At 31.5% G+C, this 83107-nt stretch carries 97 protein-coding genes (1 of these 97 only partly in view); 20 read left to right on the top strand and 77 right to left on the bottom strand.

Annotated elements, in window-relative coordinates; translation table 11 throughout:
* Positions 1-651: 651 nt before the first annotated feature.
* Positions 652-1884 carry an ABC transporter permease gene (locus tag G6N05_RS06960; protein WP_166126007.1) on the bottom strand — a complete coding sequence of 411 codons (1233 nt, stop codon included), beginning with the start codon at positions 1882-1884 and terminating at the stop codon, positions 652-654.
* Between the two features lie 103 nt (positions 1885-1987).
* Here G6N05_RS06960 and G6N05_RS06955 point away from each other — a divergent pair, with 103 nt between their 5' ends.
* Positions 1988-3211, top strand: a complete 1224-nt coding sequence (locus G6N05_RS06955) for an exo-beta-N-acetylmuramidase NamZ family protein (RefSeq protein WP_166126005.1) — start codon at positions 1988-1990, stop codon at positions 3209-3211.
* A 1-nt stretch (position 3212) separates the two neighbouring features.
* On the opposite strand, the gene G6N05_RS06950 is transcribed toward G6N05_RS06955, so the two are convergent.
* On the bottom strand, positions 3213-3710 hold the full coding sequence (locus G6N05_RS06950; RefSeq protein WP_166126003.1) for a YkgJ family cysteine cluster protein: 498 nt from the start codon (positions 3708-3710) through the stop codon (positions 3213-3215).
* 136 nt (positions 3711-3846) lie between these two features.
* Between G6N05_RS06950 and G6N05_RS06945 the strand changes: the two genes are divergently transcribed.
* Positions 3847-4551 (top strand): class I SAM-dependent methyltransferase, encoded by a 705-nt coding sequence (locus G6N05_RS06945; protein WP_166126001.1) that lies wholly within the window; start codon positions 3847-3849, stop codon positions 4549-4551.
* A 40-nt stretch (positions 4552-4591) separates the two neighbouring features.
* Here G6N05_RS06945 and G6N05_RS06940 read toward each other — a convergent pair whose 3' ends face one another.
* The 9 genes from G6N05_RS06940 to G6N05_RS06900 form a co-directional block, all read right to left on the bottom strand.
* The gene (locus G6N05_RS06940; RefSeq protein ID WP_166125999.1) at positions 4592-4969 is read right to left on the bottom strand and encodes an energy transducer TonB; all 378 of its coding nucleotides are present in this window, start codon (positions 4967-4969) and stop codon (positions 4592-4594) included.
* On the bottom strand, positions 4969-5601 hold the full coding sequence (locus G6N05_RS06935) for a 7-carboxy-7-deazaguanine synthase QueE (RefSeq protein WP_166125997.1): 633 nt from the start codon (positions 5599-5601) through the stop codon (positions 4969-4971). The genes G6N05_RS06940 and G6N05_RS06935 overlap by 1 nt, the downstream gene beginning before the upstream one ends.
* A gap of 279 nt (positions 5602-5880) precedes the next feature.
* Positions 5881-7575, bottom strand: a complete 1695-nt coding sequence (locus G6N05_RS06930; RefSeq protein WP_166125995.1) for a tetratricopeptide repeat protein — start codon at positions 7573-7575, stop codon at positions 5881-5883.
* A gap of 2 nt (positions 7576-7577) precedes the next feature.
* Positions 7578-8483: a PstS family phosphate ABC transporter substrate-binding protein gene (locus tag G6N05_RS06925; RefSeq protein ID WP_166125993.1), complete on the bottom strand. Its 906-nt coding sequence runs from the start codon at positions 8481-8483 to the stop codon at positions 7578-7580.
* Between the two features lie 4 nt (positions 8484-8487).
* Positions 8488-8994: an energy transducer TonB gene (locus G6N05_RS06920; RefSeq protein ID WP_166125991.1), complete on the bottom strand. Its 507-nt coding sequence runs from the start codon at positions 8992-8994 to the stop codon at positions 8488-8490.
* Positions 8995-9221: 227 nt separating this feature from the next.
* Positions 9222-10040: an energy transducer TonB gene (locus tag G6N05_RS06915; RefSeq protein ID WP_166125989.1), complete on the bottom strand. Its 819-nt coding sequence runs from the start codon at positions 10038-10040 to the stop codon at positions 9222-9224.
* A 21-nt stretch (positions 10041-10061) separates the two neighbouring features.
* Entirely contained in the window at positions 10062-10631 is a 570-nt protein-coding gene (locus tag G6N05_RS06910; RefSeq protein ID WP_166125987.1) for an ExbD/TolR family protein, read from the bottom strand.
* An 18-nt stretch (positions 10632-10649) separates the two neighbouring features.
* Positions 10650-11291 (bottom strand): ExbD/TolR family protein, encoded by a 642-nt coding sequence (locus G6N05_RS06905; protein ID WP_166125985.1) that lies wholly within the window; start codon positions 11289-11291, stop codon positions 10650-10652.
* Between the two features lie 48 nt (positions 11292-11339).
* Complete coding sequence (locus tag G6N05_RS06900) at positions 11340-12161, bottom strand: MotA/TolQ/ExbB proton channel family protein (RefSeq protein WP_166125983.1); 822 nt, start codon at positions 12159-12161, stop codon at positions 11340-11342.
* Positions 12162-12497: 336 nt separating this feature from the next.
* Here G6N05_RS06900 and G6N05_RS06895 point away from each other — a divergent pair, with 336 nt between their 5' ends.
* A complete protein-coding gene (locus tag G6N05_RS06895; protein ID WP_166125981.1) occupies positions 12498-14006 on the top strand; it encodes a helicase HerA-like domain-containing protein in 1509 nt (502 codons plus the stop codon).
* Positions 14007-14034: 28 nt separating this feature from the next.
* On the top strand, positions 14035-15270 hold the full coding sequence (locus G6N05_RS06890; RefSeq protein WP_166125979.1) for a T9SS type A sorting domain-containing protein: 1236 nt from the start codon (positions 14035-14037) through the stop codon (positions 15268-15270).
* 5 nt (positions 15271-15275) lie between these two features.
* Here G6N05_RS06890 and G6N05_RS06885 read toward each other — a convergent pair whose 3' ends face one another.
* From G6N05_RS06885 to G6N05_RS06855, 7 genes are all read right to left on the bottom strand, one after another.
* Positions 15276-16496, bottom strand: coding sequence for a hypothetical protein (locus G6N05_RS06885; RefSeq protein WP_166125978.1), 1221 nt, complete (start codon positions 16494-16496; stop codon positions 15276-15278).
* Positions 16486-18981 (bottom strand): DUF2339 domain-containing protein, encoded by a 2496-nt coding sequence (locus G6N05_RS06880; protein WP_166125976.1) that lies wholly within the window; start codon positions 18979-18981, stop codon positions 16486-16488. Before G6N05_RS06880 ends, G6N05_RS06885 begins: the two co-directional genes overlap by 11 nt.
* A 66-nt stretch (positions 18982-19047) precedes the next feature.
* A complete protein-coding gene (locus tag G6N05_RS06875; RefSeq protein ID WP_166125974.1) occupies positions 19048-20391 on the bottom strand; it encodes an FAD-dependent oxidoreductase in 1344 nt (447 codons plus the stop codon).
* Positions 20392-20447: 56 nt separating this feature from the next.
* Complete coding sequence (locus G6N05_RS06870) at positions 20448-21023, bottom strand: HNH endonuclease (protein ID WP_166125972.1); 576 nt, start codon at positions 21021-21023, stop codon at positions 20448-20450.
* A gap of 135 nt (positions 21024-21158) precedes the next feature.
* Complete coding sequence (locus G6N05_RS06865) at positions 21159-21578, bottom strand: YMGG-like glycine zipper-containing protein (protein WP_166125970.1); 420 nt, start codon at positions 21576-21578, stop codon at positions 21159-21161.
* A gap of 68 nt (positions 21579-21646) precedes the next feature.
* Complete coding sequence (locus G6N05_RS06860) at positions 21647-22726, bottom strand: agmatinase family protein (RefSeq protein ID WP_166125968.1); 1080 nt, start codon at positions 22724-22726, stop codon at positions 21647-21649.
* A gap of 84 nt (positions 22727-22810) precedes the next feature.
* On the bottom strand, positions 22811-25471 hold the full coding sequence (locus G6N05_RS06855; protein WP_166125966.1) for a T9SS type A sorting domain-containing protein: 2661 nt from the start codon (positions 25469-25471) through the stop codon (positions 22811-22813).
* A 218-nt stretch (positions 25472-25689) separates the two neighbouring features.
* Between G6N05_RS06855 and G6N05_RS06850 the strand changes: the two genes are divergently transcribed.
* On the top strand, positions 25690-27501 hold the full coding sequence (locus G6N05_RS06850; RefSeq protein ID WP_166125964.1) for a hypothetical protein: 1812 nt from the start codon (positions 25690-25692) through the stop codon (positions 27499-27501).
* A gap of 47 nt (positions 27502-27548) precedes the next feature.
* Here G6N05_RS06850 and kynU read toward each other — a convergent pair whose 3' ends face one another.
* The 37 genes from kynU to rpsL all read right to left on the bottom strand — a co-directional run bounded on the left by kynU (position 27549) and on the right by rpsL (position 51671).
* Positions 27549-28829: a kynureninase gene (kynU, locus tag G6N05_RS06845; protein ID WP_166125962.1), complete on the bottom strand. Its 1281-nt coding sequence runs from the start codon at positions 28827-28829 to the stop codon at positions 27549-27551.
* A gap of 93 nt (positions 28830-28922) precedes the next feature.
* On the bottom strand, positions 28923-29972 hold the full coding sequence (gene queA / locus G6N05_RS06840; RefSeq protein WP_166125960.1) for a tRNA preQ1(34) S-adenosylmethionine ribosyltransferase-isomerase QueA: 1050 nt from the start codon (positions 29970-29972) through the stop codon (positions 28923-28925).
* 306 nt (positions 29973-30278) lie between these two features.
* Positions 30279-31565, bottom strand: coding sequence for a citrate synthase (locus G6N05_RS06835; protein ID WP_166125958.1), 1287 nt, complete (start codon positions 31563-31565; stop codon positions 30279-30281).
* Between the two features lie 195 nt (positions 31566-31760).
* Positions 31761-33053 carry a phosphopyruvate hydratase gene (eno, locus tag G6N05_RS06830; RefSeq protein ID WP_166125956.1) on the bottom strand — a complete coding sequence of 431 codons (1293 nt, stop codon included), beginning with the start codon at positions 33051-33053 and terminating at the stop codon, positions 31761-31763.
* A gap of 97 nt (positions 33054-33150) precedes the next feature.
* Positions 33151-34260 carry a glutamine-hydrolyzing carbamoyl-phosphate synthase small subunit gene (carA, locus tag G6N05_RS06825; RefSeq protein ID WP_166125954.1) on the bottom strand — a complete coding sequence of 370 codons (1110 nt, stop codon included), beginning with the start codon at positions 34258-34260 and terminating at the stop codon, positions 33151-33153.
* Between the two features lie 156 nt (positions 34261-34416).
* Positions 34417-34905 carry a 50S ribosomal protein L17 gene (gene rplQ / locus G6N05_RS06820; RefSeq protein ID WP_166125952.1) on the bottom strand — a complete coding sequence of 163 codons (489 nt, stop codon included), beginning with the start codon at positions 34903-34905 and terminating at the stop codon, positions 34417-34419.
* 61 nt (positions 34906-34966) lie between these two features.
* Positions 34967-35959 carry a DNA-directed RNA polymerase subunit alpha gene (locus G6N05_RS06815; RefSeq protein ID WP_091314275.1) on the bottom strand — a complete coding sequence of 331 codons (993 nt, stop codon included), beginning with the start codon at positions 35957-35959 and terminating at the stop codon, positions 34967-34969.
* Between the two features lie 21 nt (positions 35960-35980).
* Positions 35981-36586: a 30S ribosomal protein S4 gene (gene rpsD, locus G6N05_RS06810; protein WP_166125950.1), complete on the bottom strand. Its 606-nt coding sequence runs from the start codon at positions 36584-36586 to the stop codon at positions 35981-35983.
* Between the two features lie 87 nt (positions 36587-36673).
* Positions 36674-37057 carry a 30S ribosomal protein S11 gene (rpsK, locus tag G6N05_RS06805; protein ID WP_091314282.1) on the bottom strand — a complete coding sequence of 128 codons (384 nt, stop codon included), beginning with the start codon at positions 37055-37057 and terminating at the stop codon, positions 36674-36676.
* 8 nt (positions 37058-37065) lie between these two features.
* Positions 37066-37440, bottom strand: a complete 375-nt coding sequence (rpsM, locus tag G6N05_RS06800) for a 30S ribosomal protein S13 (protein WP_091314289.1) — start codon at positions 37438-37440, stop codon at positions 37066-37068.
* 2 nt (positions 37441-37442) lie between these two features.
* The gene (gene ykgO / locus G6N05_RS06795) at positions 37443-37559 is read right to left on the bottom strand and encodes a type B 50S ribosomal protein L36 (protein ID WP_002987490.1); all 117 of its coding nucleotides are present in this window, start codon (positions 37557-37559) and stop codon (positions 37443-37445) included.
* Positions 37560-37629: 70 nt separating this feature from the next.
* Positions 37630-37845, bottom strand: a complete 216-nt coding sequence (gene infA / locus G6N05_RS06790) for a translation initiation factor IF-1 (protein ID WP_091314296.1) — start codon at positions 37843-37845, stop codon at positions 37630-37632.
* Between the two features lie 6 nt (positions 37846-37851).
* On the bottom strand, positions 37852-39195 hold the full coding sequence (secY, locus tag G6N05_RS06785; protein ID WP_166125948.1) for a preprotein translocase subunit SecY: 1344 nt from the start codon (positions 39193-39195) through the stop codon (positions 37852-37854).
* Between the two features lie 11 nt (positions 39196-39206).
* Positions 39207-39659, bottom strand: coding sequence for a 50S ribosomal protein L15 (gene rplO / locus G6N05_RS06780; protein WP_091314302.1), 453 nt, complete (start codon positions 39657-39659; stop codon positions 39207-39209).
* Between the two features lie 13 nt (positions 39660-39672).
* Positions 39673-39852 carry a 50S ribosomal protein L30 gene (gene rpmD / locus G6N05_RS06775; protein ID WP_091314305.1) on the bottom strand — a complete coding sequence of 60 codons (180 nt, stop codon included), beginning with the start codon at positions 39850-39852 and terminating at the stop codon, positions 39673-39675.
* Between the two features lie 11 nt (positions 39853-39863).
* Positions 39864-40388: a 30S ribosomal protein S5 gene (gene rpsE, locus G6N05_RS06770; protein ID WP_091314308.1), complete on the bottom strand. Its 525-nt coding sequence runs from the start codon at positions 40386-40388 to the stop codon at positions 39864-39866.
* 3 nt (positions 40389-40391) lie between these two features.
* Positions 40392-40742, bottom strand: a complete 351-nt coding sequence (rplR, locus tag G6N05_RS06765; protein ID WP_166125946.1) for a 50S ribosomal protein L18 — start codon at positions 40740-40742, stop codon at positions 40392-40394.
* Positions 40743-40753: 11 nt separating this feature from the next.
* Positions 40754-41296 carry a 50S ribosomal protein L6 gene (gene rplF / locus G6N05_RS06760; RefSeq protein WP_166125944.1) on the bottom strand — a complete coding sequence of 181 codons (543 nt, stop codon included), beginning with the start codon at positions 41294-41296 and terminating at the stop codon, positions 40754-40756.
* Between the two features lie 18 nt (positions 41297-41314).
* Positions 41315-41713, bottom strand: coding sequence for a 30S ribosomal protein S8 (gene rpsH / locus G6N05_RS06755; protein WP_166125942.1), 399 nt, complete (start codon positions 41711-41713; stop codon positions 41315-41317).
* A 105-nt stretch (positions 41714-41818) separates the two neighbouring features.
* A complete protein-coding gene (gene rpsN, locus G6N05_RS06750; protein ID WP_091314321.1) occupies positions 41819-42088 on the bottom strand; it encodes a 30S ribosomal protein S14 in 270 nt (89 codons plus the stop codon).
* A gap of 3 nt (positions 42089-42091) precedes the next feature.
* Positions 42092-42643 carry a 50S ribosomal protein L5 gene (gene rplE, locus G6N05_RS06745; protein WP_091314324.1) on the bottom strand — a complete coding sequence of 184 codons (552 nt, stop codon included), beginning with the start codon at positions 42641-42643 and terminating at the stop codon, positions 42092-42094.
* Between the two features lie 2 nt (positions 42644-42645).
* Complete coding sequence (gene rplX, locus G6N05_RS06740) at positions 42646-42960, bottom strand: 50S ribosomal protein L24 (RefSeq protein WP_091314328.1); 315 nt, start codon at positions 42958-42960, stop codon at positions 42646-42648.
* Positions 42961-42971: 11 nt separating this feature from the next.
* Positions 42972-43340, bottom strand: a complete 369-nt coding sequence (rplN, locus tag G6N05_RS06735) for a 50S ribosomal protein L14 (protein WP_091314332.1) — start codon at positions 43338-43340, stop codon at positions 42972-42974.
* A gap of 2 nt (positions 43341-43342) precedes the next feature.
* A complete protein-coding gene (rpsQ, locus tag G6N05_RS06730) occupies positions 43343-43600 on the bottom strand; it encodes a 30S ribosomal protein S17 (protein ID WP_166125940.1) in 258 nt (85 codons plus the stop codon).
* Between the two features lie 17 nt (positions 43601-43617).
* The gene (rpmC, locus tag G6N05_RS06725; protein ID WP_091314340.1) at positions 43618-43809 is read right to left on the bottom strand and encodes a 50S ribosomal protein L29; all 192 of its coding nucleotides are present in this window, start codon (positions 43807-43809) and stop codon (positions 43618-43620) included.
* Between the two features lie 12 nt (positions 43810-43821).
* The gene (gene rplP, locus G6N05_RS06720; protein WP_166125938.1) at positions 43822-44241 is read right to left on the bottom strand and encodes a 50S ribosomal protein L16; all 420 of its coding nucleotides are present in this window, start codon (positions 44239-44241) and stop codon (positions 43822-43824) included.
* Between the two features lie 20 nt (positions 44242-44261).
* Positions 44262-45002, bottom strand: coding sequence for a 30S ribosomal protein S3 (gene rpsC, locus G6N05_RS06715; protein ID WP_166125936.1), 741 nt, complete (start codon positions 45000-45002; stop codon positions 44262-44264).
* Between the two features lie 8 nt (positions 45003-45010).
* Entirely contained in the window at positions 45011-45421 is a 411-nt protein-coding gene (rplV, locus tag G6N05_RS06710; RefSeq protein WP_166125934.1) for a 50S ribosomal protein L22, read from the bottom strand.
* 6 nt (positions 45422-45427) lie between these two features.
* On the bottom strand, positions 45428-45706 hold the full coding sequence (rpsS, locus tag G6N05_RS06705) for a 30S ribosomal protein S19 (RefSeq protein WP_091314356.1): 279 nt from the start codon (positions 45704-45706) through the stop codon (positions 45428-45430).
* A 6-nt stretch (positions 45707-45712) separates the two neighbouring features.
* The gene (gene rplB, locus G6N05_RS06700) at positions 45713-46537 is read right to left on the bottom strand and encodes a 50S ribosomal protein L2 (protein WP_166125932.1); all 825 of its coding nucleotides are present in this window, start codon (positions 46535-46537) and stop codon (positions 45713-45715) included.
* A gap of 9 nt (positions 46538-46546) precedes the next feature.
* Positions 46547-46837 (bottom strand): 50S ribosomal protein L23, encoded by a 291-nt coding sequence (rplW, locus tag G6N05_RS06695; protein ID WP_166125930.1) that lies wholly within the window; start codon positions 46835-46837, stop codon positions 46547-46549.
* A gap of 8 nt (positions 46838-46845) precedes the next feature.
* The gene (gene rplD, locus G6N05_RS06690) at positions 46846-47475 is read right to left on the bottom strand and encodes a 50S ribosomal protein L4 (protein ID WP_166125928.1); all 630 of its coding nucleotides are present in this window, start codon (positions 47473-47475) and stop codon (positions 46846-46848) included.
* The gene (gene rplC / locus G6N05_RS06685; protein ID WP_166125927.1) at positions 47475-48092 is read right to left on the bottom strand and encodes a 50S ribosomal protein L3; all 618 of its coding nucleotides are present in this window, start codon (positions 48090-48092) and stop codon (positions 47475-47477) included. Before rplC ends, rplD begins: the two co-directional genes overlap by 1 nt.
* Before the next feature lie 204 nt (positions 48093-48296).
* On the bottom strand, positions 48297-48602 hold the full coding sequence (gene rpsJ / locus G6N05_RS06680; RefSeq protein WP_091314374.1) for a 30S ribosomal protein S10: 306 nt from the start codon (positions 48600-48602) through the stop codon (positions 48297-48299).
* An 11-nt stretch (positions 48603-48613) separates the two neighbouring features.
* Positions 48614-50770 (bottom strand): elongation factor G, encoded by a 2157-nt coding sequence (fusA, locus tag G6N05_RS06675; RefSeq protein WP_166125925.1) that lies wholly within the window; start codon positions 50768-50770, stop codon positions 48614-48616.
* Between the two features lie 11 nt (positions 50771-50781).
* A complete protein-coding gene (gene rpsG / locus G6N05_RS06670; protein WP_091314380.1) occupies positions 50782-51258 on the bottom strand; it encodes a 30S ribosomal protein S7 in 477 nt (158 codons plus the stop codon).
* 26 nt (positions 51259-51284) lie between these two features.
* On the bottom strand, positions 51285-51671 hold the full coding sequence (gene rpsL, locus G6N05_RS06665; RefSeq protein ID WP_091314384.1) for a 30S ribosomal protein S12: 387 nt from the start codon (positions 51669-51671) through the stop codon (positions 51285-51287).
* A 208-nt stretch (positions 51672-51879) separates the two neighbouring features.
* On the opposite strand from rpsL, the gene G6N05_RS06660 reads away from it, so the two are divergent.
* Positions 51880-53535 (top strand): BamA/TamA family outer membrane protein, encoded by a 1656-nt coding sequence (locus tag G6N05_RS06660; protein ID WP_166125923.1) that lies wholly within the window; start codon positions 51880-51882, stop codon positions 53533-53535.
* Between the two features lie 91 nt (positions 53536-53626).
* Complete coding sequence (gene rlmB, locus G6N05_RS06655; protein ID WP_166125921.1) at positions 53627-54364, top strand: 23S rRNA (guanosine(2251)-2'-O)-methyltransferase RlmB; 738 nt, start codon at positions 53627-53629, stop codon at positions 54362-54364.
* 67 nt (positions 54365-54431) lie between these two features.
* Here rlmB and G6N05_RS06650 read toward each other — a convergent pair whose 3' ends face one another.
* Positions 54432-55211: a rhomboid family intramembrane serine protease gene (locus G6N05_RS06650; RefSeq protein WP_166125919.1), complete on the bottom strand. Its 780-nt coding sequence runs from the start codon at positions 55209-55211 to the stop codon at positions 54432-54434.
* 110 nt (positions 55212-55321) lie between these two features.
* Between G6N05_RS06650 and G6N05_RS06645 the strand changes: the two genes are divergently transcribed.
* Positions 55322-56599: a replication-associated recombination protein A gene (locus G6N05_RS06645; protein ID WP_166125917.1), complete on the top strand. Its 1278-nt coding sequence runs from the start codon at positions 55322-55324 to the stop codon at positions 56597-56599.
* A gap of 35 nt (positions 56600-56634) precedes the next feature.
* Here the strand turns inward: G6N05_RS06645 and G6N05_RS06640 are convergent, their stop codons facing one another.
* The 8 genes from G6N05_RS06640 to G6N05_RS06605 form a co-directional block, all read right to left on the bottom strand.
* Positions 56635-57507, bottom strand: a complete 873-nt coding sequence (locus G6N05_RS06640; RefSeq protein ID WP_166125915.1) for a tetratricopeptide repeat protein — start codon at positions 57505-57507, stop codon at positions 56635-56637.
* Between the two features lie 24 nt (positions 57508-57531).
* On the bottom strand, positions 57532-58206 hold the full coding sequence (locus tag G6N05_RS06635; RefSeq protein ID WP_166125913.1) for a hypothetical protein: 675 nt from the start codon (positions 58204-58206) through the stop codon (positions 57532-57534).
* Positions 58206-58892, bottom strand: coding sequence for a YjjG family noncanonical pyrimidine nucleotidase (locus G6N05_RS06630; protein WP_205729745.1), 687 nt, complete (start codon positions 58890-58892; stop codon positions 58206-58208). The genes G6N05_RS06635 and G6N05_RS06630 overlap by 1 nt, the downstream gene beginning before the upstream one ends.
* A 3-nt stretch (positions 58893-58895) precedes the next feature.
* On the bottom strand, positions 58896-59381 hold the full coding sequence (locus G6N05_RS06625; RefSeq protein WP_166125911.1) for a hypothetical protein: 486 nt from the start codon (positions 59379-59381) through the stop codon (positions 58896-58898).
* Positions 59374-60741, bottom strand: a complete 1368-nt coding sequence (locus G6N05_RS06620) for an ABC transporter permease (RefSeq protein ID WP_166125910.1) — start codon at positions 60739-60741, stop codon at positions 59374-59376. The genes G6N05_RS06625 and G6N05_RS06620 overlap by 8 nt, the downstream gene beginning before the upstream one ends.
* The gene (locus G6N05_RS06615; protein ID WP_166125908.1) at positions 60738-61367 is read right to left on the bottom strand and encodes an ABC transporter ATP-binding protein; all 630 of its coding nucleotides are present in this window, start codon (positions 61365-61367) and stop codon (positions 60738-60740) included. Before G6N05_RS06615 ends, G6N05_RS06620 begins: the two co-directional genes overlap by 4 nt.
* 237 nt (positions 61368-61604) lie before the next feature.
* Positions 61605-62843 (bottom strand): GTP-binding protein, encoded by a 1239-nt coding sequence (locus tag G6N05_RS06610; protein ID WP_166125906.1) that lies wholly within the window; start codon positions 62841-62843, stop codon positions 61605-61607.
* A 2-nt stretch (positions 62844-62845) separates the two neighbouring features.
* Positions 62846-63193: a MerC domain-containing protein gene (locus G6N05_RS06605; RefSeq protein ID WP_166125904.1), complete on the bottom strand. Its 348-nt coding sequence runs from the start codon at positions 63191-63193 to the stop codon at positions 62846-62848.
* An 86-nt stretch (positions 63194-63279) separates the two neighbouring features.
* Here G6N05_RS06605 and G6N05_RS06600 point away from each other — a divergent pair, with 86 nt between their 5' ends.
* Positions 63280-63708 (top strand): Fur family transcriptional regulator, encoded by a 429-nt coding sequence (locus tag G6N05_RS06600; protein ID WP_166125902.1) that lies wholly within the window; start codon positions 63280-63282, stop codon positions 63706-63708.
* Positions 63709-63714: 6 nt separating this feature from the next.
* Here the strand turns inward: G6N05_RS06600 and G6N05_RS06595 are convergent, their stop codons facing one another.
* The 3 genes from G6N05_RS06595 to radC form a co-directional block, all read right to left on the bottom strand.
* The gene (locus G6N05_RS06595) at positions 63715-64185 is read right to left on the bottom strand and encodes a hypothetical protein (RefSeq protein WP_166125900.1); all 471 of its coding nucleotides are present in this window, start codon (positions 64183-64185) and stop codon (positions 63715-63717) included.
* A 147-nt stretch (positions 64186-64332) separates the two neighbouring features.
* Positions 64333-64740 carry a GxxExxY protein gene (locus tag G6N05_RS06590; RefSeq protein ID WP_166125898.1) on the bottom strand — a complete coding sequence of 136 codons (408 nt, stop codon included), beginning with the start codon at positions 64738-64740 and terminating at the stop codon, positions 64333-64335.
* Positions 64741-64785: 45 nt separating this feature from the next.
* Positions 64786-65469, bottom strand: coding sequence for a RadC family protein (gene radC / locus G6N05_RS06585; RefSeq protein ID WP_166125896.1), 684 nt, complete (start codon positions 65467-65469; stop codon positions 64786-64788).
* 103 nt (positions 65470-65572) lie between these two features.
* Here radC and G6N05_RS06580 point away from each other — a divergent pair, with 103 nt between their 5' ends.
* Positions 65573-66223: a DUF1287 domain-containing protein gene (locus tag G6N05_RS06580; RefSeq protein ID WP_166125894.1), complete on the top strand. Its 651-nt coding sequence runs from the start codon at positions 65573-65575 to the stop codon at positions 66221-66223.
* Between the two features lie 54 nt (positions 66224-66277).
* On the opposite strand, the gene G6N05_RS06575 is transcribed toward G6N05_RS06580, so the two are convergent.
* From G6N05_RS06575 to xrtF, 10 genes are all read right to left on the bottom strand, one after another.
* A complete protein-coding gene (locus G6N05_RS06575; protein ID WP_166125892.1) occupies positions 66278-66475 on the bottom strand; it encodes a hypothetical protein in 198 nt (65 codons plus the stop codon).
* 81 nt (positions 66476-66556) lie between these two features.
* Complete coding sequence (locus tag G6N05_RS06570) at positions 66557-67912, bottom strand: UDP-N-acetylmuramate--L-alanine ligase (protein ID WP_166125890.1); 1356 nt, start codon at positions 67910-67912, stop codon at positions 66557-66559.
* 74 nt (positions 67913-67986) lie between these two features.
* A complete protein-coding gene (locus tag G6N05_RS06565; protein WP_225875133.1) occupies positions 67987-68604 on the bottom strand; it encodes a tetratricopeptide repeat protein in 618 nt (205 codons plus the stop codon).
* A 146-nt stretch (positions 68605-68750) separates the two neighbouring features.
* Positions 68751-69896 (bottom strand): 8-amino-7-oxononanoate synthase, encoded by a 1146-nt coding sequence (locus G6N05_RS06560; protein WP_166125886.1) that lies wholly within the window; start codon positions 69894-69896, stop codon positions 68751-68753.
* Positions 69897-69961: 65 nt separating this feature from the next.
* The gene (locus tag G6N05_RS06555) at positions 69962-70432 is read right to left on the bottom strand and encodes a DUF1761 domain-containing protein (protein ID WP_166125885.1); all 471 of its coding nucleotides are present in this window, start codon (positions 70430-70432) and stop codon (positions 69962-69964) included.
* A 60-nt stretch (positions 70433-70492) separates the two neighbouring features.
* Complete coding sequence (locus G6N05_RS06550) at positions 70493-70843, bottom strand: heavy-metal-associated domain-containing protein (RefSeq protein WP_166125883.1); 351 nt, start codon at positions 70841-70843, stop codon at positions 70493-70495.
* A gap of 12 nt (positions 70844-70855) precedes the next feature.
* Positions 70856-73156 carry a TonB-dependent receptor gene (locus G6N05_RS06545; RefSeq protein WP_166125881.1) on the bottom strand — a complete coding sequence of 767 codons (2301 nt, stop codon included), beginning with the start codon at positions 73154-73156 and terminating at the stop codon, positions 70856-70858.
* 72 nt (positions 73157-73228) lie between these two features.
* Positions 73229-73645, bottom strand: a complete 417-nt coding sequence (locus G6N05_RS06540) for an HYC_CC_PP family protein (protein WP_166125879.1) — start codon at positions 73643-73645, stop codon at positions 73229-73231.
* A 30-nt stretch (positions 73646-73675) separates the two neighbouring features.
* Positions 73676-74122: an exosortase F system-associated membrane protein gene (locus G6N05_RS15800; protein ID WP_166125877.1), complete on the bottom strand. Its 447-nt coding sequence runs from the start codon at positions 74120-74122 to the stop codon at positions 73676-73678.
* The gene (xrtF, locus tag G6N05_RS06530) at positions 74103-74654 is read right to left on the bottom strand and encodes an exosortase family protein XrtF (RefSeq protein WP_166125875.1); all 552 of its coding nucleotides are present in this window, start codon (positions 74652-74654) and stop codon (positions 74103-74105) included. Before xrtF ends, G6N05_RS15800 begins: the two co-directional genes overlap by 20 nt.
* A gap of 72 nt (positions 74655-74726) precedes the next feature.
* On the opposite strand from xrtF, the gene G6N05_RS06525 reads away from it, so the two are divergent.
* The 10 genes from G6N05_RS06525 to G6N05_RS06480 all read left to right on the top strand — a co-directional run.
* The gene (locus tag G6N05_RS06525) at positions 74727-75179 is read left to right on the top strand and encodes a GAF domain-containing protein (RefSeq protein ID WP_166125873.1); all 453 of its coding nucleotides are present in this window, start codon (positions 74727-74729) and stop codon (positions 75177-75179) included.
* Positions 75180-75314: 135 nt separating this feature from the next.
* Complete coding sequence (locus G6N05_RS06520) at positions 75315-75605, top strand: TIGR03643 family protein (protein WP_166125871.1); 291 nt, start codon at positions 75315-75317, stop codon at positions 75603-75605.
* A gap of 16 nt (positions 75606-75621) precedes the next feature.
* Positions 75622-76020 carry a DUF2452 domain-containing protein gene (locus tag G6N05_RS06515; RefSeq protein ID WP_166125869.1) on the top strand — a complete coding sequence of 133 codons (399 nt, stop codon included), beginning with the start codon at positions 75622-75624 and terminating at the stop codon, positions 76018-76020.
* Positions 76002-76664, top strand: a complete 663-nt coding sequence (locus tag G6N05_RS06510; RefSeq protein ID WP_166125867.1) for a flavin reductase family protein — start codon at positions 76002-76004, stop codon at positions 76662-76664. The genes G6N05_RS06515 and G6N05_RS06510 overlap by 19 nt, the downstream gene beginning before the upstream one ends.
* Before the next feature lie 3 nt (positions 76665-76667).
* Positions 76668-78092 (top strand): cryptochrome/deoxyribodipyrimidine photo-lyase family protein, encoded by a 1425-nt coding sequence (locus tag G6N05_RS15760; RefSeq protein WP_317167477.1) that lies wholly within the window; start codon positions 76668-76670, stop codon positions 78090-78092.
* A gap of 49 nt (positions 78093-78141) precedes the next feature.
* Positions 78142-78279 (top strand): DUF2256 domain-containing protein, encoded by a 138-nt coding sequence (locus tag G6N05_RS06500; RefSeq protein ID WP_166125865.1) that lies wholly within the window; start codon positions 78142-78144, stop codon positions 78277-78279.
* Between the two features lies 1 nt (position 78280).
* Positions 78281-79816: a cryptochrome/photolyase family protein gene (locus tag G6N05_RS06495; RefSeq protein ID WP_166125863.1), complete on the top strand. Its 1536-nt coding sequence runs from the start codon at positions 78281-78283 to the stop codon at positions 79814-79816.
* Positions 79817-79946: 130 nt separating this feature from the next.
* Positions 79947-81239: a DASH family cryptochrome gene (locus tag G6N05_RS06490; protein ID WP_205729744.1), complete on the top strand. Its 1293-nt coding sequence runs from the start codon at positions 79947-79949 to the stop codon at positions 81237-81239.
* Between the two features lie 99 nt (positions 81240-81338).
* Positions 81339-81608 carry a 30S ribosomal protein S15 gene (gene rpsO, locus G6N05_RS06485; protein ID WP_091314476.1) on the top strand — a complete coding sequence of 90 codons (270 nt, stop codon included), beginning with the start codon at positions 81339-81341 and terminating at the stop codon, positions 81606-81608.
* Positions 81609-81755: 147 nt separating this feature from the next.
* Positions 81756-83107, top strand: the 5' portion of a protein-coding gene (locus tag G6N05_RS06480) for a polyribonucleotide nucleotidyltransferase (protein ID WP_166125861.1). Its footprint extends 799 nt past the window's final position; the window shows 1352 of its 2151 coding nt (coding positions 1-1352); the start codon lies at positions 81756-81758; the stop codon falls past the right edge of the window.

Genomic DNA, 83107 nt, shown 5'->3' with positions numbered 1-83107 from the left:
TCATCTGTTTTAATCAATCATTATTTGTAAGAACTCCCTCTCTTGCGGGGTGCAAAGATAACATCTTTATATTTTAAATTCCAAATCTTTTTTTTACTTTTTTTTAAAAAAATAATCTCCAATCTGTTTGTCATTATATAAAGAACTTCTCTCTCATTGCGGGTGCAAAACTAGCACTTAATTTTGTATTCCCTAACATTATCTTAACATATTTATAAAGTATTTTACTTTGAGTTAATTTACAGATAGTTACAAACGTCGATTTATTTAAACTTTCATCGACACTTGAGCATTTTACTTGCTTAAGCCCAGTTTCAATAGAGATAAGGTATTAGAAAAAAATGGATTCTTCTAAAAATAAAGCGATTTTGGCTCGTTTTCACACCAACACTCTCTTTAGATTCCTTAATTCTACGGAATGACAGACGATAAATTCTTATGAAAACCGAATTCTAGCCCTGATAGGAGCGGCATCCTTTTATTTAATTCTTCAAAAATTAAATAAAAGATATAGCGGAGAGCAGGAAATAGCTCCTAAAAAAACTACACCTATATATAATAGTAAGAAATAATTGTTCCAAACAAAAAAAACGGCTGATGCAACAAAACATCAACCGTATTATATTATAGTGTAAAAAGCAGAATAAGTTTCTAATCGAACTTCAAGGCTTTGATTGGAGATATTTTTGTGATTAGGTAAGACGGAATTAACAAAACCAATACACATATTAATATAGTACCTAAATTTAATAATAGTATGTGTTGTAAATTTATATCGACAGGAGCTGAAGAGACATAATAACTTTCGGGATTTAGTTTAATGATTTCAAACTTCTTTTGAACAACCAATAATAAGATAGCGATTCCATTTCCCCAAAGCAATCCTCTTGAAATTAAATGAGCTGCATTGTATAAAAATATTTTACGTACTGACCAATTATTCGCACCAAGTGCTTTTAACATTCCTATTAATTGGGTGCGCTCTAAAATTAAAACCAACAAAGCGACTACCATATTAATAGTTGCTACACCAATCATTATAATAAGAATAACCAAAATATTGAAATCGAAAAGTTTTAACCATTCGAAAACACTGAAGTATTTTTCAGATATAGATGTACTATTAAATGTTGGCGGAATAGTTTTATAAATTTCTTTAGCGCGTTCATCTAATTTGGAGAAATCGTCGATGAAAATTTCATAAGCTCCAACTTGACTCGGTTGCCATTTATTGATACGTTGCAAATGTTCGATGTTACCTATTATATAAGAGGAATCGAATTCTTGAAAACCTGAATTATAAATTCCGGCAATTTTAAACTTTCTCATACTTGGAAGCTTGCCTTGCGTTTTCATGAAAAAGGTATTAAAAGAACTCCCAACTTTCAATTTTAATCGGTTTGCTAAAAACTGTGAAATCAACACTTCGTTAATATCGCCTTCTTTATAGGTTGGAATTTTTCCTTCAACAAGAAACTCTTTTAAGTTTTTCCATTGGTAGGAAGCGTCAACACCTTTAAAGATAATTCCTTCTACATCGGTTTCGGTTCTTATTAATGCTCCTTTAGTAATTATTGGTTGCACGTGTGTGATGAAACCATTCTTTTTTAGTTGCGAAACAGGCAATAATCTGGAGTCAATTGGTTCGGCTGTAACTTGAGATTGGTTGTCGTCGAAATTTGAAACAATAACATGTCCGTTGAATGCTGAAAGTTTTTCACGGATTTTTTGTTGCAATCCTATACCAGTTGCCACAGACATCACCATCATAAGAATACTTAAGGCAATAGCCAAAATAGCAATTTTTATAATTGGGGAAGAAACACTACTTTTATAACTTTTAGAAACAATAAGTCGTTTCGCAATAAAATATTCTAAATTCAAAATATACTTTTATATGAAATGAGCATAAGATTTAATTGGTCGCAAACACCATTGATGAAATGCGAATTGCATATGACAAATAAAAAACAAAAATTATAGACATATGACATTTGAGTTCAAAAATACGTTTTTATTTATTTCTACGCTATTAATTTTAGCTGGATGTTCTTCAACTAAGAACAATGTAAGTGCTACTATTAATGATTCACCCCAACTTACGAATACGGTTTCAAATTATGGTAAGTTTAAAACAGGTGCAGAAAACCATGACGCGTATTTACCTTTATTAGCAAATAAGAGAGTTGGAATTGTTACGAATCCGACAGGGATAGTTGCAAACAAAAAACATTTGGTTGATTACTTTTTAGAAAAACAAATAAACCTGCAAAAAATATATGCTCCAGAACATGGTTTCAGAGGAATTGCAGATGCGGGCGAAATGATTAAAGATGGAAAAGATAGCAAAACTAACTTACCAATTATTTCCTTATACGGAAATAACAAAAAACCAAAGCCCGAGCAATTAGCTGGTATTGATGTAATGGTTTTTGATATTCAAGATGTAGGTGCGAGATTTTACACTTATATATCTACATTACATTATGTGATGGAAGCTTGCGCAGAAAACAATATTGAACTTTTAGTTTTAGACAGACCAAACCCAAATGGAACAATTATTGACGGTCCGGTTTTAGAAATGGAACATAAAAGTTTTGTGGGAATGCACCCTATTCCTGTTTTACATGGAATGACTATTGGTGAATATGCGAAAATGATTAATGGTGAAAAATGGTTAGCTAATGAAATTCAGTGTAAATTGAACGTTATTCCTTGCCAGCATTACAAAAGAGAAATGTTTTATAGTTTACCTGTGAAACCTTCACCAAATTTACCAAACGACCAGGCGATTAATTTGTATGCTAGTTTGTGCTTTTTTGAAGGTACGAATGTAAGTGTTGGAAGAGGAACGGAAAAGCAATTCCAAATTTATGGCTCTCCGTTTTTAACTAACTTCAATTTTAGCTTCACACCTATTTCTAATTTTGGTGCGAAAGAGCCGATGCATAAAGACGTAATATGTACTGGTGAAGACTTAACGAAAATTAAAAAAGTGAATCGTTTAGAATTGAAATGGTTACTTAAAGCGTATTCAGATACTTCAATTAAGGCGGTTTTCTTTAATGACTTTTTCACGAAATTGGCTGGAACCAAAAAACTACAAGAACAAATAGCGAATGGTGTTTCGGAAAAAGAAATTAGACAAAGTTGGGAAACTGGTTTGCTTACTTTTAAGGAAATGAGAAAGAAATACTTAATCTACAATTAGATTATAAAGGCATTTTCAATTTCATTTTTTCCACAATATTAAATGCGGCTGGACAAATCGCAACATTCAATAAAGTCAAATCAGTGATTTGATTGAACTTTTTTCTATCAGTATGTGGGAATTCTCTGCAGGCTTTTGGGCGAACATCGTAAATGAAGCATTTGTTTTCGTTATCTAAAAACGTACAAGGCACAGATTTCAATACATAATCATTGTCTTCATCGACACGTAAAAACTGATTGATAAATTGTTGTGGTTTTTGTTTTAAATGTTTCGAAATTCGTTCTACATCGGCATCTGTGAATAATGGACCGGTAGTTTTACAGCAATTCGCACAATCCAAACAATCGGTTTTCTTGAATTCCGCATCATGTAAATCTTGCATCACATAATCTAAATTTTTAGGTACGCGTTTTTTTAGCTTATCGAAATATTTTTTGTTTTCAATATGCGTATCTTTGGCTAGTTTTTGAATTTCGTTTAATGCTGGTTTTAACATTTATTAATTTGTTTCAAGTTTCAGGTTTCAAGTTAGTAACTATACATTTGTATGTTTAAAAAACATATTAAAACCAATTGAAGACAAAGTTAACAACTTCAAACTAAAAAAACCTGAAACTTTAAACAAAAAAAAGATGAAAGACCTTTTCGGAAAAGCCATACTAGATTACCAAACCAATAATTCACCTGAAGATTTAATTACGGAGACTTCAATTTCTGAAGCGGATGAAATGAGCGTTGCCTATTTGTATCGCAGTTATAACGAAATGCCAAAACTAGAACAAAAAGCGTTGCAATTGGCAAAAGGAAAAGTTTTAGATGTGGGTTGTGGAGCTGGAAGTCATGCTTTAGAATTACAAAACGAAAGAAAATTAGAAGTTACCGCAATAGATATTTCTGAAAATGCCGTGAAAGCGTGTCAACTTCGTGGTTTAAACTATGTGAAAGTTGAAAACATTTTAGATTTAGATACTGAAAACAAATATGACACAATACTTCTTTTAATGAATGGAACAGGAATTTTCGGAACTTTGAAAGAAACGGCGAAGTATTTACAAAAATTAAAAACCTTATTAAATGAAGGCGGACAAATTTTAATTGATTCGTCGGATTTGATTTATATGTTTGACCAGGATGAAGATGGCGCTTATAGTATCCCTGCAGATGGTTATTATGGCGAATTGACTTTTACCGTTCAATATAAAGGAGAAACGGAAGAAACTTTTCCATGGTTGTATTTAGATTACAACACACTACAAAATGCGGCAATTGCGAATGGCTTACAATGTGAATTGGTTGCAGAAGGTGAACATTTTGATTATTTGGCGAGATTGAGTTAAATACAAAAAAGGTCGAGAAATGATTCTCGACCTTTTTTGATTATTTAAAATTCATTGGTAATTTTATATCTATACTTACGGGCTTGCCTCCTCTTTTAGCAGGTTCCCATTTTGGAGAAGCTCTCAAAACTCTGATTACTTCTAATGCAGATGTACCTCCTAAATCTTTTAACACTCTGATGTTTTTTACTTCACCCTTATCATTAATCGTAAAAGAAAAAATTAGTTGTCCTTTTTTCTCCACTGTTTTCGTGTCGAAATTTTTCACGAAATAATCATAAAACTTATTTAAATCTCCACCTTGAAAAGTCGCTTCAGTTAAATCACCTGATAAATACACTTCATCTTCACCGCCCAATTGTGCATGAGATAAATTGAAAGCAAAAAACAAAACAATAATCGATAGAATCTTTTTCATTAAGGAATGTTTAAATATTTATGTGTTTGTAATGACACTCTCCATTTTGGGTTGTTCATGACATAATCTACAATAAGTGGTGTCATTTCTTCTTTTTTGCTCCATTCTGGTTGCAAGAATAAAATCGCGTTTTTGTTTGTTTTTTGAGCTTGCTCTTCTGCGAAGATGAAATCGTGTTTGTTGTGAATAATCACTTTCAATTCATTTGCGATGGCATAAGCAGAATCTACAGGTAATTTATTTTTCTTTGGCGACAAACAAAACCAATCCCAAGTTCCAGTAACATCATATGCCCCAGAAGTTTCGATATGAACATGCAAACCTTCACTTTTTAATTGCGATGTTAATGGATTCATGTCCCAAGTTAAGGGTTCACCACCAGTAATAACAATTGTTTTAGCGTATTTTTTTGCATTAGCAACAATGGTTCCTACAGAAGTTGGCGGATGCAAATCGGCATTCCAGCTTTCTTTTACGTCGCACCAATGGCAACCTACATCACAACCACCTACTCGGATAAAGTAAGCCGCAGTTCCTGTATGATAACCTTCGCCTTGAATGGTGTAAAATTCTTCCATTAAGGGAAGCATTTCACCTTTGTTGACTAATATTTGAGTTTCTTTATTAAGCATATTTCATTTATTGGGTGCAAAGATAGTACAAAGTTAGAAGTTAGAAGTTAGAAGTGGGAAGTTTTTATTTAATGTCGAATATCTAGCCCAGATTGGAATGGCAGCTTGTTGGAAAGAAATGAGATAAAAACTTTTTGCAAGAAAGCGACCAGCGGAAGCTTTATTGCAAAATTTAGTTTTTACTTATTTATGAGAACAACTATAATGGAAAGCTGGAATTGGCTTCAAATAAAAAAACCGATAACTTTCGCTATCGGTTTTAAAATTTTATTGCTTTTATTATTTAGTTAAAGCTTGTAAAGATTCTTTAACGAAAGTATCATTTGGATTAATTTCTGCTGCTTTTTTGAAATTTTCAATTGCTTTTACTTTATCAGTTGTTGCGTAATTTGCTCCAATGAAAGAATATGTTTCAAAAAGATTTTCTTTTACAGCTGGTTTAGAAATCTCAGCATCACCTTTTGCAATAACTGTTTTCACATAACCTTCATAATCTAAAACTGCTTGTGCGTTAGATTCTTTTGTTCCGATAACTCTATTTAATTGTCCTTTATTGTAATATACATCTTGAACATTACTTGGTCCTACTTTGATAGACTCATCATATGCTTTATTTGCTTTTGCAAATTCTGCAGTTAAAGTTGCTTTTTGAGCTGCCGTTTTACTTTCCGCATAGAATAAAATTGAATTTCCTAATAAGAAGTTATCACGTGCAAAACTTTTAGAACTTGTATTTTTAACTGCTAATTCAAATAACTTAGAAGCTTCTAAATAAGCTTTTCCAGTATATAACTTAATACCAATATCTGTAAACTCTGTGTTTAAATATGGATTTAATTCTGCTGCTTTAGTTAAATCTGCAATTGATTCATTGAATTTTGCTTGATTTGAAACTACTCCTTTATCGTCAATTGATGTCGCTAATTTTGCTTTAGCCAAATATAAATAGTCTTTACCGTTAATTTTTTTAGCATCAACTTTTGACATATATTCAGTTAATGATTTAATTGCTTCAGTTGGATTTCCATTTTCTGAATAAGCATAACCTAAATATTTAAATACTTTTGGATTTACTTTATCAGACTTTTGGATTGCTAATGCTTCCGTTTCTAATTCTTTCCATTTTTTAGATAAGATTAAGAAATCAGCATATTTCATTTTTGCATCAGTTGAAACATCTGTTAAGCTCATGTATTTTTTATAGTCTTCTAAAGCTGCAGCAATTTTCTCTTCGAAAAGTGATTTTTTTGCATAAGCCCAAGCTAAATTTGTTTCTGCTTTTTCACGGTACGCTGGTCCGTAGCTAGAATTAATAGCTAAAATATCATTGAATGCTTTTAATGCTTCAGGAAAAGCTTGCGCGTTTCTTGTTATGATTGCTAATTGCAAAGGTGCTCTTAGTAATGTTTTGTCTAATTCACTCGCAGTTCTATAAGCAACATAAGCATCGTTAATATTTCTATTAGCAACTAATGCATCACCTAAAGCAACTTGTGCTAATGCTGATTTTGGATCACTTGCAACAGCAGCTTTTGCAGCAACTAATGCTATTGCATTATCTGGAGTAGCCGCTTTTAAGTAGGCTTGAGTAATATAAATTTGCTCTTCAGTGTTTTTCTTTTTAGCAAAAGCTAATGCATTAGTAAAATGAGATTCAGCTGCAGATTTATTTCCGTCTAATAAATCTAACTGACCTAAACCAATTAAATTTAAATGCCCTGCATCTTTTACTGCTTTACCTTTTTCAAAATAAACTCTTGCAGAATCTTGTTTTTCTAAAGCCATATATACTTGACCTAAATAAAAGTAATTTTTACCTTTATCTGGTGCAGATGCTACCATAGATTTTAAAGATTTTCTAGCATCAGAAAATTTCTCTGCATCGATTGTTTTTTTAACTTGCTCAATATCTTGAGCATTTACTACTAGTGTAGCAAAAATAGTGGCAAAACTTGATAAAATAACTGTTTTCATTTCTACTTTTTTATTTCTTTATTATTATTTTTTATTATTCTAATTTCTCGTGTTGGAATTTTAACGGGCACTAATCCTGATTTAAGAATTATACGTTGACCAACTTCACTTTTAACAAAGGAAGCAAATCCCATGCCTAAACCTGTTCTTCCTTGATAATTTAACAAATAAATTTTTCTGATGAACGGATATTCTTTGGTTTCAATATAGGTCTGCGTTGGTTTCACAGCATTTTCATTAGTGGTACCAACCGCTAAAACTTTTACTTTTTTAACAGTGCTTTCCAACTCTACAGATGGATTTAATAACCAATTTACACCTACAAAACCTATTGAATTATTATTTTCGGAAACAAATTTAATAACTTCTAAGTTATTTTTAAGTGCTGTAACACTTTTTGGTAAAGATTTAACACCGGCTTTATCCATTAGATAACTTAAAGTGCTTGAATTTTCATTATCAAAAACAAATTGATATTCTGTTTTTTTACCTTGAAGGATTTCATAAACTTCAGAAGTAGTTATGGCAGTTTTTGAATTTCCTTGATTGACAACAAGTGCAATTGCGTCTGAACAGAAAGGGGTGTTTTTACCAATAACATCGAGGTCTTTTAATTTCTTTTCTTGTGTTGTTGTTAGTTCATGAGAAAGAACAGCGATGTCGATTTTTCTTTGTAGTAATAAATTCACAATATCAGAATCTGATTTTGGAATTAGTTTGATGTTGGCTTTTGGATATCTGTTTTCGAAAACCATTTCTTGGTCTTCAACAATTGGTAGTAAAGATTCATCTACATAAATTTCTGCTTTACCTTTTACGTAAGATTCGTCTTCTGTTGAGTTTTCCGATTTTTTACAAGCGAAAATCACTAAAACAAGTAGAACAAAAATGGAAAGTATCTTTTTCATAACATTACTCTTTTTTTGGGGTAGTATTATTTTCTTTATTTGCTGGTTCAGTAGGATCTATTGCAGTAATTTGAATTACAATTGGCAATGTATAATACGTACTTACAGATTCTTCATTCTTTATTGCAGGTTTCCAATTCCCTGAAATATTTAGTATTCTTTTAGCTTCATCAGCTAAACCCAAACCTGCTGGACTTTCGTTTACAACTTGAATATCACAAATTGAACCATCTTTACAAACAGTAAATTTTGTAACTACTCTTCCCATAGTTGTTTGATTTACTTCAGGCACTTTAAATGAGCTCCCTATAAACTGTCTAAACGCATTCATACCACCAGGTGGTACTGCAATAGAGTCTACTGATGTAAAAATCTGATTGTAACCTGATCCTGTATTTACATCGGAAGCATTTTCTTTAATCAATTTTGCAGCTTCTTTTGGCGCAGAAGTATCTTGTCCAAAACCAAATGCAAAACTTAAAAATAAAATAGCAGTAACTATATTTTTCATTTTACTCCTCTTCTTTTTGAATTAATCTGTAAAATCTGAAACTGGCGTATAAGACTAACAAACCGCTAAAAATTCTTCTTCTAGTCATAGAAACTTCTAAAGGAAAGTCATACCAAAAGGTTACCAAATAGGCTAAAACTAAATAAAAGCAAAATATTAAAAGTCCTAAAATAAACAGAAATCGCTGTTTGGGCGATTTCTGTTTTAATTTATTTAACCAGTTCATATTATTCTGAAGCAGTAATTTGAATTGAAATTGGTAAAGTATAGTATTGTCTTACGCTTCTACCATTGTATATACCAGGAGTCCATTTTGGAGATTTTGATAAAATTCTTTGTGCTTCTTTTCCTAAACCTAAACCGGCAGGACTTTCTTTCACAATTACAATATCTCTAATTGAACCATCATCCCAAACTACGAATTTAGCAATAACAGTACCTGTTGTTGTTTCATCAACTTCAGGTAAACGGAATGAACTTGCAATTTGTTTTCTAAAAGCATTCATTCCACCTGGAGGTGCAGCTTGAACTTGAACAGAAGTAAAAATTTGATTATAATCTGTATCATCTCCTTTTTGTTCTTCTTTTGCTAATTCAGCTCCTTTATCAACTGCTGCATTTGCATCTCCTTTTGCTGTTTCAGATCCTGATTTTTTATCAGTATCAACAGGAGGAATTTCATTTACAACTGTCTTTTTATTTACAACAACTGGTGGAACATTTTTAACAATATCTACCACAGATTTCACCTTTTTAATTGGCTCTACCTTTTTTTGTTCTAAAATTTTCTTTTCTTCCTTTTTGATAGGAGTTTTAACTTTTTTAAGCTCAACTTTCGTGATTTTAACTTCTTCTACATCTTTCTTTTTCATTAAAAGAAATGCAGTAAAAACCATTCCGATAAAAAATATTGAAGATAAAATTAAAGCTAAAATAGTTCTTTTAGAGCTATTTGTTCTTAATTCGTATGCACCATAACTTTTATTACGTCCTTCGAATATATTGTCAATTAAACTAGCTTCGCTAAGGTTTACATTTGCACTCATTATACTATATTTAAAGTTATGTTATTTAATTTTATTGTCTTCAAGCATTTTTAAATCACCTGGAGTTACATCTACAATTGAATAAGAAAACGGCTTTACAATTGCCATTTCATCTAAAATGTCAACTAAATTTTTATAATTAGCCGATTTACTTGCTTTAATAAGCACCATCATTCCTTGTTTTTGTGGGTCATCCACACGATCCATCACATATTTATTGTGAGCAATAAGTGCTTTTCTGATACCTTTACCTCCATAGTTTTCTTTCTTTGGTTTACCATTTAAACCATCTTCCATGTAAGGAGCATCAGTCATACCAATATAATACACCAACTTATCATCTTTACCTAAAACAACCGTTAAAGTTCTCCATGCTGGAGTTTCAGGCGGATTAGGATCGTCAACTTTAGTATTATCTGGTAAAGCTAAATCCATAGATTGTGGCTTAGACAATGTGGTTGTTAGGATAAAGAAAGTAATTAGCAAGAAAGCTAAATCTACCATCGCTGTTAAATCAACTCCTGGATTCGATTTTTTACTTCTTACTTTACCGCCTTTACCGCCACCGCCACCGGTATTTAATTCTGCCATGTTATTTTTTTATTTTAATTAAAAATCCTCATCTCTTAGTGAAGTTACTAAATAAAAATCGTTCATATTTTGCTTTTGAAGGATATCAAAAACATTTTTAACAACCGGATATTTTTCTTTAGAACCACCTTTAATAGCTATTTCAATTTCCTTTATCTTCTCTAATCCTTTAGCTTGTTGCTCCATTACTACAGCTGCATTAGCGTAATACACCCAATAAGATAATTCATTTTCAGAAATATCTCCTTTGAATGGAATACCTGACTGTGTACCTGGCTTATTTCTTTCAGCATTTTTCAGAGCTAGTAAAGACTTTAATTGCTCTAAAGGAACACCAAATGACTCTAATAAAGAAAATTCTTCAACTTCTTTTGGAGTAAAAGCAATATCATATTTCAAAGACATAGCTTCTAATGCAGCAATTCTGGTTTCTCTTTCAGACATTCCAATATATACCGCACTATCACCAACAGTAATAGTCAATAAGTTTCTTTCTGGCAATTTAGCTTTTATGGTTGACGCAGGAGTATCTACTGGCTTAGGCTCAGGTACTTTTGATGTTGCTGTCATAATAAAAAAGGACAATAACAAAAACGCAACGTCACACATGGCCGTCATGTCGATTCTTGTGCTTTTTTTAGATGTTTTTATATTTGCCATTTTACTTTATTTTAACTTTATAATTTATTTTATCTAAGAAAGAAAATCTTAGTTTCCTTTAGCTCTTTTGTAAGCTTGAGAAATTGCGAAACCAGCTTCGTCAATAAAATAAGTTAATGTGTCAATTTTAGAAGTAAAATAGTTATATGCAATAACTGCCATAGTAGAAGTACCAATACCAGTTGCTGTATTAATTAAGGCTTCAGAAATACCATTTGCTAATTCAGCTTGGTCTGGAGTACCTTCTGCTAATCCAGCGAATGCTTTAATCATACCAGAAACTGTTCCTAATAATCCTAATAATGTACCAATAGATACTAAAGTAGAAATAATAGTTAAGTGTTTTTCTAACATTGGCATTTCTAATGAAGTTGCTTGTTCTACTTCTTTAGTAATATTTTCAGTAGCCGTATCTACATCTAAACCGTCTTTTTTAACTTGCTCTGACTTCAATAATCCTGCTTTAATTACATTTGCAACAGAACCTTCTTGAGTATCACATGCTGAAATTGCACCTTGAACATCTCCACTTTTAATTTGAGATAACACACCTTTTACGAAGTTATCTAAATTTCCATTTCCAGCTGCTTTTTTCAAAACGATGAATCTTTCTACAGAGAATACAATTGTCATTAAAAATAATCCCATTAATACTGGAACAATTACACCACCTTTATAAACCATACCTAAATAATTACCTGGTAATGGTTGACCTGCTGGATCATTCTTAACGAAATTTGCTGGTGCTCCCATTACAAATTTCCACAATAAAGCTCCAATAACAATACAAATAACAATTGTAATTGCCGCAAAAGTACTACTTCCTTTACTTCCTTTGTTCTCTACAGAAACGTTTAAATCCTGTTCCATTTTTTAAAATTTTTAGTTTGAATTGATTAATTATTTGATTTCAATTTTATTTTGATAGTCGCAAATTTATGCGAATTAGGTTTTAAAAAAAAACTAATTTAATAAAAATTGCATTTCAAGTTTGAAAATATGCAACAATCGTACCAAAAAACGGGTAAATCAGAATTATATTTAAAATTATTTCATTTTGTTTGTTAATAATTCAACAAAAAAAGATTATTTCAACAGTTTCAAATGTTAAGAAAATGTAAAGTCTTACAAAAATTGTTTTTGTTACATAAAATTTCATTGTTTTTAAAAAAAAATTCATCTTTGTATAAACAAAAACTCATCAAAATGTCAAAAGAAAACTTTATTTCTGCATTACAAACTGGCTATACTTCAAAAGGTGACTACATTACGCTTGGTGCTGCTATGCTTGAAGGTGAAACTATTGCCGAAACACCAATAAACATACCATTAAAAACATTAAACCGTCATGGATTAATTGCTGGTGCTACAGGAACTGGAAAAACAAAAACTATTCAAGTTTTGTCTGAACAATTAGCTTCGAAAGGAATTCCTGTTTTAATGATGGATATTAAAGGTGATTTTTCTGGAATTGCACAACCTGGAGAAGAAAAAAGTTTTATTACAGAACGACATACAAAACTAAATATACCTTTTCAACCAAAAGGCTTCTCTACAGAATTACTAACACTATCCGAACAAGATGGCGTTCGACTTCGTGCCACAGTTTCAGAATTTGGTCCGGTTTTATTTTCTAGAATTTTAGATTTGAATGATACGCAAGCCGGTGTAATTTCAGTTATTTTTAAATATTGTGATGACAAAAAAATGCCGTTACTTGATTTAAAAGACATTAAAAAGGTAATGAATTATATTACTGAAGAAGGTAAAGATGAGATTTCAGAATCATACGGTAAAATCTCTACTGCAACAACTGGAACAATTCTGAGAAAAATCATTGAATTAGAACAACAAGGTGCAGATATCTTTTTTGGAGAAACATCTTTTGAAATTGATGATTTAATGCGAATTGATGAAAACGGGAAAGGTTACATTAATATAGTACGATTAAACGACGTTCAGGATAAACCAAAGTTGTTTTCGACTTTTATGTTGAATTTATTAGCAGAAATTTATAACCAAATGCCAGAAAAAGGCGATGTAGAACAACCAGAACTGGTTATTTTTATAGATGAAGCACACCTTATATTTAATGAAGCAAGCAAAACTTTATTAGATCAGATTGAAACCATTATAAAATTAATTCGTTCAAAAGGAGTTGGTGTCTATTTTATTACGCAAAACCCAATGGATATTCCAAAAGGCGTTTTAGCACAATTAGGATTAAAAATTCAACATGCTTTAAGAGCTTTTACAGCAAATGACCGACAAGCTATTAATCAAACAGCTGACAATTATCCAACTTCTGAATTTTATAAAACGGAAGAATTATTAACATCGTTAGGAATTGGTGAGGCTTTAGTAACGGCTTTAAACGAAAAAGGAATTCCAACGCCTTTAGCTGCGACCATGATGCGTACACCAGAAAGTAGAATGGATATTTTATCAGATAGTGAAATTGGCAGCATTAATTCGAAATCGAAATTAGTTAAAAAATATGCTGAAGAAATTGACAGAGAAAGTGCTTACGAGATTTTAACTAAAAAAATTGAAGAAATTTCTGCAGAAGTTGCCGAAGCGGAAGAAGAAAAACAAGAAAGCAAAGAACCAAGTACAGCATCTGTAATTGGAAAATCGGTAGTAAAAGTAGTAACAAGTGCTAGTTTTATTCGTGGTGCCTTTAGTGTTTTGATGAGAGTTTTAAAAGGAAAATAAAAAATAAATTTAAATAATCTAAAAACTTATGACTCTTCAAAAAGCAATATTTTTCGTTTTACTAGTGAATTTAAGTTTTTGTCAAGTTACTAAACGGGCATTATTTTTAGGCAATAGCTACACTGGAGTTAATAATTTACCCAGTTTAACACAACAAGTTACAGCTTCAACTGGCAATACATTAATAATTGATAGTAACACGCCTGGTGGTTATACCTTTCAAGGACATTCTACTAATGTTACATCATTACAGAAAATACAACAAGGCAACTGGGATTTTGTGGTTTTACAAGAGCAGAGTCAAATTCCGTCATTTCCAATTAATGAAGTTTCAACAATCTGTTTTCCTTTTGCAACACAATTAAACAACATTATTTTACAATACAACCCTTGTGCAGAAACCGTTTTTTACATGACTTGGGGAAGAGAAAATGGAGATAGTCAAAACTGCGCTGCTAACCCACCAGTTTGCACTTACGAAGGAATGGATGATTTATTGAGAGCAAGATATACGGAAATGGCAAATACCAACCAAGCTATTATAAGTCCAGTTGGTGCGGTATGGCGTTACTTAAGAACAAATCATCCAACATTAAACTTATATTCAGGTGATGGAAGTCATCCATCTTTAGCAGGTTCTTATGCTGCAGCTTGTACATTTAACACCGTACTATTTAGAAATGATCCACAATTAATTACTTTTAATTCTTCATTATCAGTTGCAGATGCAGAAATAATAAAAAACGCTATAAAAACAGTAGTATATAATAATCTAAGTACTTGGAATGTTGGAGATTTTGACACAACAGCCTCTTTTACTTCTAATTTAGTTTCAAATTTACAATTTCAGTTTACTAATACCTCTACAAACGGAACTTCCTATTTATGGGATTTTGGTGATGGCACAACTTCTACAGATATAAATCCCACACATACATATACAACAATTGAAAATTTTAATGTTATATTAACTGTAACAAATTGCGGTGTAAGTAAGCAAACGAATCAATTTATTAATTTATTAAGTATAGATGAATTTGAAACAAATGAATTTCTAATTTATCCAAATCCGGTAACTGATATAATTCATTTGAATTTAAAAGAGGAAAAAAATGAAATTTCAATTTACAATTCTGTTTCGCAACTAGTTTTAAAAACAAAAAACACCAATAAAATTGATGTTTCTGAATTTGCTGCTGGAATATATTTTATAGAAATTAATGATTTTAGTAAAAGTAAATTTGTGAAATTTCTTAAGAAGTAAAACACTTATTTCTTCTCTACATCTTTTAGCATGCTAAAAACAAAATAAGCCAATAAAAGCAAAGTCAACAAAATGGTACTCCATAAGAAAATTGGTTTTTGCCAAAATGACTTTTCAGAAGCTTCTTTAGATTCAGAATCCATCTTTTTTAAATTAGAAATGGTTGCTTTTGGCAATTCAGCAGGTATATTTTTAGTAAAATTGACTAAATCATAATTAGGTTTGGATAATGTAGTATCTAATATGATTTCATATTTTTCATTAACTTTTAAATCAGCGATAACTGAAATAGTATTTTGAAAAACATTAATTTTTGAAATTTCTAAAGGCTGGTTGTCTTGATTATCAATTTCAACGATAAGTTCTTTTTCATAAAAACCATTCTGAGGAAAAACATTTGAAGTATTGGATGCTAAATTAAAATTAAAAAATTCATGTTTAAAATTTTCCGTTCGTTTTTTAACTGTTCGAGTTGCATTGACAAATACGGAAGCATTTCTTGAAAATAGTTTCGTTTTCACATCAAAAGAAATTCCGTCAATTCTTTGATAATTATCAGATGATAATGTGATGATTGTTTTCTTATTCTTTTTGTCTTCTGAAATTTTATATTTGAAATCTATCAAATTTGTTATTTCCGTCATTTTAAAATTACGAACAGAATAGCCTATTTCTAATACATTTATCGGCAAGGATTTTTTATCATTTAAATCTATCTTTAAAAACTTATAATTATTTAAAGGGAAAAATATTTTTCTTTCTACAGAAGTTCCCTTTTCATTATTCAAATCTGATAAAATTTGGTTTGAAACTAATCCGAACCATTCTTTTTGATTGTTACTTCCACTAATGGAATAGCTTTTTTCAATATTAGAATTAGAAATCAACAATGATAATTCGCTACAATATTTCGTACTATGCTCGTGAATTGGAATAATGTAAGAAGTAATTGAATCTAAAATGGATTCTTTTTTTACTTTATCAATTTTATTATAAGTAAAAGAACTCCATTTTACATTATTAAAAAGCACATAAGGAACTTCTTTTTTACTTTTATCTAAAATCCTAAAATAACCTAAATTATCCACACTTGCAGAACGAATTTCTGGCGAGATTGTTATCTTATGAAATCCGTCTTTTTGAATCGTTGAAATAGTCGCTTTATGACTTTGAGAAAATCCAAAAGCAAAAGTAAATAGGCTACATATAAGTATTTTAATTTTCATCTGAATTGGTATTTGGAGATTCATCTACAACTAACTTTTTGATTTTTTGATATACGAATGAAATGATCAGAATTAAAACGCCTAATAAAATAAACGCAATGATTTTTCCAGTTTCGGAAACATTATTAATATCGTAAACAAACAACTTCACCACGGTTAATCCTAACAAAGACAATGCTATAATTCGCAATTGTTTCCATTGGTGTTTGATTCCGACAATTAACAAAATAAAAGATAAAATTCCCCATAAAATAGGATATCCAATTTTCACTACTTGCGTTTTAACATGATCTATATCGTCTGAAATGATAGTTTGAATTTCATATTCTAAGGCGTATTTATCTGTAATTGTTTTTGAGGTTTTAGCAATTGCGTTTTCAACTCCAGAAATATCATTAAAATGTACTACGTGCACTACTAATTCGTTACTTAAAATATAAACTCCGGAAATTACTAAAATCCAAATCGCAAATTTCGATTTAAAAATTTCAAAAACAGAAGCGTCTTTAATTTGTTTTATCAGAATTACGAAGTGATATACTAAGCAAATTAACAAGATATAATGAAAATAAAAGGCAAAATTAGAACTGCTTTTCATTTGTAAGTTCTGAACCATTTCTTGTGTTGGCAAGTTGGAATAGAAAACTAAATAGGCGATTACATTGACTACAGTTAAAATAAGAATGGGTCTGAAAAAACACGCTTTATTTTTACTAAATACATAAACCATTAAGGCTGTTGTAAAAACAAAATGATATACTACAGAAAAAGAATAAGCAGAATGATGATTAGATAGAAATTCGGTTGCTTGATAGGAAACTTCTAACATTCCAACAAAATACGCCATAATGACTCCAACTAAAATGATGAAGTTTTTGTACAAAGTGGGTTGAAAAGTTAGTTTATAAATACTACTATTTTCTGTTTCTTTATTCAGTACGAAATAAGTAGCAACAATAGAAGCTAGAGTTACAAATCCAGTAAGGAAGATTTTATTGAATACTATATTTAAAGTAATATCGTAAGCGCCATACGTTTGGAACCAATCGATAATTAAACTAAAAAACATTAAAAATTGTACCGCAACGGCACTCAATTTAAACAAACTGATTTTTGAATTTTGAGACAACCAAAACAACATAACAGCTTCACAAGCCCAGAATAAGGTGATATGATTTCCTTCAAATTGAATTGGGATTGTTAAGGTTACGAAAGTTAAAACTAAAGCAATTAATAAATAAACCGCATTTTTTTCTAAACCAAATTTCTTGAATAAAATAGCGGTATAAATAAAATTATAAATCGCTAAAGAAAGTGTAAATAAGCCTTTTAATTGCAATTGAGCATCTTGTATTATTGCTAATCCAATTCCGAAATAAATAAAAGTATTGGCTGTGATAATGAAATATTCAATGGTTGAAAAAACACCTTTATTTCTAACGTTATTAATTACAACCGTAATACTAAATATGAAATAAAATAATGTTGCAAAGATAAATGCGCCTTGATGTGGGAAATTATCTTTATTCATTTCTGTAAAACTCCAGCTTAAGAATAATAAAGTTGTAAATACAAAAGATAAAATGGTAACTAAATTCCATTTTTTATAATAAGCGATGGCTAAAATTCCAACATTTAAAATAGCGATATATGTAAACAAAATCGCATAATTTCCTTGTCCGGTACTTACCATAAACGGCACAGCAAAACCACCAATTAAAGATAAAACCGCTAATTCTTGTCGGTTATAATTTATGGAAACAAAAGCACTAAATGCTGTGATAACTACCATTATCGCAAATGCAACGGTTTGACTAAAAATATGGTAATCGTGAAAGGCAATCGCAATGGTAAAATAATAGATACTTATTGCACCAGCCACAATAACGGAACTAAAAGCGATGTAATTTTTCTTTAACTTATGAGCAACACCCATTACTAAAGTTCCGGATAGAATTCCGATAGCGACTCTAGCTGTTTCGTTGATCCAGTTTTTATCGATAGCGTATTTTACAAAAAAGCTAATTCCTAAAACCAGAATTAAAATTCCAATTTTATTAATTAAGTTTTCGCCAATAAATTTTTCTAAATCGGGATTGTTTTCTTTGAATTTTTCAAACCAAGATTTTTCTGAAACTACAATTGGTTTTTCCTTAAATGCAGGTGGCGAATTGAATACAATTTTTTCAGTCTCTTCTTCTTGATGCGCTAATTTTCTGACTACTGGAATTGTTTTTTCCGCTTCAAAAACTGGTTTGGGTTGTTCTATAACAATTTCAGGTTTTTCAACAATAGATTCTTCCTTGAAAACGTCTTTAATAGCTTCGTTTGGAGATCTTTCGCTTTGCTTAATTTGTTTATTTAATTCTTGAATTTTACCATTTAGGTGAAAAATAGAATCTTGTAATTTTTGAAATTTTGAATTGATATTTGATAGTACTACTAAAAGCAATACTATGATAATTAAGGCTATTGGCAAATCCATAGAAAATAGTTAGAATAATCAAATGTAAGAAATATAACCGCAAAAATCAGAAGCTAATAGAATTTCTTACGCTTTTAACAATTCTAAAATTTTATTTTCTACTTCTATAGTATCCCAATTTTGATGAATATTTTCCATTTTCAATACTTCTTGCATAATTTCATTTTGCCTGTCGCCAATAGCTAAAGCTTCTGCATAAGGCTGGTGACTGAATGTTACACGAGAATATAACGGAATCCATAATTGTGGATGTTTATCTGAAAACCATTTTTCAATTTTCTTTTGAAGTAAGAAATTCGCATCGGCTGTTTTAGAACTCATTTCCATAAAATTTCTATAAGAAAGTTCTGCGATAGCATCTGCATTTGGTTTTCTTGAATTTTCGTAATCATTAAGCAAGTTAGCCCAATCATCACCATATTGGTCCATCATTTGTTCCAACACGGTAATATCTTCAAAACCTGCGTTCATTCCGTGACCGTAAAAAGGCACAATGGCATGACAAGCATCGCCAATTAAGGCTACTTTATCACTGAATGTCCATGGAAAACACTTCATGGTTACTAGATAACTGGTTGGATTTTTAAAGAAATCTTCTACTAAATTTGGAATAACTTCTTTAGTATCTGGAAAATGATTGGCAAAGAAATCTACTAATTGTTCTTTTGTTTTTAAGGATTCGAAAGAGTTTTCGCCATCGTGTGGCATGAATAAAGTACACGTAAAACTTCCATCTAAATTCGCTAATGCCATTAACATATAATTTCCACGTGGCCAAATATGTAGGGAATTTTTATCTAATTTATGAGTACCATCTGCATTAGCAGGAATATTTAATTCTTTGTAGCCAATATTTAAAAATTCTTGAGAATAATTAAACATACTTTGACGTTGCATTTTGTGTCGGATTCTTGAAAAAGCACCATCTGCACCAAAAGTCAAATCATAATCATGTGTGGTCCATTCTCCTCTTTCTGAATCGCCGATTGAAATGGTTGCCGTTGTTAAATCGACATCCCAAACTTTCTCTTCGAAGAAAAATTCCACACCTGCTTTTTCGGCAAGATCTACCATTTTTTTGTTTAGTAAACCTCTAGAAAGCGAATAAATAACTTCGCCATCTTTACCATAATATTGTTCATTAACGGTATCTAAACCCGTATGAATAGCGCGTTTTTCAACAGGAATTCCTATACCTAAAACTTCTTGATCTAAACCTACATCACGTAATGCTTTTACGCCTCTATCTGATAAAACAAGATTTATAGAACGTCCTGTAAAATTTATTTTTCTAATATCAGGACTTCTATCGTAAACATGTACTATATGACCTCTTTTTTTTAGATAAATACCCAATAATGTTCCTACTAAACCAGAACCAACTATCGCAATTTTTTTTTGTTTTTGCATTGAATTTTATTCTTATAATAAGCAAAAATACTACTTAATAATGTATTAATTTACTTTTAAACTTTAATATGACCCCAATTTTCTCCTGTTTTAATACGATGCAATTGCATTTCTGAAACACCGAATTGTTTGGCTAAAATTTTGTATCGAGTTTTTCTATTAGGATTAAGTAATATCTTTTTTAAACGCATCACATCAATTACTCTTAATTTTGCACCATCATTTTTTATATTGTGCTCTTGTAATTTTTTAAATGCTTCTTTTACATTTGGACTATTTTTTCCATGCTCTCGCATTTCTTCATAAGTAGCCCATTTTAAATTTGTGACGCTATTATTTAATTTGTCATAATCTAAATGTAAAACATAAATTTGATCTTCTGAATTTTTCGGAATAAACATTTCAGCCACCATTTTATGAACCGCGTGGTGGTAATATTTTATTTTATTGTTTTCTTGCCTTTTATATCTTAAAAACAAAAAACCTTCCGTTTTAGATCCTTTTAATAATTTTCCATTTGAAATTGTATCCGTAAAACTTTTTATTCTACCAATATTTGATACGGCATAACGAACCTTTTCAACAGCTTCAATTTTATATTCTTCCCAAGTTTCCATTAAAAAATGTCCCATAATTTATTTTTAAGTAATTAAAACACATTTAATTCTCAACAAATATACAAAATACTATACATAATAGTATTTCACACATAAACAAAAAGCCCTTTTACGACTTGCAAAAGGGCTTTTTATGTAAATTCTTATTAATTAATTGTTTTTCTTACTGTCAATAATAGCTCCTGTTCCGGCACCAACTCCTGCTCCTGCTAAACCTCCAATAATAGCACCCGTTCCTTTTTTCTTACTAACAATTGCTCCTGTTGCAGCGCCAACACCAGCACCAATTACAGCGCCTTTAGCTGCATTACTCCAACCTTTCTTTTTAGGAGCGGCTTGAGTAGTTGTTGTATTGTTATTTACAACAACTGTTTTACTATTCTGTAAAACTTCTTTTTCTTCGTTAACTCTAGCTAATTCGGTTTTCATAGAATCCACAACTCTTTGTTTCTCTATTACAGTTTTCATAGAATCAACACTTGCTTGTTTCGCTTTTTCGATTTCTTCTTTATTTTGAAATTGGCATGAAATAAATAAAAGACTGAATAATAATACACATGCGTTTTTCATAAAAGTAAATTTTAAAATTAGTTCTTACAAATGTAAAGCATTAAAATCTGTAAGCTCTTAATTATATATTAAAACTTAATTTTCTGACCAACCTCTAACTTATGAGATTTTGCTAATATACCGCACATGTGAAATAACATTCTCGCCCCTACATTACCATCCCAATCGTCATTTTCACCTGGAGCCACTTCTACTAAATCGAAACCAATAATTTCTTTATCAGAATTAGCTAATAAATTAAACAAATACGTAGCTTGTTCAAATGAAAAACCACCTGGAACTGGCGTTCCTGTATTTGGACAATACCATGGATACATTCCGTCGATATCAAATGAAATCGCTACTTTTTGTGGTAACTGAGCAATAATTTCTTCACATTGTTGTTTCCAAGTTTGTCCTTCAAAGGCTTTTGCTTTCATATCAGAATCCGTATGAACGACAACTCTTCCTTTTGAATCTTTAACTACTTGCACTTCTTGTTCGCAGAAATCTCTAATTCCTACTTGAACAATTTTTGAAACTTGTGGAATTTGCAAAGTATTATACATAATTGAAGCGTGAGAATATGTAAAGCCTTCATATGCAATACGTAAATCCATATGCGCATCTAAATGTAGAATTCCGAAACTTTCATGTTGTGTTGCCAAAGCTTCATAATAACCAAGTGGCGTACTGTGATCACCTCCTAAAAGTGCCACTTTTTTACCTTTATTTTGCCAATATAAAACTTTGTCTTTTACTTCTGTATGTAAAGTTCTGCAGGCTTTATTTATTTTATGCAAGTCTTCTAATAAAGCTGGAAATGTTTCTAAAGATTCTCCATTTTCTAAAGCTTCAATAATTGGCTGTGCTAAATCTTTATATTTTTCTGAATTTTTCGCCCATTGTTCTGGTGCTTCATCCATATAAATTCCAAGTTTCCATAATTCAGGAAAATCTTGATGCAATAAATCGACTTGAAAAGAGGCGTCAAAAATGGCATCTGGACCTTCAGATGCTCCAGAACCATAACTAACAGTTACTTCCCAAGGCACAGGAATGATAATAATTTCTGATTCTTCAGCAGTAAATGGCAATCCAAAAACGGTAGCATCTGCTAAACCAGGTTGAGATGGATCGAAATTTTCGATTTTTTGTTGTTTGTTCATTTTATTAATTTCTAGATGACAAAGGTAATTTATTTCATAAAAAAAGCCGAATAAAAATTCGGCTTTAGTTTATTATTTGAAAAATTATTGCTTAATAATTTTTTGAGACGTTTTTGATTTAACAAAGTATAAAGAATATACTCCATTTGTTAATCCAGAAATATCGATAACAGATTCATTAGCAATTAAAGAACGTTGTAGTACTTTTTGACCTAACATGTTATACATTTCAATTTCTTCTTTTTCAATATTATCACCTTTGATTGTGATAGTTGTATTTGCTGGGTTTGGATATACAACAAAGCTGTTTTCAACAACACTAGCCTTAACTATTTTATTTTGTCCGTTAGATACTTTTCCAGCATTACTAGTAATTACAACTGTCTTATAATAATGACTACTACATTGTTTCCCATAAAACAACATATCAATTATATAAGTTCCATTTACAAGATATGTATGTGATACTGGGTTTGAAGTAGGACTAGTTCCATCACCAAAGTCACAAGAAATAGCAGTACCAAAATCATTGGCAATTGAATTAAAAAATTGAAAATTTGAAACTGTGTTAGAATTTAAATCAGCAGTAAAATAATTAGCATTCATTATATCGCAAGCACATCCTTCAACTATTGTTTGAGAAGCACTTTTACTACAACCATATTCGTTTGTAATTGTTAAAGTAATTTCTCCAGGCAATGAATTCCAACTAACTTCTACACTATCTTGATTATTTGAACCAACAATAGTTCCATTACCACCAGTTACAGACCAAACTGCTGTTTGATTAGAAGTCAACACCGTTGAATTAAATGTACTTTCATTATAATCATCACAAGCATAAGTACTCCCAATAATAACAGGAGAAGATTGTATAGAGCATAAATCAAACTCAATAATAAAGCACCCAAAATTATTAGGAGTTTTTAACCCATTTGTATTTACATTTGCCCCAAATGGCGTATTAGGCAAGTTTAAAGGTGCTTCAAAAGCAGTTGATTGCATATTAAAAGTAATAGCTGTTCCTGTATAAATATTTGAAAATGGTAATAATTTTTCTGCATGATAATTTTCAACATCAATTATTCTATATGGCGTACCAATTGGAATATTAGAAATTGAATTTGAAATGTCAGCTGTATAATTATTTGTACCAATATTATTTTTTACAATAGTAACAAAATATTTATCATTTGAATAATCAAACTTTCTTATTTTAAAATAATCTACAGTAGGCAAAATGGGATTTGGAACACTAACACTAGGGCTTGGTATTAATGTTCTAACTCCATTTAAATCTTTAAAATAAGGAGATAATTTCCAAGAAGAAAAATTCAATTGCCCGCCAGAAGTCAAATTAAAAATTCTATCCCCATTAACATTTATTGCATAAAACGAATTAAAGTTTGAAATCCAATTAGGATGATCTAAGTTATTATCAATCATTGACAATGATCTTAATTCATTAACTCTACCATACACTAAATTATTTCTAAAAATTATCGGTTCTGTATTTGTGGCTAATGTTTTAAAAATTCTTAAAGTTGAATTTCTACCCGCCATAAAATTATTTTCAACTTTAATATTTTTTAACGGAGGATGATTTGTTCCAACTGAACCTTCACAAGCACCTCCAAATGAAACTGCTACTCCTTGATTTCCATCGCCTGCCATAAAATTCATTGAATGATACAATGTATTTTCCAAAACTTCAATATTTCTAGCACTAAATGAACATGCAGCCATCAATACATTTGGCTTAAAATTAATATTATCATAAAATTTTTGGTGATCAAAAACAGTGTTTTCTTGAACTTTAATATTTTTCACAAAATCTGTTACACTTCCAACTGTATTACTTGCAGACCAAATTTCAAGTCCAGTACCTAAGTTACTAAACGCAATATTATTTTTAAACAGTTTTTCTGAATCATTATTATTTTGAATATAAAATGCAGGGCCGTGACCTCTACCATTCAATATCCCTCCAAGTGTTGTAGAAGTATAAAATCCATTATTGTAGACTATACATGAATTATATTCAGTCCCATTTGCATTTTTCCATTCTCCAACACCTGTTCCAGGTAAATTATAAATAACTAATTCAATAAACTTACATTTATTATTTTGAATTTCATGGTTGTAAATCCCATCTAAAAGGAAAAAATTTGGTTTTGTATAATCCCTTTCAAAAAAACCTAAACATGTTATTTCAAAATTTTTAAAATGAACATAGCCTCCGTAAATATTCAAAACAGCAATTTTTGGCAGATTAATTAAAAATAAACCATTTTGTCGAAGAGAAGGATTGATTTTTGCTCTATGATAAAATTCTGCTTTTTGTTCTGGATCTATTCCCCAATAATTTATTTTTAATTTATTTTGTATGCCTTTATTTGGATTTACTAACGGAGGATTAGGGTTAGGCATAGGTGTTGGAAATATAGTGTTCCCATTAAGTATTGCTTTTTCTCCTGTGTAACTTTGGACAGTAATTGGATTCAAAACTGTTCCTTGTAAAAAAGAATCAAATTGTCCTCTATATACTCCACCTCTAAGCCAAAGGATATCACCAGGTTGAATTGAATTTGAAAAATTGTTTAATGCGGTTTGTAAGTCCCAAGGATTTGAAATTGTTCCATTACCAGAGGAACTTCCAGTTGGTGCAGGTGCAGCAAACCATTCGGTTTGTGCAAAACTAATTTGTGTAAAAATTAGTAAAAATAAAATTATTAGTTTTTTCATTTTTTAATTTTTTTTTTTTGCAAAAGTAAATATTAATAATAATAAATAAGAAAATACTTAAGGTATTTTGCTCCGAAATGTAAAATTTAAACTTTACTTTAAGTATTTAAAATTTATTGCTTTGAAATCTGTTTGAATAACAATTTCAAATTGCATGACAAAAATCATATTTTATGTATTTATAAATAAGCAATTTTGTGTATTAAATTTTTAATTAAATGACAACTAAAAACACTCATACATTTCACATTCCGGTAATGGGATTAGCTTACACCATTGACAGTCCGATTCGAGTAGCTCAATACGGAATATCTTCTGTAGTTTCTATTACTGATGATGAAGTCATTGAAAAAATGCGTGCCTATTACAGTGAAAAATTCAGCATACCTTATCAAGAAATCACACAAAAATTTCATGATTTCAGAGCCGAAAGAATTACACATTATTTGAATTTAATGGACACTATTGTGAAAGAAAAATTCGAAAATTTTAAAAACGAATTAGCTGAAAGCAAGACTTCCTTAGAAAATTACATTGGAATACTACCTAATACATCGGATTTTAAAAAAGGGCTACAAAACTTTATTGACGAAGGATATACAATTAAAGAAACGATCAAAAGTTATTTAGAGCAACATCTTTCTTCTGGTGAAATTGACGTTAATATTATGACTAAAGTTGACAAAGACAATTTTAACAAGAACGAACAATTACCAATAGAATTTAATGACGCCCATGCTGCACTTCGTGGTTTTGCAAATAGTAATTTAAGTTCTTCTGTTGTACTTTCTGCAGGAATGAATCCAAGATTGTATAGTTACTTAGAAAATTTTAAAGACTTTTTTCCAGATTTGAATTCGAATTTAAAAAAGAGAATTATTTTAAAAGTTAGCGATTTTCGTTCTGCAATGATTCAAGGAAATTTCTTAGCCAAAAAAGGACTTTGGGTATCTGAATACAGAATAGAATCCGGTTTAAATTGTGGTGGACATGCCTTTGCAACCGACGGTTTTCTTTTAGGTCCGATTTTACAAGAATTTAAAGAAAAGAAAAATCAACTAATTGAATCTGCACATGAATTATTGGTAAAAGCATTAAAACAAAAAGAACTGTTTACTCCAGAAAAGCCAATGGAATTAAAGATTACCGCTCAAGGCGGAATTGGAACTGCAGAAGAACATGAATTTTTACTGGAACAATACAATTTAGATGCAGTTGGTTGGGGTTCGCCTTTTTTATTAGTTCCTGAAGCTACTTCAGTAGATAATGAAACGCGAATTTTATTAGCAAATGCAAAAGAAAATGATTTTTATTTAAGCAATATTTCACCACTTGGTGTTCCTTTTAATTCTGTTAAAGGAACTTCAAACGAGTATTGGAAACAAAAAAGAATTAACGAAAACAATGCAGGAAGTTCTTGTCCGAAACGCTTATTAGCATTAAGCAAAGAACACGATGAAAAAGGATTGTGTATGGCTTCTAAAAAATACCAAGATATTAAATTAGAAGAACTAGAAGCTATTAAAAATGAAATCAGTGAAACAGAATTTGAAAAAATAAAAGCTAAAATCACAGATAAAGCTTGTCTTTGTGTAGGATTGGTAAATGCCGCTTATTTAGAAAATGACATCAAAATAAAAGGACAGCAACAAGGAATTGTTATTTGTCCTGGTCCGAATTTAGCGTATTTTGACAAAGAAATTTCATTAGCGAATATGGTAAAACATATTTATGGAAACGCGAATGTTATGACAGATGTAAATCGACCAAATGTATTTGTGAAAGAATTAAAAATGTATGTAGCCTATTTAAAAAACGAGATTTCCGATTATAATACTGAAATTTCAGCAGGTCAAATTAAAAAATGGAATTTGTTTAAAAACAATTTATTAGAAGGAATTAAGTATTATCAAGAATTGTTTTCGAATACTGACTTCTTTAAAAATGAAAGAATAAAAATTCAGAAACAAATTGAGCAATACCAATTAGAATTAAACAAAATTGAAATACCAACTTTAATTTTGGCATAAAATTAAAAACCAGACAGTTTGGAGTAGCTGTCCGGTTTTTTTTTATTTTATTTAGATAAGATTCCTTGTTTTAATATTTGTCCGAAATTATAAATATCTTCGAAAGAAGTATAAAACGGAACTGGAGCTAAACGAATTACATTTGGTTCGCGCCAATCTGTAATCACTCCATTTTGCATTAAGTAGGTGAATAATTCTTTACCTTGTCCGTGTAAATAAACCGAAAGTTGACAACCTCTTTCTGATTGGTTTGATGGCGTGATGACTTCAAATTCAGTACCATCAATTTCTTTATCAATTTCGTGAAGTATGAATTCTAGGTAAGAAGTTATAAGATTTCTTTTTGCGATTAATTTCTCCATTCCCACTTCGGCAAACATTTCCACAGTTGCTAAATACGGAGCTAAAGAAAGAATTGGTAAATTACTTACTTGCCAACCGTTTGCACCTTCTACAGCGTCAAAGTTTGGTTCCATTAAGAAACGACGTTCTTTATTATGTCCGTACCAACCTGCAAAACGATTTAAGTCTTTGTTAGTATGGTGTTTTTCATGAACAAAATAACCTGATGCGTTTCCTGGTCCTGAATTCATATATTTATAACTACACCAAGCGGCAAAATCTACTTGCCAATCGTGTAAATTTAATTCGATATTTCCTGCAGCGTGTGCTAAATCCCAACCTACGATTGCTCCTGCTTTATGTCCGGCAGCAGTAATGGTTTTCATATCAAAAACTTGACCTGTGTAATAATTCACACCCCCAATAAAAACAAGTGCTAACTCATCACCTAATTCTTCAATTTTAGCTAAGATATCTTCTTGTCTGGTTGTTAATTCGCCCTCTCTTCTTTTAATTTCTACGATAGCGTCTTCTGGAGCAAAACCGTGAAATTTCACTTGACTTTGCAACATATATTGATCTGAAGGAAAGGCTTTTTCTTCGCATAAAATTTTAATTCTTTTTCCTTTAGGTTGGTAAAAAGAAACTAACAATAAGTGTAAATTTACGGTAAGCGTATTCATTACACCAACTTCTGACGGTTTCGCTCCAACAATTTTCGCTAATGGATTACAAAATCTTTCGTGATAATCCCACCATGGTTTTTCAGAATAAAAATGACCTTCTACAGCCATATTCGCCCAATCATCCATGACTTCATTAACATAGTTTTTGGTGATTTTTGGTTGCAATCCTAAAGAGTTTCCTGTAAAGTAGATTACATCTTTATTATTATGTTGTGGAAAATAGAATTCGTTTTTATAATGAGCCAATTCATCTTGAGCATCAATGCTTTTAGCGAATTCTTTAGTATTTTGGAAGTTCATTGTTGTTAATTTAGTAGCGTAAAAGTAGAAAAAAATTAAGATATAAAAAAACCCAACATTACTGCTGGGCTTATTTATATTTAAAACATGATATTATAAAATTAACATCGCATCTCCATAAGAGTAGAAATTATATTTTTCTTTAATTGCGATTTCGTATGCTTTTTTCATTAAATCGTGACCACAAAACGCAGAAACCATCATTAATAAAGTTGATTTTGGTGTGTGGAAATTAGAAACCATTGCATCAGCCAAACTAAAATCGTATGGTGGATAAATGAATTTATTTGTCCAACCTGTATATGGATTTAAAGTTCTCATTGAAGAAACTGTACTTTCCATGGCACGCATTGAAGTAGTACCGATACAACATACTTTCTTTTTCTTAGCTCTTGCTCCGTTGATGATGTCACATGCTTCTTGTGTAACTACCATTTCTTCAGAATCCATTTTATGTTTAGATAAATCTTCTACTTCAACTGGATTAAATGTACCTAAACCAACATGTAAAGTTACTTCTGCAAAATCAATTCCTTTAATTTCTAAACGTTTCATTAAATGTTTAGAAAAGTGTAAACCAGCAGTTGGAGCTGCAACAGCACCTTCTTCTTTTGCATAAATCGTTTGGTAACGTTCCGCATCTTCTGGAGTTACTTCACGGTTGATGAATTTAGGGATTGGTGTTTCTCCTAATTCGATTAATTTTTCTCTAAATTCTTCGTAAGAACCGTCATATAAAAAACGTAAAGTTCTACCACGAGAAGTTGTATTATCAATAACTTCAGCTACTAACGAATCGTCGTCACCAAAGTATAATTTATTTCCAATTCTAATTTTACGAGCTGGATCAACTAAAACATCCCATAAACGTTGCTCTGCATTAAGTTCTCTTAATAAGAAAACTTCAATTCTTGCTCCAGTTTTTTCTTTATTACCGTATAAACGAGCTGGAAAAACTTTGGTATTATTTAAAACCATTACATCTCCATCATCAAAATAATCGATAATATCTCTAAACATTTTATGTTCTATTTCACCTGTTTTTCTATGTACAACCATCAAACGAGATTCGTCTCTGTTTTCTGAAGGAAATTCAGCTAATAATTCTTCTGGCAAGTTAAACTGGAAGTGAGATAATTTCATAAATATATTTTAAGATTAAAGAATTAATTATAAAGACAAAAGGCTTTACTTAAATCGGTTGCAAATATACGATTGTGAGATAGGCGTTGTCAAGTAAAAACGCATTTATTTTTGACAATGCCACAAAGACACGAAGTCGCAAAGTTTTTTTTTATGATTTATTTAAGAGAATTCACTAAAAAGAGAGTTTTTAATAATTTTGAGACAAAAAAAGTAAATCCAGTTCTGATTGAAATTCCGAAGGTTATTTCATTTTTCGAAATTACTGGAAATAAAAAATCCCGATAAAAATCGGGATTAGTTTAATTATTTTCTGTCTTCAAAATTAACGAAGTCTCTTAAAGGATGACCTGTATAAACTTGTCTTGGACGACCGATTGGTTCTTTGTTTACACGCATTTCTTTCCATTGTGCAATCCAACCTGGTAAACGACCGATTGCAAACAATACAGTAAACATATCTGTTGGAATTCCTAAAGCACGGTAAATAATACCAGAATAGAAATCTACGTTTGGATATAATTTTCTTTCTACGAAATAAGGATCAACTAATGCGGCTTCTTCTAATCTTTTTGCGATAGCTAAGATTGGATCGTTTACCCCTAATTCAGCTAAAACTTCGTCAGCAGCTTTTTTGATGATTTTTGCTCTTGGATCGAAATTTTTGTATACTCTATGTCCGAATCCCATTAAACGGAATTCATCATTTTTATCTTTTGCTTTTGCTAAATATTTATCAGCATCTCCTCCATCTTTTTGGATAGCTTCTAACATTTCTAAAACTGCTTGATTTGCTCCACCGTGTAATGGTCCCCAAAGTGCAGAAACTCCCGCAGAAATTGAAGCGAATAAACCAGCATGAGAAGAACCAACCATACGAACTGTAGATGTTGAACAGTTTTGTTCGTGATCTGCGTGTAGGATAAATAATTTATCTAACGCAGCAACAACAACTGGATTAGCAGCATAAGGTCCAGTAGGTAATTTAAACATTAACTGCATAAAGTTTTCTACATAACCAATTGTGTTATCATAATAATTTAATGGATAACCCATGCTTTTTCTGTACGTCCAAGTAGCTAAAACAAGGAATTTACCCATTGTTTTGCAAATACCTTCGTACATTTCTTTATCGTTTTCAACATTTAAAACTTTTGGATTAAAAGCTGTAAGAGCACTTGTCAACGCAGATAAAACGCCCATTGGGTGAGCTGTTTTTGGAAAACCATCAATGATGTTTTTCATTTCTTCGTTAACTAAAGTATATTTACGAATGTTAGTTTCGAAATCAGCTAATTGTGATTTCGTTGGTAACTCACCAAAGATCACTAAATAAGAAACTTCTAAAAAGTCAGCTTTATCCGCTAAATCTTCGATAGAGTAACCACGGTATCTTAAGATTCCTTCTTCTCCATCTAAGAAAGTGATATCACTTTTACAAACCCCTGAATTTTTATATCCCGGATCGTAAGTAATTGCTCCTGTTAAATCTCTTAATTTACTAATATCAATCGCAGTTTCATTTTCGCTTCCAACCATAACTGGAAGTTCGAACTTATTGCCATCAATTTCTATAATTGCATTTTTCGACATGATAATATATATATATTTTGTAAGTATAATTTTGTTTGTTGCGAATTTAATAATTAATTCTTGAATTTTAAAATTAATGTATAGATAAATTGCACATTAGGTATATATATTATCTATATTAAAATTCACTTCAATTAAAACAAAAAACCAATAAACTTTCGCTTATTGGTTTTTTATCTATATTTTGAAATGAAACTACTTTACTTTAAAGGCATTTGCACCTGGAAAGTAAGCTACTTCGTTTAATTCTTCTTCAATACGTAGTAATTGATTGTATTTTGCCATACGATCTGAACGAGAAGCCGAACCTGTTTTAATTTGTCCACAGTTTAACGCTACAGCTAAATCGGCAATTGTATTGTCTTCTGTTTCTCCAGAACGGTGAGACATTACTGAAGTATAACCTGCATTATGTGCCATATTTACCGCTGCGATTGTTTCAGTTAAAGTTCCGATTTGGTTTACTTTAATTAGGATTGAATTGGCAATTCCTTCGTTAATTCCACGAGATAATCTATCAACGTTTGTCACGAATAAATCGTCACCTACTAATTGTACTTTATTCCCGATTTTTTCCGTTAAGTATTTCCAACCATTCCAATCGTCTTCGTACATTCCGTCTTCGATAGAAATAATTGGGTATTTCGCAGTTAATTCAGCTAAATAATCTGCTTGTTCTTCAGAAGTTCTGATTTTCCCACCAGCACCTTCAAATTTAGAATAATCGTATTTTCCGTCTACATAAAACTCCGAAGCGGCACAATCTAAAGCAATCATAATATCATCACCAAAAGTGTAACCAGCATTCGTAACTGCCAATTTAATTGAATCTAACGCATCTTCTGTTCCACCAGCTAAATTCGGAGCAAAACCACCTTCATCACCTACAGCTGTAGACAAATTACGGTCGTGTAATACTTTTTTTAAATTATGGAAAATTTCAGTTCCCATTTGCATAGCATGCGTAAAAGAAGTTGCTTTTACTGGCATAATCATAAATTCCTGAAACGCAATTGGTGCATCAGAATGAGATCCACCATTGATAATATTCATCATTGGAACTGGTAATGTATTGGCAGAAACTCCACCAACATAACGATATAAAGGCATTCCTAATTCGTTAGCAGCTGCTTTTGCCACAGCTAAAGAAACTCCTAAAATAGCATTAGCACCTAAGTTAGATTTATTTGGTGTACCATCTAACTCAATCATCATTTTATCAATAGCATTTTGTTCGAAAACTGACATTCCAACTAATTCCGAAGCAATAGTAGAATTTACATTTTCAACCGCTTTTAAAACACCTTTACCCATGAAGGCTTTTCCACCATCACGTAATTCAACAGCTTCGTGTTCACCAGTAGAAGCTCCAGATGGAACTGCTGCTCTACCTAAAATTCCGTTTTCAGTAATTACATCAACTTCAACCGTTGGATTTCCTCTTGAATCTAATATTTGTCTTGCGTGAACTTTAATTATTATGCTCATATCTTTATTTTTAATTATCTCTATTATATTTTAACAAAGTTAAATATATTTTATTTTTAACGTCTGATTTAGCTTAAAACTTATAATCGATACCGTTTTAGTTTTTTGAAGATTTGATGTTTTCGATAAATTCATCAAATAAATAGCTTGAATCATGTGGTCCTGGACTTGCTTCTGGGTGGTATTGTACTGAGAAACAGTTTTTAGATTTCATTCTCATTCCTGCAACCGTTCCGTCATTTAAATGTACGTGAGTTAACTCGAAATCTGGGTGACTTTCTAATTGTTTTTTATTTACAGCAAATCCGTGGTTTTGAGAAGTTATTTCTCCTTTACCAGTTACTAAGTTTTTCACTGGGTGATTGATTCCTCTGTGTCCGTTGAACATTTTGTATGTAGAAATTCCGTTTGCTAAAGCAATAACTTGGTGTCCTAAACAAATTCCAAACAAAGGTTTGTTTTCTGCTAAAATATTTTTTGCTACTTCTTGAGCAGAAAATAATGGATCTGGATCGCCAGGTCCGTTTGATAAGAAATATCCATCAGGATTAAACGCTTTCATGTCTTCGAAAGTGGCGTTGAATGGATAAACTTTAATGTAACAATCGCGTTTTGCTAAGTTTCTTAAGATGTTTGTTTTGATTCCTAAATCTAAAGCAGCGATTTTATAAGTTGCGTCTTCCTTTCCGAAGAAATAAGGTTCTTTAGTTGAGACTACTGATGCTAAATCTAAACCTTCCATGTTTGGAGCTTGTTCCAATTTGATTTTCAATTCTTCAATTGAAGTTCCATCTGTAGAAATAATTGCATTCATTGCGCCATTATCTCTAATATAACTTACTAATGCACGTGTATCAACATCAGAAATTACAATTAGATTTTGTTTTTCTAAATACTCGTATAAACTTCCAGAAGCATCTTCACGAGAATAATTCATACTGAAGTTTTTACATACTAATCCAGAAATTTTCACATTATCCGATTCCACTTCATTTGTATTTACACCATAATTACCAATATGTGCATTGGTAGTCACCATAATTTGTCCATAATAAGACGGATCTGTAAATATTTCTTGATAACCTGTTGTTCCGGTATTAAAGGCGATTTCTCCAAAAGTTGTTCCTGAAATTCCAATTGATTTCCCGTGGAAAATAGTTCCATCTTTTAGAAGAAGAATAGCTTGTTGTTTGTCGTTGTATTTCATTAGTTGTTGTAGTTTTTTTTTAAAACAAAATGTAAATAAATTCATCTTATCAATTGCATTATTTATTTTGCAAAAATACGTTTTAGTAATTACAAAAAAAAAGGATAAACAAAAATTTGTTTATCCTTTTTTATATTTAAATCAATTGATTCATAATTATTCAGAAGCTTCTGTTGTATCAGTTGACTCAGCAGCTGGAGCTTCTCCAGTAGTTTCATCAGCTTTTTTAGCTTTACCTCTACGAGTAGATGCTTTTTTAACTTCTTTTTTAGCAGTTGAATAAATTTCGTTGAAATCTACTAGTTCAATCATAGCCATATCTGCGTTATCCCCTAAACGGTTTCCTAACTTAATGATACGAGTATAACCTCCTGGACGATCTGCAACTTTATCAGCTACTGCTCTGAACAATTCAGTTACAGCATACTTGCTTCTTAAATAAGAAAAACAAATACGTCTGTTGTGAGTTGTATCTTCTTTTGATTTTGTTACAAGCGGCTCAATAAATTGTTTTAAAGCTTTTGCTTTAGCTACAGTTGTATTGATACGTTTGTGCTCAATAAGTGAACATGCCATGTTAGCAAGCATTGCTTTTCTATGACCTGTTTGTCTACTTAAATGATTGAATTTTTTTCCGTGTCTCATGACATTTTATTTTAGACTTCATCTTGCATCAATCCGCTATGGAGAGCAAAATATGAAGCAATTACTCTTTATCTAACTTGTATTTTGCTAAATCCATTCCGAAAGTAAGGTTTTTATTAGCCACTAACTCATCTAATTCAGTTAATGATTTTTTACCAAAGTTACGGAACTTCATTAAATCGTTTTTGTTGAAAGAAACTAAGTCTCCAAGTGTATCAACTTCAGCCGCTTTTAAGCAATTTAACGCTCTTACCGATAAGTCCATATCAACTAATTTAGTTTTCAATAGTTGTCTCATATGTAATGATTCCTCATCATAAGACTCAGTTTGAGCAATTTCATCAGCCTCAAGAGTGATTCTTTCGTCAGAAAACAACATGAAATGGTGAATCAACGTTTTAGCAGCTTCTGTTAATGCATCTTTTGGATTAATTGAACCGTCAGTCTTGATTTCGAAAACTAATTTTTCGTAATCTGTTTTTTGTTCAACACGGAAGTTTTCAATTGAATACTTCACATTTTTTACAGGCGTATAAATAGAGTCTGTAAAAATTGTTCCAATAGGAGCATTTGGTTTTTTATTTTCTTCAGCAGGAACATATCCTCTACCTTTTTCGATAGAAAGTTCCATGTTGATAGTTGTTTTGCTATCTAAGTTACAAATTACTAAGTCTGGGTTTAAAACTTGAAATCCAGAAATAAATTTTTGGAAATCACCAGCTGTAATTTGATCTTTACCAGAAAGTGAGATAGAAACTGATTCGTTATCAATATCTTCAATTTGACGCTTGAAACGTACTTGTTTAAGATTTAAGATAATTTCAGTTACATCTTCTACTACACCAGAAATTGTTGAAAATTCATGTTCAACTCCTTCAATTCTTACAGATGTAATAGCAAAACCTTCTAATGCAGAAAGTAGAACTCTTCTTAAAGCGTTTCCAACTGTTAAACCATAACCAGGTTCTAAAGGTCTAAATTCGAATTTACCTTCAAAATCGGTAGAATCGATCATTATAACTTTATCGGGCTTTTGAAAATTAAATATTGCCATATCTTCGACTAATGTCAATTATTATTTGTTATACAACTCTACGATTAGTTGCTCTTTAATATTTTCTGGTATTTGAAGTCTTTGAGGAACTGTTACAAACGTACCTTGTTTAGTATCGTTATTAAAAGTCAACCATTCATATACAGAAGAATTGTTAGCTAAAGAACGTTCAATAGCTTCAAGAGATTTTGATTTTTCACGAACTGCAACAATATCACCTGGTTTTAAGTGGTAAGATGGTACATTTACCAATTCACCATTTACTGTGATATGTCTGTGAGAAACGATTTGACGCGCACCTCTACGAGTAGGTGCAATACCCATTCTGTAAACTACGTTATCAAGACGAGCTTCACAAAGTTGTAACAAGATTTCACCTGTTACACCTGAAGCAGCAGCTGCTTTTTCAAATAAATTTCTGAATTGACGCTCTAAAATACCATAAGTATATTTTGCTTTTTGCTTTTCCATTAACTGGACAGCATATTCAGATTTTTTACCTCTTCTTTTTGCCAAACCATGTTGACCAGGAGGATAATTTCTTCTTTCGAAAGCTTTATCTTCTCCGAAAATTGCTTCACCAAACTTACGGGCGATTCTTGTTTTTGGACCAGTATATCTTGCCATTTTACAAATTTTAATTTAAGGTAGGGATTATGAATTAAGGTCTTTCCTTCGATAATCTAAATTCCTACCTTTGTTTTATACTAATTGTTATACTCTTCTTCTTTTCGGAGGACGACATCCATTGTGTGGCATCGGAGTAACATCGATAATCTCAGTTACTTCAATTCCGCTGTTATGGATAGATCTGATAGCAGATTCCCTACCGTTCCCTGGACCTTTAACGTAAACTTTTACTTTTTTAAGTCCAGCTTCAAGAGCTACTTTTCCACAATCTTCAGCAGCCATTTGGGCAGCGTACGGAGTGTTCTTTTTAGAACCTCTGAAACCCATTTTACCAGCTGATGACCAAGAAATAACTTCACCTTTTTTGTTTGTTAACGAAATGATGATGTTGTTAAAAGTAGCGCTAATATGTGCTTCTCCAGAAGACTCAACGATAACTTTACGTTTTTTTGCAGTTGCCTTAGCCATATTATTTACTATTTAGTTGCTTTTTTCTTGTTAGCAACAGTTTTTCTTTTACCTTTTCTTGTTCTCGAGTTGTTTTTCGTTCTTTGACCTCTTAAAGGTAATCCAGCTCTGTGACGGATTCCTCTTTGACATCCGATATCCATTAAACGTTTAATGTTTAATGTAATTTCTGAACGTAATTCACCTTCGATTTTAAATGATGAAACCGCTTCACGAATTGCTCCGATCTCGTCATCATTCCAATCAAGTACTTTTTTATCTTGGCTTACTTTGGCTTTTTCTAAAACCTCAATAGCTCTACTTCTACCCATACCAAAAATGTATGTTAAAGCGATAACTCCTCTTTTGTTTTTTGGGATATCAACCCCTGCTATTCTTGCCATAATTATCCTTGTCTTTGTTTAAATCTAGGATTCTTTTTGTTAATAACGTATAATCTACCTTTTCTACGCACGATAATACATTCTGCGCTTCTTTTTTTAACTGATGCTCTTACTTTCATTGTAAATTGCTTTATGCTATATGCTTTATACTCTAAGCTTACTGCCTATTGCCTAATGCCTATTGCTTATTTAATATCTATAAGTAATTCTAGCTTTAGACAAATCGTAAGGACTCATTTCAAGTTTAACCTTGTCTCCTGGTAACAACTTAATGTAATGCATACGCATTTTACCTGAGATATGAGCAATTACTACATGTCCGTTTTCTAATTCAACTCGAAACATTGCATTAGATAATGCTTCTACAATGCTTCCGTCTTGTTCTATTGCTGATTGTTTTGCCATAATTAATTAAGCGACAGCTTTTCTATTTTTACCACTTTTCATTAAACCATCATAATGTTTGTTTAACAAGTATGAATTGATTTGTTGAATCGTATCGATTGCAACTCCGACCATAATGATTAACGAAGTACCTCCATAAAAATATGCCCATGCCCCTTGAACATCTAATAAACCATGAATAATTGCAGGGAACACTGCGATTAATGCTAAGAATACTGAACCTGGGAAGGTAATTAAAGACATTAACTTATCTAAGAAATCGCCTGTTTCTGCTCCTGGCTTAATACCTGGAATGAAACCACCACTTCTTTTTAAGTCATCTGCCATTTTATTTGTTGGTACCGTAATGGCGGTGTAAAAATACGTAAAAATAATAATTAATAAAGCAAAAACCACATTATATACTAAACCGAATGGATCTTTAAACATATTTGAAATGCTTAAAGCCGTGTCAGACTTAGATAATCCAGCTAGTGCAGCAGGTATAAACATAATTGCTTGCGCAAAAATAATTGGCATAACACCTGCAGAATTTAACTTTAATGGGATAAATTGTCTATTATCATCCATTGAATCCGATTCAAAATCACCAGAAACTGATCTTCTAGCGTATTGAACTTGAACTTTTCTCAAAGCCATTACTAATAATATTGTAGCTATAATTACTAATAACCAAATAATTACTTCGATAATGATTTTCATTGGTCCACCATTTGTAATTGCTGATGCGAATTCTTGCATAAATGCCTCTGGCATTCTAGCTAAAATTCCAACCATAATTAATAATGATATACCGTTACCAATTCCTTTTTCTGTAATTCTTTCTCCTAACCACATTGCGAAAATTGTCCCCGAAACGATGATTAATACTGACCCGAATAAAGGGAAGAAAGTAAAGAAATCAGGATTTACAAATGCTTCAGCAGGTAAGGTTTGTTTTAAATTAAAAATATAACCTGGCCCTTGAACCAATGTAATTGCAATAGTTAACCAACGTGTAATTTGATTAATAGTTTTTCTACCACTTTCACCATCTTTTTGTAATTTTTGTAAATAAGGAATAGCAATTCCCATTAATTGTACTACAATAGATGCCGAGATGTAAGGCATGATTCCTAATGCGAAGATTGAAGCTTCCGAGAAAGCACCACCTGTAAACACATTAATTAACCAACCAATTCCACCTTCAGTTTGATTAGATAAACTTTGCAATTTAGTTGAATCAATACCTGGCAATGTTACTTGTGAACCGAAACGGTACACAAGTAAGATTCCAAGAGTAACTAAAATTTTATTTTTTAGTTCTTCTATTTTCCAAACATTGATAAATGATTCTATAAATTTCTTCATAGTGATGATGATTAAAGAATTACTACTTCTCCTCCGGCAGCTTCGATAGCAGCTTTTGCAGTAGCAGTAAATTTGTGAGCACTAACTTTTAATTTTGCTTTTAGCTCACCTCTTCCTAAAATCTTTACTAAGCTATTTTTTGTAGCCAAACGAGTATCAACAAATACTGTAAAATCTACAGCTTCAGTGATAACACCATTTTCTACTAAACCTTGTAATGTATCAAGATTTATACCTTGATATTCTACTCTATTGATGTTTTTGAAACCAAATTTTGGTACTCTTCGTTGAAGAGGCATTTGACCTCCTTCAAAACCAATTTTCTTTGAATAACCAGAACGTGATTTGGCTCCTTTGTGACCTCTTGTCGAAGTACCACCTTTACCAGAACCTTCACCTCTACCTACTCTTTTGTTTTGGTTGTGAACAGAACCTTCTGCTGGTTGTAAGTTACTTAAATTCATAACATGTATATTGTTATTTAGTTTCTTCTACAGAAACTAAGTGTTTAACTTTATTTACCATTCCAAGGACAGCAGGACTTGCATCGTGCTCAACAACTTGACCCATTTTTCTAATACCAAGAGCAATTAATGTTCTTTTTTGGTCTAGTGGACAGTTGATTTTACTTCTAACTTGTTTTACTAAAATTTTCATATCTCCTTGATTTATCCTTTAAATACTTTATCTAAAGATACTCCTCTTTGTTTTGCAACTGTAAGAGCACTTCTCATTTGTAATAAAGCATCAAAAGTTGCTTTAACTACGTTGTGAGGATTTGATGACCCTTGAGATTTAGATAATACATCGTGTACACCAACTGATTCTAATACCGCACGTACAGCACCACCAGCGATAACTCCGGTACCGTGTGAAGCTGGCATTAAGAATACTCTAGCACCACCAAATTTACCTTTTTGCTCATGAGGAACAGATTGTCCACTTAAAGGAATTTTTACTAAATTTTTCTTAGCATCTTCTACTGCTTTCGCAATTGCTTCAGAAACATCTTTAGATTTTCCTAAACCGTGACCTACTACTCCGTTTTCATCTCCAACTACAACAATAGCTGAAAAACCAAAAGCTCTACCACCTTTAGTAACTTTAGTAACACGATTAACACTTACCAAACGATCTTTTAATTCAAGACCTGCTGGTTTCACTAATTCTACGTTTTTATAATTTTGATACATACCTTAGAATTTAAGTCCCGCTTCTCTAGCTCCTTCAGCTAACGATTTTACACGTCCATGGTATAAGTTTCCACCTCTATCAAAAGTGATAGTTGAAACACCAGCTTTAAGCGCTTTTTCTGCGATCAATTTACCAACTGCACTTGCAGTATCGATTTTAGTACCTGTAGTAACTCCTTTATCTCTCGATGAAGCAGAAACTATAGTAACACCACTTACGTCATCTATGATTTGCGCATAGATTTCTTTATTACTTCTAAAAACAGAAAGTCTAGGTTGAGCAGCAGTTCCGCTTACAGTCTTTCTGATTCTGAACTGTATTCTTTGTCTTCTTTCAGATTTTGTTAATGACATAACTTTATATTTTAAGCTGATTTACCTGCTTTTCTTCTTACTTCCTCACCAACAAACTTAACACCTTTTCCTTTGTACGGTTCAGGTTTACGGAAAGCTCTGATTTTAGCAGCAACCTGTCCTAATAATTGTTTGTCAAATGAAGTTAATTTCACTATCGGATTTTTACCTTTTTCCGAGATTGTTTCAACATTTACTTCAGATACTACTTCTAGTACGATATTGTGTGAAAAACCTAAAGCTAAATCTAATTTTTGCCCTTGGTTTGATGCTCTATATCCTACTCCAACTAATTCTAATTGTTTTGTGAAACCGTCTGCTACTCCAATAATCATGTTATTGATTAATGAACGATATAGTCCGTGTTTCGCTCTCTCATTCTTATGATCTGTTGCACGCTCAACGATAACATTATTATCTTCAATTTTGATCGTTACATCAGAATATTCCTGAGTAAGCTCGCCTAATTTTCCTTTTACTGTAACTACAGCGTCTTTCACTTCTACAGTTACTCCTGCTGGAATTGCAATTGGATTTTTACCTATTCTTGACATCTTATATGGTCTTTAAAATTAGTATACGTAACAAATTACTTCACCACCTACATTTAATTGCTTAGCCATTTTACCTGTCATAACTCCTTTAGAAGTAGACACGATAGCAATACCTAAACCATTTAAAATTCTTGGGATGTTCGTAGAACTTGCGTACTTACGTAAACCTGGTTTACTAATTCTTTGGATATCTTTAATTACTGACTCTTTAGTATCTTTATCATACTTTAAAGCGATTTTGATTGTACCTTGAACAGTAGAATCTTCAAACTTGTAACTTAAGATATATCCTTGATCGAATAAAATCTTTGTGATTTCTTTTTTCAAGTTCGAAGCAGGAATTTCAACCACTTTGTGGTTTACTCTAGCTGCATTTCTTACTCTTGTAAGATAATCTGCAATTGGATCTGTATACATATGTATAAATTTGCGATTACGGTTTTCAGGAAGCACTCGCTTCCTGAACCTTTAATCAATTAAAAATTATTTTTTGGTTTGCAAAAGTAATAAACTTTTACGAGACTACCAAGAAGCTTTTTTAACTCCTGGTATTAACCCTTGATTAGCCATTTCACGGAATGTTACACGTGAAAGACCAAATTGACGCATGTAACCTCTTGGTCTACCAGTTAATTTACAACGATTGTGTAAACGAATTGGCGAAGCGTTTTTAGGTAATTTTTGTAATGCTTCATAATCTCCAGCTTTTTTCAAAGCTTTTCTTTTTTCAGCATACTTATCTACAACAGCTTGTCTTTTAACCTCACGGGCTTTCATTGATTCTTTAGCCATAACTTAGTTCTTTTTGAAAGGTAAACCTAATTCAGTTAATAATGATTTTGCTTCTTTATCTGTTTCAGCAGATGTAACAAAAGTAATATCCATCCCTGAAATTTTGTTTACTTTATCAATATCAATTTCTGGGAAAATGATTTGCTCAAGTACACCTAAGTTATAATTACCTCTTCCATCAAATCCAGTAGATTTAATTCCACCAAAATCTCTTACACGTGGTAAAGATGAAGTAATAAGTCTATCTAAAAACTCATACATTCTTTCTCCACGTAAAGTTACTTTAGCACCAATTGGCATACCTTTTCTTAGTTTGAATGAAGCAACGTCTTTCTTAGAAATTGTAGCTACAGCTTTTTGACCAGTAATTTTAGTTAACTCTTCAACAGCGTAATCTACTAATTTTTTGTCAGACACAGCAGCACCAACACCACGGCTAATAACAATTTTTTCCAATTTTGGAACTTGCATTACATTTTTGTAACCAAATTCTTCTTTCAAAGCAGCAACTATTCTGCTTTTATATTCTTCCTTTAGTCTTGGTAAGTATCCCATAACTATATAACTTGATTAGATTTTTTTGAAAATCTTACTTTTGTTTCTCCATCCATTCTAAAACCAACTTTAGAAGTCTCTTTAGTTTTAGAGTCTACTAACGCTAAGTTAGAAATATGAATAGGAGCTTCTTTTTTCACGATTCCACCTTGTGGGCTTTTTGCACTTGGTTTCGTATGTTTTGAAACCATGTTTAATCCTTCCACTACAGCTTTGTTTTTATCGCGAATTACACGTAAAACTTTACCTTCTTGTCCTTTATGATCACCAGCATTAACTCTTACTAGGTCTCCTGATTTTATTTTAATTTTCATCATTTCTTTGAGAATTAAAGCACCTCAGGTGCTAATGATACAATTTTCATGAATTGTTTTTCACGAAGTTCTCTAGCTACTGGACCAAAAACACGAGTACCTCTCATTTCACCACCTGCATTTAATAACACACATGCGTTGTCATCAAATCTAATGTATGAACCATCGGCTCTTCTCACTTCTTTTTTGGTACGTATTACAACTGCAGTTGATACAGATCCTTTTTTAACATTACTGTTAGGAGCTGCGTCTTTGATTGAAACTACAATTTTATCACCTACAGATGCGTAACGACGTTTCGTTCCACCTAGAACACGGATAGTCAAAACTTCTTTTGCTCCTGTGTTATCTGCTACTTTTAATCTTGATTCTTGTTGTACCATAATTACTTAGCTCTTTCAATGATTTCAACTAATCTCCAACATTTTGTTTTACTTAAAGGACGCGTTTCGCTAATCTTTACAGTATCACCAATATTACAGTCGTTTGTTTCGTCGTGTGCAACATATTTCTTAGTTTTTAACACGAACTTACCATACATAGGGTGTTTTACTCTTTTTGTTTCTGAAATAACAATAGATTTATCCATTTTATTACTAGTAACAACACCAACTCTTTCTTTTCTTAAATTTCTTTTTTCCATCTTTCAGCAGAATACAATTATTGTAACTCTCTTTTAGTAATTTCAGTTGCAATTCTTGCTACTGATCTTCTTAATGTTCTCATTTGAAGCGGATTCTCGATTGGAGAAATAGCATGAGCCATTTTAAGGTCGTTATACGTTTTCTTTAACTGAACAAGCTTAGCTTGTAAGTCAGCTGCAGATAGATTATTTATTTCAGATTGTTTCATAATTAATTTTTATTATGCTTCGAAATCTCTAGCAACGATAAACTTAGTTTTTACAGGAAGTTTTTGTGCTGCAAGACGTAATGCCTCTTTAGCTACTGAGATAGGCACTCCACCTACTTCAAACATAATTTTTCCTGGTTTTACAACAGCAGCCCAATATTCGACTGCCCCTTTTCCTTTACCCATACGTACCTCAAGTGGTTTTTTTGTAATAGGCTTGTCTGGAAATATTTTGATCCATAATTGACCCTCTCTTTTCATGAAACGTGTTGCAGCAATACGAGATGCTTCAATTTGACGAGACGTGATAAAAGAAGAATCCATAGATTTAATACCAAACATTCCGTTTGAAAGGATGTGCCCTCTTTGAGAGTTACCTTTCATTCTTCCCTTTTGTACCTTACGATATTTTGTTCTTTTAGGTTGTAACATTTTGTCTTTTATTTAAAAAATTACTTTCTTTTGCGTGGAGCTGGTTTACCGCCTTTTCCTTTTGAATCAAAACCACCTCTTTCAGTTGATTTAGGACCTTTTTTGTCCATACCTACTAAAGGAGAAAGATCTCTTTTACCATAAACTTCACCCTTCATTATCCATACTTTGATTCCCATTCTACCATAAGTAGTGTGAGCTTCAGATAATGCATAATCAATGTCTGCTCTGAAAGTTGATAATGGAATTCTTCCTTCTTTGAAGCCTTCTGAACGAGCCATCTCTGCACCATTTAAACGACCAGAAATAAGAACCTTAATTCCTTCTGCGTTCATTCTCATTGCTGCTGCGATAGCCATCTTAATAGCTCTTCTGTAAGAAATACGACTTTCGATTTGACGAGCGATTGAGTTACCAACTAAGTAAGCATCTAATTCAGGTCTTTTGATTTCGAAAATGTTGATTTGAATTTCCTTATCTGTAATTTTCTTAAGTTCTTCTTTTAACTTGTCTACCTCTTGTCCACCTTTTCCAATAATAATACCAGGTCTAGCAGTAGTGATAGTAACGGTTACAAGTTTTAAAGTTCTCTCGATAATTATTTTTGATACACTAGCTTTCGTTAAACGCGCATGGATATACTTTCTGATTTTGTAATCTTCGGCGATTTTATCACCGTAATCATTTCCACCATACCAGTTTGAGTCCCATCCTCTGATGATACCAAGTCTGTTTCCAATTGGATTTGTCTTTTGTCCCATACTGTTAATTAATTACTTTGTGTGTTATTGATAGCTCCTAAAACCACTGTTACGTGATTAGAACGTTTTCTAATTCTATGTGCTCTACCTTGAGGTGCAGGACGTAATCTTTTTAACATCATACCACCGTCAACTCTAATTTCTTTTATGAATAAGCCAGCTTCTTCCATATTAGACCCTTCATTTTTAGCTGACCAGTTTGCAATGGCAGATAAAACTAATTTTTCTAATTTTTTTGAAGCTTCTTTTGGACTGAATCTTAAAATATTAAGAGCATTTTCTACCTTCTGACCTCTTACTTGATCCGCAACTAAGCGCATTTTTCTTGGTGAAGAAGGGCAGTTATTTAATTTAGCAAACGCAATCTGCTTGTTAGCTTCTTTTCTTGCGTCAGCTGCTTCTCTTTTACGAACTCCCATGACTTCTTATTTTTTACCTTTATTTTTCGCACCAGCGTGACCTCTAAAAGATCTTGTTGGTGAGAATTCTCCTAATTTATGACCAACCATATTCTCAGTTACATAAACTGGAACGAATTGACGGCCATTGTGAACAGCGATAGTTTGTCCTACAAAATCTGGAATAATCATAGATGCTCTAGACCAAGTCTTCACAACATTTTTATTACCACCTTCTATATTCTCTTGTACTTTCTTTTCTAATTTAAAGTGTACAAATGGTCCTTTTTTTAATGAACGTGCCATATCTTATTATTTCTTTCTACGTTCTACAATATACTTGTTACTCGGGTTAACCTTAGAACGAGTTCTATAACCTTTAGCTGGTAAACCTTTTCTTGAACGTGGATGACCTCCTGAAGAGCGTCCTTCACCACCTCCCATAGGGTGATCAACTGGGTTCATAGCTACTGGTCTTGTTCTAGGTCTTCTTCCTAACCATCTAGTTCTACCTGCTTTTCCAGATACTACTAATTGGTGGTCAGAGTTAGATACTGCTCCAATTGTTGCAGAACAAGTTAACAAGATTAATCTTGTTTCTCCTGACGGCATTTTAATTGTTGCATATTTTCCATCTCTAGCCATTAACTGAGCAAATGTACCTGCCGAACGAGCGATAACCGCACCTTGACCAGGTCTTAATTCGATACAAGAAATAACTGTTCCTAATGGAATTTTACTTAAAGGTAAAGCATTACCGATTTCTGGAGAAGCATCTTCACCTGAAACAACAGTTTGCCCAACTTGTAAACCATTCTGTGCAATAACATAAGTTTTTGCTCCATCTGCATAATATAATAATGAGATAAATGCTGAACGGTTTGGATCGTACTCGATAGTTTTCACATTAGCAGGAATTCCAGCTTTTGTTCTTTTAAAATCAATAATACGGTACTTTTGTTTATGACCACCACCTGTATAACGCATGGTCATTTTTCCTTGACTATTTCTACCTCCAGAGTTTTTTTTCGGTGCGATCAATGAACGCTCCGGCTTATCAGTTGTAATAGTGTCAAAGCTATTTACAACTCTAAAACGCTGACCTGGGGTAATAGGTTTTAATTTTCTAACTGACATTGTTGTATATTAGATATTAGTATAAAAATCTATCGATTCTCCTTCTTTAACTTGAACAACTGCTTTTTTGTAAGCATTTGTTTTTCCACTGATTAATCCGCTTTTAGTGTATTTTACACTTCTATCAGCTCTATAGTTCATTGTTCTTACAGCAACAACAGTAATTCCAAATGTAGCTTCGATAGCTTTTTTGATTTGTACTTTGTTTGCAGTTTTTTCAACTATAAAACCAAAACGGTTAAAAACTTCACCATCTTTAGTTAACTTTTCAGTTACAATTGGCTTAATAATAACACTCATGATCTGAATTATTTACTTAAATTAGCTTCTATCGTTTCAATTGAACCTTCTAAAAGAACTAAACTTTTCGCATTTAAAATAGCGTAAGTACTTAATTCAGTAGAGTTTACAACTGAAGTCGTTTTTAAATTACGAGACGACAAATATACATTTTTATTTGCATCACCTAATATAAATAGAGATTTTTTGTTTTCTAAACCTAAAGAACTCAATACGTTAATGAATTTTTTAGTGTTTGGTGTTTCAAATGTAAAATCTTCAACAACAATAATATTTGATTCTTGAGCCTTTAAAGAGAAAGCTGATTTACGAGCTAATCTTTTTAAGTTTTTATTCAATTTGAATGAATAACTTCTCGGTCTTGGACCAAACACAGTACCACCACCTTTAAATAAAGGAGATTTTTTAGATCCTGCACGAGCAGTACCTGTACCTTTTTGTTTTTTAATTTTACGTGTACTACCTGCAACTTCTGCTCTTTCTTTAGCTTTATGCGTTCCTTGTCTTTGGTTAGCCAAGTATTGCTTTACATCTAAATAAACAGCATGTTTGTTAGGTTCAATAGCGAAAACTGTATCGTCAAGATTTACTTTACGACCTGTTTCTTTTCCAGTGATATCTAAAACTTTTACTTCCATTACTTCTGAATGATTACATAAGAGTTTTTGCACCCAGGTACACACCCTTTAATTACTAAAAGATTTTTGTCAGCAACAACTTTCAATACTTTTAAGTTTTGAACTGTTACATTATCTCCACCCATTCTTCCTGCCATTCTCATTCCTTTGAATACTCTAGAAGGATAAGATGACGCTCCAACAGATCCTGGCGCTCTTAAACGGTTATGTTGACCGTGAGTGGCTTGACCAACCCCACCGAAACCATGACGTTTTACAACACCTTGAAATCCTTTACCTTTTGAAGTTCCCATAACGTCAACAAATTCACCTTCAGCGAATAAGTTTACATCAATTGAATCTCCTAACTTAAACTCCGAATCAAAACCTTGGAATTCAACAACTTTCTTCTTAGCAGCAGTACCAGCTTTTTTGAAGTGACCTTCTTCAGCTTTAACTGTATGCTTTTCAGTTTTGTCATCGAAACCTAATTGAAGGGCTTCATACCCATCAACTTCGTTGGTTCTGACTTGGGTAACAACGCATGGCCCAGCCTCAATAACAGTACATGGAATGTTTTTTCCATTCTCGTCAAAGATGCTAGTCATACCGATTTTTCTTCCGATTAACCCAGACATAAATACATATTAATTAATTAAACATTGATTTTCAGCACACTTGCTGAATTTTTTCAAGGGTGCAAATATATAAATATTTTATTGTTCTCAAAAATAAATGTTAACTTATTTTCAAAAACAACAAAAATGACATATTTTTTCCCTTGAGGATATAAAAAAACCGAGTAGTATTTCAACTCGGTTTTTATTTATTATGAAATAAAGTTATACTTTAATTTCTACTTCAACACCACTTGGTAATTCTAATTTCATTAACGCATCAATCGTTTTTGAAGAAGAACTATAAATATCTAGAAGTCTTTTGTATGACATTAATTCAAACTGCTCTCTAGATTTTTTGTTTACGTGTGGAGAACGTAATACTGTAAAAATTCTTTTGTGAGTTGGTAATGGAATTGGACCAGTTACAACAGCACCTGTACTTTTTACAGTTTTTACAATCTTTTCAGCAGACTTATCTACCAACATGTGATCGTAAGATTTCAATTTTATTCTGATTTTTTGACTCATTTTCTTAAGAATTAGGCGTTACCTTTTGCTTTTTTAATTACCGCTTCTGAAATATTAGCAGGTGTCTCAGCGTAGTGTGAAAACTCCATAGTTGAAGTTGCTCTACCTGAAGACAATGTTCTTAATGTTGTTACATAACCGAACATTTCTGATAATGGCACATCTGCTTTGATAGTTTTAGCTCCGTTTCTGTCACCCATGTCATTCACCTGACCTCTACGACGGTTAATATCACCAACGATATCTCCCATGTTTTCTTCTGGTGTAATAACTTCCATTTTCATGATAGGCTCTAAAACGATAGCTCCAGCAGCTTTCGCTACTTCTCTATAACCCATTCTTGCTGCTAATTCAAAAGAAAGAGCATCAGAATCCACAGGGTGGAAAGATCCATCTGTTAAAGTTACTTTTAAACTATCTACTTGGTATCCTGCTAAAGGACCCGTTTTCATAGCTTCACGGAAACCTTTTTCAACTGAAGGGATATATTCTTTAGGAACGTTACCACCTTTAACAGCATTAATAAACTGTAATCCTTTTGGAATTTTACCGTCAACTTCATCTGCTGGCTCTAATGTAAATACGATATCACCGAATTTACCACGACCTCCAGATTGTTTTTTGTATGTTTCTCTGTGAGTTGCAGTTTTTGTAAAAGCTTCTTTGTATTCAACTTGAGGCTCACCTTGGTTTACTTCAACTTTGAATTCACGTTTCATTCTATCAACCAAGATATCTAAGTGAAGCTCACCCATTCCTGAAATAATAGTTTGACCTGAAGCCTCATCTGTTCTAACAGTAAATGTTGGATCTTCTTCAGCTAATTTAGCTAAAGCCATACCCATTTTATCAACGTCAGCTTTAGTTTTTGGCTCAATAGCAATACCAATTACCGGCGCAGGGAATTTCATAGACTCAAGAATAATTGGGTGTTTTTCATCACACAATGTATCTCCAGTCTTAATATCTTTAAAACCAACTGCTGCTCCAATATCTCCAGCTTCGATGTACTCGATTGGATTTTGCTTGTTAGCATGCATTTGATAGATACGAGAAATTCTTTCTTTAGAACCTGAACGAGTATTTAAAACATACGAACCTGCATCTAAACGACCAGAATAAGCACGGAAGAAAGCTAAACGACCTACGAATGGGTCAGTAGCAATTTTGAATGCTAAAGCAGCGAATGGCTCTTTAACATCTGGCTTACGTAAAATTTTCTTTTGATCCTCTTCTAATAACTCAGCATCATCAGGATGAATTCCTTCGATACCTTCTTTATCCATTGGAGATGGTAAGTATTTACATACTGCATCTAACATGAATTGAACTCCTTTGTTTTTGAAAGACGAACCTGCAATCATAGGAATAATAGCCATATCCATAGTAGCAGCTCTCAACGCATTGTTGATTTCTTCTTCTGTGATAGAATCTGGATCTTCCATGTACTTATCAAGTAAGTTCTCATCATAATCAGCTACTGCTTCAATTAGAATATCTCTATATTCTTTTACTTCAGCAACCATATCAGCTGGAATTTCAATAATATCAAAAGTTGCTCCTTGAGTAGCATCATGCCAAACAATAGCTTGGTTTTTCACTAAATCAACAACACCTTTAAAATCATTTTCCTCACCAATTGGTAATGTAATTGCAACTGCATTAGATTTTAACATATCTCTAACTTGTTGACAAACTGCCAAGAAGTTAGAACCTTGACGGTCCATTTTGTTTACGAATCCCATTCTTGGAACTCTATATTGATCCGCTAATCTCCAGTTAGTTTCAGATTGAGGCTCAACACCATCAACCGCACTAAATAAGAAAACTAAACCATCCAATACACGTAAAGATCTATTTACCTCTACAGTAAAGTCAACGTGTCCAGGAGTATCAATAATATTAAAGTGGTAAGATTGCGATGTTGGCAATACTTTACCTTGTTCAGTTGGGAAATTCCATTCACAAGTTGTAGCAGCAGAAGTAATTGTAATACCTCTTTCTTGCTCTTGTGCCATCCAGTCCATTGTTGCAGCACCATCATGTACTTCTCCAATTTTGTGTGATTTTCCCGTATAGAACAATATACGTTCTGTAGTTGTAGTTTTACCAGCATCAATGTGCGCAGCAATACCAATATTTCTCGTGAATTTTAAATCTCTAGCCATTTCTGTACGAATTAAAATCTAAAGTGAGAGAATGCTTTATTAGCATCTGCCATCTTGTGAGTATCCATTCTTTTCTTAACAGCAGCACCTTCTTCTTTTGCTGCTGCTAAAATCTCTGCAGCTAATTTACCAGCCATAGATTTTTCATTTCTTCTTCTCGTGTAAAGAATTAACCATTTAATTGCCATAGATACTTTTCTATCTGGGCGAATTTGCATTGGAATTTGAAATGTAGCTCCACCCACTCTACGTGAACGAACTTCTACGTGAGGCATAACATTTGTTAATGCATCTTTCCAAATTTCTAATGCTGATTTCTCTGCATCTTGTTTTTTTGTCTCAACTATATCTAAAGCATCATAAAATACTTTAAAAGCAACTGATTTTTTACCATCCCACATTAAGTTGTTTACGAAACGTGTTACCAACTGATCGTTGAATTTTGGATCTGGCAAAAGAGGTCTTTTTTTGGCCTGTCTTTTTCTCATGTCTTTTCTTTAAAAGTGTTAAATAATTACTTTTTAGCTGCTTCTTTAGGGCGTTTTGTACCGTATTTAGATCTACGTTGTGTTCTGTCTTTAACACCTGCTGTGTCTAAAGCACCACGCACAATGTGGTATCTAACTCCTGGTAAATCTTTTACCCTTCCACCTCTAACTAATACTATCGAGTGCTCTTGTAAATTATGCCCCTCTCCAGGAATGTATGCATTTACTTCGTTTCCGTTTGTTAAACGAACTCTGGCAACCTTTCTCATCGCTGAGTTTGGTTTCTTAGGAGTTGTTGTGTAAACACGAGTACATACACCTCTTCTTTGAGGACATGAATCTAAAGCCGCCGATTTACTCTTCTTAGTTATTTTGGTTCTTCCTGTTCTAACTAACTGCTGAATTGTTGGCATAATTAAATTTTAATTAAACTTGTTTATTGTTACCTTATTTTAAGGGATGCAAAGGTAGAAAATATTTTTTATTATCCAAACTCTATTATATTTATTTTTAATTTTCTAACTTTTTGATAACCAATTTATTGAAAAACTCATTCACTAAAGAATATTTTACTATCAAACAACAAAATAAATTCTAGAAAAATTGCGTTATATTTGGGCTATGAAATATTTATTTTTCTTATTTTTATTTTCACCTTATATATATAGTCAGCAGTTTTATTTAAAAATTGAAGGAAGCTCTTCAACTGAAAATAAAATTATTGACAGCATTGGTTATATCAAAACACATAAGGAAATTAAAAATTTATTAGAAACTCAAAACACTTTCAATCAGAAATTATTGAAAATTGGCTATTTGGAAAATGAATTACTCGAAACCAAAAAAACAAATGATAGCAGTTTTACTTTCGAATACAACCTAGGAAGTTTAACTCGTAACATCAAAATTAAAACCGACAATTTATCAAAAGACGTAAAAGAGATTTTGAATCTAACAGCTTCCGAAATCATTCTGCTTTCGAATACAGAAAATTACATCAATGAAAAACTGAATATCCTTGAAAAAAAAGGTTTTGCTCAATCAAAAATCAAATTAGATAATTTCAACAGAACAAACAATCTATTTCAAGCCGATTTAATTATCGAATTGAACCAAGTCAGAAAAATAAATAATTTAGAATTTCAAGGTTATAGTCAGTTTCCTGTCGGAATTAAGAAAGTCTTTTTGAGAAAATACCGTTCGAAACCTTTTAACAAAAGCATCATTAAAAAAATTCATTCCGATTTTAATTCTCTACCATTTGTCACTCAAGTTAAATATCCAGAAGTTTTACTTACGATAGATTCTACAAAAGTGTATTTGTATTTAGAAAAAAGAAAGAACAATAGTTTTGATGGATTTTTAGGTTTTGGAAACAATGAAGAAACTCAAAAATTACAATTCAACGGGTATTTAGATTTAAATTTGTACAACAATTTAAATTCAGGAGAACGTTTCAATTTATATTGGAAAAATGACGGAAACAAACAAAGCACTTTCAATGTAAATTTAGATTTAGCTTATATTTTTAAAAGTCCGATGGCATTAAAATCGAATTTGAAAATTTTCAAACAGGATACTATTTTTCAAAACAGTAGTTTCGATTTCGATTTGGGTTACATGATTAATTACAACACCAAAGTATTTATCGGATACAAAGACAATGTTTCAGAAGCCATTCAAAAAATAGCAAGTTCCGATTTAAAAGATTTAAAATCCACTTTTAACACGGTTACATTTGAGCATAAAAAAATTGATTTTGACGATTCGCTATTTCCAGATAAATTCTCCATATTTACTAAATTCGGAATTGGAAACAGAACTGCAAGTTCCATAAAAACAAATCAGTTTTTTGCACAATTTCAATTTCAGCAACTGTTCGAACTCAACAAAAAAAACTACATTCATTTAAAAAACGATACGTATTTTCTTCAAAGCACGAATTATTACACCAATGAATTGTACCGATTTGGAGGAATTCAATCCATAAGAGGTTTCAACGAAAACAGCCTACAAGGAAATGTATTCAGCGGAATTTTTGCCGAATACCGATATGTAGCTTCTCCTAATTTATATTTTTACACAATCACTGATTATGGTTATTATCAAGATAAAGCCAACAACAGCAAAGATCAACTTTATGGATTAGGCTTCGGATTTGGATTATTAAGTAATGGCGGCTTATTTAATTTAGTTTACGCGAATGGAAATACAGGAAGTCAGACTATAAAACTTTCAAATTCTATTGTGCAAATTAGTTTTAAGACGTATTTCTAAAGAGCCAAGTAAAAAGAGCTGGATTTAAACAAAGCAAAACAACTTTATTATTTTATTTTTTACTTGACCTTAATATTATATCTTTGCACCTATGAAAAACGACAATCAGATTTTTGGAATTAGAGCTATTATTGAAGGCATACATTCGGGTGCACTTATAGACAAAGTATTTATTCAGAAAGAAGCTCAGGGCGACTTAATGAAAGATTTAATGAAAGCTATAAAAGCGAATAATGTAAATTTTAGTTATGTTCCGGTTGAAAAGCTGAATCGTTTTACTTCTTTAAATCACCAAGGAGCGGTGGCAACTATTTCACCAATTGCTTTTCACGATTTAGATACTTTAATTGAACAAACTTTAGAAAGTGGTAAAACTCCTTTGTTTTTAGTTTTAGATCAATTATCTGATGCTAGAAATTTTGGTGCGATTATCAGAACAGCAGAATGTGTTGGCGTAAACGGAATTATTGTTCAAAAACAAGGTTCTGCTCCAGTAAATGGTGATACCGTAAAAACTAGTGCAGGTGCTGTTTTCAATATTCCAATTTGTAAAGTAGACCATATTAAAGATGCGGTTTTTCACTTACAAAGTTGCGATATCAAAACTGTAGCAGCAACAGAAAAAACAGAACATACTATTTACGATATCGACTTTAAAGTTCCTGTAGCGATTATTATGGGTAACGAAGAACGCGGTGTAAACCCATCGGTTTTAAAAGTAGTTGACGAAAAAGCTAAATTACCTATGTATGGAACTATTGAATCTTTAAATGTTTCTGTAGCTTGTGGTGCTTTTTTATACGAAGTGGTGAGACAAAGACTGCTTTAATTTTTAGAAAAATTAATTTACCTATATGACTTATATGATTGAATTTTCAATTATATAAGTCTTTTTTTTACTTCATTTTCAAAAACTCATAAATTACTTTTACTGAAGATTTAAAATACGAATCGACTTCTGTTTCTTCAATAACTTCAGGTTCGGGTTTTGGCGGATTGATGAAATTACCATGTTCATCAAATTGTTTAAAGAAAGGTTTGTCCGATGGATCAAAATCCGGATGTTCCCAATCGTAAAAAATAGGTTTTTCAAATTGTGGTGTTTTTATAAAAATCCCCATTGTTAAACCTGTTACAAAACCTGCAAAATGGCCTTCCCATGAAACGTTACCTTTTAAAGTTTCCGCGTTGGGAAACATATACCAAATGATTCCACCATACAATAATACAATAGTTAACGACAAAGCGACTAATCTGTAATATTTGGATAAAATTCCTTTGAAGAAAATAAAACTTACTAAACAATACACTAAACTACTTGCGCCAATATGATAAGAATTTCTTCCTATTAGCCACGTTCCTATTCCGGAAAATAAAATTCCTATAAACAAGACTTTCCAAAACTGTTGTCGGTAAAAATATTTCAACGCCATTATCAAGAAGAAAATCGGAATGGAGTTATTGAGCAAGTGTTTAAAACTTCCGTGAATAAAAACATGCAATGGAACTCCTCGTAAACCTTTTAATGTTTTAGGCAAAATTCCGAACTCATGCATTTCTGGAAAATAATGTAAATTGGCATAAAAACAAATCCACATTACCATCACAAAAAGTAATGGAAAAAGAAATACCGAAGGCGAAAAATAAAAATTTTTATCTATGGAAGATTTTATCATACAGCATAAAAGTCAAAAATGAAGCCAAAGTAAAAGGTATGTAATTTTGGCATAACATATTAAAATCAAAAAAGATTGTTTCAAAAGATTTCATTGTTTAAATTTGCTTTATGACAACACCTTTAGCAGAAAGAATTCGTCCGAAAACTTTATCGGAATACATAAGTCAATCGCATTTGGTTGGCGAAAACGGCTCGTTAACACAACAAATTGCGAAAGGAATTATTCCAAGTTTAATTTTATGGGGACCACCAGGAACCGGAAAAACTACCTTGGCACAAATTATGGCACAAGAAAGCAAACGTCCATTTTACGAGTTAAGTGCGATTAATTCTGGCGTAAAAGACATTCGAGAGGTCATAGAAAAAGCCAAACAAAGTGGTGGATTATTCACGGCTAAAAATCCGATTCTATTTATTGATGAGATTCATCGTTTTAGTAAATCACAACAAGATTCGCTTTTAGCAGCTGTAGAAAAAGGTTGGGTAACATTAATTGGAGCTACGACTGAAAATCCGAGTTTTGAAGTCATTCCTGCACTTTTGTCAAGATGTCAGGTTTATGTTTTAAATGCGTTTACGAAAGAAGATTTAGAAAATATTTTACATCGAGCAATAGCTTCTGACGCCTATTTGAAAAGTAAAAAAATAGATTTAAAAGAAACCGAAGCTTTATTACGATTATCTGGTGGTGACGGAAGAAAATTACTAAACGTTTTCGAATTAGTGGTCAATGCAACCGAAAGTGATGAAATTGTAATTACGAATGAAAAAGTAATGCAATTGGTTCAGAAAAATACCGTGTTGTATGATAAAACGGGTGAACAACATTATGATATTGTTTCGGCATTTATAAAATCGATTCGTGGAAGTGATCCAAATGGCGCTGTGTATTGGTTAGCTAGAATGATTGAAGGTGGCGAAGATGTGAAATTTATCGCTCGTAGAATGTTAATTTTATCAAGTGAAGATATTGGAAATGCGAATCCGACTGCGTTTATTATGGCGAACAATGCCTTTCAAGCAGTAAGCACAATTGGTTATCCAGAAAGCAGAATCATCTTAAGTCAATGCGCGATTTACTTAGCAACCTCAGCAAAAAGCAATGCGAGTTATATGGCAATTGGAAAAGCGCAACAAGTAGTGAAACAAACTGGCGATTTACCTGTTCCAATTCACTTGCGAAATGCACCAACGAAATTAATGAAGGAATTAGGTTATGGTGAAGAATACAAGTATTCACACGATTTTGCGAATAATTTTGCCGAACAAGAATTTCTACCAACAGACATTTCAGAAACCACCTTTTTTGAACCAGGCGAAAATGCTAGAGAAAGAGAAATCCGTCAGTTTTTAAAAAACAGATGGAAAAATAAATATGGGTATTAGTTAAAACAAAAAAATACTTTTTTCTATAATCTTCATTATTTATTGTTATAGCTATTAATTATATCTTCTGATAAAGCGGGTAAGAAAATTTCTGCTCTTTTCAAATTAATAGTTTCCTTATTTACTTTTGATGTAATAGTTCCATAAATTGTAAAACCTGTTTCTTCCAAACTTTTATAATCTTCATACATTGCAAAAAAAGAATGCGGTAACATCCCAAGTTCAATTTGATTATTGATAAAAGGAATCATGAAATTCCAAAAATCGTTTTTTTGTTTATAAGTATCTCTATTGTGCCACATTATTAACCACATTTCATTAAACCAACCATGCTTTTTAACTAATTCAACGCATTGTTGACTTAAAGCAGAATCTGTTATGTTTTGTAATTTATCAACTGGAATATTTTCACTCGTTAATAATCCGTCATTCATTCTGTTAAACTGATCTAATACAATCATTTTTTCAATTTCAACATAAGCTTCTGGATTTTTCATTTTACTAAACTTCTCTTTTACCAATTCTCGATAGATTGGCAAAATCACGTCTTTAATTTTCACAGAAATGGAATCACTGAAAAGATAATTATAATCTATTACTTCTAATTCACTACCAGCAACAATTGCTTTCTTAACTTCTTTTATACCCTTTTTAAACTTATTAAGTTTAAAAAAAACAGAAGCTTTCGACATATAACTATGTCCGTAAATATTAAAATTAGGATGTTTTTTAGCATATTTAATTGCTAGATCAAAATACTTTATTGCTTCTGAAAAATTATTGCTTTTTTCAAGATTTCTAGCTTTATCTAAATTTAATAAATAAGTATCGAACTCATTTTCTTTAATTTGAGAAAACGATATTGACAATACAAATAATGTTATTCCGAAGGAAAGTAGAAATTTCATGTGAAAATTTAAAATATTTTTTTTTTAAAACAAAAACTCTTCCACCACTAATTTATCATTCAAATAGTATTCGAAAACACCTCTGTTTACTAACTTCGTAAACACACCTTTTACTCCAAACTTATCAGCAATAAAAATGTTAGGATTTGTTGTTTTATAAATTTGTAATATTACTTTTGGCGTAGCATCCATAACGGCATATCCATTAGCAATTTCAACGAATTGGTATTTTACATTAGTATTAGTAATTATTTCTGAAGGCGATTCCGTCACTTCTTTCTTTTGAATTACAACTGGTTTGTATTTCTTCAATTCAGGACTTAACAACTTTATTACTTCAATAAAAGCTGCTTGCGATTCTTTTTCTCTGCTTTTAACATCTGCCGTTTCAAACAATATGTTATTCTTACAATCTTTAATTTGAAGCTTTACTTTCGTTACAAATACATTACTGTCATCAACCAAAACACCAGTTAAAGCATTACATCTGTTTTGAGCGATTTCGATTGGCAAAATCTCATCTTCAAAATAAACTTGATAATTGTTGGATGTCAAAATGGCTTTTAACATATTATTTATGTTATGAGAGTTTTTCTTTTCCTGAAAATCATATTTGCTAGAAATAAGAATAGTTTGCTTTTTTTGAGCAAATGACCCAATTGTAAAAATTGTAATTAATATTAGTAAAATCTTCTTCATTATAATATGTTTTTTAACTGAGTTAATTTTTGAATTTGGATAATTTGTTCGTGAGAAACATGTTCATTTGCTGGATTAAAATACACGGCTTTCATCCCAAAATTCATCGCACCTAAAACATCAGCTTCGATACTATCACCAACCATAATGCTTTGGTTTTTTGAAGCATTTGCTAACGACAAAGCGTATTGAAAAATATTTTGGTGTGGTTTTTTATGTCCGGATAATTCTGAATTTGTAACCGTAACAAAATATGCAGCTAAATTACTTTTTTGCAATTTTGCTTCTTGTGCAAATGAAAATCCGTTGGTAATTATGTGTAATTTATAATTATCTTTTAAGTATTCCAACGTTTCAATTGTACCATCAATTAAATGGTTATTGGTTGTTAAATAGTCAATAAACAAATTGGAAATAGTATTAATTTCTTCTAAAGTCACTTCATAATTAATCGCTTCAAAAGCATCTTTTAATCGGTTGGTGCGAAGTGATTCTTGGTCTATTTCGTTTCTTTCATACAATTTCCAATACGCTACATTAATAGGATTGTATGTTGTAATAAATTCTTGGGAATCAATATCTAAATTCAACTCATGAAATATCTTTTCAAAAGCTAAAGCTGAATTTTTTTCAAAATCCCAAAGCGTATGATCTAAATCGAAAAATATGTGTTTAATTTCGTTCAAGATTTAATTTCCTTTTACAATTTCGGCATTATCACAATTGTAAATCCAATCTTCTACGTCATTTTCATTCGGACGAAAAGTTCCTCTAATTGTCAAATACGTATCTGTTTTTAGTTTAGGAGTGGCTCCTTTAAACTTAATTCCCATAATGGTTTCTGGTCCCGATTTCCCGCAGAAAAAACAAGACGCAAATACGTTTTTACTCAACGCATAATTTTTATTGTCAATTGGCACAATAAAACCACTCATTACGATAGTTTTCTTGGCTAATTTTTTCAATTTCGTATTTATAATTGGAAAATCGACTTCGCCGTACGACGCGTGTTTTTTCTTCATGTATTTAATTTCTCCTAACATTTTCCATGTTAAAGTATCGGTAGCAACAAATTTATTTGAAGATTTGAAAGTTGTTACTTCACTTTCATTTTGAAAACTGAATAAGAAAACGCCTAAGAATAAGGCCATCATTAATTTTACCGAATTACGCATTTGCTAATGTTTTTGATATATTTAATGTATATGCTTTTATGGCAGGAATAAGCGCTGCAATTAATCCGACTAATAAGGTTAAACTGAATAAAAGTCCTTCTTTTTCCCAAATGATTTCCATAGGATTAAATCCTAATTTAAAATCTGATTCTGAGGCTTTCGACAACAGAACTATTCCTACTCTACCCAAAATTGTGCCAAATAAATAACCTACTACACAAAGCAAAATACTTTCGTATAAAACTACCAAAAGCAATTGATGTCTTTTGGCTCCGTTCACACGCATTAAGGCAAATTCAGCTTTTCTTTCTTTTAAGGTATTGAATAAAGCAATGAAAATTGAAATTCCAGAAATTAACATAATTCCGAAAGCTAAATATTTTAAAGCATTTAATCCTACTCCAAACATATCGAACAATCTGTTCATTTGATACGTTGGTAAAGCCGCTTGCATTTTAGTGTTTTGTGCAATTAAGTTGGGCCACATAAACACGCCCATTTTATTTTTAAATTCTATTAAAACCGATGTGATTTCCATATTTGGTTCATCGATAGTCATATCCGATTCGTGTTCATCATGCACGTGACCTTCTTCACCGTGAGCTGGATTTTCAGCAACTTCTTCGTGTTCTTCATGAACATGTCCTGGTTCACCGTGAGCTGGATTTTCTGCAACAACTTCCTCTTCATTATGTATATGTCCTTCTTCACCATGAGCAGGATTTTCGGCAACTTCTTCATGACCTTCTTCATGATGCATTTGCCAAACTGTTGGAATATTCGATAAAATTAAATTATCAATTACTTTTCCGGTTTTTGAAGCAATTCCTACAACGATATATTCTCCGTGTTCGTGTACTTCTCCTTCTGCCGCACTTCCGTGTGTTCCTTTAAAAGTATCGCCTCTTTTTAAATTCAATTTTTCGGCTACATCTGCTCCAACAACCACTTCGAAATTGTGTTCAAACACTTTTCCGTCAGCTATTTTTGCTTGATATTTTTCTAAGTAATCTGGTGTAGTTCCAACAATTTTAAAACCTACATAATTATCACCATACGCTAATGGAATAGCTTTTTTCACGTACGGATGTTTCATCCAAACTTTTACAGAATCGTAACTAATATTTCCTGTGGGATCATCTACTTGATATACTGAAGACAACACTAATTGCAAAGGACTTCCTTGCGCACCTAAAACCAAATCGACACCATCTAAATTGCTTTGGTATTTTTCTTCGAATTGTTTTTCTACCAAAATTAAAACTGTTATTATCGCCACTGAAGCCGTTAACAACAAAATACTTAAAATGGTATTTAAAGGTTTAAACCAAATGTTTTTCCATGCTAACTTTCCGATCATACCATTGTAATTTGATTGGTGAATTTTTCTTTAATTCGACTATCGTGCGTAACAATAATTAAAGCTGTTTTGTATTCTTTTGATAAAGTTTCTAATAATTCAATAACATTTTCAGCATTTTTATCATCTAAACTTGAAGTTGGCTCATCTGCTAATAACACTTTTGGTTCGTTCATTAAAGCACGAGCAATAGAAACTCGCTGTTGTTGCCCTACACTTAACTGACTTGGCAATTTGTGTGCTTGTTCTGAAATATCTAGTTTTTGCAATAATTCTTTAGCTCTAACCTTGTGCTTTTTTCCTGTGGCCAACCAACTTGCCATTTCTAAATTTTCCAAAACAGAAAGCGAAGCAATAAAGTGCGATTTCTGAAAAACCACTCCGATATTTTTACCTCTAAACTTGTCGGCTTTACTTCCTTTTAGATGTGTAATTTCTTTATTATCAATATGAATTTCGCCAGAATTGGGTTGTAACAATCCAGCTAAAATATGTAAATATGTAGTTTTTCCTTTTCCCGAATTACCGGTAACTAAAATCGTACTTCCTGCCTGACAGAATAAATCGGGCATAATGAAAGTTTGGTCTTTGTTATAAGAAAATGTTATGTTTTTTGTGCTTATCATGTATAACATTATTTTTTGAACCGCAATATAAGAAGAAAGGAAGAAAAGACGAAAATATTAACTTTTTTTTCGCTTCTGCGGAGGAAAATTTATAACCAATTAACTAAGCTCTCCGCAAAAGACTGAAAAAAACATCTTCAAACAAATAAAACACAAAACCCTTTAACAAGATTTTTAAATACTAAAATTTTAGAATCTATTTATAGATAGAAAAAAATCTAAAAAAATTATTAATTTTTAATCATAAAAACTTACTGTTTTTTCCCTTTCAGAGAAAAAAGGATTTACCACAGGAAAGTTATCATTATTTGGAAAGAAGCCATCTTGTAAATCCATGATTTCATTTTCATTACATAAGCACGTTTCTAGTTGCTTTTTTATTTCAGAAATATTCATTTGAATACCTATAAAAACAATTTCATTTAAACGATCACCAAAATCTAGCGACCAACGTTCTTCAATAATATCTTGATTATCTATAAAGTTAGGATATTCTATACGCTGCGAAAAAGGCATGCTTGCCCACCATACTCCAGCACCTTCAGCTTTAGTTGAACCACCAGCTTGACTCCAATTTAACGCTTGCTTTGGACGTGATGCTATCCAAAAAAGACCTTTACTACGAATGATAGAAGCAGGAAAATCTTCAATGAAGTTTAAAAATCTCTGTGGATGAAATGGACGATGATCTCTAAACACAAATGAGTTTATACCATATTCTTCTGTTTCAGGTGTATGAATTCCTTCTAATTCTTGAATCCATCCAGCTGACATTTCAGCTTCTTCATAATTGAATAATCCTGTATTTAATATTTCAGACGGATTAATTTTTCCAAATTGAGAATGAACAATTTTCGCTTTAGGGTTTAATTTTTTAATTGAATTTTTCAAAAGAATAATTCTTTCAAGAGTAACTAAATCTGTTTTATTTAAAACTATAACATTTGCAAATTCAATTTGATCAACCAATAAATTAACAATTGTTCTTTCGTCACCTTCTATATCAGTAGCGTTGATGTCTTTTAATGTTTCAGCTTTACCAAAATCTATAAAAAAGTTAAAAGCATCTACAACAGTTACCATAGTATCTATATAACTAAATTTAGATAAATCTATTTCACCATCATCACTAATAAAAGTAAAGGTTTGCGCCACAGGAATAGGTTCAGAAATACCTGTACTTTCAATTAATAAATAATCGAAACGATTTTCTTTAGCCAATTTTTCAACCTCAAGCATTAAATCTTCTCTTAATGTACAGCAAATACAACCATTACTCATCTCTACTAATTTTTCCTCAGTTCGAGAAAGTGTCATTTCATCTTTAACTAAACGAGCATCTACATTTACTTCGCTCATGTCATTAACAATAACTGCTACTTTTAAACCTTCTTTATTATGTAGAATATGATTTAACAAAGTTGTTTTTCCAGCGCCTAAAAACCCCGATAAAACTGTAACTGGTAATTTTTTCATTCTTAATGTTTATGATTTTTAAAGTTTAATAAATGTCCGACAATCATACCAACACCACCAAAATAAAGCAGTAAACTGTGATAATGAAAAAAAATTGTAATCAAAACACAACCAATAATAACAGACATTGAAATAGATAAAATTAACTTTATATATAATTCTGTATTAGTTTTTAGTATTTTTACAACAGCAAACAAACCAATTAATGCAAAAATTAAATCAACATAGTGATTGTGAGTAATACCGATTGGTATAAATGTTACTAACGGAAACAATAAACAATGAATTAAGCAAAGTGACGCGCTTGATACACCAATATAATCTAAAGAATGTGTAATCTGTTTTTTCATTTTAATTGTTGTTAAATGCAATTATGTTGCAAATATAAAATTATTTTAATTAACCACAACAATGTTGCGTTTATAATTTTGAATAAATGAAAAAAATAATAATTAGAGAGCGTAAATCATCTACAAAAACAGAAATATTAAAATTACTTTCTGATAAAAAAATTGCATTAAGCCATAAAGAATTTCAAGAATTTTTCGGCAATAATATAGATAGAGTAACCATCTACAGAGCACTTGACAGACTTGTACTTGAAGGAAAATTGCATAAAATAGCGAACTTTGATGGTGTAATTCTTTATGCGTTATGTTCTGAATGTGAAAATGAATTACACGCACACGAAAACAACGGAGCACATAAAAACCATCATCATGAACATGTACATTTTAATTGTGTTGTTTGTAAAGAAACTACGTGCTTAGAAAACCTAATTCCAAGAATAGACATTCCTGATGAATATGAAGTTAAAGAAACTCAAATATTAGTGAATGGTGTATGTAAAAAATGTAAAGACTAAAATATTTTAAAATTCATAATCCTCAACTTGTAATCCTTTTTCTTCATCATGATAAATCGCTAACGAACCATCAATAAAATCGAAATGAATGAAATTTTCATTTCTGTTTTCGTAATCAACAACTGTGTTTACGGACAATAAAGGCGTTTTAATTTTCTCTTTCCAAATCGTAGCTTGACTAACATCAATTCTTTTCAAAGAAAGCACATCTTGAAATTTGGCAGCCAACGCTTTTTGTTCGTCTTCAAAGTTATAGTTTGTTAGAACAACATAACCATTATCTTCTTCATTAATTTTAAAAAAATACGTGGTAGTTTTATCAAAAACGATTTCGATAGTATCCACAAAAACAAACTTTTCTTCTGGATTCACTAAGTTGATCCAAAAATGATAAAATATGGATGTGATGTTTTGATGCTTTTTTATTTGAGAAACCAATTCTAAATCTTGATTGGTAAATTGATATAATTCGTTCATTTCTTATTCTTTGTTTAATTTGCAAAAATACGTTTTCTATTTTTCTTATCATTGCATAGGTACGCAGATTTTTATGATTTTACTGATTCTTTTAATATTGTATTGCGCATATTTGATTAACAATTTTTTAAAAATTGTAACGCAGATTTATTCATTCAACTGATTCAAATTTATTTTTCTATCGTTAGTAAACACAATTCTTTTAAATTCAGGTTTTTCACCGAAATTTAAAATTAAACCTACTTCTATTTCTGTAGATTTTAAATAATTATACAATTGACTCGAATGACAACTTAATAAAAACTCTGTTGCTTTTAATTCTAAAATTACTTTATCTTCAACAATAATATCCGCAAAATAATTCCCAACTAATTTGTTTTTATAATAAACATTGATTTGTTTTTGAGGTTCAACACATAAACCTAATTCTTGTAATTCAATTAACAAAGCTTTTTCATATACCTTTTCTAAAAACCCAAAACCAAGTGAATTATACACATTATAATATGCTTTTAGTATTTTCTCTGTAATAAACTTATGCTTAAAATTATCCATAATAATCCTTTTATATCTGTAAAATCCTTAAAATCTGTGTACCCATCAAAAAATACCGGCATCTCTAAAACTTAAATACCCAAACTCTGTAATAATTACATGATCTTGAACTATAACATCTAAAGTTTGACCCGCTAATTTTACTTTTTTTGTTAAAAATAAATCAGACTCACTGGCTTGTAATTTTCCTGAAGGATGATTGTGACATAAAATTATGGCGGTAGCATGATATTCGAAAGCGGTTTTAAAAACCATTCTATTATCAACAACAGTTCCGGTAATTCCGCCTTTACTGATTTGCGATTTATGAATCACTTTATTCGAATTATTTAAATACAATACCCAAAATTCTTCATGCGGTAATTCACCAATAATTGGCTGCATAATTTCGAACGTTTTTTTACTTGAAGTAATATGAGGTAATTCCGTTGCGTCTTCAATTCTTCTTCTTCGTCCTAATTCTAAAGCAGCAACAATGGAAATAGCTTTAGCTTCGCCAATTCCTTTAAATTTCGTTAATTGATTAATAGAAAGTTTACTAAGTTGATTTAGATTGTTATTCGTAGAAGCTAGGATTCGCTGACATAGTTGCACCGCACTTTCGTTTCTGGAGCCAGAACCAATTAATATTGCTAATAATTCGGAATCGGATAAGGTAGATTTACCTTTTAGTTGTAGTTTTTCACGTGGACGATCGTCTTCGGCCCAAAGATTAATTGGCGTATACATAAAATTTATTTTGGCGTTTATAAAAACCAAATCTAAATATATTTTTAAGGCTTTCAAAATAAAACGATTAGAAATACGTTTAATTAATTAAAACCACATTGCTATGAACTACATTTTTATTTTTTTCTTTCTATTGAGTTTTACTTCTTGTAAAAAACTAGAAACTGTTTCGGATAACACTATTTTAATTTCCGAAAAGCAAAAAATTACACCAATTGAAAACCCGAATTCTTTTGCAGAAAAATTATCGAATGCGGCCATTTCCATTATTGACAAAGATGTAGTTTACACACCAGATTACATAAAATTAAAATATCCGAATGGAGATGTTCCAGCGAAAACCGGAGTTTGCACAGATGTAATTATTCGTGCTTACAGAAAACTGAATATCGATTTACAGAAAGAAGTTCACGAAGATATGGTAGCGAATTTTACGAAATATCCAAATTTAGAAAAATGGGGTTTGAAAACAACCGATAAAAATATTGACCACAGACGTGTGCCAAATTTAGAAATTTTCTTTGGCAGAAAAGGAAAGTCATTACCAATTACACAAAACGCAAGTGATTACAAAACAGGAGAAATTGTCACTTGGATGATTAATGATAAACTACCACATATTGGTATTGTCACACATTTAAAATCGGAAGATGGTAAACGCAATTTAATTGTCCATAATGTGGGTGGCGGACAAGTTTTACAAGATTGCTTGTTTAGTTATACGATTGTTGGGCATTATCAATATGGCAATTAGACAATTTTCAATGTGCCAATTCAATCCTAACTCAAAACAAATAAGTCCAAAATTTTATTTTTTGAGAAGTATAAAAAACAAAATATAACCCATTAAAAAATAAAAACCTAATAATAAAAACAAGCAAAGAAAAGCAATAAACCTTTCACCTAAATACTCATTTTTATCAGTTAATTTTAACCAATAGTTTTTAATAGCTTTTATTGGATTAGAAATTTGATCTAATAAAATAAAGAAATCTAAAAAGTCCATAAAAATTGTATTTAATTTTAAAACCCTCCAAGAATTTTAAACTCTTGGAGGGTTTTTTAAATTGGCAAATTGACTAATCGTCTAATTGATTAATTGTTTCACATCATCAAAATTCAATCCACCATAATTACCTGAACTCATTAAAAGTAAAGCTGAATTGTCAAAATCTTGAGCGAATAAATACTCTTTAAATTCAGTTGGATTCGTATAAATAATTAAATCTTTTCTGTTAAATGATTGTGCAATTTGTTCGTACGACACTTCATCCAATTGTTTAATTTTCACTGCATCTGGCGAATAAAAAACTACGGCTACATCTGCTGCATCTAAAGCGCCTTCGTATTCTTTTAAAAACTCTGCATTTAAACTACTATATGTGTGCAATTCTAAACAAGCTATTAATTTTCTATCTGGATATTGAGACTTCACTGCTTTTGTTGTTGCCGAAACTTTACTTGGCGAATGTGCAAAATCTTTGTAAGCCACTTTATTATTTCCTTCTGCAATTTTTTCTAAACGTTTACTTGCACCTTTGAAACTCGATATAGCTTCATAAAAATCAACTTCATCCACACCCATACATTGGCAAATCCATTTCGCACCAGCTAAATTATTTAAATTATGTGCTCCAAAAACCTCAATTGGCATTGGACCTTCTGGCGTGTCTAATAAAGTCGTACCGTTTTCTACTGCATAACTTGGTGTTTGATACGCAATTTTACGAATTGGATTCGTAGTTTCTTCAGCCACTTGCTTAACCGTTGGATCTTCTTCATTATAGACTAAAATACCACCATTTGTAATTTGCGCTGTGAAAACACTAAACTGTTCTACATAGTTTTCAAACGTTGGAAACACGTTAATATGATCCCAAGCAATTCCTGAAAGTAAAGCAATATTCGGTTGATACAAATGGAATTTTGGTCGTCTATCCATTGGAGAAGACAAATATTCATCACCTTCTAAAACAATAAAATCGTTCGTTTCTGTTAAATGCACCATCGTGTCGAAACCTTCTAATTGTGCACCAACCATATAATCCACTTCAATATTATGATAATGCATCACATGTAAAATCATAGAAGTAATTGTAGTTTTACCATGTGAACCACCAATAACTACTCGTGTTTTATTTTTAGATTGTTCGTATAAAAATTCAGGATACGAATAAATTTTCAAACCTAATTCTTGAGCTTTCAATAATTCAGGATTATCTGCTTTCGCGTGCATTCCTAAAATGATTGCTTCAATATCTGATGTAATTTTTTCTGGAAACCAACCCATTTCAATAGGCAATAAACCTTTTTTTTCTAATCGAGATTTTGAAGGTTCAAAAATAGCATCATCGCTACCCGTAACTTTGTATCCTTTATTGTGTAAGGCTAATGCTAAATTGTGCATGGCAGCTCCGCCAATGGCTATGAAATGTGTTCTCATTTATATAAGGTTAATGGTGAAAGGAAAATGGTGAAAGGAAAACAAATACCTTTTACCCAAAACCCTTTACCCAATTACTTTTTTAAGTTTAGTGCTTTTGTTTTGTCTTTTAATTTGTTCAAATATAAATCGTAAAGTTTTGCATACGTTGTTGCCGACTTCCCAATTTGATGTGCTTTTAGTAAATTTACTTCAGCGTCTTTATATCTTTTGTAATATACATCAATATATCCTTTTGCTAAATAACCATCCACTTTTGAAATAGCCAAAAGTTCATCTGCATATTTCGCTGCTTTCTTTTCACTTCCACCAATAATTCCGGGCAATTCAATGTATAAAATCACTAATGCCCAACGTGTTTCAATATGTTTTTTATCTAAAGATGCAGCTTTAAGAAATGCGGTTTCAATATCGTCAATCATTCCAACAGCTTTGAATTTATTGACAGATTTCGCTTTCATTCCCATGGCGCCACCATATTTGAACCAATAATTAGCGCTATTGGGATTTGAAATTTTTAATTTTTTATAATGTTCAATTGCAACATCCCACATTTTAGAACTTCCAGCAATATCGCCTAAATATTCTATTGATTTCTGATGATTGGGAACCGATTTCAAATAGGTTTCGAATAAACCTTTAGCTTCTGTATATTTTTTTTCCTTAAATAGCTTTTCTGCTTTCTCGAACAAAGTTTGAGAAAATAAGCATTGGGAAAATAATATAAATAAGAAAAGTATTTTTCGCATGAGATGAAAATGTTTCCAAAAATAAGAAAACAATTAGTTTATTTCAACAAAAAATCCGTTCTAATACATCAGAACGGATTTTTTATATTCTATTTAAAAGGATGACGTTGTTGCCAAACCGTTTCTGGTTCTAAATTTTTAAATATTTTTCCTAAAAATTTGTTGACTAATTTATTTCTGTGGTAAATAAAACCCGACATCATGACTGGCGTTGCTCCTATGGAACTTTTGATTTCTAAAGCGGTTCTTCCGAAAATGATTTTTTTAAATTGATGGGTGATTCCAAATTCTGTCATGTTGTATAACATATTCAAATACAACATTTTTTCTTTTTGCACGTGATCGTCGTAACCTAAAAAATAAGTTTCTAAAACCGTATCATTCAATAAAACCGAATGAAATCCAATTAGTTTTTCTTCTAAAAAATAACCAAAAATTTTAAAGCCATTTCCGCATTCTTTTTTAAAAGTCGAAAAATGATTATCCGCTAAGAAAAAAGTATTAAATGGTGCATTTTTAGCTACGTGATGATATAATTCATTAATTCGTGATTCGTGAAAAACAACTTCATCGGCTTCTAGTTCTTTTACTAAAATGCCTTCAAACTTTTTGTGTGATCTTTTATATTGATCTCTGTATTTTTTTGAAAATGAATTATAGTAATCTTCAACAGTAAGCCAAGAGGAAGGCAATTCAAAAACCATGTTTGGTTGTGTATTGAATTCGTACACATTCGCGAAAGCGTAATTTTTAAATTCCGAAGTGCAATCTTGATAAAAATCTTTGAAAGAAACCAAATGAATATTGATTCCTTTTTGTTTGAAATACCCCACTAATTCATGAGAACATTGCATTAAAATATGACTGACTTCCTGAAAACTTATTTCTTTATTAAAGGTGAAACTATTTTGTCCGGTAATCATGTTGTTTCCTATAAACAAAGTGTGCGATGCGAAATTTCTGAAAATAAAATTTCGAATATGCGTTTTAACACAATTGTCTCTTTCACCAAAAGATTCTAATTTATTCAAATCTAAATATTGGGCTAACATTACACCAATTAATTCCGAATTCTCATAAATGCCAATATAAAAGCATTGCATATTGGTTGGAGCTGAAAGTTCTAAAACTTTCAAATAAGGAAGTTGCAGAAAATGGTTTGCAGAAGCTACTGCGTTCCAATTTTCTGGCAAATCATTAATGTTATCGAATATATTTATAGTAATTTTTCTCAAAAGATAAAAAAAGGCATAAAAAAGTCCTACAAATGTAGGACTTCTATTTTATAATAAAATGTTAATTATTTCCATCCGCAAATAATTGCGCCCATGATAGTTAATGTTACTACCCAATAACCTCCGGTTACTAAGATTAATTTCCATGATTTTTGATCAAACAAACCGTTAATAGCTGTTATTGGTAAAACAAATAATAATCCTACCATACATCCGTGAAGTGCTCCGTGCTGAAAACTTCTAAAAGCATCACCTTTATCTTTTAAAAACTCCATTAATGAAGCGTTAGTTTCGTCTCCACCAACTAATTGAACAGCTCCAACTTGGTGAATAACCATTCCTGATAACATAAATGAAATTAAAAAGGAGTAAATAATAGTTAATCCGAAGATTTTAACCATGTTTCCTTGTTTCGCTTTTTCTTCGGTCATTCCTGTTTCATTCATCCAAATGGTTCCAAAAATTTTCGGATTATACCAAACAAAACCTACAACTAATGAAACTAATGTTGCTGCTAAAATTGCGTAAAAATTCATAAATAAAAATTTAATTGGTTAGTTAAACCAAATATAATAAATTATTTTAACTTTTGTTTATTAATGTGATTCTTGAGTTCTATATTTACAACACCCATGAACTTTATCATATTCTGCATCAGTTGCCTTTACATCTTGCGTATCATGACCTACTTTTGCAATTGCTTTTTCAACATCTAAAATAGTGCATTTTGATTCATCAATGATTAAGTGTAAATCTTGATGATCAGCATGCCATTCCGCACTTTTAACACCTTTTACAGAATAAGCTGCTTTTTCTATACGTTTTTCGCACATGTCACATGCTCCAGAAACTCCAACTTCAACTTTTTTGTTTTTATTTGGTTTCTCTTGTGCATTTGCATTCATTCCTAAAACAGCAAACAATGCAACTAATACTAATTTTTTCATGATATTATATTTTTAATTATGATTAAGATTTTCTCCTTCTTTATGTTCGTGATTTTCTACTACTTCTTTTTTTGCTTTTATTTTAAAACGTAATCCTGCGTAAAACATGTTACCAAAAACTGGACCATAAATCATGGTACTATCAAAGTATGGACTGTTTGGATTATCCGATGCGATAATGGCGTTCTTTTGTTTGAAGTTACCTAAGTTTTCCGAACCTACATACATTTCAAATGTGCTTGAAAAAGTTCTAGTTACTTGCGCATTAATCAATTGATAATTTGGTGAATATTCTGGTAATTGATATTGAACAGGATTTGCTAATGTACTTGGTAAACGTTGCTCACCAATCCAGTTAAATGTCGCATCAAATTTCCATTGTTGTCCTTTATTTAAGATGTGTGTTTCGTAGGCAATATTGGCAAAAAATCTATTTTTAGCTTGTAATGGTTTGTCTAATAATCCTGTTGCATAATCGGTTTTAACATTCAAATATTTATATGCTGTTCTTAAATTTAAATGCGTCATTAAAGTAATATTCCATTCAATTTGAAACGATTCAGCATAACTTTTCCCTTTTAAATTGGAAAAAGTTACTTGTCTTGGATTTTCTAAATCAACCACAATTTGGTTACTGAAATCCGTTTTATAATAATCAATTACAATTTCATTCTCTTTACCAAAAAGGAAAAATTTCTGAATTAAACTTGTTCCGTAATTCCATGCAATTTCTGGATTTAAACCGTATAATTTTCCGTTTTCATCGTTGATGACAATATCTCTAGAACTTGCCAAAACATTAATGTTTTCCGCAAAAATATTCGAAGCTCTTTTTCCTCTTCCAGCTGAAAAACGTAACGTTGTTTTTTCAAACGGGTTATATTTCACGTGTGCTCTTGGCGTAAAAAACAAACCTAATCTGTTATGATTATCGGCTCTCGCACCTAAAACAAAACTAAAATTATTTAAATTATCATATGAATATTCAAAAAACGAACCAATTGAAGTATCAATTCTGTCATATTCAGCCATAAAATTAGCTTCTAAATGTTCTTCAAATTTATCATAATTAAAATTCAAACCTGTAATAAACTTATGTTTTGTATTATTGATAATTGAATTAAAAATAAGATTTGAAAAATAGTTTTTATGGTGCATATGATGCACTTTATCGCCAAATTCAGAATGCATTTTATTGTACTGAAAAGCTTGCTGGAATCCAATACTTTGGAATGGCATATCTGGATAAACATATCCAATCTTATTTGAAATTTCAATTTTATCCGTATCTACTTGACTTGTCCATAAATTTGGATTCATCACTTCTGAATGCGAATTATCGTTAATTGTTCCACCTGTTTTTTCATCTTTAAAATACTTGATATTTAAAAATGAAACAATTCCTTTTTCTGCATTATTATATTGCCAACGGTTTAAAATATTAACTTGTTTCCCTAACGGATTGTCTAAAAACCCATCATGATTCATGTCGTTTTTGATATTTCTGGTATTACCGTGTAATAAAACTAACGAGCTTAATTTATCAGAATATTTATTAGCGAAATGGGTATTCACCTCATATCGTCCATCACTTGACCCATAAACATTAGCAAAAAATGGTTCTTCTTTTTGAGGCTTTAATAACTCGTAATTAATTTGACCAGAAATACTTTCGTAACCATTTGTTACACTTCCGGCACCTTTCGTAATTTGAATACTTTCTGCCCAAGTTCCTGGAATAAAATTTAAACCTGTTGCCTGTAAAGCGCCTCGAATAGCTGGAATATTTTCTTCACTCATTAAAATATACGGACTTGTTAATCCCAGCATTTTAATTTGTTTGTTTCCAGTAACAGCATCCGAAAAGTTAACATCAATTGAAGGATTCGTCTCAAAACTTTCCGACAAATTACAACAAGCTGCTTTTTGCAATTCTCCTTGCGATAAATTTTGAGTATTGGTAACTGCTTTTTGTTTTCTACCTAAAGTCTTTTGATTTTTTACAACACTGACCGTTTCAATATTACTTTCAACAAAAGTTTTTTCTAATTGAATAGTGAAATCTATTGCAGCACTTTGTTGAATTTCTAATTTCTGAAAGCCTTCTTTTTCAAGAATAAGCGAAACTGTACCATTTCTTTGAATTAGACTAAACGTACCGCTTTCATCTGAAAAAAAAGTTGAATTTAATTCTGGAATTGTAATTTTTACATTGGAGATAGGGTTGTTTTCCTTATCTGTTATTTTTCCTAACACACTACTTTGTGCGAAAGAAAGTATTGGCAATAAAACCAATAAAATTATTCTATACATAATTATTTTAATAAAGTTTATAAATTTTAAATCAAGCTCAAAAGAGCTGAATAAAAGTAGAAACGATACTAATTATGCGTAAAAAATAAGTTGAGAATAGAGTTTGTAAAATGGAGGTGCATTAGAATCACAGTAGTAATCTAATACTTTTTTGTTTGTAGATAAAACATCTTCTTGACTAAAGAAAGAGGTCATTTCATTCTCGAAAGTAACCGCTAAAACATTAAATTGAAATCCTTTTAAAATAGAATAATCAATTTTTTTATCAACCTTAATTTCTTCGTCTGAACAACAACTTTTTTCATCTGATTTGTCATCAGCAGCACAACAAGAATCTTCGTCGGCAGCATCAGCTACTTTATTTTCTTGATACACTAAAGATATAGAAGCAATTTGGTCATGGCAATAATGCAATACCAAACTAGCACTACTATTTACTAATAAAATAAACAATGCTAAGAAAATACTTATATGTCTTTTAAAATTCATTGTTGCAAATTTATATTATTTTTTGATAACTTATTTATTATTAACACTTTTTTGATAATAAAATGCTGGAACAAACAAAATCAAAAACAAAGGCTGTATAAGAAATCTACGAATATAAAAAACAACCAAATAATCAGGTTGTGAGGAGAAATTTAAAACAAGAAACAAAGCTGCAATTAATATCACAAAGAAAACAACCAATAAAAATGACGTTAATTTCACAATTGAAGTTTCCTTAAAAAGGAAATATATAATTGAAACAGTAATTACGCTATTAATTAAATACCTGAAAAACAATCCAAAAAATAGTTTAAAACTATCGTATTTTGGCAAAGGTTTATTTTGGATTTCGCTATGAAAAAACTCTAAAAAAGGATCGTAGAACAATTTGCTTTCAAAGGCTCTTACCAATATTAATGCAAAAATTAATACCCCAACAAGAATCAGATTTTTTTTGTTAGTTATTACGTTTTGCATACGCTGAAAATTTAACTACCCAAACAATCCACAACACAAAAACAACACCATAAATTACTAGTGGAAAAACGATATTATGCAAAAATTCTTCATATTCAGGATAATTATATAAACCAATTGTAAGTAAGGCAATTCTTAGAATGTTCAAAACAAAAATTAAGGCTGAACCAAATAGAATAAACAAAAAAGTATTTTTAAACTTGGCCGAAAAAGCAAATACAAAAGAGGCAAATAGTATAATCACACTTATTGCATTACAACCTTCAATAATTCTGGCTAAATATTTATTGTAATAAATAACTTTATAAGAAGATTCAAACTCATGTTTCCTTATCTCGCACTCTTTACCAAAAAACACCAATGTATTTTTAGTTTGATGCGCTACAAACTCGGTTATTCCATCAACTTCTTTATTTTCAACATTAAATTGATTCAAATAGAATTTATAAATTAATGTAAAAATCAAATAGAACAAAACAAACTTTAGTAAGAAAAGAAAAAAAGGTTTATGCTGATTTATAGTGTTTTTCAAAATGTGCTATTTTTAACAAAAATATAATTTTTACTTACTTATTAATATATAAATTTGTAAAAATTTAAAAAAATGCAATTCGAAAACTTAAAACCACAAGTAACAAGCATTGTAAACAGTGAAGTTACTAGAGATGAAAAACTTAAAAATATCTGTCAATTATTGCAAGACAATATTTCATATTACAATTGGGTTGGCTTTTATTTTGCCAATCACGAAGCTAAAACTTTACATCTTGGACCTTATGTTGGTGCGGAAACGGACCATACTGTAATTCCTTTTGGAAAAGGAATTTGCGGTCAAGTAGCCGAAAGCAATGCTAACTTTGTAGTTCCAGATGTTGCGGCTCAAGATAATTATATTGCTTGCAGTTTTACCGTAAAATCGGAAATTGTTGTGCCTTTGTTTGTGAATGGAATAAACATTGGACAAATAGATATCGATAGTCATGTTATTGATCCTTTCACTGAAAAAGACGAACGTTTCTTAGAATTTGTTAACGAACAAGTGGCAACTCTTTTTTAAGAAAAAAACCTATTATTATATAAATCCGTTACTTAAATTTTAGTAACGGATTTTTTTATTTCTAATACTTTATAGAAATTCAAATTTAATTACTTAATTTTGTTTAACTTTATCTTAATTTAATTAAACAAAATAATGCCAGTTGCTCAAAAAACAAATTTAGACGACATTGCCATTGATAGAATTATTGAAATGGCGTGGGAAGATAGAACACCTTTTGATGCCATCAAATTTCAATTTGGATTAGCAGAAGCCGATGTCAAAGCGTTAATGAAAAAGGAACTGAAATTTTCAAGTTATAAACTTTGGCGAAAACGTGTAGAAAATTGCAAAACCAAACACACAGCCAAACGCGTAGAAGGCATAGACCGATTCAAATGCAATTTACAAAGAGCAATTTCAAACAATAAAATATCAAAACGATAAAAAACATACCGTAAAAATGGAAAATGAAATACCAGATAATGTAGTTTATTCTGAAGAGAAAGGATATAATGCGAGTTTTTTACCTTACGCTACAAGCGTTGGAGCGCCTATAATTAAAGTGGATGATGTTGCTGCTTGGAAAGGTCGCGGTGTACGAAATGTAAATAAAGAATTTGAAAATAAATTCAACGAACTAAAACTACAATATCAAAGTTTAATGGAAGAATTTGAATGGAACGAATTAGTTTACAATTCAAAATTTTCATTTGAACCTATCATCGGAGAAATTTATCATTTATATGCAACTGGCGATGGAACGTATTTTTTATCCTTAATTCCACCTCACGAATGGAACAAGAAACACATTGGCACGTTTCAATTAAATAGTGATAAAAAATGGGTGAAACAGCATTAAAATCGAAACAAAAACAAATTACATATGAGCAAATTATGAACTTGGAAAAACAAGAACGTGTTCATTTTGTAAATAGTTTAGGCGGTTTTAAAAGTATTGGTTTAATCGGAACTCAAAATAAAATCGGACAAACGAATTTAGCCATTGTAGATTCAATTGTTCATATTGGAAGTAATCCTCCTTTATTTGGAATTATTTTCCGACCCGCGGCTTATGAAAGACATACTTTAGAAAATATTTTGGAAACTAGTTTTTATACCATCAACCATATCAATGAAAATATTTTCAAACAAGCGCATCATACTTCCGCGAGATACGTTAGAGAAATTTCAGAATTTGATGTTACCGATTTAAATAAAGAATATAAAAATGCATTTTTCGCACCTTTTGTTGGAGAAAGTCAGGTACAATTGGCGATGGAATTTAAGGAAAAAATAGAACTCACAATAAACAACACGGTTTTAGTAATTGGCGAAATCAAAGCCGTTTACTTTCCAGAAGATTGCTTACAAAAAGACGGCTTTTTAGATATTGAAAAAGCAGCATCCCTTACTTGTTCTGGTTTAGATAGTTACCACAAAACTACCAAAATTGACAGATTAAGTTATGCAAAACCAGATAAAAAAATCACATCAATACTATAAATTGTGACAAAAGAAGCCATAAATATTGTTTGGTTTAAGCGCGACTTACGTTTCATCGATAACGAAGCCTTATTTCACGCACATCAATCTGGATTACCTTTATTGTTGCTTTATATTTTTGAACCTTCGGTAATGAACTATGATGATGCTGATGCACGTCATTGGCGATTTATTTACGAATCGATTCAAGAATTACAAAAGAAATTAAAACCATCGAACAACAAAATCTATTTCTTTCATAACGAAGCGGAATTCGTATTTTCAGAAATATTTAAATACTTTGATGTAAAAACTATTTTTTCACATCAAGAAATTGGTAATAAAACCACTTTTGATAGAGATATTACGATGCAAGAACTTTTCCAGAAAAATAACATTATTTGGAAAGAATTTCAACTGCACGGCGTCACCAGAAAATTAAAATCGAGACAAAATTGGGACAAACGTTGGGAAGCAATTATGAGAGCGAATCCTAAAATTTTAAAAGAATCAGAATTAAAAACCATTGAATTAACTTCTGATTTTTATGATGTTTTGAAAGGTGAAAAATTATCAGATAAAATTACAATTCCTAATAAAAACTTTCAACAAGGCGGCGAAACTTTAGCTTGGCGCTATTTAGATAGTTTCGTTAAAGAACGTTACGTTAATTATAGTAAACACATTTCAAAACCTTCTTTAAGCAGAAAAGGCTGTAGTCGATTATCACCTTATTTAGCTTATGGAAATATCAGCATGCGAATGGTTTATCAATATACCAATCAGCATTATGAAACTTCTAAAAACAAACGAGCGATTTTAAATTTTGTCTCACGATTACATTGGCATTGTCATTTTATGCAAAAATTTGAAGACGAATGCGAAATGGAATTTCAAAACGCCAATCGTGCTTATGACAGTTTAATAAAACCTAAAAATAAAACCTATATAAAAGCTTGGCAAGAAGGAAAAACAGGCGTTCCAATTGTAGATGCTTGCATGCGATGTTTAGTGGCAACTGGTTATATCAATTTCAGAATGCGTGCGATGGTCGTTTCTTTTTTTACCTTTAATTTATGGCAAGATTGGCGCGAATTGCATTTTTTAGCCCGACAATTTTTAGATTACGAACCTGGCATTCATTATCCGCAAATTCAAATGCAATCAGGTACAACCGGAATAAATACGATACGAATTTACAATCCGATAAAAAATTCCGAAGAACACGATTCTGAAGGTATTTTCATCAAGCAATGGTTACCGGAATTAGCAGAAGTTCCAGTTCATTTACTTCACGAACCTTGGAAAATGAACGAAATGGAACAACAATTTTACAATTGCGAAATCGGAAAAAATTATCCAAAACCAATTGTAAACATTGAAGAAACCAGAAAATACGCTAGCGATATTGTTTGGAGTTTCAGAAAAAAAGACGAAGTAAAACAATAAGGCAAACGAATTTTACAAAAACACATGAGCAATCCAAATCAACCTAAAAATGCGAGGAGTCAAAAAAGAAAATCTACCTAATAAAATTTGTTTAGTTTGTCAGAAACCTTTCGCTTGGCGGAAAAAATGGGAAAAAGTTTGGGACGAAGTAAAATATTGTAGTGATAAATGTAGAAGCAACAAATAAAATGTCAAAAACAGTAAGATTAATTCTCGGTGATCAATTAAATATAAATCATTCTTGGTTTCAAACTATCGATGAATCCATAACTTATGTGTTAATGGAAATTCGTTCCGAAACTGATTATGCCACGCATCATATTCAAAAAATAGTAGGTTTTTTTTCTGCTATGCGAAATTTCGCTTCTGAACTACAATCGAAAAACCATCAGGTTGTTTATTTTCAACTAAATGACGAAAACAACTTTCAAGCGTTTGATAAAAACCTCCAACAACTTATTGATAAAGAAAATTTTACGCATTTCGAATACCAATTACCTGATGAATACCGTGTAGATGAACTATTGAAAAACTTTTGCCAAACCCTTTCTATTTCTTCTTCTGTAGTCGATTCAGAACATTTTATGAGTTCAAGAAGTGAACTTGGCGATTTTTTCGAAGGCAAAAAAACATTCTTGATGGAAAGTTTCTATCACATGATGCGAAAAAAACACGACATTTTAATGCAAGGCGACAAACCGTTAACAGGAAAATGGAATTACGACGGCGAAAACAGAAAAAAATTACCGAAAGATCACAAACCGACTTCTCCTCTAGTTTTTAATAGCGATGTTTCAGAAATTGTAACTGAAATTCAAAAAACAGACATTAAAACTATTGGAACTATCGATGCTAAAAACTTCGTTTGGCCCACAACAAGAGCGCAATCTTTAGAATTATTAGACTTTTTTGTAATGGAATGTTTGTCGCTCTTTGGAAGTTATCAAGATGCGATGACACCTAATGAATGGTCGTTATATCATTCGAGAATTTCGTTTTCCATGAATATCAAATTGATTTCACCTTTGGAAGTTATTAATAGAGCCATCGAAGAATGGGAAAAACGTCCTGAAGAAATTGCCTATAATCAACTAGAAGGTTTCGTACGACAAATTATTGGCTGGCGCGAATACATGCGTGGCATTTATTGGAATAAAATGCCAGAATATGCTACCATGAATTTTTTCAACCATGAAAATAAATTACCAGATTGGTTTTGGACAGGCAAAACAAAAATGAATTGCTTAAAAGATGCCATCAATCAATCTCTGAATTTCGCTTATGCACATCATATTCAACGTTTAATGGTGACAGGAAATTTCGCACTTTTGGCTGGAGTAGATCCCGATGAAGTAGACGCTTGGTATTTAGGCATATATATTGATGCGATTGAATGGGTTGAAATCACCAATACACGTGGTATGAGTCAGTTTGCAGATGGTGGAATTGTAGGCACAAAACCCTATGTAAGTTCCGCTTCGTACATTGATAAAATGAGTAATTATTGCGGAAGTTGTTTCTATAAAAAAGCAGTAAAAACAGGAGAAAAAGCCTGTCCATTTAATAGTTTATATTGGAATTTCTACGATAAAAATGAAGACAAATTAGGAAAAAACCCAAGAATTGGAATGATGTACAACGTTTGGCATAAAATGAAACCAGACGACAAAGCTGCGTTATTACAACAAGCCGATTATTATCTAAAAAACATCAACGAGTTATAAAATAAAACACATAGACACATAGATTTATTTTAAGAAGTGAAACGCTTCGCTTAACAAAGCACAACTAGCAAATCTTACCAATAAATAATCCGTGTTAATCTGTGAAATCTGTGGCTAAAAAAATAAAAAAATGATAAAAACAGCATTAGTTTGGTTTAAAACCGACTTAAGAATAGAAGATAACGAAACGTTAATCAAAGCTATTTCTCAAAGTCAATACATAATTCCTGTGTATTGTTTTGACGATTCGCATTTTGAAACAACTTCTTATGGATTTAAAAAAACGGGAAGTTTCAGGGCACAGTTTTTATTAGAAGCATTAGAAGATTTAGATACGAATTTAAAAAAATTAGGTTCTGGATTACTTATCGTAAAAGGAAAACCAGAAATTGAAATTCCAAAAATAGTACAAGAATATAAAGTACAAAAAGTATTTGTGAAACGTGAAGTCGCTTACGAAGAAAAACAGACTGAAAAATTAGTACAAGATGAATTATTTAAGTTGCGATGCGAATTAGAAACTTGTAGCACTAGCACTTTATATCATGCGGAAGATTTACCTTTTTCTATAAAAGACATTCCAGATGTGTTTACGAATTTCAGAAAGAAAACAGAAAAAGATGCCGTAATCAGAAAACCATTTGAAAAACCTTTAGCGATTTCATCACACGAAATTCCTGAATTTCGACTACCTTTTTTAGAAGAATTAGGTTTAAAGAAAATAAAATCCGATAAACGTGCGGCCATTCCATTCAAAGGTGGCGAAACCGAAGCTATAAAACGTTTGAATCATTATTTTTACGAAACAAAAAGCTTATCGAAATATAAAGAAACCAGAAACGGAATGATTGGTGCGGATTATTCTTCTAAATTTTCAGCTTGGTTGGCAATGGGTTGCATTTCTCCACGATATATTTATGCCGAAGTCAAAAAATATGAAAAAGAAATTGGCGCGAATGATTCAACCTATTGGTTAATTTTCGAATTGCTTTGGAGAGATTTTTTCCGATTCATGTTCAAAAAATACCAAACTAAATTTTTCTTGTATTCGGGAATCAAAACAGAAAAAGTCAATTCAAAATCTTTAAATGAAAAATTACTTTCGCAATGGATAAATGGCACAACGCAATCCGATTTCATCAATGCCAATATGCTCGAATTAAAGTTAACCGGTTTTATGAGTAACCGAGGCCGACAAAATGTAGCGAGTTATTTTTGCAATGAATTGAATATGGATTGGCGATTAGGCGCAGCGTATTTTGAAGAACAATTAATTGATTATGATGTGTGTAGCAATTGGGGAAATTGGGCGTACTTAGCTGGAGTTGGTAACGATCCGAGAGAACATAGATGGTTTAATATCGAAAAACAAGCTAGTGATTACGACAAAAAAAGGGAGTTTAGAAACTTGTGGTTAAAATAAAAAAGCGGTATAAACTTGCAACTTCAAAAATAATTTGTAAATTTGCACCCGTATTGAGACATTCTCAATCTACATAATAATCATTTAAATAATATTAGCATGTATTTGACTAAAGAAACAAAAGCAGAGATCTTCGCTAAACACGGAGGAAAAGCAGAAAACACAGGTTCAGCAGAAGGACAAATTGCGTTATTCACATTCAGAATTTCTCACTTAACTGAGCACTTGAAAAAAAATCGTCACGATTATAACACTGAAAGATCATTAGTACTTTTAGTAGGTAAAAGAAGAAGTCTTTTAGATTACTTAAAAAAGAAAGATATCTTAAGATACCGTGAGATTATTAAAGAATTAGGAATTAGAAAATAATATACTTAAGGGGCTTTGTGCCCCTTTTTGTTTACAAAAAAAGCAAGAAAAGTTTGGTTTTTCATTGGGTTAGACACAACTACAACAACTACACAACAACAACAACAACACAACTAACCCTTTGTATAACCTTTGAGAATTAAATTTATGATTCCACAATTATTTGTAGAAAAGATCGATTTAGGTGATGGCAGAAGCATCACAATCGAGACAGGTCGTTTAGCGAAACAAGCTGACGGTTCTGTAGTAGTAAGAATTGGTAACACTGTAATCTTAGGAACAGTAGTATCATCAAGAAAAGCAAGTCCAGGTATCGACTTTTTACCTTTAACGGTAGATTATCGTGAAAAATTTGCTGCAGCAGGTCGTTTTCCTGGTGGTTTCTTCAAAAGAGAAGCACGTCCAAGTGATAGCGAAGTATTAACTATGAGATTAGTTGACCGTGTTTTACGTCCACTTTTCCCATCAGATTATCATGCAGAAGTTCAAGTTATGATTCAGTTAATGTCTCATGATGAAGAAGTGATGCCAGATGCATTAGCAGGTTTAGCCGCTTCGGCAGCACTTGCCTTATCTGACATTCCTTTTGAAACTTTAATTTCTGAAGCAAGAGTTGGAAGAATTGATGGAAAATTCATCATCAACCCATCTCGTGCGCAATTAGAATTATCAGATATTGATATGATGATTGGAGCTTCAACTGATTCTATCGCCATGGTAGAAGGAGAAATGAAAGAAATTTCAGAAGCAGAAATGTTAGAAGCGATTAAATTTGCACACGAACATATTAAAGTACAAATTGCTGCTCAAGAAAGATTGGCGCAAGCATTTGGAAAAAAAGAAGTTCGTACTTATGAAGGAGAAAAAGAAGACGAAGCTATTTACGAAAAAGTAAAAGAAGCATCTTACGATAAAATTTACGCAATTGCTAGTAAAGGTTCAGCTAAACACGAACGTTCTGCTGCATTTGAAGAAGTAAAAGAAGAAGTAAAAGCATTATTTACTGAAGAAGAATTGACAGAAAACGGAGATTTAGTTTCTAAATATTTCAAAAAAGTCAACAAAGAAGCAGTTCGTAATGTAACTTTAGATTTAGGAACACGTTTAGACGGAAGAAAAACTACGGAAATCAGAGACATCTGGTGTGAAGTAGATTATTTACCATCGGTTCACGGTTCGGCATTGTTTACACGTGGAGAAACTCAAGCTTTGGCAACTGCAACTTTAGGAACATCTAGAGAAGCGAACCAAATTGATTCACCATCTGAACAAGGAGAAGAAAAATTCTATTTACACTATAACTTCCCACCATTTTCAACTGGAGAAGCTCGTCCATTAAGAGGAACTTCAAGAAGAGAAGTTGGTCACGGAAACTTAGCACAACGTGCATTAAAAAACATGATTCCTGCTGATTGTCCTTATACAATTCGTGTAGTTTCTGAAGTATTAGAATCTAATGGTTCTTCTTCAATGGCTACAGTTTGTGCTGGAACATTATC

Origin of the sequence: Flavobacterium bernardetii, assembly GCF_011305415.1 — a bacterium.
Taxonomy (GTDB): Bacteria; Bacteroidota; Bacteroidia; order Flavobacteriales; family Flavobacteriaceae; genus Flavobacterium; species Flavobacterium bernardetii.
This window is presented reverse-complemented; position numbering and strand designations above follow the sequence as displayed.

What these genes read in the sequence shown, in the direction of transcription:
- rpsN (WP_091314321.1), bottom strand. Translation starts at nt 42,088, where the DNA reads ATGGCTAAAGAATCAATGAAAGCCCGTGAGGTTAAAAGACAAGCTGTT.
- G6N05_RS06940 (WP_166125999.1), bottom strand. Translation starts at nt 4,969, where the DNA reads ATGAAAAAGATTCTATCGATTATTGTTTTGTTTTTTGCTTTCAATTTA.
- G6N05_RS06910 (WP_166125987.1), bottom strand. Translation starts at nt 10,631, where the DNA reads ATGGCAGAATTAAATACCGGTGGCGGTGGCGGTAAAGGCGGTAAAGTA.
- G6N05_RS06870 (WP_166125972.1), bottom strand. Translation starts at nt 21,023, where the DNA reads ATGGGACATTTTTTAATGGAAACTTGGGAAGAATATAAAATTGAAGCT.
- G6N05_RS06650 (WP_166125919.1), bottom strand. Translation starts at nt 55,211, where the DNA reads ATGATAAAATCTTCCATAGATAAAAATTTTTATTTTTCGCCTTCGGTA.
- G6N05_RS06900 (WP_166125983.1), bottom strand. Translation starts at nt 12,161, where the DNA reads ATGGAACAGGATTTAAACGTTTCTGTAGAGAACAAAGGAAGTAAAGGA.
- G6N05_RS06495 (WP_166125863.1), top strand. Translation starts at nt 78,281, where the DNA reads ATGTCAAAAACAGTAAGATTAATTCTCGGTGATCAATTAAATATAAAT.
- rpmD (WP_091314305.1), bottom strand. Translation starts at nt 39,852, where the DNA reads ATGAAAATTTTAGTAAAACAAGTTAGAAGTAAAATCAACTGTCCACTA.
- G6N05_RS06860 (WP_166125968.1), bottom strand. Translation starts at nt 22,726, where the DNA reads ATGAACAAACAACAAAAAATCGAAAATTTCGATCCATCTCAACCTGGT.
- G6N05_RS06490 (WP_205729744.1), top strand. Translation starts at nt 79,947, where the DNA reads ATGATAAAAACAGCATTAGTTTGGTTTAAAACCGACTTAAGAATAGAA.
- rplF (WP_166125944.1), bottom strand. Translation starts at nt 41,296, where the DNA reads ATGTCAAGAATAGGTAAAAATCCAATTGCAATTCCAGCAGGAGTAACT.
- G6N05_RS06580 (WP_166125894.1), top strand. Translation starts at nt 65,573, where the DNA reads ATGAACTACATTTTTATTTTTTTCTTTCTATTGAGTTTTACTTCTTGT.
- G6N05_RS06550 (WP_166125883.1), bottom strand. Translation starts at nt 70,843, where the DNA reads ATGAAAAAATTAGTATTAGTTGCATTGTTTGCTGTTTTAGGAATGAAT.
- rpsO (WP_091314476.1), top strand. Translation starts at nt 81,339, where the DNA reads ATGTATTTGACTAAAGAAACAAAAGCAGAGATCTTCGCTAAACACGGA.
- queA (WP_166125960.1), bottom strand. Translation starts at nt 29,972, where the DNA reads ATGAAATTATCTCACTTCCAGTTTAACTTGCCAGAAGAATTATTAGCT.
- G6N05_RS06835 (WP_166125958.1), bottom strand. Translation starts at nt 31,565, where the DNA reads ATGTCGAAAAATGCAATTATAGAAATTGATGGCAATAAGTTCGAACTT.
- G6N05_RS06930 (WP_166125995.1), bottom strand. Translation starts at nt 7,575, where the DNA reads ATGAAAACAGTTATTTTATCAAGTTTTGCCACTATTTTTGCTACACTA.
- G6N05_RS06500 (WP_166125865.1), top strand. Translation starts at nt 78,142, where the DNA reads ATGCGAGGAGTCAAAAAAGAAAATCTACCTAATAAAATTTGTTTAGTT.
- G6N05_RS06945 (WP_166126001.1), top strand. Translation starts at nt 3,847, where the DNA reads ATGAAAGACCTTTTCGGAAAAGCCATACTAGATTACCAAACCAATAAT.
- eno (WP_166125956.1), bottom strand. Translation starts at nt 33,053, where the DNA reads ATGAGCATAATAATTAAAGTTCACGCAAGACAAATATTAGATTCAAGA.
- G6N05_RS06610 (WP_166125906.1), bottom strand. Translation starts at nt 62,843, where the DNA reads ATGAAAAAATTACCAGTTACAGTTTTATCGGGGTTTTTAGGCGCTGGA.
- ykgO (WP_002987490.1), bottom strand. Translation starts at nt 37,559, where the DNA reads ATGAAAGTAAGAGCATCAGTTAAAAAAAGAAGCGCAGAATGTATTATC.
- rpmC (WP_091314340.1), bottom strand. Translation starts at nt 43,809, where the DNA reads ATGAAACAATCTGAAATAAATAATCTATCTGCAGCTGACTTACAAGCT.
- G6N05_RS06615 (WP_166125908.1), bottom strand. Translation starts at nt 61,367, where the DNA reads ATGATAAGCACAAAAAACATAACATTTTCTTATAACAAAGACCAAACT.
- G6N05_RS06640 (WP_166125915.1), bottom strand. Translation starts at nt 57,507, where the DNA reads ATGAAATTTCTACTTTCCTTCGGAATAACATTATTTGTATTGTCAATA.
- G6N05_RS06540 (WP_166125879.1), bottom strand. Translation starts at nt 73,645, where the DNA reads ATGAATTTTAAAAGACATATAAGTATTTTCTTAGCATTGTTTATTTTA.
- G6N05_RS06880 (WP_166125976.1), bottom strand. Translation starts at nt 18,981, where the DNA reads ATGGATTTGCCAATAGCCTTAATTATCATAGTATTGCTTTTAGTAGTA.
- G6N05_RS06645 (WP_166125917.1), top strand. Translation starts at nt 55,322, where the DNA reads ATGACAACACCTTTAGCAGAAAGAATTCGTCCGAAAACTTTATCGGAA.
- G6N05_RS06545 (WP_166125881.1), bottom strand. Translation starts at nt 73,156, where the DNA reads ATGTATAGAATAATTTTATTGGTTTTATTGCCAATACTTTCTTTCGCA.
- rlmB (WP_166125921.1), top strand. Translation starts at nt 53,627, where the DNA reads ATGAAAAACGACAATCAGATTTTTGGAATTAGAGCTATTATTGAAGGC.
- G6N05_RS06895 (WP_166125981.1), top strand. Translation starts at nt 12,498, where the DNA reads ATGTCAAAAGAAAACTTTATTTCTGCATTACAAACTGGCTATACTTCA.
- rplV (WP_166125934.1), bottom strand. Translation starts at nt 45,421, where the DNA reads ATGGGAGTTCGTAAAAGAGAAGCAGCTGACGCAAGAAAAGAAGCTAAC.
- G6N05_RS06875 (WP_166125974.1), bottom strand. Translation starts at nt 20,391, where the DNA reads ATGCAAAAACAAAAAAAAATTGCGATAGTTGGTTCTGGTTTAGTAGGA.
- fusA (WP_166125925.1), bottom strand. Translation starts at nt 50,770, where the DNA reads ATGGCTAGAGATTTAAAATTCACGAGAAATATTGGTATTGCTGCGCAC.
- secY (WP_166125948.1), bottom strand. Translation starts at nt 39,195, where the DNA reads ATGAAGAAATTTATAGAATCATTTATCAATGTTTGGAAAATAGAAGAA.
- G6N05_RS06605 (WP_166125904.1), bottom strand. Translation starts at nt 63,193, where the DNA reads ATGAAAAAACAGATTACACATTCTTTAGATTATATTGGTGTATCAAGC.
- G6N05_RS06890 (WP_166125979.1), top strand. Translation starts at nt 14,035, where the DNA reads ATGACTCTTCAAAAAGCAATATTTTTCGTTTTACTAGTGAATTTAAGT.
- rpsG (WP_091314380.1), bottom strand. Translation starts at nt 51,258, where the DNA reads ATGAGAAAAAGACAGGCCAAAAAAAGACCTCTTTTGCCAGATCCAAAA.
- G6N05_RS06515 (WP_166125869.1), top strand. Translation starts at nt 75,622, where the DNA reads ATGGAAAATGAAATACCAGATAATGTAGTTTATTCTGAAGAGAAAGGA.
- G6N05_RS06575 (WP_166125892.1), bottom strand. Translation starts at nt 66,475, where the DNA reads ATGGACTTTTTAGATTTCTTTATTTTATTAGATCAAATTTCTAATCCA.
- rplO (WP_091314302.1), bottom strand. Translation starts at nt 39,659, where the DNA reads ATGAATTTAAGTAACTTACAACCAGCAGAAGGTTCTGTTCACAACCAA.
- G6N05_RS06885 (WP_166125978.1), bottom strand. Translation starts at nt 16,496, where the DNA reads ATGAAAATTAAAATACTTATATGTAGCCTATTTACTTTTGCTTTTGGA.
- rplN (WP_091314332.1), bottom strand. Translation starts at nt 43,340, where the DNA reads ATGGTACAACAAGAATCAAGATTAAAAGTAGCAGATAACACAGGAGCA.
- G6N05_RS06660 (WP_166125923.1), top strand. Translation starts at nt 51,880, where the DNA reads ATGAAATATTTATTTTTCTTATTTTTATTTTCACCTTATATATATAGT.
- G6N05_RS06620 (WP_166125910.1), bottom strand. Translation starts at nt 60,741, where the DNA reads ATGATCGGAAAGTTAGCATGGAAAAACATTTGGTTTAAACCTTTAAAT.
- rplB (WP_166125932.1), bottom strand. Translation starts at nt 46,537, where the DNA reads ATGTCAGTTAGAAAATTAAAACCTATTACCCCAGGTCAGCGTTTTAGA.
- rpsC (WP_166125936.1), bottom strand. Translation starts at nt 45,002, where the DNA reads ATGGGACAAAAGACAAATCCAATTGGAAACAGACTTGGTATCATCAGA.
- rpsS (WP_091314356.1), bottom strand. Translation starts at nt 45,706, where the DNA reads ATGGCACGTTCATTAAAAAAAGGACCATTTGTACACTTTAAATTAGAA.
- G6N05_RS06570 (WP_166125890.1), bottom strand. Translation starts at nt 67,912, where the DNA reads ATGAGAACACATTTCATAGCCATTGGCGGAGCTGCCATGCACAATTTA.
- rplX (WP_091314328.1), bottom strand. Translation starts at nt 42,960, where the DNA reads ATGATGAAAATTAAAATAAAATCAGGAGACCTAGTAAGAGTTAATGCT.
- G6N05_RS06635 (WP_166125913.1), bottom strand. Translation starts at nt 58,206, where the DNA reads ATGAAGAAGATTTTACTAATATTAATTACAATTTTTACAATTGGGTCA.
- G6N05_RS06595 (WP_166125900.1), bottom strand. Translation starts at nt 64,185, where the DNA reads ATGAACGAATTATATCAATTTACCAATCAAGATTTAGAATTGGTTTCT.
- rplR (WP_166125946.1), bottom strand. Translation starts at nt 40,742, where the DNA reads ATGTCATTAACAAAATCTGAAAGAAGACAAAGAATACAGTTCAGAATC.
- rplD (WP_166125928.1), bottom strand. Translation starts at nt 47,475, where the DNA reads ATGGAAGTAAAAGTTTTAGATATCACTGGAAAAGAAACAGGTCGTAAA.
- G6N05_RS06925 (WP_166125993.1), bottom strand. Translation starts at nt 8,483, where the DNA reads ATGAAAAAGATACTTTCCATTTTTGTTCTACTTGTTTTAGTGATTTTC.
- rpsL (WP_091314384.1), bottom strand. Translation starts at nt 51,671, where the DNA reads ATGCCAACAATTCAGCAGTTAGTTAGAACAGGAAGAACCAAAATAACT.
- G6N05_RS06865 (WP_166125970.1), bottom strand. Translation starts at nt 21,578, where the DNA reads ATGAAAAACGCATGTGTATTATTATTCAGTCTTTTATTTATTTCATGC.
- rpsM (WP_091314289.1), bottom strand. Translation starts at nt 37,440, where the DNA reads ATGGCAAGAATAGCAGGGGTTGATATCCCAAAAAACAAAAGAGGAGTT.
- radC (WP_166125896.1), bottom strand. Translation starts at nt 65,469, where the DNA reads ATGTATACGCCAATTAATCTTTGGGCCGAAGACGATCGTCCACGTGAA.
- G6N05_RS06950 (WP_166126003.1), bottom strand. Translation starts at nt 3,710, where the DNA reads ATGTTAAAACCAGCATTAAACGAAATTCAAAAACTAGCCAAAGATACG.
- infA (WP_091314296.1), bottom strand. Translation starts at nt 37,845, where the DNA reads ATGGCAAAACAATCAGCAATAGAACAAGACGGAAGCATTGTAGAAGCA.
- rpsJ (WP_091314374.1), bottom strand. Translation starts at nt 48,602, where the DNA reads ATGAGTCAAAAAATCAGAATAAAATTGAAATCTTACGATCACATGTTG.
- G6N05_RS06625 (WP_166125911.1), bottom strand. Translation starts at nt 59,381, where the DNA reads ATGCGTAATTCGGTAAAATTAATGATGGCCTTATTCTTAGGCGTTTTC.
- G6N05_RS06915 (WP_166125989.1), bottom strand. Translation starts at nt 10,040, where the DNA reads ATGAGTGCAAATGTAAACCTTAGCGAAGCTAGTTTAATTGACAATATA.
- rpsK (WP_091314282.1), bottom strand. Translation starts at nt 37,057, where the DNA reads ATGGCTAAGGCAACTGCAAAAAAACGTAAAGTTATCGTTGAGTCTTCT.
- rplW (WP_166125930.1), bottom strand. Translation starts at nt 46,837, where the DNA reads ATGAGTGTTATTATTAAGCCAATTGTAACTGAAAAGTTAACTAAAGAT.
- rplC (WP_166125927.1), bottom strand. Translation starts at nt 48,092, where the DNA reads ATGTCTGGGTTAATCGGAAGAAAAATCGGTATGACTAGCATCTTTGAC.
- G6N05_RS06935 (WP_166125997.1), bottom strand. Translation starts at nt 5,601, where the DNA reads ATGCTTAATAAAGAAACTCAAATATTAGTCAACAAAGGTGAAATGCTT.
- rpsH (WP_166125942.1), bottom strand. Translation starts at nt 41,713, where the DNA reads ATGTATACAGATCCAATTGCAGATTATCTTACAAGAGTAAGAAATGCA.
- G6N05_RS06850 (WP_166125964.1), top strand. Translation starts at nt 25,690, where the DNA reads ATGACAACTAAAAACACTCATACATTTCACATTCCGGTAATGGGATTA.
- G6N05_RS06600 (WP_166125902.1), top strand. Translation starts at nt 63,280, where the DNA reads ATGAAAAAAATAATAATTAGAGAGCGTAAATCATCTACAAAAACAGAA.
- G6N05_RS06555 (WP_166125885.1), bottom strand. Translation starts at nt 70,432, where the DNA reads ATGAATTTTTACGCAATTTTAGCAGCAACATTAGTTTCATTAGTTGTA.
- G6N05_RS06525 (WP_166125873.1), top strand. Translation starts at nt 74,727, where the DNA reads ATGCAATTCGAAAACTTAAAACCACAAGTAACAAGCATTGTAAACAGT.
- rpsD (WP_166125950.1), bottom strand. Translation starts at nt 36,586, where the DNA reads ATGGCAAGATATACTGGTCCAAAAACAAGAATCGCCCGTAAGTTTGGT.
- G6N05_RS06590 (WP_166125898.1), bottom strand. Translation starts at nt 64,740, where the DNA reads ATGGATAATTTTAAGCATAAGTTTATTACAGAGAAAATACTAAAAGCA.
- rpsQ (WP_166125940.1), bottom strand. Translation starts at nt 43,600, where the DNA reads ATGGAAAAAAGAAATTTAAGAAAAGAAAGAGTTGGTGTTGTTACTAGT.
- G6N05_RS06520 (WP_166125871.1), top strand. Translation starts at nt 75,315, where the DNA reads ATGCCAGTTGCTCAAAAAACAAATTTAGACGACATTGCCATTGATAGA.
- G6N05_RS06510 (WP_166125867.1), top strand. Translation starts at nt 76,002, where the DNA reads ATGGGTGAAACAGCATTAAAATCGAAACAAAAACAAATTACATATGAG.
- carA (WP_166125954.1), bottom strand. Translation starts at nt 34,260, where the DNA reads ATGAAATACAACGACAAACAACAAGCTATTCTTCTTCTAAAAGATGGA.
- G6N05_RS06855 (WP_166125966.1), bottom strand. Translation starts at nt 25,471, where the DNA reads ATGAAAAAACTAATAATTTTATTTTTACTAATTTTTACACAAATTAGT.
- G6N05_RS06815 (WP_091314275.1), bottom strand. Translation starts at nt 35,959, where the DNA reads ATGGCAATATTTAATTTTCAAAAGCCCGATAAAGTTATAATGATCGAT.
- G6N05_RS06920 (WP_166125991.1), bottom strand. Translation starts at nt 8,994, where the DNA reads ATGAAAAATATAGTTACTGCTATTTTATTTTTAAGTTTTGCATTTGGT.
- rplQ (WP_166125952.1), bottom strand. Translation starts at nt 34,905, where the DNA reads ATGAGACACGGAAAAAAATTCAATCATTTAAGTAGACAAACAGGTCAT.
- rplP (WP_166125938.1), bottom strand. Translation starts at nt 44,241, where the DNA reads ATGTTACAACCTAAAAGAACAAAATATCGTAAGGTACAAAAGGGAAGA.
- G6N05_RS15800 (WP_166125877.1), bottom strand. Translation starts at nt 74,122, where the DNA reads ATGCAAAACGTAATAACTAACAAAAAAAATCTGATTCTTGTTGGGGTA.
- G6N05_RS06905 (WP_166125985.1), bottom strand. Translation starts at nt 11,291, where the DNA reads ATGGCAAATATAAAAACATCTAAAAAAAGCACAAGAATCGACATGACG.
- kynU (WP_166125962.1), bottom strand. Translation starts at nt 28,829, where the DNA reads ATGAACTTCCAAAATACTAAAGAATTCGCTAAAAGCATTGATGCTCAA.
- G6N05_RS06955 (WP_166126005.1), top strand. Translation starts at nt 1,988, where the DNA reads ATGACATTTGAGTTCAAAAATACGTTTTTATTTATTTCTACGCTATTA.
- rplE (WP_091314324.1), bottom strand. Translation starts at nt 42,643, where the DNA reads ATGGGATACTTACCAAGACTAAAGGAAGAATATAAAAGCAGAATAGTT.
- rpsE (WP_091314308.1), bottom strand. Translation starts at nt 40,388, where the DNA reads ATGTATCAAAATTATAAAAACGTAGAATTAGTGAAACCAGCAGGTCTT.